Raw genomic sequence first — 95,495 nt, forward strand, 5'->3', positions numbered from 1 at the left:
CCAAGGAAGAGTTCGGCCGCGAGCTGTTCATCGACAAGGTCTGGGACTGGAAGCGCGAATCCGGCGGAACCATCGGCGGCCAGATGCGACGCATCGGCGACGGTGTCGACTGGAGCCGAGAGCGGTTCACCATGGACGACGGTCTGTCCGAGGCCGTACAGACCATGTTCAAGCGGATGTTCGACGACGGCTTGATCTACCGCGCGGAGCGGCTCGTCAATTGGTCGCCGGTGTTGCAGACTGCCATTTCCGACATCGAGGTCAAGTTCGAGGACGTGGAGGGCGAACTCGTGTCGCTCCGTTACGGCTCCCTCGAGGATGCCGAGCCGCATGTGATCGTCGCGACCACGCGAGTGGAGACGATGCTCGGCGACACCGCGGTAGCGGTGCACCCCGACGACGAGAGGTACAAGGCTCTGGTCGGTACCACCCTCGAGCACCCGTTCACCGGTCGGCAGATCCCGATCATCGCCGACGACTATGTCGATCCCGAATTCGGCACGGGCGCAGTGAAGATCACCCCGGCACACGACCCCAACGACTTCGAGATGGGTGTGCGGCACTCGCTGCCGATGCCGTCGATCATGGACAAGGCCGGCCGAATCACGGACACCGGAACACAATTCGACGGTATGGACCGCTTCGAGGCGCGCGTCAAGGTTCGTGAAGCTCTCGCCGAACAGGGCCGCGTGGTCGCCGAGAAGCGTCCGTACTTGCACAGCGTCGGCCATTCCGAGCGCAGCGGCGAGCCGATCGAGCCGCGTCTGTCCTTGCAGTGGTGGGTCAAGGTCGACGGTCTGGCGAAAGCTGCCGGCGACGCAGTGCGCAACGGCGATACCGTCATTCACCCCAAGAGCCAGGAACCGCGCTGGTTCTCCTGGGTCGACAACATGCACGATTGGTGCATCTCGCGCCAGTTGTGGTGGGGGCATCGGATTCCGATTTGGTACGGTCCCGACGGTGAGACCGTCTGCCTCGGACCGGGAGAGAGTGCACCCGAGGGCTGGGAGCAGGATCCCGACGTCCTCGACACCTGGTTCTCGTCCGGACTCTGGCCTTTCTCGACGATGGGGTGGCCGGAAGCCACTGCTGATCTCGAGAAGTTCTATCCCACCGGTGTTCTCGTGACCGGTTACGACATCCTCTTCTTCTGGGTCGCCCGCATGATGATGTTCGGCACCTACGTCGGAGCCGACGATGCGATCACCGCGGGCAAGCAGGGACCGCAGGTTCCGTTCCGAGATGTGTTCCTGCACGGATTGATTCGCGATCAGTACGGCAAGAAGATGTCCAAGTCGCGCGGCAACGGAATCGATCCGCTCGATTGGGTCGACCGATTCGGTGCGGATGCGCTGCGCTTCACGCTCGCTCGCGGTGCCAACCCGGGTGCGGACATGTCGGTCGGCGAGGACCACGCGCAGTCCTCGCGCAACTTCGCGAACAAGCTCTTCAACGCCACCAAGTTCGCCCTGATGAACGGTGCGGCACCGGCAGACCTACCTCCGCGTGCCCAGCTGACCGACGCCGACCGGTGGATCCTGGACAGGCTAGAACAGGTTCGCGCAGAAGTGGATTCGGCGTTCGATCGCTACGAGTTCAGTAAGGCCTGTGAGGCGCTCTACCACTTCGCCTGGGACGAGGTCTGCGATTGGTACCTCGAGATCGCCAAGGTCCAGTTCGCCGACGAGGCCATCGCCGCCACCACGCGCGGAGTGCTCGGAAACGTGCTCGACGCGTTGCTGCGCCTGCTGCATCCGGTGATCCCGTTCGTCACCGAGACGCTGTGGAAGGTGCTCACCGGCGGCGAGTCACTGGTGATTGCGGCGTGGCCGAGCCCTGCCGGCGATTCTCTGGATCCGGTTGCAGCACAACGCATCGAGGATATGCAGCGACTCACCACCGAGATTCGCCGATTCCGCAGCGATCAAGGACTCAAGCCGTCCCAGAAGGTCGCGGCCCGCATCGTCGGAGTGTCCGAAGCCGAACTCGACGGACAGATCTCGGCGGTCACCGCGCTGGCCCGACTGACCGAACCGGCCGAGGACTTCGCGGCCACGGCGTCGGTGGAGGTGCGACTGTGCAAAGCGACTGTGGTCGTCGAGCTGGACACCTCGGGCACCGTCGACCTGGTCGCCGAACGCGCTCGACTCGTGAAGGATCTTGCCGCCGCCGAGAAGGAGTTGGCGCAGACCACCGGCAAGCTCGGTAACGAGGCGTTCCTCGCGAAGGCCCCGGATGCGGTGGTGGACAAGATCAGAACGCGACAGTCCATCGCGCAGGAAGAAATCGTCCGGATCACCGCGCGCATCGAATCGATGGGGAACTAAGTGACCGAGCCCGACGACGCCCTACCGACGCCGCCGCCGAGTCCGGTCGATCTCGCCGAACTGGCGCTGGTCGAGGCCGAGCTCGACAAGCGCTGGGGGGAAACGAAGATCGAGCCGTCGACGGCTCGGATTTCGGCGCTGATGGACCTTCTCGGTTCGCCGCAGAAGGCGTATCCGTCGATCCATGTGGCAGGTACCAACGGCAAGACCTCGGTCACGCGCATGATCGATGCCCTGCTCACTGCCTTCCACCGACGCACGGGCCGCACCACCAGCCCGCACCTGCAGATGGCCACCGAGCGGATCAGTATCGACGGGCGTCCTGTGTCTCCGCGGCTCTATGTCGACACCTACAACGAGATCGCACCGTTCGTCGAGATGATCGACGCGCAATCCGAGGCCGCGGGCGGACCACGAATGAGCAAATTCGAGGTGGTCACGGCAATGGCGTTTGCCGCGTTTGCCGAGGCTCCGGTGGAGGTCGCCGTCATCGAGGTCGGGCTCGGCGGACGCTGGGACGCCACCAACGTCGTCGACGGCGAGGTCGCGGTGATCACCCCGATCGGGCTGGATCACGTCGAATTCCTCGGCGACGACCTGGCGACGATCGCAGGGGAGAAGGCGGGGATCATCAAGAAGGCACCGGAGTCGCTCGTGCCACGGGACACCGTCGCGATCCTGGCGAAGCAGAAGCCCGAAGTATCGGATGTTCTGTTGCGGGCGGCAGTGCAAGCGGACGCTGCGGTAGCGCGAGCGGGATCGGAATTCACCGTGCTCGGCAGGCAGATCGCAGTGGGCGGTCAGCAACTGGAACTTCAGGGGCTCGGCGGGGTGTATACCGACATCTTTCTTCCGCTGCACGGCGAACATCAGGCTCACAATGCGTCCCTCGCGCTGGCGGCGGTCGAGGCGTTCTTCGGTGCCGGCCCGGATCGTCAACTCGATCAGGACACCGTTCGCGCCGCATTCGCGACGATCGTCAATCCCGGGCGACTCGAGCGGGTCCGCAATGCCCCCACCGTGTTCCTCGACGCTGCGCACAACCCGCACGGAGCCGCAGCCCTCGCAGCGGCCCTCAACGACGAGTTCGACTTTCGCAAACTGGTCGGCGTCGTCAGCGTCATGGCGGACAAAGACGTCGGAGCCATTCTCGACGAACTGGAGCCGGTCTTCGACGACATCGTCGTCACCCACAACGGGTCGGCACGGGCGATGGATGTGGACGCACTGGCCGACATCGCCGTGGCCAAGTTCGGCGACGAACGCGTCGTCGTGGCATCGACCCTGCCCGACGCCCTCGAGACAGCCATCGGTTTGGCCGAGGAAGTCGCCGAGCCGGGAGAAGCAGTCTCCGGTGCCGGGGTGGTCGTCACCGGATCCGTGGTGACCGTCGGCGCAGCTCGCACTCTGTTCGGAAAGGACCCCGCGTGAGCGAGCCAGAGTTTCGACCACCCACGAACGACCCGTGGAAGGGCTTCCGCGGCGTCGTGGCGGGAACCCTCGTCCTCGAAGCCATCGTCACACTGCTGGCGTTGCCGGTGGTGGCGACCCTCGGCGGCGGCGCGACCTGGTTCTCGACGACGTACATCGTGGCGCTGGCGGTCGTGATGATTCTCGCGGCCGGCAAGCAGGGGGAGCCGTGGGCGATGAAGCTCAATCTGATTCTTCAGCTGTTCGTGCTGGCCGGGGCCGTGTTCCACCTCTCGATCGGGGCCGTCGGCCTGATCTTCATCGCGGTCTGGCTGTATCTGCTCTACCTCCGCCGCGACATCACCGAACGGATCCGGCGCGGAATGCTGCCGGGACAGCGGGACTGACAGGGATCGCACCTGTTTCGGCGATGCGCCGCGTCCGGCTGGGCTCGGGTCCACTACTGTCGTCGACGTGACCGACCGCACCCTTGTACTGATCAAGCCCGACGGAGTTGCCCGGCGTTACGTAGGAGAGATCCTCGGCCGCGTGGAGAAGAAGGGTCTGAGCATCGTCGCACTCGAGCTCAAGACCGTCTCCCGTGAACTGGCCTCGGCTCACTACGCGGAGCACGAGAGCAAGCCGTTCTTCCCCGATCTGCTCGAGTTCATCACGTCCGGACCCGTCGTGGCCGCCGTTCTCGAAGGCCCCCGTGCCATCGCCGCCTTCCGACAAATCGCCGGTGGCACCGACCCGGTGGCCAAGGCCGTACCCGGCACCATCCGCGGTGACCTCGCGCTCGACGGTCAGCAGAACCTGGTGCACGGGTCGGATTCCGTCGAGTCGGCCGAACGCGAGATCGCCCTCTGGTTCCCAGGCCTGGTCTGACGGTCCCATCCTCGGCAGTACAGCAACGCATCCGCGCAGCCACGCCGCAACCGCTCGGTACCCGATCGGTGCGGCGTGGCGAGTACGCATCATCGCGTATGGGATACTCGACGGAGATCGACTCCACAGCACGAGTACGTACAGGTTTCACGCTCCACCGAAGTCACGGCTTCACCGAAGTTCGCTAGACCCGTGTCGTGGATTCGATCGGATGACTGTCGTCTATCCGCTGCCCGTCATCGCAGATGCTCGAACGAGAGACAGGCTCGTTCGCGTTCTTGCTTGATGATCAGGCGCTCGGATCGCCGGGACACCACCATCCAGCCAGGCACTGCACACGTTGTCGTCGACCACCGAGAACTCCGACGTGGTCACCGGCTCGAGTGCGGAGCGAGACAGAACAGCTGACGTCCAACCCGACGTGAGTACACAAGGATTGCCCTCGCGTGGCCGCGTCACACCCGTCATCGGATGAACGCGCCCGGGGGCCCGAGGAGACTACGTGGCCGATCAAAGCCCGCCCGAAGATGTACAGAACGAGAACGTGGGAGGTCCGGAGCGCGACGATGCGGTGCCCCCTGTGGAAACAGGCGCGGCGTCCCAGGCGCAACCCGACACCATCGAGCTCCCCACCAGGCTGCGTGTACATGCACTGGCCAAGATTCTCGGGGTCACCAGCAAGCAGTTGCTCGTCACCCTGGGTGAACTCGGCATCGAAGCGCGCAGCGCCCAGTCGAGCTTGAGCCGCGACGTCGCCGAGTCCGTCCGCGACTCGGTGAACGCTCCCGCTGCGCCGGTGGTCGATTCGCCCGCCGAACGGCCCGAGCCGAGCGCTCCGTCCGAGGTCCCTCCTGTCGACGTGCCGTCGCCCGAGACATCGTGGTCCGAGCCCCAGCTGTTCACCAGCGCAGCCGCGGCCGAACCCGAGGCTGCCCAGCCTGCGGCGACGACCGACCAGCCCACGGCAACCACGTTTGCCACCCCGCTCTTTCTGCAGCCCGCCGCCGTGGATGCTGCGGCACCGGAGTCCGATGAGTCACCGGCAGAGCCCCCGGCACGTCGTCGGCGCAGTCGCAAGGCAGCGCCCAAGGACGAGGCGGCCAACGCCGACGCCACCGAGACCGCCGACACGACCGAGACGACCGCCGCGACCGAGACGACCGCCGGGGTCCAGGCGGCCGAACTTCGGACCGACGGGACCGAGACCGACGAGTCGACTGCGTCCGACAGCTCCACGGACGACGACGGCGACGATGACCAGTCGCAGCCACGGCGCCGCCGGCGGGGGCGTCGCGGCCGGGGGCGTGGTCGTGGAGAACAGTTCTCGGACGAGAACTCGACCGACGAGAATGCGGACGACGACTCCAGCAGCGACACCGGCACCGACAGCACCGATTCTGCCGACGCAGAGTCGTCCGATGGACTCGACGCGGACTCGGACGAGTCCTCTGCCGGTGACGAGCAGCAGTCGGGATCGGGCCGACGTTCGCGTCGGTCGCGCTCCCGAAACCGATCCTCGGATCGCCAGAACTCCGACTCGAACGATTCCGCGGACGACACCCGCTCAGCGGATGCCTCGGCCGAGGACAAGGACGACGAGTCGGATTCGGATGCGCAGGACAACTACGACGACGCCGACAACGGTGGTTCGGAAGGAGACGGTTCCAGCCGCCGTCGCCGTCGCCGCCGTCGTCGTAAGACCGGAGCCGAGGTAGCGGCCGAGGCCGCGGCGTCCGAGGACGACCCGCCGAACACCGTCGTGCACGAGCGGGAGCCACGGAACAAGAGCCGCGCGCCCAGGGACGAGGTCCAGGGGATCACCGGCTCGACCCGACTCGAGGCCAAGCGTCAGCGGCGACGCGACGGTCGCGATGCCGGTCGTCGTCGACCGCCGATTCTGACCGAATCCGAGTTCCTGGCGCGGCGTGAGTCCGTCGACCGGGTCATGGTCGTGCGCGAGAAGGCCACCCCGGAGCACCCGTTGACCACACAGGTTGCTGTGCTGGAGGACGGCGTGCTCGTGGAGCACTTCGTCACCAGCAGCGCCACCGCGTCCATGGTCGGAAACGTCTATCTCGGACGCGTCCAGAACGTGTTGCCGAGCATGGAAGCAGCCTTCATAGACATCGGCCGTGGCCGCAACGGTGTGCTGTACGCCGGCGAGGTCAACTGGGACGCCGCCGGCCTGGGTGGCAACTCGCGAAAGATCGAACAGGCTCTCAAGCCGGGCGATCAGGTTCTCGTCCAGGTGAGCAAGGATCCCGTAGGGCACAAGGGCGCTCGTCTGACGACGCAACTCTCCCTCGCAGGACGCTTCCTCGTCTACGTGCCCGGGGGTAGCTCCACCGGCATCAGCCGCAAGCTGCCCGACACCGAGCGCAAGCGTCTGAAGGACATTCTCCGGGACATCGTTCCTCCCGAGGCGGGCGTGATCATCAGGACCGCGGCCGAAGGCGTCAGCGAGGAAGAACTTGCCCGCGATGTGACGCGACTGCAGGCACAGTGGGCGAGCATCGAGGAGCGCTCGGCCAATGCCGAGACCGGCAAGGGTGTGCAGCCGCAGACCCTCTACGAAGAGCCCGACATGCTCGTCAAGGTCATTCGTGACCTGTTCAACGAGGACTTCTCGAAGCTCGTCATAGAGGGCGACAAGGCGTGGACGACCACGTCGAACTATGTCGAGACCGTCGCTCCCGACATGATGGAGCGGCTGCATCGGTACGAGGCCGACGGCAGTTCCGTCGACGTCTTCGGCGCGCACCGCATTGACGAGCAGCTGGCCAAGGCCCTCGATCGCAAGGTATGGCTGCCTTCGGGCGGCACCCTGGTGATCGATCGCACCGAGGCGATGACCGTCGTCGACGTCAATACCGGCAAGTTCACCGGTTCGGGCGGCAACCTCGAAGAGACGGTCACCCGCAACAACATCGAGGCGGCCGAGGAAGTCGTCCGTCAGATGCGCTTGCGCGACATCGGCGGAATGATCGTGGTCGACTTCATCGACATGGTGCTCGAATCCAACCGTGATCTGGTGCTGCGTCGACTGACCGAGGCGTTGGGTCGTGACCGCACGCGTCACCAGGTCTCCGAGGTGACCTCGCTCGGGTTGGTGCAGATGACTCGAAAGAAGCTCGGCACCGGGCTCGTAGAGGCGTTCTCCACCAACTGCGAGCACTGCCAGGGACGCGGCATCATCGTGCATCCGTTCCCGATCGACGCCAAGCCGGACAACGACGGCCGCTCGAATTCTTCGCGCTCGGAGTCGAGCAGCTCGGGCACGAGCAGCAGGCGACGACGCGGCAAGGACAACAAGGCCGACGGAAACGACGGCAGCGAGCGCACCACCCCGAACTCCCAGTCGGGAGCCGCGGACGGAGCCGAGCATCCCGTTGTCGACCCGTCGATCAAGCGGGCTCACCCTGTCGCTCTTGCGATGGCGGCGCACCACGACGACGTGGTGGCCGACGTCAGCCCCGCCGATGTCGAGACACCGCCTGCACGTGAGACTCCGGAGGCAGCTGCTGAGGTGACGGTTGTCTCTGCCGAGGATGTCGACGTTGCTGCCGCATCGGTCGCCGATGCGGAGTCGAACGGCGCTCTCGTTGCCGAGACCACCGAGTCGGCAGCCGACCGGACTGCTGCCGAGCCGCCCGCCGAGGTCGAACCGGTGGCACCGAAGGCTCGGCGGGGACGCCGGGTCGCGCGGAAGGCGGCTGCTCCGACCAGTGCGGCACCGGACGCCGGTGTGGTTCTCGTGGTGCCGGTTTCGGGCGACGCCGCCTCTGTCGGTGGGGCAGAGGCCACCGAAGCCGAGGTGTCGGAACCGCTGACGTCGGCGGCCGAGCAACCCGTCGAGCCGGTGGAGGTGCCGACAGCACGACCTCGCAGGCGGCGCGCCGCGGCACGGCCCGCTGGTCCCCCGGTGGACATCGACGTCTAGCGGGAGAGGGCGGTTTGACCCTGGCCGTCTCTCTGCCGTAACCTTGATAAGTCGCTCCCGGTGACACCGTTCTGCTGTGCCGTAGTGGTCCTGCAGGTGACGACGGTTCTCGGGTCGGTCGTGATGGTGAACATCGCTGCCGACCGTGTGGGAGCAAGCAAACACGTAATACCAGACCAGTCGTGTTGCCATGCGCAGCGCGAGCAAGTTCGAAGAAGCAAGGGGTAGCCCTCCGATGGCAACGTACGCGATCGTCAAGACCGGCGGAAAGCAGTACAAGGTCGCTGTTGGTGACCTCGTCAAGGTCGAGAAGATCGAGGGAGCGCCCGGCACTGCTGTCTCGCTTGCTCCGGTCCTCGTCGTAGACGGATCCGACCTGACCACAGATGCAGACAAGCTGGCGAAGATCTCGGTCGCCAGTGAGATCGTCGAGCACACCAAGGGCCCGAAGATCCGCATCCACAAGTTCAAGAACAAGACCGGATACCACAAGCGTCAGGGACACAGGCAGAAGCTGACTGTCCTCAAGGTCACCGGCATCAAGTAACCAGGTCTCACCGGGCCCGAGTTCTTTTCAGCTGATTCACCCCGAGGAGGGTATGCAACATGGCACATAAGAAGGGTGCATCAAGCTCCCGTAACGGTCGCGACTCGAACGCACAGCGCCTCGGCGTCAAGCGCTTCGGCGGCCAGACCGTCGGCGCAGGCGAGATCCTGGTCCGTCAGCGCGGCACGCACTTCCACCCCGGCGTCAACGTCGGCCGTGGCGGCGACGACACCCTGTTCGCACTCGCTCCCGGCGCAGTCGAATTCGGTGCCAAGCGCGGACGCAAGACCGTGAACATCGTTCCGGTTGCTGTAGAGGCCTAGTCCTTCTGCAGCGCTCGCGCTGGTAGGTGATCGATCCGAGTTGCAACTGCTCGGTCGGACACTCACGGCGTTCGTTCACAGCTCCCGATAGGGGCGGACCAGGGTCACGAGACCGGTCCGCCCCTATCGCTTTTTTCTCCTGCTTTTTCTCAGAAAGGATCGAAGACAGCTATGTCACGATTCATCGACCGCGTGGTGCTGCACGTCAGCGCCGGCAAAGGTGGCAACGGCTGCTCTTCGGTTCACCGCGAAAAGTTCAAGCCTCTCGGTGGTCCGGACGGTGGAAACGGCGGACAGGGTGGCGGTGTCATCTTCGTCGTCGACAGCAACGTCCACACTTTGCTCGACTTCCACTTCTCCAGCCATGCCAAGGCGGGCAACGGAACTCAGGGCATGGGCGGTAACCGTGAGGGTGCCAACGGCGAGGACCTGATTCTCAAGGTTCCCGACGGCACTGTGGTTCTCGACAAGAAGGGCAACGTCCTCGCCGACATGATCGGTGAGGGAACACGTTTCGACGCGGCCCCGGGCGGACGTGGTGGCCTCGGCAACGCTGCACTCGCATCCAAAGCTCGTCGGGCACCCGGTTTCGCGCTGCTCGGCGAAGAGGGCATCGAGCGCGAGCTCGTCCTCGAGCTGAAGTCCGTCGCCGATGTCGGTCTCGTCGGTTTCCCGTCGGCCGGCAAGTCGTCGCTGGTCTCGGTGCTCTCCGCAGCGAAGCCCAAGATCGCCGACTACCCCTTCACCACACTGGTACCGAATCTCGGCGTAGTTTCCAGCGGCGACACCACGTTCACCGTTGCGGACGTACCCGGATTGATTCCCGGTGCGAGTCAGGGGCGCGGTCTCGGGCTGGACTTTCTGCGACACCTCGAGCGTTGCGCCGTGCTCGCACACGTAGTCGATTGCGCAACACTGGATCCGGGTCGTGATCCGATCTCCGACGTCGACGCTCTCGAAGCCGAGTTGGCCGCATACAAGCCGGCCCTGTCCGGCGATGCCAGCCTCGGCGACCTCGCCGATCGACCCCGCATCGTCGTACTGAACAAGGCCGACATCCCAGAGGGTGCAGAACTCGCCGAGATGGTGACCGCCGAGTTCGAGTCCCGCGGCTGGCCGGTGTTCACCATCTCCGCAGTGACGCGCGCCGGCCTCAAGCCACTGACGTTCGCGTTGGCGAAGCTCGTCGAGGACTACCGCACGGCCCACCCGGCACCGGAGCCGCGTCGTCAGGTGCTGCGTCCGGTCGCTCGAAACGACGACAGCTTCAAGGTCGTCAAGGACCCGGACATCCCGGACGGCTTCATCGTTCGGGGAACGCGCCCCGAGCGGTGGGTTCGCCAGACGCAGTTCACCAACGACGAGGCCGTCGGCTACCTCGCAGACCGTCTCGCACGCCTCGGCGTCGAGGACGCGTTGATCAAGGCAGGTGCCCAACCGGGTGCCTCGGTCACCATCGGCGAAGTCTCGTTCGACTGGGAGCCGCAGACTCCGGCCGGTGTCGAGATCACCATGACCGGCCGCGGCACCGATGCTCGACTCGATCAGGTCGAGCGCATCGGCGCATCCGAACGCAAGCATGCCCGCCAGGTACGTCGCGGGCTCGATACCGAACAGGAGTAGACGTGGTGTCGGTGCGTGAATCCGATTCGCCCGTAACGGCTCTCACCGATACTCGTCGCACGATTGCCGACGCCAAGCGCATCGTGGTCAAGATCGGATCCTCGGCGCTCACCAGTCTCGACACCGGTCTCGATCTGGGCAGGCTCGATCAGCTCGCCGATGCCATCGAGTCGAGGATGCGGAGCGGCACCGACGTGGTGGTCGTCTCGTCGGGTGCGATCGGTGCAGGAATGGCACCGCTGGGCCTCACCCGGCGCCCGCGTGATCTCGCAACGAAGCAGGCCGCGGCGAGCGTAGGACAGCTTGCTCTGGTCAACGCCTGGAGTTCGTCGTTCCATCGGTACGGACGCACGGTGGGGCAGGTGCTGCTGACCGCCGAGGACATCGCGCGTCGAACCAATCACCGCAATGCGCAGCGCACGTTGGATCGACTGCGCTCGCTCGGTGCGGTCGCCATCGTCAACGAGAACGACACCGTCGCCACCGCAGAGATTCGCTTCGGCGATAACGATCGCCTCGCAGCCCTGGTGGCACATCTCGTCGGTGCGGACGCACTGTTCCTGCTCTCGGACGTCGACGGGTTGTACGACGGCGATCCCCGCAAGGGTTCCGCCACGCTGATCCCGGACGTCTCGAGCCCGGAGGATCTCGACGGAGTCGTCGCCGGATCCGGGGGAGCGCTCGGCACCGGCGGAATGGCGTCCAAGCTGTCCGCTGCCCGCCTGGCGGCCGACGCAGGTGTACCGGTGCTGCTGGCTGCGGCGTCCGACGCTGCGCACGCGCTGACGTCGTCCGCGGTGGGTACCGCATTCGCAGCTCGGCCGACGCGGTTGTCCGCTCGCAAGTTCTGGGTACGACATGCCGCCGATGCGGCAGGCGAACTGCACCTGGACGCAGGTGCCGTGAGTGCGGTCGTGGAGCGTCGGAGGTCTTTGCTGTCCGCCGGTGTCACGTCGGTGACGGGAGTGTTTCACGGTGGAGATGTGGTCTCGCTGGTGGACCCCAACGGCACATTGGTGGCCCGCGGGGTCGTCGCATACGACTCGGGCGAGCTGGCCGGAATGCTCGGCCGATCGACCGGTGAGTTGGCCGCGGAGCTACAGCGACCGGTGGTTCACGCCGACGATCTCGTTCCGGCCTGACCGAGCGTGTCGGCCAGAACCATCGCGGTCTCGGAGCAACCCTCGTGCATTGTGAGAGAGGCGAATTCGTCGCCGCGAGTGGTCCCGCGATTGACGATGACGATCGGTTTTCCGGTCTTGGACGCGTGCCTGACGAAACGTAGGCCGGACATCACGGTCAGCGAGGAGCCGAGCACCAACAGTGCGTCACTTCGGTCCACCAGATCGTAGGCCTCGGCAACGCGCGGCTTGGGCACGCTTTCGCCGAAGTAGACGATGTCGGGTTTGAGTATGCCGGAACATGTTTCGCAATCGACCATCCGGAAGTGTGCGGTCGAGGAGATGATGGCATCGGCGTCGGGAGCGATCTCGACACCGTCGGCGGGTGCGACGGATTCGAGAAAGCCGGGATTGGCGCGATCGAGCCTTCGGGCCAGCTCGAACCGTGAGATCAACCGGTTGCAGTTCAAGCAGCGCACCCGGGCATAGACGCCGTGCAGGTCGATGACGTTCCGGCTGCCGGCCTTGGTGTGCAGCATGTCGACATTCTGGGTGATGATTCCGGTGACCACGCCTGCGTGTTCGAGCCGCGCGAGCGCTCGGTGTCCATCGTTGGGTACTGCGGCATCCATGTGCCGCCATCCGACGTGGTTGCGGGCCCAGTAGTGGCGACGAAACTCGGCGTCCCCGATGAACTGCTGGAACGTCATCGGGTTGCGGGGTGGCGACTGCGGGCCACGATAGTCGGGAATACCCGAATCGGTGGACATGCCTGCACCGCTGACCACGGTGATCGTCCTACCGTCGAGCAGCGAGGTCAGTTGCCCGTACGGGGTCGCGGACGCTGTGGGTGCATTCACTATCTCCAGGGTAGCGACCGATTGCACTATGAGCACTTACCTACGCAGACGGCCCGCATCGACGCGTAGGCGTCGATGCGGGCCGATATACGAAACAGTGCTACGCGGGTACCTCGACGAGGGGGTACACGCCGTTCTCGTCGTGGGTCTCGTTCCCCACGACGGGAGGATTGAACACGCACAGCATGCGCATCTGGGTACGCGGCTCGACCGTGTGGCGCTCGTGTCCGTTGAGCAGGTACATCGACCCCGCACCGAGTTCGTAGGTCTCTCCGGTCTCGCGGTCGGTGAGAGTTCCCTCGCCTTCGATCAGCCAGACGGCCTCGACGTGGTTGGCGTAGTGGAAGTTGTTCACTGTGCCGGCTTGGATCGTGGTCTCGTGGAACGAGAATCCGACCTTGTCGCCGCCGAGAATGATTCTCTTGCTGCGCCAGTTGCCGTCTTCACTCGAGATGTCGCGGTCGGTACCGGTGATTTCCTCTGTGGTGCGAACGATCATGCGATGTCCTCCTTCGATATCGGTGCGTGCGAACGGGTCTCTAGGAGAGGACCTTTGCCACAGCACTTTCGATGATGTCCAGGCCGCGATCGAGTTCGTCGATCGTCGTGGTCAACGGGGGAAGAAGCTTGACGACCTCGTCCTTGGGGCCTGCGGTCTCGACGAGCAGACGCTCGTCGTAGCAGAGCTGTGACACCTTGCCGGCCAGCTCGGCGTCATCGAACGCCAGGGCTTGGACCATGCCGCGACCGCGGGTCGAGATGCCGTCGAACTTGGCGCACAGCTTGATGAATCGGTCCTGGATGTGCTCGCCCTTGGCGAGGGTTTCCTTCTCGAACTTGTCGTCGGACCAGTAGTGGTCGATGGCCGCCTTCGCCGTGACGAACGACGGGTTGAAACCACGGAAGGTGCCGTTGTGCTCACCCGGTGACCAGACGTCCAGTTCGGGCTTGAACAGCGTCAGCGCCAGAGGCATTCCGTAGCCGCCGATGGACTTGGACAGGGTGACGATGTCCGGGGTGATGCCGGCTTCCTCGAACGAGAAGAACTGGCCGGTGCGGCCGCAGCCCATCTGCACGTCGTCGACGATCAGGAGGATCTCACGTCGCGAGCACAGTTCTGCCAACGCGCGCAACCACTCCGGACGCGCGACGTTGATGCCACCCTCGCCCTGGATGGTCTCCACGATCACCGCGGCCGGGCGGTTGAATCCGCTGCCCGAGTCGTCGAGTACACGCTCGAACCACTGGAAGTCCTCGGTGACGCCGCCGAAGTAGTTGTCGTACGGCATCGGAGTGGTGTGCACCAGCGGGATTCCTGCGCCAGCTCGCTTCATCGAGTTGCCGGTGACCGACAACGCGCCGAGTGTCATGCCGTGGAATGCGTTGGTGAAGTTGATGATTGCTTCGCGGCCGGTCACCTTGCGGGCGAGCTTGAGTGCCGCTTCGACTGTGTTGGCACCCGTCGGTCCGGGGAACTGGACCTTGTAGTCCAAACCGCGGGGATCGAGGATGTTCTTCTTGAACGACTCGAGGAACTCCCGCTTCGCCACGGTCGACATGTCGAGCCCATGGGTGATGCCGTCGCTGGTGATGTAGTCGACCAACGCGCTCTTGATCATGTCGTTGTTGTGGCCGTAGTTGAGTGCTCCTGCGCCACCGAAGAAGTCGAGGTAGTCGTTGCCGTTCTCGTCGGTGATCACCGAGTTCTTCGCGGTGGTGAACACGGCGGGCCACTGGCGGCTGTAGCTACGTACGCCGGACTCGACGGTCTCGAAGACATCGGGCTTCTCTGTTGTCACGGTGTTCTTTTCGGTCATGTTCTGCTTGTTCCTTTCGTAATTCCGCGATGCGTCGGGGCCTACTGTGTAGAGCTCTTCGGCTTCGTGGCTATCAGGGAAATCGTTGGGCGCGAACAAATCCGACTTGACGATGTCGGTGCCTCGCTTACGTGCGAGGCCGGTGAAGGTTGCGATGGACGCTTCGTTGTCCGGGCTGATCGTCGTTTCCAGATGCGTGATGCCCTGTGGTTCGAGGCGGTCGAGCAGCTCCATCAGCATGCGACCGGCAAGTCCCTTGCCACGCTGGTCCGCATCCACGGCGACCTGCCACACGAACAGTGTGCGCGGGGCGTCTTGGCGGATGTATCCGGTGACGAAACCGACTGCGCGGCCGTCGATGTCGGATACGACAGTGGTGGCCGCGAAATCACGGCACCACAACACGTACGAGTAACTGGAATTGAGATCCAGAACTCGCGAATCTCTTGCGATCTCCCAGAGCCGGACTCCGTCGGAAATCTGTGGCTTACGAAACTTCACTGCGTCCGGCGCAGTGAGCGGGGTACCTCTCAGCAATGCGGGCTTCATAGGAAATACGAACGTAACAAGGTCGCCGTGGCATATCGACTGCCCCGGGAAATCGACCCCGAAATCGGACATGCTTTCCCAGGTTAACCGCCGAATGTGATGATGCTCACACAATCGGTGCCCGGTAGGCGGTACCCAGAAAAGCGCGGTACAAACCTCGACTCGCCGAGTATCTCTATTTCGGCGTTGCGAGGGCGAACGGCAACACGTTCGATGCGCCCGCTGATGTCAGAGCAGCCGAGGCGCAGGTGAACGTCCACCCGGTGTCGGTCAGCAGATCGATCAACAGAATCGGCCCTGGCACGGACGATACGTCCGGAACCTCCCACGAGTCCACCAGCCCGGCGACTCGAAACGCCGAATTCGCGGCCGATACCGGTGGGTGACCGGGCCTGACCTGCATCACCCCGAGATCCTGTAATTTTCCGACGGTTGCCAATCGCGCGGCGATCGACCGGACCAGGAGTGGGTGGGTGGGGGAGTCGAGGGCGAGAACGGCAGCGGGCCGCTGCTTCCAGTCCCAGTTGGCCAGCACTGTGATGCAGGCCTTCTCGAGAGCTTCGGTGGCGGGGGCGTCGGGCGCGTCGAGCAGAGCCCGTAGGCGGCTACCCCAGCCCAGGTCGGTCAGTCGACCCAAGACGCGTCCCGGCTGATGCGGATCGGCGATCTTGCCCGAGAGAGACACCCCTAGCTTCTTCATGCCGCTCGGCCACTGCTTTCTCGGCTGCAGGTCGATGCCCGGCCGATCCAGCCGTGCTCTCGCCGAATCGACCGAGGCCGCGTCGACGGAAGCAGACAGATGATCACCCGTGCAGTTGTCGCACCGTCCACAACGATCGGACTCGCTGCCCGGTGCGCCGAGGTCGGGATCGTCGAGCTGCCGACGCAGGAACTCCATCCGGCACCCGTCGGTGCTCTGGTAGTCGATCATGGCTTGTTGTTCGCGGTCTCTCGCTTGTTCGAGGCGCTCGTAGCGGGCCGCGTCGTACGTCCACTGCTCACCGGTGGCCATCCATCCGCCACGAACGCGTCTGACCGCTCCGTCGACGTCGAGGACCTTGAGGACCATCTCGAGCCTGCTCCGGTTGAGCTCGACCAGGGGCTCCAACGCCTGCGTCGATTGAGCCTTCTCGGTGTTCAAGGCATCGATGACCTGCCGCACCAGATGCTCGCGAGGGAACGCGACCGAGGCGAAGTAGCTCCAGATCTGTCGATCCTCGTGGCCGGGGAGTAGGACCACGTCGGCTCGATCCGTGGCGCGTCCGGCACGGCCGACCTGCTGGTAGTAGGAGATCGGAGACGATGGAGCCCCCATGTGCACCACGAAACCGAGATCGGGCTTGTCGAACCCCATGCCGAGCGCGGACGTGGCGACGAGTGCCTTGACTCGGTTGGCGAGCAGATCACCCTCGAGCGATTCGCGCTCCGTGGGGTCCGTTTGACCGGTGTACGACGCGACGACGTGGCCCTGATCGGTCAGCAGCGCCGCGAGGTCCTTGGCCGCCGACACCGTGAGGGTGTAGATGATTCCGGACCCGGGCAGAGTCTTCAGGTGATCGCCGAGCCATGCGGCCCGTTCGGTGGCGTTGTCGATCTTCACCACCGCCATGCGCAGCGAATCCCGGGCGAGCCCGCCGCGCAGCACCAGGGTGTCGCCGCCGCCGACGCCCAACTGCGCAGCGACGTCGTCGACCACACGGTCATTGGCCGTGGCAGTGGTCGCAAGTACTGGGATGCCGTCGCGGAGCTCGGCGATCAGGGTGCGGATACGCCGGTAGTCCGGCCTGAAATCGTGGCCCCAGTCGGAGACACAGTGCGCCTCGTCGACCACGACGAGACCGGCGTCCCCGGCCAGGGACGGTAGGACCTGATCGCGGAAATCGGGGTTGTTCAGACGCTCGGGACTGACCAGCAACACATCGAGCTCACCGGAATTGACCTGCTGGTGGATGTCGTCCCACTCGGTCATGTTCCCCGAATTGATCGTGGCTGCTTTCACGCCCGCGCGCTCGGCAGCGGCCACCTGGTTGCGCATCAGCGCCAGCAAGGGAGACACGATGACCGTCGGACCCAGGCCCTGAGCGCGCAGCAGCTTCGCGGCGATGAAGTACACGGCAGACTTTCCCCAGCCTGTTCGCTGCACCACCAGAGCGCGTCGACGATGCACCACCAGAGCCTCGATCGCCGTCCACTGGTCGTCTCGCAGCACAGCGTCGGGGCCGGCGAGCTCGCGCAGCAACCTCTCGGCGTCATCGCGCAAGTTGCCCACGGTCGCGTGCGTCGCTGTCGTCATACCGTCCATCGTGCAGCATCGGTACGACAGGGAACCGTGCTGCGTGCTCCTCGTTCGTTCCGCAGGCTCCAGTCAGGCTTGGCTGACACGCACCATGTTTCCGGCGGGATCGCGGAAGGCCGCGTCGCGCGCACCCCACGGCTGACTCGTCGGTTCCTGCAGAATCTCGGCGGTACCCGCAGCTCGGATCTTCTCGAACGCTGCGTCGAGGTCATCGGCACGAAAGAGCAAGCCCGGCATCTCGCCCTTGGCGAGCAGGGCCGCGATCTGGTCGCCGAGCTCCTGCGAGCGGCCCGCGTGCGGCTGTGACAACACGATCTCTATCTCGGGTTGATCGTTGGGAGACAACGTGATCCAGCGATAACCGTCGTTGGCGACCTCGCTCTTCACCTCGAGTCCGAGGGCGTCGCGATAGAAGGCCAAGGAGGCGTCGGGGTCATCGGTGTAGATGTGTACGTGACTCAGTGAGAGTGTCATGAAGCACAGGCTAGAACGCCCCAGCCGTCGTTGCTTCTCCGATTCTGCTCGGTTCGGTGTCGGTGTCGGTTGCAGCCGCGGTACGCATCGGCCGGCCCAGAATCATGGCTCGGCAACTCGGTACCGCTCGACTGTCGCGGTGATCACGGGCGCGGTATGCACTGGGCGTCTCGCCGACGATCTCGGTGAACCGTGAACTGAACGAACCGAGGCTGGTGCATCCCACCGCGAAGCACGCTTCGGTGACGGTCACATCTCCGCGGCGCAGCAGGGCCTTTGCGCGCTCGATTCTTCGGGTCATCAGATGGGCGTACGGCGTCTCGCCGTACGCCTCGCGGAAGCGGCGGCTGAAGTGCGCGGTGGACATCAGTGCGGTCCGGGCGAGGGTCGGCACGTCGAGAGCTTCGGCGAAGTCGCGGTCCATCCGATCACGTGCGCGGCGCAACAGTCGGAGTTCGTTCACGTCCGGAGCGTTCATCGAGACGCCGCATCGCGGAGTGCGTCTATCTCCGCCCGGGTGCCCGAGGATGCGCTCGCCCCGGGTCGCGTGGCCGCGAAAGAGCCTGCAGTGGTTGCCCATTCGACTGCCGCACGTGGTCCGGCGGACCACGATGCAGCGAGCGCCCCGGCGAACGCATCTCCGGCACCGGTGGTGTCGACTGCCTCGATCCGTGGTGCCGACACCTCGAACGATTCGGATCCGCGGTACCGAGCACCCTTGGCTCCCAGCGTGGTGACCACGTGTTCCACCTCGTCCGCTCGGTGTCCGATTCGGGCTTCCTCGGCCTCGTTGACCACGAGGATGTCGGTGGCTGCCACCAGGGCATCGGGTAAGACCTGTACCGGTGAGGGATTGAGCATCGTGATCACACCGCGAGAGTGCGCGTACTCGAATGCGGCGACCACGGTATCGATGGGAATCTCCAACTGGCACAGTAGGATATCCGCGCCGGCGATGGCGGCGCGGTCGTCGTCGGTGAGGTCGCGCACGGTGCTGTTGGCGCCACCGACGACGACGATGTTGTTCTCGGCGTGGTCGTCGACGGTGATGGCGGCGATGCCACTCGAACCTGCAGCCGTACGCACTGCAGTGTCGTCGATCCCTGCGGCCGTGAGCGTGTGGCGCAGCGTCACTCCGAATTCGTCGTCGCCGACGGCTCCGAGGAAGATGACCGACGATCCGGCTTTCGCGGCAGCTATGGCCTGATTGGCCCCTTTACCGCCCGGGGTGGTGGTGAAGGACGTCCCCATCACGGTCTCGCCCGGATCGGGCAGGGACGGAGTGCGCGTGATCAGATCCATGTTGATGCTGCCGAGAACGACGATGCGCGGGTTCGAGGCGGACACGAACGAACTGTATCGCTCCACGAGCCCGGGTCGATGGAAATACTAATTGCAGATTGTTGACAATCGGAAACGCGTGCGTGACGATGGCTGACATGACAGCGTCGACTCGTACCCACCTCAGCCCGGCACTCAAGCAGGCGACCCCGATCGTCGTCGATCACGGAAAGGGCAGCTGGATCATCGGTACGGACGGGCGCAAGTACCTCGACTTCACCACGGGAATCGGTGTCACCAGCACCGGACACTGCCATCCGCGCGTGGTGGAGGCCGCGCGCGAGCAGGTGGGCAAGATCATCCATGCGCAGTACACGACCGTCATGCACCAACCGCTACTGGAGTTGACCGACAAGCTCGGCGAGGTATTGCCGGCCGGGCTCGACAGCGTGTTCTACGCCAACTCCGGCTCCGAGGCCGTCGAGGCGTCGATTAGATTGGCGCGCATGGCAACCGGGCGGCCCAACATCATCGCCTTCCATGGGGGATTTCACGGACGCACGGTGGCGGCCGCATCGTTGACCACCGCTGGAACTAAATTCCGCTCCGGTTTCTCGCCGATCATGGGCGGAGTGCACATCGCGCCGTTCCCGTACGCGTTTCGGTACGGCTGGGACATCGAGACCGCAGTGGCCTTCGCGCTCAAGGAACTCGACTACCTGTTGATGACGATGTCGAGCCCCGCCGACACCGCCGCGTTCATCATCGAACCGGTTCTCGGTGACGGTGGTTACCTGCCCACGCCGCCGGAATTCCTCGAGGGACTGCGCGAACGCGCCGACACCCACGGCATCGTCCTCATCGTCGACGAGGTGCAAGCAGGTGTGGGGCGTACCGGAAAGTTCTGGGGGCACCAGCACTCGTCGATCACGCCGGACATCGTCATCACCGCAAAAGGGCTCGCCAGCGGATTTCCGATCTCTGCGATCGCGGCATCGACCGAGCTGATGAGCAAGGCGTGGCCGGGTTCTCAGGGCGGAACCTACGGTGGCAATGCCGTCGCCGCCGCGGCCGGCGTCGCCACCCTCGACGTCGTGCGCGACGAGGGTCTCGTCGCCAATGCAGCCGTGCAGGGCAAGGTTCTGCTCGACGGCCTGCTCGCACTGAAGGCAGAGCACTCGGCCATCGGTGACGCACGTGGACTCGGCCTGATGCAGGCGCTCGAATTCGTCGACAGTGCGGGCAATCCCGATGCTGCGGCCGCCCTCCGTGTGCAGCAGGGCGCGATCGACGAGGGGCTGTTGCTGCTCACCTGCGGTGCGCTCGGCAACGTGGTCCGGATCATTCCCGCGCTGATCGTGAACGACGACGAGATGCGGCAGGGTATCGACGCGCTGTCGCGAACGCTGAAGAACGTGCTGTGACGTCTGCGCCCATCCGATCCGATGTCCCCGCACTCGTGCATCGAGTGCGGGAGACGGGGATCGATATCGACGACTCGTCTCGGCGCGTGGCCGAGTATTCCTACGACGCCTCCAACTACCGAATTCCGCCTGCAGCGGTCGTGTTCCCTCGCAACGCCGACGAGGTGTCCACCGTGGTGTCCCTGTGCTCCGAGGCCGGAGTCGCTGTGATCGGCCGCGGCGGCGGAACGTCGATGGCGGGCAACGCCATCGGCCGCGGAATCGTGCTCGACTTCTCCCGTCACATGAATCGGGTGATCTCGGTCGACACGGATTCACGGACCGCCGTCGTGGAACCGGGCATCGTGATATCGGAGTTGCAGCGTGAGCTCGTGGCACGCACGTCGGGGGCCTTCACATTTGCCCCCGACCCGTCCAGTAAGACACGCGCCACGGTCGGCGGGGCTGTCGGCAACGACGCATGCGGTAACCACTCGGTTCGCTACGGTCGTACCTCGGACCACACGGTGGCTATGGACGTGGTGACAGCCGAGGGGCATCTATTGCGGATCACCCGCAGTGGCGTGTCGGCCGTCCATGCCGACGACGCGGCCGCAGGCATTGCGGCCGAACGTATTTCGCGCGAGCTACAGTCTCTGGCGTCCGACAATCTCGCTCTCTTCAGAGTAGAGCTGGGGCGCATTCCGCGGCAGGTCTCCGGGTTTCATCTGTCGCATCTACTGCCCGAGAACGGGTTCGACGTCGCGCGTGCACTCGTCGGCAGCGAAGGCACCTGTGCGGTGATCGTCTCGGTCACCGTCACAGTCGTGCCCGTACCGCCCGCCGCGTTGCTGCTCTGCCTCGGCTACCAGGACGTGGTCGCAGCTGCCGCCGACGTCATGGCGATTCTGGAATTTTCGCCGGCCGCGGTGGAGGGGATCGACGACAACATCGCGCGGACGATGGAGTACCGGCGCGGGCCGGACTCCGTGCGCGGCTTGCCGGCAGGAAATGCCTGGCTGTACGTCGATCTCGACGGGGCCGACGCGGCCGAGGTGGAGGACAAGGCAGCCCGATTGCTCGAGGAGCTCGGCAGGCTCGGACGATTGAAGGAAGGTCGCGTCGTCACCGACCCGGCCGATCGAACAGCGCTGTGGCGGGTACGCGAGGACGGAGCCGGCCTGGCCACTCGCCTGGCGAGCGGAGTCGAGTCCTGGGGCGGGTGGGAGGACGCCGCCGTGGCACCGGAAAACTTGTCGGCGTATCTCGCCGACCTGAATTCGCTTCTGGCCGAGCACGAATTGACCGGAGTGATGTACGGACACTTCGGTGCCGGTTGCATGCACGTACGCATCACATTCGATCAACGCACCGACGCCGGGCGCCGGGTGATGTACGACTTCCTGCGTGCCGCAGCGCGGGTCGTCGTCAAGCACGGCGGCAGCCTCTCGGGCGAACATGGCGACGGTCGGGCACGCTCGGAACTTCTGCCGGTGATGTACTCGCCGCGCATGCTCGACGCGTTCGCGCGGTTCAAGCGCATCTGGGACCCCACCGGCATTCTCAACCCGGGATCGATCACCGAGCCCGAGCCGATGATGGACAACCTGATGCTGCAGGGTATTCCGCAGCGCGAATGGAAGACGACGTTCGATCTGCACCAGATCGGAACGCGGGAGGATCTGGATCCTTTCGTTCACGCCACCCAATCGTGTGTCGGTGTCGGCAAGTGCCGCACCACCTCCGGAGGCGTCATGTGCCCGAGCTTCCGCGCGACAGGTGACGAGAAGGATTCCACTCGTGGCCGCGCCCGGGTACTGCAGGAGATGGTGCGCAGCTCGCCGACCGTCGCCGATGGATGGGCCTCGAAGGACGTCGCAGAATCACTGGACCTGTGCCTGTCGTGCAAGGCCTGCTCGTCGGACTGCCCGGTCGGAGTGGACATGGCAACGTACAAGTCCGAGTTCCTCGATCATCACTACGCGGGGCGACTGCGGCCGCTGTCGCACTATTCGCTCGGTTGGTTGCCCCGCTGGCTGAAGGTGACGCAGCGAACGGCACCGCTGCTCAACCGTCTGCTCACCCCGCGCATCGCGGCTCTGGCGGCTCGACTCGGTGGGCTGACCACCGAGCGGCCTTTGCCGCGCTTCGCGTCGGCAAAGGAACTGGCTCACGAAATACGGATCGGCGGAAGCCGCGCCGCTGACGTGGTGTTGGTCGTCGACACGTTCACACAGGGATTTCGCCCTGAGGTCGCAGGTGCGGCGCAGCGCGTGCTCGAGGATTCCGGCCGCAGCACCGAATGTCGTACCGACGTGTGTTGTGGTCTGACCTGGATTTCGACGGGTCAGTTGAAGGCCGCCCGCAAGCACCTCACGAAAGCCGTTGCTGCGCTCGACGACGGTACCGATCGGCCGATCGTCGTCACCGAACCGAGTTGCGCGGCGGCATTCCGTAAGGACATGCCCGAGTTGGTACCGACGGCTGCCGCGAAAAGGGTTGCGGCGCGGGTACAGAGCTTCGCGGGAGCGGTGATCGATCAGGCCGCGGCGGGGTGGGTGCCCTCGGCCGAAGTTCCTGCGTCGGTGACGGTCCAGACCCACTGCCACGAATACGCCGTGTTCGGCAACGCGACCCAACGCAACGCTCTGGCCTCCGTCGGTGTCGAGGCAGTGCGGGAAGCCACCGGATGCTGCGGAGTGGCAGGCAATTTCGGCTTCGAGAGAAGTCACTACGAGCTCAGTATGAAGGTCGCCGAACAGGCTCTCGCACCGGCTGTTCGTGCCACCGAGCCCGACGATCCGATTCTGACTGACGGATTCAGCTGCCACATGCAGGTGCGACAACTCACCGGTGAGCTGACCGGTGATGCGTCCGTGCACCTGGCTCAGATACTCGATCCACGTTCAACGAAAGGACCGCGGCAATGACGACCAGCCTCACTCGACCTTCCATCACGGCCCCCACCGACCTGTTCATCGGAGGTGCCTGGACAGCCGCAGCCTCGGCTGCCCGGTTCGATGTGATCGACCCCGCCACCGGTGACGTGATCGCCACGGTGGCCGACGGTGGCATCGCCGAAGCCGAGGATGCGATGGCTGCGGCGGTCGATGCCGCTGCGGAGTGGGCCGCCACTGCGCCCCGTGCACGCAGTGAAATCTTGCGTAAGGCCTACGAATTGATCATGGCGCGGTCGGAGGAACTCGCCGCGATCATCACCGCGGAAATGGGGAAACCGCTGGCCGATGCACGTGGTGAGGTGGCGTACGGCGCGGAGTTCTTCCGGTGGTTCTCCGAGGAGGCCGTGCGTATCTCGGGTGATCACACCCTCACCGGAGACGGCAAGAACCGCATCGTGGTCACTCGTGCACCGGTGGGACCGTGCATCCTCGTCACCCCGTGGAACTTCCCGCTGGCCATGGGGACTCGGAAGATCGGCCCGGCGTTGGCGGCAGGCTGCACCGTGGTGTTCAAGCCGGCCGAGCAGACGCCGCTGACAGCGCTGGCGCTGGCGGGGATCCTGCACGACGCGGGTGTCCCGGCGGGCGTCGTCAACGTCGTGACCACCACCGATGCGGCGGGTGTCGTGGGCACCTGGATGAGCAGCGGTGCGGCCCGCAAGATCAGCTTCACCGGATCGACTGCGGTGGGCAAAATTCTGCTCGAGCAAGCTGCATCGACGGTGATGCGCACCTCGATGGAGCTCGGCGGCAACGCACCCTTCATCGTCATGGACGACGCAGATCTCTCACGCGCCGTGGACGGAGCAATGGTTGCGAAGATGCGCAACATGGGCGAGGCCTGCACCGCAGCCAATCGATTCTTCGTACACCGCAGTGTCGCAGCACAGTTCGCGGACACGCTCGCCGAGCGCATGGGTGCGTTGACAGTGGGGGCAGGCAGTGCACACGGCACGCAGGTGGGGCCGCTGATCGACGACGCGGGTCGCTCGAAGGTGCAGAGACTCGTCGACGACGCCCTCGGTCGTGGCGCGCGTGCGATCGTCGGGGGAGCGGCACCGGACGGGCCCGGCTATTTCTACCCGCCGACAGTGCTCACGGACGTCGACTCGAACTCGGATCTGATGTCGCAGGAAATCTTCGGGCCGGTGGCGGCGATCGTGCCGTTCGACACCGAGGACGAGGTGATCGCCCTCGCGAACGACACCGAATGGGGACTTGTCGGATACATCTTCACTCAGGACATCGATCGGGCGCTACGGATGGGGGAGAGGCTCGAGGTGGGCATGGCCGGTCTCAACACCGGTCTGGTCTCCAACCCGGCGGCACCGTTCGGTGGCGTCAAACAGTCCGGACTCGGCCGCGAGGGCGGAAGAGTCGGAATAGACGAATTCCTGGAGTACAAATACTTTGCCATTCCCCGAGGCTGAGAGGCTTTCGATCATGCCCAGTTCGAGAAGACTGACGCCCATCGACGCACGCAACACGTCGATGGTGATTGCCGACCAGATTCGCGATCGCATCATCGATGGCTCCTATGCCCCGGGGGAGCAGATCAACGAAGCCAACGTTGCGGCCGAACTCGAAATTTCTCGGGGGCCGGTGCGTGAGGCACTGCAGCGTCTCAATCAAGAGGGTTTGCTGGTCAGCTACCGCAACCGGGGCGTGTTCGTCGTCGAACTGAGCAGTGACGACGTCACCGAGATCTACGAGTCCCGTGCGGCGATCGAGGTCGGTGCTGCGTGGACGTTGGTCCACGGTGATCGCGACCGGCTGATCACCGCCGCCGACGAGCTCTCGGCCATCGTGATGCAGATGCAACCGTTCATCGATCGGGCGGACTGGCGAGGTCTGGCCGAACGAGACCTCGCATTTCATACCGCCCTGGTCGCAGCGACGCGCAACAGCCGCATGTCACGGATGTACGCCACCCTCGCCGCGGAGGCGCGTATCTGTATGGCCAACCTCGAAACCGCGTACTACCGGCCCGAGGCGTTGGTGGAGGAACATCAACTGATCGTCGATCTTCTTCTCGGATCCGATTGGGACGCACTGGAAAAGGGCGTACACGAGCACATGGACACCGCCATCCACGACTTGACCCGGGCGATGGTGGAGGAGCATGCCGAACACTCGGCTCTGGCCACTCCGGGATAGACCGCTCGGCGCGCAACACAGCATTTACATCTGAAGTCTTGCGTACCTCTGGCGTCAGCGCCTAGCCTGATTGTCAACAATCTACTAAATCTCCATCATCGAAGGGGGTGCCCGTGAACGACTCATCAGACTCCGCCTACGTCACCGCAATCGGACCCGAAGACACCGATGGACCGGCCGCTCCCGGTCTGGCGCGGTACCCCGATGTACCGAACAGCACGCCGATCACGTTCACCGACGAGGAGTACGCCGCTCGGCTCGCTGCAGTCCGAGAGCGGATGGCAGCGCAGAACCTCACGGCGCTCATAGTCACCGATCCCGCGAACCTCTATTACCTGCTCGGCTACAACGCGCTCTCGTTCTACACCCCGCAAATGCTGTACGTCCCGCTTGAGGGCGACATGTATTTCTTCGCCCGCGAAATGGACGCCAACGGCGCGTTTCGCACGTCGTGGCTGCCGCAGGATCGGACGTTCGGCTACCCCGAAACGTTCGTGCAGCGCAGGGACACTCACCCGTTCGTATGGGTTGCTGCGAAGCTGCGCGAACTGGGACTGGTGAACAACTTCGAGCACGGCCAGGTGGGTCTGGAAATGGACTCGTACTATTTCAGTCCCAAGGCATTCGAGGCTCTGGTGAAGTCGCTGCCCGAATACCGATTCACCGACTCTTACGAGCTCATCAACTGGGTGCGAGTGGTCAAGTCACCCGCGGAGATTGCCCTGATGCGCGGTGCTGCACAGGTGTGTGAATCGGCGATGTCGGCTGCCTACCAGGCTATCTCGGTGGGTGAGCGGCAGTGCGACGCGGCCGCGGCCATCATGAACGCACAGGTACGGGGCACTGCGGACTTCGGCGGCGATCATCCTGCCATCGTGCCGATGCTGCCCACCGGTGCCGGCGCAGACACCCCGCACCTGACGTGGTCGCATCAACCCTTCGTGCGGGGCGAGACCACCGTTGTCGAACTGGCCGGAGTGTTTCGGCGCTACCACATTCCGATGGCACGCACGATTGTGCTCGGAAAGCCAAGTCCACGTTTGGATTACCTTGCCAAGTCCACCGGGGAAGCATTGAACGACGTGCTCGCAACCGTGCAGGCAGGCGTCACTGCCACGGAGCTGGCGCAGGTGTGGAACACCAGCCTGGCCAAGCACGGACTGCACAAACCGTCACGCATCGGTTACTCGATCGGCATCGCCTACGCACCCGACTGGGGTGAGCGCACCGTGAGCCTGCGAACCGACGACGAGACGGTGCTCGCCGCGAACATGACGTTCCACATCATCGGCGGAATGTGGATGGACGACTACGGATACGAGGTATCCGAGGCCGTTCGCGTCACCGAGACCGGCCTCGAAACCTTCACCGCGTACCCCCGAGAACTACTGACGAAGGAGTGAGCATGACCGCATCTACTCGAGGTCGTTCCGCAGGCTCCACTCCTGCCACCCAAGGTCGTTCCGCAGGCTCCACTCCTGCCAGCATTCCCTGGGCCCTGCGAACCGACAAGCTGGTGGGATCGGTGATCGATTCGTCGACATCGCTCCTCGCTGCGCAGAAACACGACATCGTGCGCTTCGCGATGGGATCTCCTGCCGCCGAGACGGTTCCGGCTGCTGCGTTCACCGAGATCGCCGGCAGCGTGCTCACCGCGGACGCATTCGATTACGGTGCCACCGAGGGTGACCCGGGCCTGCTCGACGCGTTGCTCGCGTACCTGGAGTCGGTGGGCGAGCCCACGTCCGAAGAGCGAGTGGTGATCACGTCGGGCGGGATGCAAGGCCTCGACATCGCGTGCAAGTTGTTCGTCGATCCGGGCGACCTGGTGATCGTCGAAAGCCCCACGTACACCAACGGAACCGCCACCGTACTCAGTTACGGGGGCGACATCCTCGAGGCCCCGATGGACAGTAACGGTCTCATCGTCGAGGCATTGCCCGAGCTCGTCGAGCGCGCCGGGCGGTTGCCGAAGATGATCTACGTGATCCCCAACTTCCAGAACCCGTCCGGGGTGACCCTGTCGCTCGAGCGTCGTCAGCTGCTCATCGAGCTGGCGCACAAGTGGGGATCGGTGATCCTCGACGACGATCCCTACGGTCTGCTCCGATTCTCGGGTGAGTCGATCCCCAGTTTCGGCACACTCAGTCCCGACGATCCGTTGATCTTCTCCGTACGCACGTTCTCGAAGATGATCGCGCCCGGCCTACGGGTGGGTTGGGTGGACGCCGCCCCCGAGGCGCGGCAGCTGATCGTCAACGCCAAGCAGGCCATGGACACGTGCACGAACCTGCCGGCCCAGCGGATGGTGGCCGAGTACATCCGGCGCGGACTGCTCGACGAGCATCTTCGGTCGTTGGCCTCGGTGTATCTGCCACGCAAGATCGCGATGCAGAACAGCATCGACAAACACTTCGGCGATTCGATGTCGACGACCGACCCCGAGGGTGGGTTCTTTCTCTGGGCGACGCTGCGTGGCAACGATGTCGATTTCTCTACTCAGGACTTGTTCGAGACGGCGCTGGCAGAAGGAGTGGCCTACATTCCGGGACCGGCATTGTCTGTGGGCGGAAAATTTCACGATTCGTTGCGGCTGTGCTTCGCCTCGTCGACTCCCGAACGTATCGACGAGGGAATCAGGAGACTTGCGGTGGCAGTGGAGAAGTCCAAGCACCTGCTCGCCTCCGACCCGACTCGATGACGGTCACGAGTTCCGAACGTGCCCTTCTGGATTCGATCGATGAGTCGGACATCATCGGTTTGACAACCGCTTTGATCGATGCGGGCGGTGAGAATCCCGGGAATACCGAGGAGAAGACCGCAAAAGTCCTTGCCGAACACTGTCGCGCACTGGGTTTCGATGTTCGGACGGTCGAGGTCGCTCCTGGTCGGCCCAATGTTTTCGTGTCCATCGGATCCGACGAGCGGCCCGGGGCGCTGTTCGTGGGCCATTCCGACGTGGTCCCCGCTGGTACGGGCTGGACCGCCGATCCCTTTTCCGCCGTGGTTCGGGACGGCCGCATCGTCGGCCGCGGGTCCTGCGACATGAAGGGCGGCCTGGCCGCGGTGGTGGCGGCCATGACCGCTGTGCTGCGTTCCGGTCTCGCGGACGAGTACCCCATGACGTTGGCGTGCCTGGTCGACGAGGAGGACACCGGACTCGGTATCCGAGCGTTCGTCGCCGAACCGCAGCACCGCACGTACAGCTGTTGCGTGGTGGCGGAGCCAACGGATCTGGTCACCATCTACGGATGCCGAGGAGCAGCGAACCTGGAGATCGAGGTTCGGGGCCGATCCGCGCACGCGGGGCAACCGCGCAACGGCGCAAACGCCATCTCGGCCGCAGCACGCATCATCGACATTATCGAGGGCTCCCAGGCCGAGCTCGACGCGAACCCCGACCCCGAACTGGGGCCGGCCACCTGGAATGTGGGGACGATAGCGGGAGGTACGGGCACGTCGATGGTCGCCGACCGGTGTGTCGTCACGGTCGACCGCCGTCTCCTACCGGGCGAGAGCGCCGCGGGCGTCGTCGGCGATCTACGATCACGCATCGAATCAGCGGGACTCATCGGGTCCGGTATCGATGTCGAGATCGGTATCTCGATGGAGATGCCGGGCTTTCTGACCAGCATCGACGACGGATTGGTCACTACCGCAGTGCAATCGGTCATCGACAACGGATCCATAACGAATGGTCATTCCGCAGGCTGCAATCCTGTGCTCGATGGTCATTCCGCAGGCTCCAATCCTGTGCGTTTCACTGACATCTGGACCGCATCGTGCGATGGTGGTTTTGTGGCACAGCAGATGGGAATACCCACCGTCGTGCTCGGTCCGGGGGAGATCGAAAAACAGGCGCATCGACCGGACGAGTCCGTGGCCGTGCGGCAATTGACCGACAGCGCAAGGGCGTACGCGTTGATCGCCACCAGAATTGCTGCACTACCAGGACTTTAGCGCTGCACGAGGGGGTTGGCCGAACCGTACGTTCTGCATCGCCGTAATGTCGAATGCTGCGAAGTACCACACCGACGCTCCACTTTGTCCACAAAAGCGAGAGGTATTTCGACCGTGACCGAAAATTCAGGGTCGGCAGCATCGCCGACCGGATATCCCCCCAGTACCGACACCCTGAGCCCGGACGAGACCAAAATTCTCCACCGCGCCATCGGCGGATCGGCACTCGGCAACGCAGTCGAGTGGTTCGATTACGCGGTGTACGGCTATCTCGCCGTCTACATTGCCGCCAATTTCTTCCCGTCCGAGGACGGGGGAGCGAGCCTGCTCTCCACCTTCGCCGTGCTGGCCGCGTCGTTCATCATTCGTCCCATCGGCGGTATCGTGCTCGGCCCACTCGGCGACCGCATCGGTCGCCAGAAGGTCCTCGTACTGACCGTCTCGATGATGACGTTGGCCACGGCGGCGATCGGTGTGCTGCCGACATTCGACACCATCGGCATCGCCGCACCGTTGCTGCTGCTCGTCTGCCGTTTGGTGCAGGGCTTCTCCACCGGTGGTGAATACGGCGGCGCAGCAGTGTTCATGGCCGAGTACGCACCCGACAAGCGCCGCGGATTCTTCGGATCGTTCCTCGAATTCGGTACCCTCGCAGGCACCGTGGGCGGTGCCACCCTGTGCACCCTGCTCAACGTCGGTCTCGGCGACGAGACCATGGAGGCCTGGGGCTGGCGAATTCCATTCCTGGTGACACTGCCGTTGGGCATCGTTGCGCTGTGGCTGCGGACCCGGCTGGAAGATTCTCCGGTGTTCGCCGAAGCGAAGGAAGAGGGAGGCACGGTCGACGAGGGGGCAGGCGGAGCCGTCACCTCACTCAAGGCCACCATGACGTACTGGCAGCGGATCCTGATCCTGATGGGATTCGTGCTACTGCTCAACATCGCTTACTACACGGTGCTGACGTTCTTGCCCTCGTACCTGAGCGACACGTTGGGGCACAGCACTACTCAGTCCAACTTCACCCTCGTGGCCATCATGATCATCATGATGTTGATCATCAACCCCATCGGCGCTCTGTCCGACCGGGTGGGTCGAAAGCCGTTGCTTCTGGTCGCCTGCGTGGGGTACTTCGTCTTCAGCGTTCCGCTGTTCCTGTTGATCATCAACACCGGTCTGATCGGCCAGAGCATCGGCTTGCTCGGTCTCGGAGTGTTGCTGGTCATCATGTGCTCCTGCGTGTCGTCGACACTGCCCGCACTGTTCCCCACTCAGGTGCGCTACGGGGCGTTCGCAATCGGATACAACGTGTCGACAGCGCTCTTCGGTGGCACGGCGCCGCTGATCCTGACGTTCCTGATCGACCGAACCGGTTCCAACCTGGTCCCGGGTTGGTACATGATGATCGCCGCCGCCATCGCGTTCGTTCCGATCCTGTTGATGCCCGAGACGGCAGGACGATCACTACGCGGAACCCAGTGCCCAGGTGACAACGACGACGAGGTTGCCGCATCCGGCGTCGAACTCGTCGGCTACAAGAAGTAGTAGTGGCACCGACTCTCGTCGTTCTGCATGCCGGCGACCTTCCCGACGGACTCGAGTCCGTCGAGGAGGTCGCCGTTGTCAGATATGCCACGGCGGACACGCTTGCGGATGCAGTCGACGGTGCCGACGCGTTGCTGCTCTGGGATTTCTTCTCACCTGCAGTCCGATCCGCCTGGCCGCGGTGCGGTTCGTTGAAGTGGATCCACATCGCCGCTGCCGGCGTGGACTCGTTGATGTTCGACGAGTTGGTGGAATCCGATGTGGTCGTGACCAATTCGCGGGGCGTATTCGATCGCCCGATCGCAGAATTCGTACTGGCTCAGATCCTCGCGTTCGCCAAGGATTCCGAACGCTCACGTGCACTGCAGCATTCGAAGATTTGGCAACACCGCGAGACCGAACGCATCGACGGCGCGCACGCGATGATCGTGGGCACCGGAGCGATCGGTCGTGCCATTGCAACTCTGCTGAGTGCGGTGGGGATGTCGGTCTCGGGCGTGGGTCGAACTGCACGAGAAGGCGACCGAGATTTCGGCACCGTGTACGCCAGTGATGATCTGGCGGACCAGGTAGCGCGGGTCGACTATCTGGTTCTGGTTGCCCCGTTGACCGAACAGACGAGGGGTCTGGTCGACGATTCGGTGTTGGCCGCGATGAAGCCCGGCGCGCGGGTGATCAACGTGGGCCGCGGTGAGCTGCTCGATACCGAGGCACTGCTGAAGCATCTCGGCACCGGCCACATTGCCGGTGCCGCGCTGGACGTGTTCGAGACCGAGCCGCTCTCGGCCGACCATCCGTTGTGGACGACCGAGAACGTGATTCTCACGCCGCACATGAGCGGCGACGCGTCGGGGTGGAAGCAGCAACTCGCAAAGGTGTTCGCCGACAACGCGCGTCGATACTTTCGGGGCGAACCCTTGATCAACGTCGTGGACAAGAAGTTGGGATTCGTGGCGTGAGACCTCAGTAGGCGCGCTCGTATTGCGGTGCCACGGTCGGACTCATCTCCACACCGAGTTCGCGGGCAGCGCGCCGCGGCCAGTACGGATCACGCAGCAGCTCGCGCGCCAGCAGCACGGCTGTCGCCTCGCCCAGCGAGACGATGTCCTCTGCCTGCTTTGGTTCGGTGATCATGCCGACCGCAGCGGCGGGCATCGTGGTCTCGTTCTGGATACGCCGTGCGAACGGAACCTGGTAGCCGGGACCGACCGGGATCTTGGCGTGCACGTTTCCTCCGGTGGAGGTATCGACCAGATCCACCCCGTGTTCGGTGAGGATCTGCGACAGGGCGACCGTCTGGTCTGCCGTCCAGCTCGGAGCTTCCAATTCGGCTGTGGCATGTAATGGTCGTTCCGCAGGCTCCACTCCTGCCTCGTTCTCGGGCTCGTCCAGCCAGTCCGTCGCGGACAGACGGACGAACACCGGAAGCTCGGCCGGCCACACCTCACGGACTGCGTCGACCACCTCGATCAGCAGCCGCGTGCGGCCCGCGAAGTCACCGCCATACGCGTCGGTACGAGTGTTGCTGGCGGGCGAGAGAAATTGGTGCAACAGGTAACCGTGCGCACCGTGAATCTCGGCCACCTTGAATCCGGCCTTCAGTGCGCGCTGCGCCGCAGAGCGAAAGTCGTCGACGATCTTCGCGATGTCGTCGCCGGTTGCCTCGCGGGGCGTCGCATAATCGCCGAAGGCGATCGCGCTCGGACCGATGGTCTCCCAGCTGCGGGGATCGTCGGCGGGCAGCGACTTGCCGCCGAGCCAGGGAGCAGCTGTGGAAGCCTTCCGGCCCGCGTGTGCCAGCTGGATGCCCGGAACGCTCCCGAAGGACGCGATCTCGGCGACGATCTCGGCCAGTGCGTCTGCCTGTGTGTCGTTCCAGATGCCGAGGTCCGATGGACTGATGCGACCCTCAGGGCTGACTGCAGTGGCTTCGGTGATGATCAGGCCGGCACCGCCGATCGCACGGCTCACCAGATGAGTGCGATGCCAGTCGCCGGCGGCACCGACGTGCTCGCCCGCGTCGTCGGCCGAGTACTGGCACATCGGTGCCATCCATACCCGGTTGGGGAAGGTGACCTCGCGCAGGGTCAGAGGCTCGAACAAGGCACTCACAGGTGTTCCTCCGGTCTGTCGGTATCGACGCCGTCGACGTCGGTGATCTCCACGTCGTGCTGCAACGACGCGGCGATGCAGGTTCATTCCCGGGCCCTATTAGTGTGTAGATCATGACTGCTTCCGTCTCGGCCGAATCGGTGCCCACGACGCTCGACGAGCGTGAGAACGTGCACGCGGCCGCTCGTCGGGCACGGATTGCTTCGCGTGCGCTGGCACTGCTGACGACCGCCGAGAAGGACTCGTTGCTGCATACCGCCGCCGATGCCGTGGTTTCTGCTGCGGATTCGGTCCTGGCTGCGAACGCGGCCGACATCGAGATCGCGCGAGCAGCGGGTACGGACGAGGGTCTGTTGGATCGACTGCGGTTGACCGCGTCGCGCATCGACGGCATCGCGGCAGGACTGCGACAGGTCGCCGCACTGCCGGATCCGATCGGCGGGGTCATCCGCGGTTCGACCCTTCCCAACGGTCTCGAGATCAGGCAGGTGAGGGTTCCTCTCGGCGTGGTGGGCATGGTCTACGAGGCGCGGCCCAACGTCACCGTCGACGCGTTCGGTCTCGCGTTCAAGTCCGGCAACGCGGTGCTGCTGCGAGGTTCGTCCTCGGCGGCACAGTCCAACGCAGCATTGGTCGACGCGCTGCAAGGGGCGTTGCGCGAACACGGTCTGCCCGAGGCCGCCGTTCAACTGCTGGGCAGTGCCGACCGCGCCACGGTCACCCATCTCATTCAGGCGCGCGGTCTGGTGGACGTGGTCATCCCACGCGGGGGCGCGGGGCTGATCGCTGCCGTCGTTCGCGATGCCACGGTGCCGACCATCGAGACCGGAGTCGGTAACTGCCACGTGTACATCCATTCCTCGGCCGATCCGGAGATCGCCGAGAAGATCGTGCTGAATGCCAAGACCCGTCGAGTCAGTGTCTGCAACGCTGCCGAGACCGTGCTGGTCGACGCTGCGATCGCCGACACCGTGGTGCCGCGGCTGCTGCAGGCGTTCCAGATGCACAGCGTCACGGTGCACGGCGACCTGCCCGGGCTGGTGCCCGCGAACGACGAGGACTGGTCGCAGGAGTACCTCTCGCTCGACATCGCGCTGAAGGTCGTGGGCGGCATCGACGAGGCGATCGAGCACATCGATCGATACGGAACCGGACATACCGAGGCGATCGTCGCGGCCGATATCGGAGCCGCGCGCGAATTCACCCAGCGTGTCGACGCGGCTGCGGTGATGGTCAATGCCTCCACCGCCTTCACCGACGGTGAGCAATTCGGCTTCGGTGCCGAGATAGGTATCTCCACTCAGAAGCTGCACGCCCGAGGGCCCATGGGATTACCCGAGCTGACCTCGACCAAATGGACAGTGTGGGGCGACGGGCACGTCCGAGATGTCTGACGCCTCAGCCGTACCGGCCAGACCCGATCATCAGGAGTTGTGACGTGGATCGTGCCCTACCGACGACACCGCCGCTGTTCGCGAGTGTGAACGACGTCCTCGAGCGTCTGGCCGAAACGGGATACCTGGCCGACAAAGCCACGGCCACCTCTGTCTTTCTCGCCGACCGCCTCGGCAAACCGCTGCTGATCGAGGGACCGGCGGGTGTGGGAAAGACCGAATTGGCTCGTGCCGTGGCCCAGACGACGGGTGCCGAGCTGGTGCGGTTGCAGTGCTACGAAGGCGTCGACGAGGCCCGCGCCCTGTACGAGTGGAACCACGCGAAGCAGATTCTGCGAATTCAGTCGGGGACCAGTGCCGACTGGGATTCGACGAAGCTCGATGTCTTCTCCGAGGAGTTCCTGCTCGCGCGGCCGCTGCTGCAAGCCATTCGGCGTACCGACCCCACCGTGCTGCTCATCGACGAGACCGACAAGGCCGACGTCGAGATCGAAGGACTGCTGCTCGAAGTGCTCAGCGACTTCGCGATCACCATCCCCGAACTCGGCACCATCACCGCCGAGCGCACTCCGTTCGTGGTGCTGACCTCCAACGCCACTCGCGAACTGTCGGAGGCCCTCAAGCGCCGCTGCCTGTTCCTGCACCTCGATTTCCCCGACGCGGACCTCGAGCGTCGAATCCTGGCCAGCCGGGTTCCCGAACTGCCCGAGGCGATCGCGGAGCAGTTGATCAAGACCGTCCGTGTGCTGCGCGGGATGCAGCTCAAGAAGTTGCCGTCGGTCGCCGAGACCATCGACTGGGGTCGCACGCTGCTGGCTCTCGGGATGGACACCCTCGACGAGGATGCCGTGCGCTCGACTCTCGGCGTGGTGCTCAAACATCAGTCGGACCAGGTGCGCGCAGCAGCCGAACTGCGGTTGAACTGACATGTTGGCCCCGCACGGAATTCCCGGGCATCTGGTCGGCTTCGTCGAGGCGTTACGCAAGCGTGGGATCTCGGTGGGGCCATCGGAGACCGTCGATGCCGGACGCGTCCTGTCCGTGCTGGATCTGTTGGACCGGGAAGCGGTCCGTGAGGGGTTGGCCTGCGCGCTGCTGAGACGACCGACGCACCGCGGAGTATTCGACGCGTTGTTCGACCTGTGGTTTCCGGTGGCATCGGGTACCAGGGATTCGGGACAGATCGACACCGCGCTTCCCCGCACCGACACGGGCGAGGTCGATATCGATGCATTGCGCGAACTGATAGTCGAACTGCTCTCGGACGACTCGGCCGAGGCGGCCGAACTGACCCAGATGCTGGCAGCCCAGATGGTCGAGGAGCTCGGCCAGTACAAGTCCTCCAACGGCCCGTCGTTCTCGGCCTATCAAGCCCTGCGTGACGTTGCCCCCGATACGTTGTTGCGCAAGATCCTCGATGGGCTGCTCGGCCGCGCCGACGACGCACCGGATCGGCCCACCGACGACTACGAATCGGAAGTGGCCAAACGTACTGCAGCGCAACGCATCGCCGACCTTCGCAAGATGGTCGAGAACGAGACGAGGCGGAGGTCGGCCGAGAAGCTGGGCCGCGAGCGAGTGGCGAGTTACGGTGTGCCCAAGCTGGCCGAGGAGGTCGACTTCCTGCGGGCCTCGGATGCGGAGATGGTGGCGCTGCGACGCAACGTCACCCCGCTGGCTCGGCTGCTCGCCTCACGACTTGCAGTGCGGCGCAGTAGAAGCAGACACGGTTCGATCGATCTGCGACGCACCCTGCGCAAGTCGATGTCCACCGGCGGCATTCCGATCGACTTGGTGGAGCGCAAGCCGCGTCGAGCTCGCCCCGAATTGGTTGTGCTGTGCGATGTCTCGGGCTCGGTGGCGGGCTTCAGTAACTTCACCCTGCTGTTGGTGCACGCTCTGCGAGAGCAGTTCTCGCGCGTTCGAATCTTCGCGTTCATCGATTCCACCGACGAGGTGACGCGATTCTTCGACTCCGGCTCCGACCTCGGGGCTGCGATGAGCCGCATCGTCCGGGAGTCCGATCTGGTGACGTACGACGGCCACTCGGATTACGGTCATGCGCTGACGACATTCGACGAGAAGTACGCGCATGCGGTCACCAGTCGCAGTTCGGTGTTGATTCTCGGTGACGCCCGCACCAACTACCGCGAACCCAAGCTGCCCGCGTTGGCGCATATCGTCTCGGTGGCCAAGCACGCGTACTGGCTCAACCCCGAACCGAAATCGCAGTGGGGATCCGGCGATTCGGCAGCCAAGGTGTACGCCGACGTGATCGCCATGCACGAGTGCCGATCCGCCCAGCAGCTCGCCACCGTGGTCTCACGTCTGCTACCGGTGTGAGGCATGTGACGCCCGGCAGCGGCCCGGACGTAGAATCGACGGTTGTGCAGCACGAATACGACCTCGGTGACGACACAGGGAAGCAGTCCGTTCGCCGTTTGGGCGTGATGGGTGGCACCTTCGACCCGATACACCACGGGCACCTCGTCGCTGCCAGCGAAGTGGCGAACAAGTTCGGTCTGGACGAAGTCATCTTCGTCCCCACTGGAAACCCCTGGCAGAAGGAAGGCACAACGGTCAGCCCGGCGGAAGACCGGTATCTGATGACCGTGATCGCGACGGCGTCCAATCCCCGGTTCTCCGTCAGTCGCGTGGACGTCGACCGAGAGAAGTCGACCTACACCGTCGACACTCTGCGCGATCTGCGGGCGCAGCACCCCAATGCCGAGCTGTTCTTCATCACCGGCGCGGACGCCCTCGAGTCGATCCTGACGTGGCAGAACTGGGAGGAGTTGTTCGAGCTCGCCAAGTTCGTCGGAGTCTCGCGTCCTGGGTTCGAGCTGGGCGTCGAACATCTGGCCAACCACCTCCGGTCGTTGCCTGCCGGCACCCTCACATTGATGGAAATCCCGGCACTCGCGATATCGTCGACGGACTGTCGACTTCGAGCCGGTGAGAATCGGCCTGTGTGGTACCTCGTACCGGACGGCGTCGTGCAATACATCTCGAAGAGAAATCTCTACAGACCACGAGGCGCTCTGCGCCTCGACGGATCCGTCACCATGTCGGAGCCGGCACCCCAGAAGAAGCAACCGGAAGGGCCGGTCACCAGAGCAATGACCGCGAACCCGAACCATACGAGTGGGAGTACACCCAAGTGACTGCAACAGCCGAAGCCGCCGAGATGGCGCGTATCGCCGCGCTCGCAGCCGACGACAAACTGGCCAGCGACGTGGTGATCCTCGACGTCTCCGACCAGCTCTACATCACCGATTGCTTCGTGATCGCCTCTGCGCCCAACGAGCGTCAGGTCAACTCGATCGTGGACAACATCGAGGATCAGCTTCGTGAAGCCGGACACAAGCCGGTCCGCCGCGAGGGCACCAAGGAAGGTCGCTGGGCACTGTTGGACTACTCCGACATCGTCGTGCACGTCCAGCACAACGAAGAGCGCAACTTTTACGCCCTCGAGCGGTTGTGGAAGGACTGCCCGACCATCGAGGTCCCCGGTCTCGGACAGCACCCGGCTGCGGAATCGGAGCAATGATCCGACGGCTCATCCTGCTTCGGCACGGTCAGACGGAATACAACGCCACCGACCGCATGCAGGGTCAGCTCGATACCGATCTGTCCGAGCTCGGTCGCACCCAAGCCAAGACGGCCGCCGCCGAACTGGCGACGCGTGAGCCGATTCGGATCGTCTCGTCCGACCTGCGGCGGGCTCTCGACACTGCCGTCGCCCTGGGCGACGCTGCCGGTGTTTCGGTCACGCAGGACGAGCGCCTGCGTGAAACGCATCTCGGCGAGTGGCAGGGTCTGACCCACACCGAGGTCGACGGCATCGCACCCGGCGCTCGGCCGGCATGGCGAGCCGATGCCACCATCGCTCCACCGGGCGGGGAGAGCCGTATCGACGTCGCCCGTCGCAGTGTTCCCGTGGTTCGCGAGCTTCTGAGCGGTGTCGCCGAGTGGGGTGCCGATGGCGATCAGCGTCCACTGGTACTCGTGGCGCACGGGGGCCTGATCGCGGCACTGACGGCGGCGTTGCTCGATCTGCCGACAGACCGTTGGCCGGTGCTCGGTGGGCTGGCCAACACCAGCTGGGTTCAGCTCGGCGCGCACGGGGACGGCGCTGACCCCGCGTGGCGCCTGGACGTGTGGAACGCCTCGGCGCGAGTGGCCAGTGACGTCCTCTGACGGGACGGCGGTGCGCCCCGCGCTGCTCGTGCTCGCGGACTCGCTGAGTTACTACGGACCCGAGGGCGGGCTGCCGGTCGACGACCCGCGGCTGTGGCCCAATCTTGTTGCCGCTGAACTCGGTTGGACAGTGGAATTGGTGGCGCGCATCGGCTGGACGAGTCGTGACGCATGGTGGGCTCTGACCCAGGATCCGCGAGTGTGGGCCGCGATTCCCCGAGCCGGTGCCGTGGTGTTCGCCATCGGCGGCATGGATTCGCTACCTTCGCCCTTGCCCACCGCGCTGCGGGAGCAGATCCGATACATCAGACCACCGGCGCTGCGACGCGTGGTTCGCATGGGGTACCAGGCGGTACAACCCGCTCTGTCTCATCTGGGTTGGCCCGTTGCACTGCCGCCGCGGCTGAGCGTGGACTATCTGGAGCAGGCCCGCGCCGCATTGGCCTACGTACGTCCCGAGCTTCCCGTCGTCGGCACCTATCCGTCGGTGCATCGCTGCGACGCTTACGGGCGGGTGCACTCGGGCCGTGAGCCCGCAGTGCGCGCGTTGCGGGCGTGGAGTACGGACAAGAACGTTCCGATGGTCGACCTCGCCGACGCGGTGCGCCCGAACATCGAATCGGAGAACGCGAACCCCGACGGCATCCACTGGGGGTGGGACGCGCATCGTGAGGTGGCGAAGGCGATGCTCGACGCGTTGCGACCGGTGGCGGTCTCGGCGTCGACCGAGAACCCCGCCGCGACCCCGAAGCCATGACCGTCGCCGTCGTCACCGACTCCTCGTCCTGCCTGCCTGCTTCGCTTGCGGCCGAGCGGGGAATCTCCCTGGTTCCTCTGCACGTGCTGGTGAACGGAGTCGACCACCGCGAGGGTGTGGACGAGATCCCCGAGCACGCCACCTCGGGGAATCACGTGACCACCGCCGGCGCGTCACCGGGCGAGCTGACCGACGTGTACGCAGCGGCTCTCGAACGTAGTCGAGGAGACGGTGTGGTGGCGCTGCACATCTCCCGGGGGCTCTCGAGCACGTGGGAAGCAGCGCGTCAGGCCGCAGACGAGGTCGGCCCTGCCGTTCGAGTGGTCGATTCAGGTTCTGCAGGAATGGGATTGGGCTTTGCCGTGCTGGCTGCTGCTCGCGCGGCGGCCGGGGGAGCGGACCTGGACACGGTCTACCACTGCGCCGTCGCTGCGTCGACCACATCGAGATGCTTCATCGTCGTCGATCGCCTCGACCATCTGCGGCGCGGAGGTCGAATCGGCACTGCCGCAGCCCTCCTCGGCACCGCACTGGCCATGAAACCGGTGTTGCACATCAGCGGCGGCGCACTCGTGCTGAGGGAAAAGACACGGACCTCGTCCAAGGCGCTGAACAAGTTGGTCGACGCAGCCGTCGCTGCCGCAGCCGAGGTCGGTGACGATTCGGGGGTTGCGCTGGCCGTACACCACATGTCGTGCGCAGAGCGTGCCGACGACGTCGCTGCGATGCTGGTCTCTCGAATTCCAGGCCTCACCAGCGTCGACGTGTATCCCTTCGGTGCCGTGCTGGGAGCGCATGTCGGCCCCGGTGCTGTCGGCGTCGTGGTGGCACCGGCGAACCGGTAGTCGCGCCGATCATCCACAGGTATCGGGTTGTGCACAGGGCAATTCGCGACCAGCGTCTCGTTGCGGGTGAGCCCGACCGCCGGAACTAGCGTTCTGATGCATGGGCGGTGACGACGATCGGGCGCACACGGTGGCGCGACTCAATGCCGTGCGCAGACAACCTGATTCCGCACGCACGGACGGGATACCCGCGCGCGTCGAGATGGAGGAAGCCGGCCCGGACGTGACGACCCCGGAACCGGATTGGCTGGTCTCGAGTTCGCCGCGGCTCGGTTCCCCGTGGTCGTCCGTACTTCCGCAGCGATGGCGTTCCGCGCGGGTGGACCCGGGAAGGCAGGGTGCCATCGCCCTGGCTGCAGCCGGGATTTTTGTCGTGCTCGTCGCAGCGTTCGCGGTGTTTCGAGATGCGCCGACGCCTGCACCCGCTCCGCCACTGGCCGTGGTTGCTCCCGATACGGGGGATCCGGACGTCCCGGCCGAACAGGTACCGGCAGCGGAGGCCGAGCTGGTCGTGAGCGTCGTAGGCCTGGTGGTACAGCCCGGACTGGTTCGACTGCAACCGGGTTCGCGAATCGCCGACGCGATCGCCGCGGCGGGAGGACCCGTCGAGGGTGCCGATCTCTTGGCACTCAACATGGCCGCGCAAGTGGCCGACGGCGATCAGATCGTCGTCGGTGTCGTGCCACCGCAGGCACCCCCGCCGGTGAGCGGTACGTCCTCGACGCAGGGCGTGGCGTCGGGCGGTGGAATGGTGGCCGGTGGGGTCGCGGCCGATCCGCCTGAGGGTTCGCCGATCGGCGGGACGGTGGACCTCAATGCCGCCACCGTGGCCGAGTTGGACGCCTTACCCGGGGTCGGACCGGTGACCGCGACGTCGATCGTGAGTTGGCGAGAGACCAACGGCCGCTTCGTCTCTGTCGATCAGCTCGCCGAAGTGGACGGGATCGGGCCCGGAAGGCTGACGAAGATCCGCGATCTCGTGCACATCGGATGAGCACCGCCGCCGTACTGACCGCCACTGCGCAGACCGACGAGTTTCTGCCTTTCGATATTCGGCTGGTTCCGGCTGTGGTGGTGTGCTGGTCGATCACCGCGGTCGGAATTCTCGGCGGCCCCGGCGCGGCGGTGGCGGCCACGGTGTCCACCTCGGCGGTGGTGTTGCTCGGTTCGCTGCTGCTGCGGCGGTTGGCGCGGCGATGCGCCGCATCCGGTCCCAGTGGTGCGGGAGTGGCCACGGTGATCGCGCTCGCACTGTGCTTCGGGGGAGCGATCTGGCTTCAGATGTGCGCAGTAGCAGATCATCCCGTGGCAGCAGCCGCGGACAAACGTGCGTGGATCACAGCGTCGGTGCGGTTGGAAGAGGACCCCCGCCGACTGACGTCCGCAGGACCCTCGATGGTGATGACGAAGGCTGAGCTGATTCGCGTGGACGTCGGGGGCGAAGCGCTGTACGTCGGCGGACGCGTGTCGATCATCGCTCCGGAGTCGAGCTGGTCGGCACTGCTGCCGGGTCAACAGATCACCGTCCGGGGCAGGCTCGGCACACCGATTCGGCCGGACATGACCGTGGCGGTGATCCGCCTGTCGGGACCACCGGTCACCGTCGATGAGCCCGGCACGATCTCTGCTACGGCCGGCACCTTTCGGTCGAATTTGGCTGCGGTGGCGCAGAATTCGATGCCGGCGGATCGCGCAGGTCTGCTACCCGGTCTCGTTGTCGGGGACGTGTCCCGATTGGACGAAACTGTGGCCGAGAACTTCCGGGCAGCGGGCCTGACGCACCTGACGGCGGTGTCCGGTGCCAATTTCTCCATTGTGATCGGTGCGGTCCTGTTGGTGTTGCGCAGTATCGGGATCGGCCCCCGAGCGACTGTCGCAGTCGCGTTCATTGTGCTCGTTGCGTTCGTGATCGTGGCCCGCCCGTCGCCGAGTGTGCTTCGCGCGGCGGTGATGGGCTCGATCGGGTTGTTGGCCCTCGTCACCGGCAGGCGGCGGCAGGCCGTTCCGGCTCTCTGCGGCGCGGTGCTGGGGTTGCTCGCATGGTGGCCGAGGCTGGCGGTCGACGTCGGATTCGTGCTGTCGGTGTTCGCCACCGCCGGACTCGTCCTGGTCGGACCGATCTGGGTCGACTGGCTCCGAGCCCGCGGCTGGCCCAGGGGAGCCGCGGAGGTGGTGGCCGTCGCTGCAGCGGCGCACGCGGTGACGGCACCTGTTGTCGCGGCAATGACGGGAACGATCAGTGTGGTGGGCATCGTTGCGAACGTGCTGGTCGCACCGGTCGTCGCTCCGATCACGGTGGTGGGCATCGTGACGGCCGTGATCGCCACCGTCAGCACGTCACTGGCGGAGTTGACGGCGCAGCTTGCGTCGGCGCCGCTGTGGTGGTTGATCACGGTGGCAGAGCGGGCCGCGTCGGTGCCGGTTGCGGGCCTCGTCGTCCCTGACGGTCTCGTGGGTGCAGCACTGGCGGTTTTCGGAACAGCCACACTGCTGGTGGCGTTGCGGTGTCGAGTGCTGCGGTGGTTCGGTGCGGTGATGGCGATTGCGGCATTGGCCATGTGGACTGCGCACGTGCTGTGGTGAGTGTTCGGTCGAAGCGGATGCTCGCCGTGTCTGCCCCACATGGCACGATCACAGGTGTGACTTCGACTGTGGCGCCTCTGCATCTGGTTCTCGGCGACGAGGAACTCCTGATGGATCGCGCGGTGGCGTCGATCGTGGCCCAGGTGCGTGCCAATGCGGCGATTCCGGGGGAGGACCTGCCGGTCACGCGATTGCGTACCGGCGACGCCAGTGCCCCGGAACTCGCCGAACTGCTCAGCCCGTCGCTGTTCGCGGAGGATCGCGTGGTTGTGCTCGAGGCAGCGGCCGAGGCAGGCAAGGACGCTGCCGCTCTCGTACTCGACGCCGCAACCGATCCGCCCGAGGGCGCGGTCGTGGTGGTCATGCACTCCGGCGGCGGTCGGGCCAAGGCCATGGTCGGTGCTCTGCAGAAGTGCGGCGCTCAGGTGCACGAGTGCGCAAAGCTCACCAAGCCTGCCGAACGCATCGACTTCGTGCGCGGTGAATTCCGCGCTGCCGACGTGCGCGTGAGCGGCGAGGTGATCGAGGCTGTCGTCGAATCGGTCGGCAACGAGCTCCGCGAATTGGCCTCGGCCTGTTCACAGTTGGTCTCCGATACCGGCGGCAAGGTCGATCTGGCCGCAGTGCGCCGCTACTACTCGGGCAAGGCGGAAGTATCCGGATTCGACGTCGCCGACAAAGCGGTGATCGGAGACAGGGCCGGCGCGCTCGAGGCTGTTCGCTGGGCGATGCATCGGGGAGTCGCGCACGTGCTGCTGGCCGACGCATTGGCCGACGCCGTACGCACCATCGCGCTGGTGGGTTCGGCCGGTCGCGGCGACCCGTTCCGTATGGCCGGCGAACTGGGCATGCCGCCGTGGAAGATCAAGAAGGCGCAGGGGCAGGCCCGAGGCTGGGACGGTCGATCCATCGCGCAGGCACTACGGGTTGTGGCGCAACTGAACGCCGACGTCAAAGGACAGGCAGCGGACGCGGACTACGCCGTCGAAAAAGCGGTGTCGGAGGTCGCGGGACTCGGCCGTTAGCAGTCGCGGCTCCAGCATCGTGACCTGTGCAGCGCACGAGAAAGCCCGCTGCCTCCGTGTTGGATGCAGCGGGCTCGGTCGAGCTCAGCGGTGAATCAGAGCTTGTTGACTGCGAGAGCCAGGGCCGACTTCTTGTTGGCAGCCTGGTTCTTGTGGATGACGCCCTTGCTGGCGGCCTTGTCGAGCTTCCGGCCGGCGTCGAGGAGAATCTCGGAAGCCTTGTCCTTGTCGCCCGCAGCCTGTGCCTCGCGGAACGAGCGGATGACGGTGCGAAGGGAGGACTTCACCGACTGGTTGCGCAGGCGTGCACGCTCGTTGGTGAGGATCCGCTTCTTCTGGGACTTGATATTGGCCACGCGTAAAATCCTTCTTGTCTTCGTCGGTATTCCGGTCAGGGCGATCCATGCTGGAATGCCCGAAGTCTGCTGCAGAGCGTTGGAGCCCTGCGCCGAAGATCGAGAATACCAGCACGGCGGGGCGAAACCCAATTGGGTGCACGCGTGACGATGCTTTTCAAGAATTTAACGCTTCTACCGCGCCTAACTCCAGTCTCTGTAGCAACATGACCATAATGAGTCCGCGATCGGCAACGCATGCCGCCACCAAGGCCAAAGCGACCAAACCCAAGTCAGCGGATCGCGTCGAACCCGAGGTCGACGGGGTGTTCGGGGGCTACTCCGATGTCGGAAAGTACAGTCTCGCCTTCGACGAGATGTTCGACTCGGACGGGCGAACCCGGACTCCCTACAAGGGCATTCACACAGCCCTTGCCCCGGCCAACGCGTCCGACCTGGACGCGAGATCCGACGCACTGGGACGCGCATTCGTCGACCAGGGCATCACGTTCTCCCTGTCCGGCCAGGAGCGCCCGTTCCCCCTCGACCAGGTTCCCCGCGTCATCGCCGCAGGGGAGTGGTCGCGGCTCGAGCGCGGCATCAAGCAGCGCGTCAAAGCGCTCGAGATGTTTCTCGCCGACATTTACGGTGATCAGGAAATTCTTCGCGACGGCGTGGTGCCGAAGCGTCTGATCACCTCCTGCGAGCACTTCCACCGCGAGGCCGTCGGCATCACACCGCCGAACGGCGTGCGCATCCATGTCGCCGGAATCGACCTGGTCCGCGATGCTCAGGGCACGTTCCGCGTCCTCGAGGACAATCTCCGTTCGCCATCCGGTGTGTCGTATGTCATGGAGAACCGGCGCACCATGGCCCGGGTGTTCCCGGATCTGTTCGCCAGTCACCGCGTGCGTGCCGTCGGCGATTACGCCTCGCACCTGTTGCGCGCATTGCGTTCCGCCGCAGCTCTGAACGAGGCCGACCCCACTGTGGTGGTGCTGACCCCCGGTGTGGCCAACTCCGCGTACTTCGAGCATTCGCTGCTTGCTCGGCTGATGGGCGTCGAACTCGTCGAGGGACGCGATCTGTTCTGCCGAGACAACATCGTCTACATGCGCACCACTGAGGGTGAGCGCCAGGTCGACGTCATCTACCGCCGCATCGACGACGATTACCTCGATCCCATGCAGTTCCGGCCGGATTCGGTCTTGGGCGTGGCCGGCCTCGTCAACGCCGCCCGCGCAGGCAACGTCGTGATCTCCAGCGCCGTCGGAAACGGCGTCGGCGACGACAAGCTGGTCTACACGTACGTGCCCACCATCATCGACTACTACATGGGTGAGAAGCCGCTACTCGCCAACGTCGACACGTTCCGGTGCTGGCTGGACGACGAGTGCGAGGAAGTGCTCGACCGCATCGACGAACTGGTGATCAAGCCGGTCGAGGGGTCCGGTGGTTACGGCATCGTGTTCGGCCCCGACGCCTCGCCGAAGGAATTGGCGACCATCAGCAAGAAGGTTCGCGCTGATCCGCGCGGCTGGATCGCGCAGCCCGTCGTGCAGCTCTCGACGGTGCCCACCAAGATCGGTGACCGGTTGGTTCCCCGGCACGTGGACCTGCGGCCGTTCGCAGTCAACGACGGCGACGACGTCTGGGTGTTGCCCGGAGGCCTGACCCGAGTCGCGCTGCCGGAGGGTTCGTTGGTGGTCAACTCGAGCCAGGGTGGCGGCAGTAAGGACACCTGGGTGCTCGCCACCCGAACCTCGCAGGAGGAGCAGGAACTGGCGGGCGAGGAGATCGTGAGCGTTCCCCCGGAGTCGCCGATGGTCGAACAGGGCCCGGAGCTGACGATGGACCAGCAGATGAATCAGCAACAGCAGCAACAACAGCAGCAGGCAACGAACTCGGACTCGAACGGCGGTGAACAGTAAATGCTCGCGCGCAACGCAGAGTCGCTCTACTGGATCGGACGGTACGTCGAGAGAGCGGACGACACGGCCCGCATTCTCGACGTCACCGTCCACCAGCTTCTCGAAGACGCCACGGTCGATCCCGACCACATTTCGCGAGTGCTGTTGCGAGTGCTCGGTTTCAAGCACGAGCCGGACGTCTCGCTCGATGTGTGGTCGCTCACCGAGTTGGTGGCCTTCAGCCGTGACGGCCTCGGCTCCATCGTGGATTCGCTGTCGAGCGCACGCGAGAATGCCCGGGGCGCTCGCGAAGTCACGTCCAGTGAGATGTGGGAGTGCCTGAACACCACCTACAACGGACTGAACGAACGGATCCGAGCATCCAAGCGCACCGGTCCGGCCGAGTTCTTCAGCTACATCGAGGAACGAGCCGCGATGTTCGCCGGCCTCGCGGATTCGACTCTCAGTCACGACGACGGCTATCGATTCCTGTTGCTCGGCCGCTCGGTGGAGCGCATCGACATGATCGTTCGGCTGCTGCTCTCGCGCGCGGGCGATCGACCGTCGTCGCCGGCCTGGGTCACCGTTCTGCGATCCGCCGGTGCTCACGACACCTACCTGCGTACCTACCGCGGTGCGCTCGATGCCCAGCGAGTTCTTGAATTCATGTTGTTGGACAGGCTGTTTCCGCGTTCGGTGTTCTATGCACTGAACGAGGCGGAACGCTCGCTCGATCAGCTCGATCATCAGCCGAACAGTCGTGTCGGTGCTCGTGCCGAAGCGCAGCGGCTACTCGGTCGCGCTCGCAGCGAACTCGAATTCCTTCGGCCCGGTGAGATTCTCGACGACCTCCAGGACCGTTTGCTGGCGCTGCAGGAAACCTGCCGCGAACTGGGCGAGGCCATCTCGAAGCAGTACTTCCATGCCGCGCCCTGGGTGGCGTGGACGGACGCCGGATCCGGCACATACGAAGATCAATTGGAAGGTGAACTGTGAGCTGGCGTATGCGTGTGGTGCACACCACCGGCTATCAGTACGACGCACCGGTGACGTCGTCGTACAACGAAGCTCGGTTGACGCCGCGAAGTGACAACCGGCAGAACGTCATTCTGAATCGGGTGGAGACCAACCCGGTGACGCGTTCCTACCGCTACACCGATTACTGGGGTACGGCGGTGACGGCATTCGACTTGCACGCACCGCACACCGAGCTCGAGGTCACCGGTTCGTCGGTGGTCGAGACCGATCCGTTCGTCTACCCCGACGAGAACGCTTCGTGGGAGGAACTGGCCGGCGATCAGGTCACCGACCGTTTCAACGAGGTGCTCGACAACACGGTCTACGTTCCGAAGAATCGTCAGCTCGCCTCGGTGGCGAAGAAGCTGGCGAAGGGACTGCCGCCGCAGGAATCGGTGGTCGAGATCTCGAACTGGGTCAACCAGGAGATGTCGTACGTGCCGGGAACCACCGGGGTGCACACCTCGGCGGTCGAGGCGTGGTCGGAGAAGAAGGGCGTCTGCCAGGACTACGCCCACCTGACCTTGTTGATGCTGCGCAGCATCGGTATCCCGAGCCGATACGTGTCGGGATACCTGCACCCGAAGAAGCAGGCTGCGATCGGCGCGACCGTCGAGGGGCAGAGTCACGCGTGGATCGAGGCGTGGACCGGAGCCTGGTGGGGCTACGACCCGACCAACGCGATCGCCGTCAACGAGCAGCACGTGTCGGTGGGACTGGGCCGTGACTACGCCGACGTGCCCCCGCTCAAGGGCATCTTCTCCGGTGGCGGTTCGACGGCTCTCGACGTGGTCGTTGAGATCACCCGACTCGCCTGACGTCGTGCGCGCTTTGCGTAGCCGTAGGTACGCAAAGCGCGCACGACGTCAGTTCCAGCCGAAGTCTCGACGCAATCGTGCTGCGACGGAATCGAATTGGGACTTGCCCAGGATCGCGCCCTCGCGGCGGATACCGTCTTCGGGCACGTCGAGAACGCGGTCCAGACGAATCCAGCTCGGTCGGCCCTCGGCATCCCAGGAACCGGATCCGATCGATTGCCAGTCGCGGTCGCCGTCCCGGCTGCTCTGGCTCGACAGCATCAGACCGAGTAGGTCGTTGCCCTCACGCCCGATGACCAACACCGGGCGATCCTTGCCCTGACTTGCGTCTTCTTCGTAGGTCACCCAGGTCCAGACGATTTCACCCGGATCGGCCTTGCCGTCCAGGTCGGGGGAGTACTCGATGGTGCGGGCGCGCTGGGCCGTCGGCCTCGTCTGTGACGCCACCGGGCGGCCGGGTCGCGGAGCCGGAGCGGACGTGTTCGTCGTCGTGCCAGTGATCGCGTCCTTGCCCTTCTGCAGGGCACCGGACTTCTGCAGTTGACGCAGCAGTCGCGGGCCTTCACGCATCGCGATCTTGCCCAGTTCCTTGCCGAATCTGCTCCAGTTGCCAGCCATGCGGCGAGTGTAGCCACCCTCACGTTGCTGCTCACAGCCCAGACTGTGGCGACCTCGCAGCCGAACTCGGACAGCCGGGGACGGCGCATCGTTCTCGGCGTGGGACGATGGACATACCCGTTCGCTCATTTCGAACACGCCAGCCGAAGGATACGAGTGCCCAGCTTCGCCGACACGACGTTCACCGATCCGTCCAGGATCAGGAACTTCTGCATCATTGCCCACATCGACCACGGTAAGTCGACGCTGGCAGACCGGATGTTGCAGCTCACGGGCGTCGTCGACGACCGGTCGATGCGCGCACAGTACTTGGACCGGATGGATATCGAGCGCGAGCGCGGAATCACCATCAAGGCGCAGAACGTGCGGCTGCCGTGGGTTGTCGACGGCGAAGAGTTCGTGCTGCACCTCATCGACACTCCCGGTCACGTCGACTTCACCTACGAGGTCTCTCGCGCACTCGAAGCATGCGAAGGTGCGGTGCTGCTCGTCGACGCCGCCCAGGGTATCGAGGCGCAGACGCTGGCCAACCTGTACCTGGCTCTCGACAAAGAGCTCACCATCATTCCGGTGCTCAACAAGATCGATCTCCCCGCTGCCGATCCGGATCGCTATGCGGCCGAGATCGCCCACATCATCGGGTGCGAGGCCGACGACGTTCTGCGCGTATCCGGTAAGACCGGTGTCGGCGTGGAAGAACTGCTCAACGAGGTCGTCAAACTGGTCCCGGCTCCGGTCGGAAACCCGGACGGCCCGGCCCGCGCAATGATCTTCGACTCGGTTTACGACACCTACCGCGGCGTCGTCACCTACGTGCGAGTGGTCGACGGTGCGCTCAACCCGCGCGAGAAGGTCACGATGATGTCGACCGGCTCGACGCACGAGTTGCTCGAGGTCGGCATCGTCTCGCCCGATCCCAAGGCCACCAAGGGCTTGGGCGTCGGCGAGGTCGGTTACCTCATCACCGGAGTCAAGGACGTCCGTCAGTCGAAGGTGGGCGACACCGTCACGACCTTCCGCAAGGGTGCAACCGAGCCGCTGACCGGCTACCGCGAGCCTCGGCCGATGGTGTATTCCGGTCTCTACCCACTCGACGGCTCGGACTACCCGGACCTGCGTGATGCTCTCGAGAAGCTGCAACTCAACGATGCGGCCCTGACCTACGAGCCGGAGACCTCGGTTGCTCTCGGCTTCGGATTCCGCTGTGGCTTCCTCGGTCTGCTGCACATGGAGATCACCCGCGAACGACTCGAGCGGGAGTTCAACCTCGACTTGATCTCGACCTCGCCGAACGTGGTCTACCGCGTCGAGATGGAAGACGGTGCCGAGCACATCGTCACCAATCCGTCGTACTGGCCCGAGGGCAAGGCACGCGAGGTGTTCGAGCCGATGGTGAAGTGCACGATCATCTCACCCAGTGAGTTCATCGGCTCCATCATGGAGCTGTGCCAGGGACGACGTGGCGAGCTCGGGGGCATGGACTACCTGTCCGAGACCCGCGTGGAGTTGCGCTACACGATTCCGATGGCCGAGATCATCTTCGACTTCTTCGACATCCTCAAATCCCGCACCCGCGGGTACGCCAGCCTCGATTACGAGGAGATCGGCGAGCAGGCCGGTGCGCTGGTCAAGGTCGACATCTTGCTGCAGGGTGAGGCCGTGGACGCGTTCTCGGCAATCGTGCACAAGGACAATGCCGCGGCCTACGGCAACAAGATGACGACCAAACTCAAGGAACTGATTCCGCGTCAGCAGTTCGAGGTGCCGATCCAGGCCGCCATCGGATCGCGCATCATCGCCCGCGAGAACATCCGCGCGATCCGTAAGGATGTGTTGGCCAAGTGCTACGGCGGCGACATAAGCCGTAAGCGCAAGCTGCTCGAGAAGCAGAAGGAAGGCAAGAAGCGGATGAAGACGATCGGTCGCGTCGAGGTGCCGCAGGAAGCCTTCGTCGCCGCACTGTCCTCGGAGTCTTCGTCGGACAAGCCCAAGAAGTAACCTCACACCCTTTCTGCCGACCGCGCGCCCCCGCTCACTTCAGAGCAGGGGCGCGCAGTCGTCAACAGGGGCGCGCGGTCCCCACCGACCCCTCTCTCGAATGGCCGGCGAGTACATTTCGAACCTGTGACTACGCCGATCTTGAAGCAGCTCCGTGTGCCCGTTGTCGGTGCCCCGATGGCGGGTGGCCCGAGTACTCCAGAGCTCGCTCGCGCGGTCTCGGAGGCGGGCGGGATAGGCATGATCGCGGGCGCCTTGCTGACACCCGAAGCATTTGCCGCACAAATCGATTCGGTGCGGGTCCTGCCGTTCGGTGTGAACCTCTTTCTGCCGGAGGAGCCGTCCGGTGCCGACGTGGACAGCTACGCCGCGCACCTGGCACCGTGGTTCGAGCGGTTCGACGCCGAACCAGGGGAGCTGCTGCGACGAGACGACTTCTACGCCGAGAAGTTCGCATGGCTGCTCGAGCACCCGGTACCGCTGGTCTCGAGCACGTTCGCGACGTTCGATGCGGACGAGGTAGCCCAACTGCACGCCGTCGGGACCGAGGTGTGGGCCACCGTCGCCACCGCGTCCGACGCGTCGGTGGCCACCGCCAACGGCGTCGACGCCCTCGTTGTGCAGGGGCCCGAAGCCGGTGGACATCGGGGTACGTTCGACGGGTCGTCCCCGGACGAACCGTTGGCCGAACTGCTGTTGGCGATCCGCGAGATCTCGGAACTTCCTCGCATTGCAGCGGGTGGGTTGATGGACGGCAACGACATTGCGCCACTGCTGGATTCGGGTGCCGCCCATGCCGCGCAGCTCGGGACAGCGTTCCTGAACACGCCTGAGGCCGGCACCAAACCGGTGCACCGCGAACAGCTCACACTGGCTCCGGGCACCGCAGTGACGAGGGCGTTCTCGGGCCGTCCCGCGCGGGGTCTGGTGAACGAATTCATGCAGGCGAACTCGGACGTCGCTCCCTTGGCGTATCCCGATCTGCACTACCTGACTGCGCCGATGCGCGCGAAGGCCGCAGCAGTGGGCGACCCGTCGGGACTGTCGATGTGGGCCGGTACCGGCCATCGCCGCGCTCAGGCAAAGCCCGCGGCCGAGCTGATCGCCGACTGGGCGAAGCAGCTAGGCCGCTGAAACCTCGACTCGATCAAGGGTTGGAGTGAGCGGGCTGAAAGTGGCCCGATGCCTGTGCCTCCTCGGCTCGGATGACGTGGACCACTGCGTTGATCAGAGCGAGGTGCGTGAATGCCTGCGGGAAATTACCGAGGTGACGGCCGGTGCGATGATCGATCTCTTCTGCATAGAGCTTGAGCGGGCTCGCGTAACCGAGCAGCCGTTCGCAGAGGTGCTTCGCACGGGGGAGTTCACCGATTTCCACCAAGGCGGAGACCAGCCAGAACGAGCAGATCGTGAACGTTCCTTCCTCACCGGCCAAGCCGTCGTCGGTGGTGTCGGTACGGTAGCGCAGAACCAATCCGTCCTCGGTCAACTCGTCGGCGATGGCGAGCACCGTGGCACGGATTCGCTCGTCGTCGGCCGGTAGGAACCGGAGCAGCGGTGCCAGTAGCAACGACGCGTCCAGCGACGGGTCGCCGTAGCGCTGGGTCAGCACTCCGCGTGAGTCGATGCCGTGCTCGAGAATGTCCGCCTTGATCTCGTCCGCGATCTCGTTCCACTGGTCCGAGTAGTCCTTCTCGCCGTGGATGTCGGCGAGCTTGGCGCCGCGATCGAGCGCGACCCAACACATGAGCTTCGAGGACGTGAAGTGCTGCGGTTCGCCGCGTACCTCCCAAATGCCACGGTCCGGTTTGCGCCAATTGGCGATCGCTTCCTCGACCTGACGTTTGAGCAGCGGCCACAGAAATTCCGGGACGTGCTCACGTGACTTGACGTGCAGGTACACCGAGTCGAGCATGGTGCCCCAGATATCGTGCTGCTCTTGGTCGTAGGCACCGTTGCCGATGCGTACCGGCCGCGCTCCGTCGTATCCGGACAAGTGCGTCAGCTCGCTCTCGTCGAGAGTCTTCTCGCCGCCGATGCCGTACATCACCTGTAGCGGATTGACCTCGCCGTTCGCCGTCGTCGCCACGTCGGACATGAACGCGAAGAAGTCGTTGGCCTCACGGTCCAGTCCGAGGGTGTAGAGGCCCCACAGTGCGAACGTCGAATCGCGGACCCAGGTGTAGCGGTAGTCCCAGTTACGTTCTCCACCCGGCGTTTCCGGGAGCGACGTGGTCGATGCCGCCAGCAGGGCACCGGTGGGCGCGTAGGTCAGGCCCTTCAATGTCAACGCGCTGCGCTGGAGGTAGCCGCGCCACGGGTGGTCGGGGAACCGCCCGATCGTGATCCACTGTCGCCAGCATTCCGACGTCCGCCACATCTTGCTCGCAGCTTCCTCGAAGGTCTGCGGCGCAGGGAGGTCGGACCACGACAGCGCGACGAACACGTTGTCGCCCTCGGTCATTCGGGTTCGAGCTCGAGCCTCACGGCCCTCGATCCCGATCCGAAGATTGGTGGTCAGCTTCAGTGTGGGCTGGTCACCGTCCGCGCTCGCCTCACAGGTTGCGGTGGTCTCCTCGTACACCTTGCCGGTGTACTCCCAGTTCGCGGGCGCCCGGTGGTAGTCGAAGGCGGGCTCGCAGCTCATCTCCAATTCGACAGTGCCGCTGACACATTTGATGGTGCGCAGCAGTATGTGTTCGGCATCCCAGTCGCTCGGTGCGCGCTTGTGGGTGCGAGAGCGCTGATCGGTGTTGTGCCACGGGCCCATCACCAATGCATCACGCACGATCAACCAACCGGTCTCGGTCTGCCACGTGGTCTCGACGATCAGACCGCCGGGCAGATAGCGGCGCGCCGCAGGGACCGACTGACCGTAGGGGCCGACGCGAAAGTGACCGGCACTGCGGTCGAGAATTGCGCCGAAGATACTGGGGGAGTCCGGCCGGGGCACGCACATCCACTCGACGGATCCGTTGCGCGCGATCAGACACGTGGTCTCGCAGTCCGAGAGGAACGCGTAGTCGTCGATCGGCGGAAAGGCGCTGCGGTAGGACGTCAGGGTGGACACCGGTGCATCGGTACTGCCCAATGCGCCCTGAACTTCGATCCCGCCCAACCCCGGATGGCCCGATCCCATCGCGGGCTCGTCGGCCACCGGAGGCACGGGCGAAACGTCTTCGAATGCCGTCATGGCGTAATCATCGACTTATCGAAGGCAGTCGTCCACTGCTGGTCGTCGATCGGCGTGGCGTGAGCACCGGACGTGCTGGTTTAAGCTGCGAGGGTGGAACCGGTTGCGCGATGGTGGGACGGCGTCGAACTGTGGGTGACGGGCCTGCCGTTCGTACCGCAGGCCACTGTCGTGCTGCTGGTCATCGTGCCGACGGCGTTCCTGCTGGCGCGAGTATTCGATCGAGTGCTCGCGGTGGTCCTACGCCTGCTCGGCCGCGACGCTCGCGCTGCTCGCGAGGCGGATTCGACGGGTACCGCCTCCACCACGACGAAGGATGGACAGTAATGCCACGGTCTCGGGTAACGCTGGCGCTCATCGCGCTGCTGGTGCTGGTTGTCATCGCCTGGCTGCTCACGAGGTAGGGCCCCGTCACAACGACTCGGCGGACGGCTGCGCCGTCTAGTCGCCGGGCGCGTCCGCTGAATTAGAGTCCGTCCGAAACCTCTGCTAGATTTCTGACCGTGTCTTCTGCCGCCGAGTACCGCGTCCGCCATCAGTTGGCGTTGATTGCTGTCGGCATGTTGGCAGTCGCCGATATCGACTGTTGTTGATTCTTTCCTCCGTCGAATCGGTTTTCTCGATCCGTGTGTCCGCCTCGCGTGACGTGGGTCGTCCATGTTTCCCGCTGCAGCCATGGTGATGTCGCGCTGCCGATGTGGTGTCCGGTTCGACTCGGGGAGTGACGACTTCGACCACTTCGTTCTCCGTACACACCATTCATGAAAGGCCATCTTTCGATGAGTCATAGCTCTCGTTACCTGCTGACGACCTTCGCCGCCGTGGGAGCACTTCTTCTCACCGCGTGCGGCGGTGGATCGAGTGACGTCGTCGGCGGCGGATCGGACACCGCCAGCGGTCCCGCATTGACCCTGGTGGGATACGCCGTCCCCAAGAACGGTTGGGACGCAATCGGTCCCGCTTTTGCAGCCACCGAGAATGGTGAGGGCACCGCCATCAACGCCGACTACGGTGCCTCGGGCAACCAGTCCCGCAAGGTGGCCGACGGCGCACCCGCCGACATCGTGAATTTTTCGGTCGAACCGGATATCACTCGACTCGTGAAGGCCGGAAAGGTCGACGAGGACTGGAACCAGAATGCCTACGGCGGCGTGCCGTTCGGTTCTGTGGTCACCATCGTCGTGCGTGAGGGCAACCCGAAGAACATTCGTACCTGGGACGACCTGATAAAGCCCGACGTTCAGGTCATCAGCCCCAGTCCACTCAGCTCCGGCTCGGCCAAGTGGAATCTTCTCGCTCCGTACGCGGCGAAGAGCAACGGCGGCCAGGACAAGCAGGCCGGTCTCGATTTCGTTCGTACCCTCGTCTCCGATCATTTCCCGGTTCAGCCCGAATCCGGCCGCGCGGCAACAGAAGCCTTCCTGCAGGGGCAGGGCGATGCGCTGCTCAGCTACGAGAACGAGGCACTTCTCATCGAGCAGCAGGGTCAGCAGGTGGAGCACGTGGACGTTCCTGTCACGTTCCGCATCGACAATCCGGTGGCAGTGATCAACAGCAGTGCCAACCTCGATCGGGCCAATGCGCTGAACGATTTCATCTACACCGACGAGGGACAGAAAATCTGGGCCGAGGCAGGCTTCCGCCCGACGAACCCGGACATCGCCTCGGAGTACTCCGACAAGTTCTTCACTCCCGAAAAGCTCTACACCATCGATGATCTCGGCGGCTGGACTCAGGTCGACACCGATCTGTTCGGCGACAACGGCGCAATCGCGACGATCTATCAGGAAAGTACTCGGTAGAAATCGATGTCATCTTCGACCACCGAAGCCGCAGCTGCGGGTTCGCCCGTCCCTCCCGGCACGAGACCTCGGTATCGTGCCGGGCGGGAAGGCCGAAAGTTCAGGGGCCCCGGGTCGGTGGGACCACTCGGCCTCGGGGTCGCCGTGCTGTGGCTCAGCGTCATCGTGTTGCTTCCGCTGGCCGCGTTGACGGTTCAGTCTTTCGACGCCGGCCTTGCCGGATTCTGGGACGCGATCACCGAATCCCGGGCCATTGCCACGTTCAAGGTGACGCTGGTCGTCTCCGTCGCGGCCGCAGTGATCAATCTGTTCCTGGGCACCCTCATCGCGTGGGTCCTCGTTCGGGACGAGTTCCCGGGTAAACGATTCGTCAACGCCCTGATCGATCTGCCGTTCGCACTGCCGACCATCGTGGCCAGTTTGGTGTTGTTGTCTCTGTACGGCCCGGCCAGTCCGATCGGGTTGGTGTTCAACGCAACCAAGCCCGCGGTCGTCGTTGCGCTGCTGTTCGTCACATTGCCGTTCGTGGTGCGCGCGGTGCAACCGGTGTTGATCGAGTTGGACAAGGACGTCGAGGAGGCGGCCGCGTCGCTCGGAGCCAACAACTGGACGATCTTCCGGCGCATCGTTCTGCCCGTGCTGCTCCCCGCGGTGCTGTCGGGCGGGGGCCTTGCCTTCGCGCGCGCGATCGGCGAGTTCGGGTCGGTGGTGCTCATCGGCGGCAACATCCCCGACGACACCCAGGTTGCCTCGCAGTACATTCGCGAGCTGATCGAATACGACCGGCCGATCGACGCCGCGGCTATCTCGGTGGTGTTGTTGGCTATTGCATTCGCTGTGCTGTTCGTGCTTCGCATCATCGGTAACCGCCTGGCGAGACGGGAGGAGCAGCTCTCGTGAAGATCAGCCTTCCCGTAAAACTGTCGCTGCGCCTGATTGCGTTGATCTATCTCGCTGTACTCGTGCTCTTTCCGCTCGCTGCCATCCTGTACCGAACGTTCGAAGACGGCGTCGTGTCGTTCTTCGAGCAGATCACCACTCCCGCGGCACAATCGGCCTTGCAACTGTCGCTGTTGATCGTTGCCATCGTGGTACCGATCAACGTCGTCTTCGGTGTGGTCACCGCGCTGGCGTTGGTACGAGGGCGGTTCCGCGGCAAAGGCGTGCTCGAGGCGATCGTCGATCTGCCGTTCGCGGTGTCGCCCATCATCACCGGTGTCGCGCTGATTCTTCTCTGGGGTGCCAACGGGTGGTTCGGAGGCGTCGAAAGTCTCGGCTTCAAGGTGATTTTCGCGCTTCCCGGCATGGTCATAGCCACTATTTTCGTGACTCTTCCGTTCGTCGTACGCGAAGTCGAACCGGTGCTGTACGAGATAGGCGAAGAGCAGGAAGAAGCAGCATCGACCTTGGGTGCAAGCTCCTGGCAGACGTTCTGGCGCATCACCCTTCCGGCGATCCGGTGGGGCCTGACCTACGGCGTCGTGCTCACCGTCGCACGTTCTCTCGGCGAGTTCGGTGCGGTCATCATGGTCTCGACCAACTTGCCCGGAATCTCGCAAACACTGACTTTGCTGGTCAATTCACGGTACGAGGACTTCAATCAACAGGGCGCGTACGCCGCGTCCACGCTGCTGATGACGATCGCCGTCATCGTGCTGTTGCTGATGACGGTTCTCGACAAGAAGAGGACGAAGTAATGACCGAGAAATCGTCCGAGATCGAGATCTCCGTCGTCGGTGCCAACAAGCACTACGGCGATTTCGCTGCTCTCGACAACGTCAGCATCGACATCCCCAAGGGCTCGTTGACGGCGCTGCTCGGCCCCAGCGGCTCGGGTAAGTCCACCTTGCTGCGCTCGATCGCCGGCCTCGAACAGCTCGATTCCGGTCGGGTGGTGCTCGCCGGCCAGGACGTGACATGGGTCAGCCCGCAGCGCCGCGAGATCGGCTTCGTCTTTCAGCACTATGCGGCGTTCAAGCACCTCACAGTGCGAGACAACGTGGCGTTCGGTCTGCAGATCCGCAAGCGCCCCAAGGCCGAGATCGCCAAGAAGGTCGACGAGCTGCTCGAGATCGTCGGGCTGGCGGGCTTTCAGAGTCGTTACCCGGCGCAGCTTTCCGGTGGACAGCGGCAGCGTATGGCGCTGGCTCGCGCTCTCGCGGTGGACCCGCAGGTGCTGCTCCTCGACGAGCCCTTCGGTGCGCTGGACGCGAAGGTGCGCGCCGATCTACGTACGTGGCTGCGTCGCCTGCACGACGAGGTGCACGTCACCACGGTTCTGGTCACCCACGACCAGGAGGAGGCCCTCGACGTCGCGGATCGGATCGCGGTGCTCAACAAGGGTCGAATCGAGCAGGTCGGCAGCCCGGAGGATCTGTACGACAGACCGGCCAACAACTTCGTCATGTCGTTCCTGGGGCAGGTGGCCAAGTTGAACGGACTTCTGGTGCGCCCGCACGACATTCGCGTCGGGCGTGATCCGTCGTTGGCGCAGGCCCAGGCCAGCGGTACTGCAGAATCGGCCGGCGTGACGCGTGCCGTGGTCGAGCGCGTGGTGCATCTCGGTTTCGAGGTGAAGGTCGAGCTGAAGAACGCGGCGACCGGTGAACTGTTCGCCGCGCAGATCACCCGAGGCGACAGTGAAGCACTCGGACTTCGCGAGGGCGAGACCGTCTACGTGCGAGCGACTCGGGTGCCGACGATCGCCGACGCCACCGATGTGGATCGGGCAACGGCCGAGTCGTAGCGACGCGATACCAGCTCGGCCAGAGCTGGGTGAGCTCCGATCACGTCGGCGTGCACCACGTCCGGTCGATCCGACAGTGATGCTTCGATCCGGTCGGTGAGCAGTCCCGGGGCCAGGAACCACGGTGCCACGACGATGCGAGTGGCACCCATCGTGCGCAACTGCGCGACGGCGTCGTCAGGAGACGGCTCGACTGACGTTGCGAAACAGGTGATGGCCCCGGCCCAGCTTGTCCCGGCGAGCAATTTCTGGGCTACCACTCGGGTTCGCTGATTCGCCGCTGCCACCGAGGATCCGACCGCAGCCAATGCGATACCCACGGTCGGATCCTCAAGTGCCACATCGGTATCGAGGATGCGGTCGCGGACCGCCTCGATCAGCAGGTTGTCGTCGCCGAGCACGTCGGCCTGCACGATCGACGCATGTGCATGTCTGGTGCGTGCGTCGGCCAGTAGCTCCGGGAGGTCGACCTTTGCATGAAAAGCCTTGCCCAGCAACAACGGGACGCACACGATGCGCGTGTGTCCGTCGTCGACCACCGAGTCGACGACGTGCCCGACGCCGGGCTCGGTGAGGTCCAGGAACGCGACGCGGACGTCCAGATCGGGTCGCCGTCGACGCAGGACGTCGACGGCGCGCAGGACCGTTGTGCTCGAGCGCGGGTCACGACTGCCGTGGGCAACCGCGATCAGTGCGGTCACGCCGGAACTGCCGACCCCAGCTCGACTGCAGCCAGAGCGTTGCCGACGAGCCCGGCGGCCAGTGTGTTGCCGCCTGCGGGATCGATGAGCAAGAAGCTGCCCGTGTGCCGGTTGACGGCGTAGTCGTCCGCCACGATCGGTTCGGCCACCCGCACCGAGATGCGGCCGATCTCGTTGAGCTCCAACGATTCCGGGCTTTCCTGTGCGGTGAGCTGCTGTTCGTCGAACCGCTCGATCAGAGTCCCGACGATGGCCTGGGTGGTGCGGGTTCCGTGCTTGAGCAACAGGCGAGCGCCTGGGCGAAGCGGCTTCTCCGCGAGCCAGCACACGGTGGCCTCGAAATCGCCGATCGGCTCGGGTGCGTCCTGCGGGGAGGCGATGGTGTCGCCGCGCGAGACGTCGACGTCGTCGGCGAGGACGAGTGTGACACTGCGTCCAGCGTGAGCCGTGCGCAATTCGCCGTCCGCAGTATCGATGCGCTCGACCGTGGTTCTGGTACCGGAGGGCAGAATGACGACCTCGTCGCCGACGTCCACGGTGCCTGCAGCGACTTGCCCGGCGTACCCGCGATAGTCGGGGAAGTCGGCTGTGCGAGGCCGGATCACGTACTGCACAGGGAAACGAAGACCGACCCGGTGCGGTTCGGCGTCGACCGGTACCGACTCGAGGTGTTCGATGAGGGTGGGTCCGTCGTAGTACGGGGTCTTGTCGGACTTCACCGCGACGTTGTCACCGTGCAGTGCGGACACCGGAATTTCGATGACGTCCTCGGTGGACCAGCCGAGCGAGGAGGTCAGCGAATTGAACTCTGCCGAGATCTCGGCGAAGACGGTCGCAGGGTCCTCGACCAGATCGATCTTGTTGACGGCGAGCACCAGGCGCGGAACGCCGAGGAGGGCCAGAACCGCTGCATGCCTTCGGGTCTGAGTGATCACGCCTTTGCGGGCGTCGACGAGCAGGATGACCAACTGTGCCGTCGACGCGCCCGAGACGGTGTTGCGGGTGTACTGCACATGGCCGGGGGTGTCGGCCAGAACGAAGGAGCGATTGGGCGTCGCGAAGTAGCGGTAGGCAACGTCGATCGTGATGCCCTGTTCGCGCTCGGCACGCAGGCCGTCGACGAGCAGCGACAGATCGGGAGTGGACAATCCTTTGTCCACCGAGGCCCGAGTGACGGCATCGATCTGGTCTGCCAGAACGGATTTGGTGTCGTACAACAGCCGTCCGACCAGGGTCGACTTGCCGTCGTCAACGCTGCCTGCGGTGGCGAGGCGAAGAAGCTGCGTTCCTGTGCTGCTCATCAGAAGTATCCTTCTCGTTTGCGATCTTCCATGGCAGCCTCGGACACGCGGTCGTCGCCGCGAGTGGCTCCGCGTTCGGTCAGCCTGGACGCGGCGACCTCGGCGAGAATCGCTTGGTTGTCGGCGGCCTCGGACAGCACGGCACCGGTGGTGGATCCGTCGCCGACGGTGCGGTAGCGCACCGACAGGGTCTGCAGCTCTTCGCCCTCGGCCGGTCCGCCCCACACTCCCGGGGTCATCCACATGCCGTCGCGCTGGTACACGGGGCGCTGGTGGGCGTAGTAGATGCTCGCCAATTCCACATCGTCGCGGGCGATGTAGCGCCAGATGTCGAGTTCGGTGAAGTTGCTGAGCGGGAACACGCGTACCTGCTCACCCGGTGAATGCCTGCCGTTGTACAGGTTCCACAATTCGGGACGCTGCTTCTTGGGCTCCCACTGGCCGAATGCGTTGCGCAACGAAAAGATTCGCTCCTTCGCGCGGGCTCGCTCCTCGTCGCGTCGGGCACCGCCGAAGACGGCGTCGAATCGATTCTCGGAGATCGCGTCGAGAAGCGGCACGGTCTGCAACGGGTTGCGGATGCCGTCGGGGCGCTCGGTGAGACGCCCGTCGGCGAGGTACTCCTCGACGCTGGCCACGTGCAGGCGCAGGTTGTACTTCGCGACGACGTGATCGCGGAAGTCCAGCACCTCCTGCAGGTTGTGACCGGTGTCGACGTGAAGCAGCGCGAACGGCAGTGGAGCGGGCCAGAACGCCTTGATCGCCAAATGCAGCAGAACGGTCGAGTCCTTGCCACCGGAGAACAGGATGACGGGGCGCTCGAACTCGCCCGCCACCTCGCGGAAGATATGGATGGCCTCGGATTCGAGTGCGTCGAGGGTGTCGAACCGATCTGCATCGAGATGAGTTCGACCGACGGTGGCCGAGGTGAGATCGAGTGTCATGAGGCGTGCAACCCACATTCGGTCTTGGCCTTGCCGGCCCATCGACCGCTACGTGGGTCGGCGCCGGGGGCTGGTTTGACGGTGCATGGTGCGCACCCGATGGATGGATAGCCTTCGTCGACGAGGGGATTGACCAGAATCGAATGTTCGTCGATGTAGGCCTGCATCTGCTCGTCCGACCACGGTGCGATCGGGTTGATCTTCACCAGGCCGAAGGCGTCGTCGAAGGAGATGAGCGGGGCGTTGGCCCGGGTGGGGGCCTCGACCCGACGGATACCGGTGACCCACGCGCTGTAGTTCGCCAGCTCCTTCTTCAAGGGCGCGACCTTGCGCATCGCGCAGCAGCGATTGGGCTCGCGGGCGAACAGGTCCTTGCCCTCGATCGAATCCTGCTCTGCAACAGTCTTTTCGGCGCGTGCGTTGACGACTCTGACGCCGTAGACCGACTCGACGGCGTCGCGCGTTCCGATGGTCTCGGCGAAGTGATAGCCGGTGTCGAGGAACAGCACGTCCACTCCGGGATGGACCTGTGCGGCGAGGTGAACGAGAACACCGTCCTGCATGTTGGAGGCGACGATGAAGTCGTTACCGAAGTTGTCCTCGGTCCACTGCAGCAGCTCCAGTGGGCTCGCCCCTTCGAGTTCGCGGGCACCGCGCTCGGCGATGTCCTTCAATTCCTCGACCGTCAAATTCAGCCTCGTACTCATCGCAAATCCGCCTCGTCTGCTCGCACGGCCCACTGAGCGAACCGTTCGCCGTCCTCGCGGTGCTTGTCGAAATTGCGCACCACTCTGTCGATGTAATCTCCCAGCTCGGAGCTGTTGACCTTGTGCTGGCGCAACTTTCGGCCGAATGCACTGTCGAGTCCGAGGCTGCCTCCGAGATGAACCTGGAAACCCTCGATCTGATTCCCGGCTCCGTCGTCGACCAGCAGACCCTTGAACCCGATGTCGGCGATCTGCGACCGCGCGCACGAGTTGGGGCAGCCGTTGATGTTGATGGTGATCGGAACGTCGAGTCGACTGTTGATGTCGGACAAGCGCTCTTCGAGCTCGGGGACGAGAACCTGTGAGCGCTTGCGGGTTTCGGCGAACGAGAGCTTGCAGAATTCGATGCCGCTGCACGCCATCAGGTTCTTGCGCCAGTGCGAGGGGCGGGCAGGCAGACCCAGTGCATCGAGGTCGGAGATCAGCTGCTCGAGCGTGTCGTCCGGAACATCGAGGACGATCAGCTTCTGGTACGGCGTGAACCGGACGCGATCCGACCCGGCCTTCTCGGCTGCGTCGGCGACGGCAGCGAGGATGGTCCCGGACACCCGGCCCGCGATGGGGGCCACACCGACGGCGTTGAGCCCGTTCTTGAGCTTCTGGATCCCGACGTGGTCTCGGGGCCGAGCGGGCTTCTCGGGAGCCGGGCCGTCGATGAGCTTGCGGTGCAGGTACTCGTCCTCGAGGACCTGGCGGAACTTCTCGATGCCCCAGTCCTTGATGAGGAACTTCAGCCGCGCCTTGGTGCGAAGCCGGCGGTAGCCGTAGTCGCGGAAGATCGAGACGACACCTTCCCAGACGTCGGGAACGTCCGCGAGGGGGATCCACACCCCGACGCGCTGCGCGAGCATGGGATTGGTGGATAGTCCGCCGCCGACCCACAGGTCCAGACCCGGTCCGTGCTCGGGATGTACGACACCCACGAACGCGCAGTCGTTGATCTCGTGCACCACGTCCTGCAGGCCCGAGATCGCCGTCTTGAACTTGCGCGGCAGGTTCGAGTACTCGGGCTTGCCGATATAGCGCTCGACGATCTCGTCGATGGCCGAGGTGGGATCGAGGATCTCGTCGACGGCCTCACCCGCCAATGGAGAACCGAGCACGACGCGCGGGCAGTCGCCGCACGCCTCGGTGGTCTTCAACCCGACTGCTTCGATCCGACGCCAGATCTCGGGGACGTTCTCGACCTCGATCCAGTGGAACTGCACGTTCTCACGATCGGACAGGTCGGCGGTGTCGCGACCGAACTCCTTCGAAATCTGCGCCAGGGTGCGCAATTGCTCGAGATTCAGAGCGCCGGCATCGCACCGGATGCGCATCATGAAGTACTTCGCCTCGAGCAAGTCGATGTTGTCGTCACCGGTGAACGTTCCGTCGTAGCCCTGCTCACGCTGGGTGTAGAGGCCCCACCAGCGGAAGCGGCCGCGCAGGTCGCCCTTGTCGATGCTGTCGAAACCCTGCTTCGAGTAGATGTTCTCGATGCGGGCGCGAACGTTGAGCGGATTGTCGTCCTTCTTGGACTGCTCGTTGGCGTTCAGTGGCTCCCGGTAACCCAGTGCCCACTGTCCCTCGGCACGACGCTTGGTCGGCCGCGGCGTGCGCTCCCGTGGTGTGACGGAGGCAGCGTCGGTGGTCGCGTCGCTGGTCGACGACATGCATTGCTCCTGCATCTTCTGTGCTGGCCGGCTCCGATCGTGGCGCAGTAGTGCGCTCACGAGACGTGCGGAACCGGTGGATCGAATGGACGTGCTCGAAGGAGGGCTGGGTCAGCAGCCGGTCGTGTGTCGACACGACGCGCTGCAGACACGGCCGAGATCGACATGGCGGCGCGCCACGAGTCGAATTCCTGAGTCGGTCACGGGTGCCATTGTGCCACGTCATCAGGGCGACAGACGACTGCGGCGACTATTTACCCCGATTTAGGGGTAAATAGGCTGGCAGGACCGTCGACAGTGCACTCGGCGACGGGTGGGAAGGCGGGCCCGCACTCTCTGGGAGACTGGAGTCCGTGAATACCGTCGTACCTGCCCCGTCCACCTTCGAGTTGCCGACCGAGGCGTTCGACGGCGTGGGGGACCGGGCGTTCGGGATCTACGTGCACGTTCCGTTCTGCGCCACGCGATGCGGCTACTGCGACTTCAACACCTATACGGCCGGGGAGCTCGGCACGTCGGCGTCGCCGCAGTCCTGGTTGGAGGGCCTGCGCCGTGAGCTCGACATCGCCGCGGCTCTGATCGAAGCGGGAACAGGCCGCATCCCGACAGCCGACACCGTCTTCGTCGGTGGCGGCACACCGTCGCTACTCGGGGGCGACGGATTGGCCGACGTCCTGGGTGCGGTCCGGTCGAGTTTCGGTCTCACCGACGGCGGCGAGGTGACCACCGAATCGAATCCGGAATCGACGTCTCCGGAGTTCTTCGACCGACTCCGCGCCGCAGGTTTCACCCGGGTCTCGCTCGGAATGCAGTCCGCCGCACCGCATGTGCTCGCAGTTCTCGATCGCACCCACACACCGGGTCGAGCGGTCGCAGCAGCAAAGGAGGCTCGTGCGGCCGGGTTCGAGCATGTCAACCTCGACCTGATCTACGGCACTCCGGGCGAGCGGGACAGCGACCTCGATCAGTCTCTTGCCGCCGTGCTCGAGGCGGGCGTCGACCACGTCTCGGCGTACGCGCTGATCGTCGAGGACGGCACGGCCATGGCCCGCAAAGTGCGCCGCGGTGAGCTGCCCGCCCCGGACGACGACGTGCTGGCAAGCCGGTACGAACGCATCGACAGGGCGCTGAACGCCGCAGGACTGTCCTGGTACGAGGTGTCGAACTGGGCCACCGACGAGGCCGCGCAGTGCCGCCACAACATCGGTTACTGGGACGGTGGCGACTGGTGGGGCGCGGGGCCCGGCGCACACAGCCACATCGGCGGCACCCGGTTCTGGAACGTCAAGCACCCGGCGGCGTACGCAGATCGCCTGGCCACCGGGGTGCTACCGGTGCACGGCAGCGAATTACTCAGCGCCGAGGACCGACACCTGGAGGAGCTGATGTTGACCGTCCGACTCCGCACGGGCGTGCCGGTGAGTGTGCTGGCGCCGGCCGAGCGCGCCGCTGCCGACCAGGCGGTGGCAGACGGGTTGATGGCGGCGCAGGGCGACCATCTCGTGCTGACCGACCGAGGACGATTGCTCGCCGACGCGGTAGTGCGCAGCATCGCGTCCGCCTGAGAAACCCGGCTTCAGGCACTCAGAGCGTCGTAGTCGAACACTCTGGCGTGCAACACCGTTCGGTTTCGCAATGCCGCGCGTACGGCGCGGTGCAGACCGTCTTCGAGATAGATGACGCCACGGAACTGCACGGCGTGGGGGAAGAGGTCGCCGTAGAAGGTGGAGTCCTCGGACAGCAACCTGTCGAGTTCGAGCACCTTCGTGGTGGTGACGATTTCGTCCAAACGCAGCTGGCGTGGCGGGATGCGCGACCAGTCGCGGATGGACAGGCCGTGCTCGGGATACGGCTTACCGTCGCGAACACCCTTGAAGATCATCGCGAGCCTCGAGCCGCTGGACCGAATCGAAAGAACGTTTCCACTCGGACCACAGTAAGGCCTTGCACGAGCACGCGTCCCTCGGCTACTAGACTCGAGCGACGATCGGCAACGAGAACGGAGGTGGGCACCGATGTCGAGCACGGACGACAGGCGGTTCGAGGTTCTGCGAGCGATCGTGGCGGACTACGTGTCCACCCAGGAGCCCGTAGGTTCACGTGCCTTGGTCGAGCGACACAACCTGGGGGTGTCGAGTGCAACCGTGCGTAACGACATGGCCGTGCTCGAGGCAGAGGGATACATCGCCCAGCCGCACACCAGCTCGGGGCGGGTGCCTACCGACAAGGGCTATCGGCAGTTCGTCGACCGGATCGCCGACGTCAAGCCGCTGTCGGCGGCCGAGCGTCGCGCCATCCTGGAATTTCTCGAGAACGGTGTCGACCTGGACGACGTGCTGCGACGCGGCGTTCGACTGCTCGCTCAGTTGACCCGCCAGGTCGCCGTGGTGCAGTACCCCACCCTCTCGGCGTCGTCGGTTCGGCACCTCGAAGTGGTGGCGCTCACGCCGGCTCGACTCCTACTGGTCCTGATCACCGACTCCGGGCGAGTCGATCAGCGCATCGTCGAACTCGGTGACGTCCTCGACGACGAGAATCTGGCGCAGCTGCGCCGCCTGCTCGGCAGCGCCCTGGAAGGAAAGCGACTGGCAGCGGCGTCCGTGGCGGTGGCCGAACTCGCCGAGAACGCTCCGGCCGGGCTACGGGACGCCATGATCCGTTCGGCCACTGTGCTGGTGGAATCGCTGGTGGAGCACCCCGAGGAACGCCTGGTACTCGGCGGTACGGCCAACCTGACACGCAACGCCGCGGACTTCGCCGGCGACGCGGGGTTTCCCGGATCGCTCCGAGCGGTACTCGAGGCATTGGAAGAGCAAGTGGTGGTGCTCAAACTGCTCGCAGTGACGCAGGACACTCGCACCGTGACCGTGCGAATCGGTGAGGAAACGCAGGTCGAGGAGATGCGCGGAACGTCGGTGATTTCCACCGGCTACGGGTCGGCTGGCATGGTCCTCGGAGGAATGGGTGTGCTGGGGCCGACCCGGATGGACTACCCAGGAACAATCGCGTCGGTCGCCGCGGTTGCCAGGTACATCGGCGAGGTCCTGGCCGAGCGCTAGAGACGAGCGAGAACCGAACGAAAACCGGCAGCGGGGGCACGAGCCGCCGGTACGCAGCAGCAACGAACGAGATTCATCTTCTAGGACGAAAGAGACGACGTGGCACGGGATTATTACGGGACTTTGGGCGTCGGCCAGCAGGCGACGGACCAGGAGATCAAGCGCGCCTATCGAAAACTGGCGCGAGAACTGCACCCGGACGTCAACCCGGACGAGGCCGCGCAGGCGCGGTTCAAGGAAATTTCCACCGCGTACGAGGTGCTCTCCGATCCGGAGAAGCGTCGCATCGTCGACCTCGGCGGCGATCCGCTGCAGCAGGGCGGCGGAGGCGGCGGCGGTGGATTCGGCGGAGCCGGGTTCGGCGGTGGCCTGGGGGATGTGTTCGAGGCATTCTTCGGCGGCGGTGCCGGTGGGTCTCAGCGCGGTCCCAAGGGGCGTGTGCAACCGGGAGCGGATTCGCTGCTGCGCACCAAACTCACCCTGGACGAGTGCGCCACCGGCGTGACCAAGCACATCACCGTCGACACCGCGATCCTGTGCGATCTGTGCACTGGCTCGGGCACCAACGGTGACTCCAAGCCTGTCCGGTGCGAAACCTGCGGCGGCGCGGGTGAGGTGCAGTCGGTGCAACGCTCGTTCCTGGGCCAGGTCATGACCAGCCGGCCGTGCCCCACGTGCCGCGGCGCGGGCGAGACCATTCCCGATCCTTGCCGCAAGTGTGGCGGCGACGGGCGAGTGCGCTCGCGTCGCGACATCTCGGTCAAGGTCCCCGTCGGCGTGAGCAACGGCATGCGGATCCGTCTTGCCTCGCAGGGCGAGGTCGGACCGGGCGGTGGCCCTGCGGGAGATCTGTACGTGGAGATCGTCGAACAGCAGCACGAGGTGTTCGTCCGTGACGGTGACGATCTGCACTGCACCGTGCGCGTTCCGATGGTGGACGCCGCCCTCGGCACCTCGGTGAACATCGACGCAATCATCGACGGGCCCACCGAAATTTCGATCGAGCAAGGCACACAACCGAATTCGACGACTGTGCTGCGCGGGCACGGAATGCCCAAGCTCCGTTCCGGTATTCGCGGTGACCTGCATGCCCACCTCGAGGTCATCGTGCCGACCAAGCTGGACAGCAAGCAGACCCATCTGCTCGAACAGCTCAAGTCGATGCGAGACCGCGATGGGGCCGAGGTCGTCACCACCGGTTCGGCACACAGCGGTGGACTGTTCTCGCGGTTGCGGGAAGCGTTCAGCGGTCGTTGATCCATGGCCCCCACGGTCTTCTATCTCTCGCCGTTGCCGAACGTCGGCGAGCTCGCCGTGCTCGACGGCAAGGAAGGGCATCACGCCGCGACGGTGCGACGCATTCGCGTCGGCGAGCGGGTGCTGCTCGGTGACGGAGCGGGCGGCTTGGCCGACACGGTCGTTGCCGCCGCGGAGAAGAATCGGCTCGAGTTGACCGTGCAGTCACGCAGCGAGATGCCGCCGCCGACCCCGATGGTGACGCTGGTGCAGGCGTTACCCAAGACAGATCGTTCGGAACTGGCCGTCGAGCTGGCCACCGAGGCCGGTGTCGATGCTGTGGTGCCGTGGCAGTCCGCGCGTTGCGTGGCCCGCTGGGAAGGACCCAAAGCGACCAAGGGCGTTGCACGGTGGCGCAGCACTGCTGCCGAAGCGGCCAAGCAGTCGCGTCGGGCATTCATCCCCGACGTTGCGGAGCTGCACGATTCGATCGCCGTGTACGCCCTGGTCGGCGCGATCGTTGCGCGCGGCGGGATCGTCGCCGTGCTGCACGAGGGTGCAACCTCGGCGTTTCGGGAACTGCCGTTCGACTCGGTTCCCGAGGTCGCGCTCGTCGTCGGGCCCGAAGGTGGCCTCGACGACCGGGAAGTCGCTGCTCTGACCGAGGCCGGGGCAACCCCGGTGGTGTTGGGACCCACGGTGCTGAGGACGTCGACGGCAGGAGCCGTGGCACTCGGTGCCCTCGGAGTACTCACCTCGCGCTGGACGCAACTGCCCCCGGACTTTCGGAACGCATGAGCGCACGGATCAAGATTGCGTACGGCGATCACGCGCAGCAATTCGGCCATCTCTACCTCCCGTCCGAGCCTGTCGATGCGTCGACGCCGGTCGTCGTGGTGATACACGGTGGATTCTGGAGTGGGCAGTACGGATCGAACCTGGGCACCCAATTCGCGCGCGCGGTCGCGGGAGCCGGTGCGGTGGCGTGGAACATCGAATATCGCCGTGTCGGCGCAGGTGGGCATTGGCCCGAGATGCAGTCCGACGTCCTCGCTGCTCTCGACGTGGTTGCCGGTGAGGTTCAACACCACGCCCCGGCCGGAATCGACGACGTTCGCGTCATCGGACATTCCGCCGGCGGGCACCTGGCGGTCTGGCTCGGCGGCGAAACCGGCTCCAAGGTCCGCCCGTCGCGCATCGTCTCGCAGGCCGGCGTACTCGACCTCGAGCCACGCGGTGCATCGGGCCGCACCAATCCGGCGGTCGAGGCGTTGCTGCAGGCTCGATACGAGGACGACCCGGAGCTGTACCGATCGGCTTCGCCCGCTGCCCGCGCACCCATCGGTATCCCGACGATCTGCCTGCACGGGTCGAAGGACGTCCAGGTCCCGGCGGCGCAGAGCGAGCGGTACGTCGACACGGCGAGAACAGCGGGAGACGACGCGCAGCTGATCATCGTCCCGGGCGAGGACCACTTCGCGTTCCTGAATCCGGATTCGCGGTGTTGGGCGCTCTCGCTCGACGCCGTGCTGGGCCGGAGCGGCGAGTAATAGGAATGCGCATCGATGCCGCGGCGTTAAACTTCATTCGAACACCGATCCAGGTCTTCGGAGTCGAAACAAGAGAGCAGGCCATAGCCACCACGTGAGTGAACACAGCGAATTTCCCGCCGAGCGCGATGTTCGGTCCACCTTGGAGCTCGCCCCCGAAGCAGTGATGCCACTGCTGGGACAGTCCGACGAGAACCTGCGGGCGCTCGAGCAGATGCTGACGGCAGACATCCACGTACGAGGAAACGCCGTGACGCTCACCGGAAAAGTGGCCGACGTGGCGCTCGCCGAACGGGTGATCTCCGAATTGGCCGCGCTGGCCAAGCGCGCCCAGCCGCTCACTCCTGACGCCGTCCGCCGCTCGATCGCCATGCTCACCGAGGGCGTGTCGGACTCGCCGGCCGAGGTGCTGAGCTTGGACATTCTTTCTCGGCGCGGCAAGACCATCAGGCCCAAGACGCTGAACCAGAAGCGGTACGTGGACGCGATCGACGTCAACACCATCGTGTTCGGCATCGGTCCGGCCGGTACCGGCAAGACGTACCTGGCGATGGCCAAGGCCGTACAGGCGCTGCAGACCAAGCAGGTCAGCCGCATCATTCTGACGCGCCCGGCCGTCGAAGCGGGGGAGCGCCTCGGCTTTCTGCCCGGTACCTTGCACGAGAAGATCGACCCGTACCTGCGCCCGCTGCACGATGCGCTGCACGACATGATGGACGACGAAGCGATCCCCAAACTGATGCAAGCAGGCGTCATCGAGGTCGCTCCGCTCGCGTACATGCGTGGTCGCACGCTCAACGATGCGTTCATCATTCTCGACGAGGCGCAGAACACCACGGCCGAGCAGATGAAGATGTTCCTGACGCGTCTCGGCTTCGGCTCGAAGATCGTCGTCACCGGCGACGTCACCCAGGTCGACCTTCCGGGTGGCGCAAAATCTGGATTGCGTGCCGCGTCCGAGATTCTCACCGACGTCGACGACATCCACTTCGCGCAGCTCACCAGCAGCGACGTGGTGCGGCACCGGTTGGTCTCGGAAATCGTCGACGCGTACGAGCGGTTCGAGTCGGCCGGAGAAAGCGTGATCCCCAACCGCGAACAACGCCGTACCGGCGGACCGCGTTCGGCGAGAAGATGATTCAGACGCAGGCAACGAGAGCGTGGGTAGTGGCCAGATGAGTATCGAAGTGTCCAACGAGTCGGGGATGGACATCTCCGAACCCGAGCTGGTCTCGGTCGCACGATTCGCGATCGCCGGTATGGACGTGCATCCCGCAGCGGAACTGTCCATGGTGCTGGTGGATTCGGCGACGATGGCGGATCTGCACATGCGGTGGATGGATCTGCCCGGTCCCACCGACGTGATGTCCTTTCCGATGGACGAGCTCGAGCCGGGTGGCCGTCCCGACGCTCCCGATCCCGGACCGGCGATGCTCGGTGACATCGTGCTGTGCCCGTCGTTCGCTGCGGATCAGGCTGCTGCTGCGGGCCATTCGCTCGAACACGAGCTCGCATTGCTGACGGTGCACGGAGTGTTGCATCTGCTCGGCTACGACCACGCCGAGCCGGACGAAGAAAAAGAAATGTTCGAGCTGCAGAACCGCCTTCTGGCCGAATGGTACGAGGATGCCAGGCGGGCCGAGCAAGCCGCGGAACAGGCCGCTCGCGATGCTCGGTTGCTGGGCAAAGCCGGTTTCGTCGACGGTGTCGATCGGTGATGTACGTGATCGGACCGGTCGAAGTGCGGGGTTCCGCCGCGTGAGCAGTGCTGTTGCACTCATCGTTTTCGCTGTCCTTCTGGTTCCTCTCGGCGGTCTGTTCGCCGCCGTCGATTCCGCGCTGAACACGGTCTCGCGTGCGCGCATCGACGACATGGTCAAGGACGAGCGGCCGGGTGCCACTGGCCTCGTCGTCGTGGTTGCCGACCGCCCGCGCTATGTGAACCTGATGGTGCTGCTGCGCATTCTGTGCGAAATCGGCGGCACCGTCCTGCTCGCGGGCGGCCTGACTCAGCTGATCGATTCCACGACGGCCCTTGTCGTCACCGCGGTGGCCATGGTGCTCGTCAGCTACGTTGTGATCGGTGTCGGACCGAGAACCCTCGGCCGGCAGAACGCGTACTCGATCGCCCTGGCGGCGGCCTTTCCGTTGCGCGCCCTCGGTTGGCTCCTCGGACCGATCAGCAGACTGCTCATTCTCATCGGTAATGCGATCACCCCGGGTAAGGGATTTCGCAACGGCCCGTTCGCATCCGAGATCGAACTGCGCGAGTTGGTGGACATGGCCCGCGAGCGCGGCGTCGTGGCCGACGACGAGCGTCGGATGATCCAGTCCGTGTTCGAGTTGGGGGACACCTCCGCCCGTGAGGTCATGGTTCCGCGTCCCGAAATGGTGTGGATCGAGTCGGACAAGTCGGCCGGACAGGCCACGTCGTTGGCCGTCCGCAGTGGACACTCGCGCATCCCGGTGATCGGCGAGAACGTGGACGACGTGGTCGGTGTCGTGTACCTCAAAGACCTTGTGCAGCAGACGTATTACTCCACCGATGGTGGCCGCGGGGTGCAGGTCTCCGAGCTGATGCGTCCGGCGGTGTTCGTTCCCGACTCCAAGGCGCTCGACAGTCTGCTCGCCGAGATGCAGCGCGACAGAAACCACATGGCCCTGCTGGTCGACGAATACGGAGGCATCGCAGGCCTGGTGACCATCGAGGACGTCATCGAGGAAATCGTCGGCGAGATCGCCGACGAATACGACTCCGACGAGGTAGCGCCCATCGAGGAGCTCGACGACGGACGGTATCGGGTGTCCTCCCGCGTGCCGCTCGAAGACCTCGGCGAGATCTTCGGGATCGAGATCGAATCCGAGGAGGTGGACACCGTCGGTGGACTGCTCGGATACGAGCTGGGCCGCGTGCCGCTGCCCGGCGCTCAGGTGATGACCCACGGACTGCTGCTGCGCGGTGAAGGTGGGGCCGACCCCAAGGGCCGCGTCCGCATCACCACCGTGCTGGTCGAAAAGATAGAACCCGACGAAGAATCCACCGAGGACGACGACTCGTCGGACGTCACTCACCAATACTGAAATCTGGAGGTGCTCTTGTGTCCGAGCAGAACAACGGTGAGTTCCGATCCGGATTCGTCTGTTTCGTAGGCCGACCCAACACCGGCAAGTCCACCCTGACCAATGCGTTGGTGGGGTCGAAGATCGCCATCACGTCCTCGCGTCCGCAGACGACGCGGCACACCATTCGCGGCATCGTGCACCGTGAGCACGCGCAGCTGATTCTCGTCGACACCCCCGGATTGCACCGGCCCAGAACGCTTCTGGGGCAGCGACTCAACGATCTGGTGCAGGACACGTACTCCGAGGTCGACGTCATCGGCCTGTGTATCCCGGCCGACGAGAAGATCGGACCGGGGGACCGATGGATCCTCGAGCAGGTTCGCCACATCGCGCCCAAGACCACCTTGATCGGCATCGTTACCAAGATCGACAAGGTCAAGAAGGAACGCGTCGTGCAGCAGTTGATGGCGCTGTCGAAGCTCCTCGGCGACTCCAGTCACGTGATTCCGGTATCGGCCGAATCCGGTGAGCAGGTGGAGAAGCTGGTCGATCTGCTGGCGTCCGAACTACCACCGGGCCCGGCGTTCTACCCCGACGGTGAGCTGACCGACGAGCCCGAGGAAATCCTCATGGCCGAGCTCATCCGCGAGGCAGCGCTCGAAGGCGTCCGCGACGAGCTACCCCACTCTCTGGCCGTCGTCATCGAAGAAGTCGTGCCCCGCGAAGGTCACGACAACATGCTCGACGTCCATGCGATTCTCTACGTCGAGCGGTCGAGTCAGAAGGCCATCATCATCGGTAAGGGCGGATCGCGACTCAAAGAGGTCGGCACGGCGTCGCGACTGCAGATCGAGAAGTTGCTCGGCACCAGGATCTACCTGGACCTGCACGTGAAAATCGCCAAGGACTGGCAGACCGACCCCAAGCAAATGGGCAAGCTCGGCTTCTGACCGGAGCGGCTGCGCCGCACGTGCACGGCACTTCGTAGTGGGCTACGAAGTTTCGCTCACGTGGGTCCACCACGGTTCGGGGCGTTTGCGGTGCCACTGCAGCACGTTCTCGAGTTGAGCGGCGACCGACACCAGCAGTGGTTCCGACGATTCGTGGCCCATCAACTGCAGTCCGATGGGAAGGCCGCTCTTCGTCAGACCCGCGGGGACATTCACGCTCGGCCAGCCCAGGACGTTCCACGGCCACGTGTAGGGGCAGTGCTCGGTGATGACCCGGTCGGTGTCGGCATTGGAGATACCGTCGATCGCGTCGACCCGCGGCGGGGGAGTCGCCGTCGTCGGGGCGAGCACGATGTCGTAGTCGTCGAAGAACCGGCCGATGCGGCGTCCGATGCGAGGTTCGGCCGCGCGGGCTGCACGCAACGGGGCTCCGGCGAGGGCCCGGCCGCTTTTGGCATTGGCTCGGGTGCGCGGGTCGGCCAGGGAGGCATCGGGGAGGCGGTCGAGCCACGTGGCAACACCTGCAAGCGAGCGCGGTAAGAAGTTGAGCCCCAACAATATTCCGTAGGCGGGGTCGTCGACCACCACTCGATGTCCGAGCAATCGCAGCACCGCAGCCATGTCGTACGCTGCCGCCGCGATCTCCGGATCCAGCGGGGCAGGCGTCGGAATGAACGGCTTGCGCAGGCTCAGCGCTATTCGTAGCGAGCCGGGGTTGCGTCCGACAGCATCCGAGACGGTCAACGGAGCCGGGCAGTGCAGATCGCCGTCGTGCCCACCGGAGACCACGTCGAGCAGAAGTGCGGCGTCGGCGACCGTGCGCGCGAGCGGGCCGATGACGGTGATGCCGTTGAAGGCCTCGGCGTCCGGCCACGTCGATATCCGTCCCCGTTGCGGTTTGATGCCCACGAGATTGGTCCACGCCGCCGGGATCCGGACGGAGCCCGCACCGTCGGAACCCAGTGCAGCCGAGACCAATTCAGCGGCAACTGCAGCCGAACTGCCGCCCGAGGAGCCGCCGGGGGTGCGCTCACGGTCCCACGGATTGCGGGTGTGTCCGAAGCTGCCGCTGGTGAACGGCCATTGACCCAGCTCGGGGCTGTTGGTCTTGCCCACGATGACAGCTCCGGCCGCACGCAGTCTGCGGACCACCTCCGAGTCCGCGGTGGCAGGTGGGAAGTCGCCGGCGCAGCCGAAGGCCGTGGGCTCCCCGGTGATGTTCACATCGTCCTTGACGGCGATCGGAACGCCCAGCAGGGGTGCGGTTCCACCGGTGAGTCGCAGGCGATCCGCCTCAGCCGCCTCGGCGAGTGCGGCGTCGCGGCGGACGAGCCGGAAGGCATTGAGGGTGGGTTGGCTCTTCTCGATTCGGTCGAGTGATTCGGTGACCGCCTGTACCGAAGTGATGCGACCCGACGCGAGTGCGGCGGCCTGAGCAACGAGAGTCGACCGATGAAAATCCACGTTGGCACAGTATCGACTTCTCTCCAGCGCGGGAAGCGGCCACCGATGCGGCACCCGTGGGAGACTGGAAGACGTGAGGCCATACCGTGACAACGCAGTCGTCCTGCGCCAGCACAAGCTGGGTGAGGCCGACCGCATCGTCACGTTGTTGACCAGGGAGAACGGTATCGTACGGGCCGTCGCCAAAGGAGTTCGTCGGACCAAGTCCAAGTTCGGCGCGCGACTGGAACCGTTTGCGCACATCGACGTCCTGCTCTATCCGGGACGCAACCTCGACATCGTCACCCAGGTGCACACCGTCGACGCGTTCGGCGGAGACATCGTCGCCGATTACGGCCGCTACACCACCGGTTGCGCGGTCCTCGAGACCGCCGAACGGTTGGCAGGCGAGGAACATGCACCGGCGCAGCGACTGCATCAGCTGACCGTCGGTGCGCTGCGTGCTCTCGCGCAGCATGTGCGGCCTCCCGAGCTGGTGCTCGACGCGTATCTGCTGCGCGCCATGGGGTTCGCCGGATGGGCACCTGCACTCACCGATTGCGCGCGGTGCGCGGCAGTGGGGCCACATCGCGCATTTCACGTCGCCGCCGGTGGAGCGGTGTGTGTGCACTGCCGCCCACCGGGGTCCGCGACGCCGTCGACCGGGGTCCTGGACTTGATGGTCGCGCTCGAACGAGGCGAGTGGGACTACACCGTCACCACCTCCGACACGGTGCGCAAGCAGGCCAGCGGACTGGTGGCGGCGCATCTGCAATGGCACCTCGAACGACAACTGCGCACGCTTCCACTCATCGAACGCTCGCACCCGCATCAGGTTCCGCTGGCGCAACCTGACTCAGTGTTCGCCGACACCGTCGGGCAGGATGGGGACCGTGATTCGACGACGAGAGCCGCAACCCCGGCCTGACGGACAGTCGGCAGTGCGCCCTCCCGATCCGCACCCGTCGGGCGCGCGGCCGCCGATTCTGCAGTCGGAACTGATACCTCGCCACGTCGCCCTGGTGATGGATGGCAACGGTCGATGGGCGCAGGATCGCGGTCTACCGCGCACTGCGGGGCACGAGCAGGGTGAAGCCGTGCTCATGGACACTGTGTGCGGATGTATCGAGATCGGTGTGCAGTGGTTGTCCGCGTACGCCTTCTCGACCGAGAACTGGAAGCGCAGTCCTGACGAGGTCAAGTTTCTGATGGGCTTCAACCGTGACGTCATTCGTCGTCGACGCGACGAGATGAACGAGATGGGTGTCCGGGTCCGCTGGGCCGGTCGACGACCCAGGTTGTGGGGCAGCGTCATCAAGGAACTCGAAGTGGCCGAGGAACTGACGAAACACAACACGGTGATGACGTTGACGATGTGCGTCAATTACGGTGGACGCGCCGAGATTGCCGATGCGACAAGGGAAATCGCTCGGCAGGTTGCGGCGGGCAAGCTGAACCCCGAGAAGATCACCGAGGCCACCGTCGCGAAGTACCTCGACGAGGCGGATATGCCGGACGTGGACTTGTTCCTGCGGCCGTCGGGGGAGCAGCGAACGTCGAATTTTCTGCTGTGGCAATCCGCGTATGCAGAGTTCGTGTTTCAGAAGAAGCTCTTCCCGGATTTCGATCGCCGGGACCTGTGGGAGGCGTGTATCGAATTCGCTTCGCGTGATCGACGATTCGGTGGAGTGAAATATGAGTGACGAAGTACACGGGATCGACGGCCCCGATGGGTTGACGTTGCAGACGCGTGCTCGGCTGGCGCTGTCGCAGTTCGCCACGGTGACCGTCGGCGAGGAGGGGTCACTCGGTTTCGACTACGCCGGTGCCTTGTGCTCGTTGCGGGCCGTACAGCTCTCTCCCGAACTCGAGGTCCTCTCTCTCACCGCGGTGTTGGCGTGGGACAGGCCGCTCAAGGCTGCTCTGCACAAGAAGGTCTCGGACCGCAATGCCGATTCGCAATTCGGCGCGATCTCGGTCAATACTCACGACAAGCTCGCAGATGTGCTGCTGCGCTACACCTTTCCGGCAAACGGATTGGACGACGAGGCGATGCTGACGATGCTGATTCTGGTGCTGGCCGGAGTCGAGAAGGCGCGCGAGGGCCTGCTGCCCTGATCGGTCAGCTAAGGTTTGCCTGTACTTACTTCGAGTAGAGGCGGATGCGATGACAGCACGGTTGGCCCGAACAGTGACGGCAGTGGTGGCGGTGATCGTCCTCGGTGTGTCCCTGATGGCCTGTTCGGCAGAGAGCTCGGAGGACTCGGCGGCACCATCTTCCGCCGGTGTGTTCCCGGTCGTCATCGATCACATCTACGGCAGCACGACCATTCCGGAGAAGCCCACCCGCATCGTCACACTCGGAGTGTCCGACGCCGACGCCGTCATTGCCCTCGGCACCGTACCGGTCGGGAACACCGGGTACACGTTCTACGAGACCGGACTCGGTCCGTGGACCGACGAGTTGGTGGGCGACGCACCGCTGACGCTGCTGGGCTCGGAATCCGAACCGAACTTCGAGCTGATCGCCTCGCTGGCACCGGATCTGATCACCGGGCTCAATGCCGGCTTCGACGAGGCCACCTACGCGAAGCTCAGCGACATCGCCCCGACGGTCGCTCGGCCGGCAGGATCGGCGGCCTACGCCGTCGATCGTGAGGTGGCCACCGACACCATTGCCCGCGCGATGGGTGAATCCGAACGTGGCAAGGAGCTCGATGCGCAGACCACGGCTGCGCTCGAACAGGTGCGAGCCGCACATCCGGAGTTCGCGGGTAAGACTGCAGCCGTGGTACTTCCGTACGACGGTCAGTTCGGCGCATATCTGCCCGGCGATGCGCGCGGTACGTTCGTCACGTCGTTGGGCTTCGGTATTCCGGACCCGATTCTGGCCGAGGACGACGGCACCAACTTCTTCGTTCCGGTCTCGGCCGAGAACATCTCGAAGCTCGACGCCGATGTGGTGCTGTATCTCGGCACCGGCGACGACATCGACGTCGTGGCCGAGAATCCGATCTTCAGAACACTGACAGCCGCCCGCAACGGCGCCATCGTTCCGTTGTCCACCGATCAGCGCGGGGCGATCACGTACAACTCGGTGCTGTCCATACCGTTCGCCATCGATTCGGTGGTGCCTCGCCTGGCGGATGCGGTGGCCTGAGAGTCGGTCAACGACCGGCTGTGCTGCACTGACTACAGGTGCCGAATATTTCGATCGTGTGGCTGACGTCGGTGAAACCGTTGGACTCGGCGACACTTTGCGACCACTTCTCGACGGTGGGTCCCTCGACCTCGACGGTGAATCCACATGCTCGGCACACCAGGTGGTGATGATGGCCCGAGGAACAGCGCCGGTAGACCGACTCGCCGTTGTCGGTGCGGAGCACGTCCACCGTGCCGGCGTCGGCCAGAGTCTGGAGCGTGCGATAGACGGTTGTCAGGCCGATTCCCTCACCGCGCTTGCGTAATTCGTCGTGCAGATCCTGGGCGGATTTGAATTCCTCGATGGTGTCGAGCAAGTCCGAGATAGCACTGCGCTGCTTAGTGGCTCGGACTCCGACCACGACGGGTCGTCTCGGTGCTGCGGTATCGGTGGACTTCTCGGTCACAGGTTCCGGCCTTCCTCGGCGTGGGCCACGGCGTCGACGACGATGTGGGAGAGGTGATCGTCGACCAGTCGGTAGAGGACCTCGCGCCCGTTGCGTTCTCCACGCACGACACCTGCAGCCTTGAGTACCCGAAGGTGTTGACTGATCAACGGCTGCGTGACGCCGAGAGCGACCACGAGTTCGTGGACGCAACGCTCGGACTCGCGCAACTGGAGCACGATCGCGATCCGCACCGGGGCCGCGAGCGCCCGAAGAATGTCGCCGGCCGCGGCCAGGGTCTCCTTCGGTGGGATGTGTGCCGGGGGAGCGGCAGCGAAGGGGTCGTTCTCGTGCATCGGGTGCTCGGGGTCGAGTCGATCCGGCGAATCTGTGTGAACGGCCTGCTCGGTGGACACGGTTGCGGCTCCTTCGATTGCCGGCTCGTTCTCGGCGAACTCTCCCTGCGCGGTCTTTCGTCTTGGCATCAGGTTAGTGCAGTTATCGCTATTGCAAATCGTATTCATTGTGATATGCACAAGTGCGCATGTCAATTCCGAACTCGACCGGTGTTCGGATTCGCCCGCCGAGCCAGATAGTCTGATCAGGGCGAAAACCGCCCGCGTCACCCCCTCGTGCGACATCACGATGTAACCGAAGATGGAGAGCTCCGCCAGTGGCACCCAAGTCCAAAGTCGAAACCGTCGCCAACCTCGCCAAGCGCAGAGGCCTCGTCTACCCGTGCGGCGAGATCTACGGCGGTACCAAGTCGGCCTGGGATTACGGCCCGTTGGGCGTCGAGCTCAAGGAGAACATCAAGAAGCAGTGGTGGCGCAACATGATCACCAGCCGGGACGACACCGTCGGGCTCGACTCGTCGGTGATCCTGCCCCGTCAGGTGTGGGAGGCGTCGGGTCACGTCGAGACGTTCTCGGACCCGCTGGTGGAGTCGCTGCACACGCACAAGCGGTACCGCGCCGATCACCTCATCGAGGCCTACGAAGAGAAGCACGGCCATCCGCCGGAGAACGGCCTGGCCGACATCCGCGACCCCGAGACCGGTGAGCCCGGTTCCTGGACCGAGCCGCGTGCGTTCTCGGGCCTGCTCAAGACCTTCCTCGGCCCGGTCGACAACGAAGAGGGCCTGCATTACCTGCGCCCGGAGACCGCGCAGGGCATCTTCGTCAACTTCGCCAACGTGTTGACCACCTCGCGCAAGAAGCCGCCGTTCGGTATCGGCCAGATCGGCAAGAGCTTCCGTAACGAGATCACTCCCGGAAACTTCATCTTCCGCACCCGCGAGTTCGAGCAGATGGAGATGGAATTCTTCGTCAAGCCCGGCGAGGACGACGAGTGGCACCAGTACTGGATCGACTACCGGATGAAGTGGTACACCGACCTCGGCATCGATCCGGAGAACCTGCGGCTCTACGAGCACGCCAAGGAAAAGCTGTCGCACTACTCCAAGCGCACAGTGGACATCGAGTACAAGTTCGGTTTCCAGGGCAGCGCGTGGGGCGAGCTCGAGGGCGTCGCGAACCGTACCGATTACGACCTCTCGGTGCACTCGAAGGCGTCGGGTCAAGACCTGAGCTACTACGAGCAGGCCACCGACACCCGCTACACCCCGTACGTCATCGAGCCGGCGGCAGGCTTGACGCGTTCGCTGATGGCGTTCCTCGTCGACGCGTACACCGAGGACGAGGCTCCCAACGCCAAGGGCGGTGTCGACAAGCGTGTGGTGCTCAAGCTCGATCGCCGTCTCGCCCCGGTGAAGGTGGCGGTGCTCCCGCTCTCGCGTAACGCCGATCTGACGCCGAAGGCCAAAGATCTTGCGCAGCAACTGCGTCAGTACTGGAACGTCGAATTCGACGACGCCGGAGCCATCGGTCGCCGCTACCGTCGTCAGGACGAGATCGGTACTCCGTTCTGCATCACCGTCGACTTCGACACCCTCGACGACCACGCAGTCACCATCCGCGAACGCGACACGATGGCGCAGGAGCGCGTGGCTCTCGATCAGGTCGAGGGCTACATCGCGTCGCGACTGATCGGCGCATAGACCTCACCACACAACAGGGCCCGATCTCCTCGTGAGATCGGGCCCTGTTGTGTGTCTGGGTCGGATCAGAAGCGGCCGCCACCACCGCCGAAGCCGCCGCCGCCCCCACCGCCGCCACCGCCGAAGCCCCCGCCTCCACCGAAGCCACCGCCGAAGCCTCCGCCACCTCCGCGCAGCACGCTGTTGATCAGGATTCCACCGAGCACAGCGCCTGCCACGTTGCCGCCGCTACTGCCGCCGCCGAAGCCGCCGCCGCGTGGCCCGTGGCGGTTCTCCCAGTTCTGCACGTCGGACTGGGCGATCTGCGATGCGCGCGAGGCCAACTGACTGGCGGCATGCGCGTGCTTGAGAGCCTCGTCGGGATTCTCCGGTTCGAGCTGGCGTGCCGCACTCAGGTGCCGTTCGGCTTCGGACAAACGTGTACGAGCATCGGCACCCACGCCGCCGCGCCGCGTCGAGATGTAGTCCGCGGCAGCAGTGATCTGCGCCTGAGCAGCTGCGATATCGCGTTCCAGACGCGCCCGCAGCTGATCCTCGGCCGCCTTCTCCGCCGACGCCTCGTCGACGATCTTTTCGAGTTCGGAATCAGCTGCGGCAAGCGCGGTGTAGCTACCGAGCGGATCGGACGACTGCGCGGCCTCCGCGTTCTTCAACGCGGTCTGCGCCGCAGCCACGGCGGCCTGCAGTTCGGCACCGCCGTGTTCGGTCAACCCGCGAGCCTGCTCGATGTCGCGTCGGACGTCCGCGATGGCGTCGGGCAGGGTGGATATTGCGTGCCCGATGTCGTCGCGGGCGTGGTCGACTCCGTCGAGCAGGGACTTCGCCTGATCGACAGCGCGTTCTGCGGTCCGAATCGCAGTGACGGCCGGACCCTGCTTTCCCGGCGGAAGTGCTGCGGCCTTGCGGCCGGCTTCGATGTTCTCCTCGGCCAGCGCAACTCGATCCTTGGCCATCGTGACGTTGTCGGCAATCGATTTGAGTGCGGTCTCGGAGAATTCCGAATGCAGCTGAGCGAGGACCGCTTCGGACTGGGGAATGCGCACCGTCAAGCCGATGATGGCTTGGGTGAGCTCGTCGAGATGCGAGCCGGCATTCATCACGAGGTCGCGGAATCCGTCGAATTCCTCGACCCGAGAGTCGAGCTCGCGATCTGCCTGGCCGCACGAGGAGATGATCTCGACGAGCATCGCTCGCCGCTGATCGGGGGTTTCTGGGATGGCGTCGTCGAGGCGCTGACGGATCTCGAAGGCAGCGGCCAGGGCTTTCTTGGCGTTGTCGTACGCCGTGATGAACGGAGCGGCTGCCGAATCGCCGAATTCGCCTCGGGCGAGGGTCAATTCCTCTTCGCTGGCCCGCACGGCGTTGTCGGTCTCGATCAGAATTTCCTTGGCGCGGGTGTCGAGAACGTCGATCGGGAACTGAGCCAGTGCGGCCGGGTCGCTCGGGTCGATCTTCGCCACGGCGTCCACCTCGGCGGCCACCCTGGCCTTCTTGCGCCGTGAGGAGTAGACGACAGCTCCGCCGCCTGCAACCGCCAACACACCGACACCGATCAGCAGCGGTGCCGACGACCCACCGTCGCCGCTCGACGCATAGGCCTCGCCGAGAGCGCCCGCAGCCGCTATGGCAGCTCCCGACCAATCCTCTTCGCCCAGTGCGGGTTCGACGTCGTTGACGCGAATGTCGTCCTGCTCGGCCGTGGTGATCTGCGAGAGCCCGGTGTTGACGGCGAGGTAGTACGAACGGTCGACGGTCGCCACTGCGAGCAGAACGTCGCGCTGGCCGAGGTCACTTCTTGTGTACGTCTGCTCGGCCCAGCTCGCGGCCGACATGTTGTCGAAATCCGCAACGTAGGTGACCCACAACCTGAGCTGATTGCTGCTGTAGAGGTCGTCGATGGAGGTCTGCACCTCGGCCAGTGAATCAGGGTCGAGTGCCTGGACGTTGTCGGTGATCTGGGTGGCCAGCCGGGAAGGAGCCTCGGCGGATGCAACCCCCGGCGCGAGCAGAACCGCGGCGAACAGGGTCAGAGCACCCGTAGCGGCGAGACGACGAAATCGATGGACCGACCTACGGACTGTGGCGCTGGAGTGCCGCCGGTGCTGGACTGCCATGCGATGAAATCTACCGGCTGGGTCGTGTCCGAATCGAGCAGGTCGATCCATGACAGTTGTCATCGTGCAATCGTGACGCTCGGTCGAGGTGCATGGGCTCGGACCGCAGCAGAGTAACTGTCATGACCACAACGAAGGCAGTCGAACTGCGAGGCGTCACCAAGACATACGGATCGGTCCGTGCGGTGGACGGGCTGAGCCTGTCGATCGAACCGGGCGAGGTCGTCGCATTCCTCGGACCCAACGGAGCCGGAAAGACGACGACCATCGATATGATGCTCGGCCTGGCAGCACCCACCACCGGCACGGTCTCGGTGTTCGGGGGAACGCCCGCCGACGCCATCGCCCAGGGCCGAATCTCCGCCGTTATGCAGACCGGTGGGTTGCTCCGCGACCTGACCGTCCGCGAAACCGTCGAGCTGACATCGGCACTGTTCGCCCACACCCGCTCGGTGAAGGAAGTGCTGACCCGGGCCGGCATCGCCGACATCGGCGACCGTCGAGTGGCGAAATGCTCCGGCGGCCAGCAACAGCGACTGCGATTCGCACTGGCCCTGTTGCCCGATCCGGATCTGTTGGTACTGGACGAGCCGACCACCGGCATGGACGTCGAGGGTCGTCGCGACTTCTGGAACGCCATTCGCCAGGACGCAAGTACCGGCCGAACGGTGCTGTTCGCAACGCACTACCTCGACGAGGCCGACGCCTACGCCGACCGGATCGTGCTGGTGCGGCACGGCAAGATCGTCGCCGACGGTAGCGCCGCCGAGGTGAAGAACTTGGCTGCTGGACGCACCGTCACCGCCACGCTCCCCGGCGTCGACCGGTCCATGTTGCTGTCTCTGCCGGGGGTGGACCGCGTCGAGACTCGCGGCGACCGGGTGATCGTGCACGGACGGGACTCCGATTCCGTGGCCCGATTCCTGCTCAACGACGCGCATGCGACCGACCTGGAAATCGTCTCGCGCAACCTCGAGGACGCGTTCCTCGCCCTGACCACCGATTCCGAGAACGACCCAGCCGCACACAACCTCACCGGGAGCATCCGATGACCACGACCACGCACACTGCAGCCACGCGCACACCTGCCAGAGCTGTTGCCTGGGGCGGCTTTTCGCCCACCTTCCTCGGACTGGAGATTCGCAGGCTGTTCCGAAACAAGCGGACGCTGATCTTCACGTTGGTGATGCCGCCGGTGTTCTTCGTCATCTTCGGTACGCAGTCGGACTTCAAGACCGACTACTCCTTTGCACACGGCAACGTCACGGGCTACATCGCCATCAGCATGGCCGTCTACGGAGCGATGCTGGCCACGACCAGTGGGGGAGCGATGGTCTCAGTCGAACGGGCTCAGGGGTGGAGCAGGCAGCTCCGCCTGACGCCGTTGAAGCCCGTTGCCTACATCATCACCAAGGTCCTGGTGGCCATGACGATGGGTGCCGCTGCGATCGTCGTGGTCTTCGTCGTCGCGAAATTCTTCGGAGCCGACATGCCGATCTGGGTGTGGATTGCCTGCGGAGTGATCGCCTGGCTGGGCTCAGCAGTGTTTGCCGCGTTCGGCCTGTTCATGGGGTACCTGCTGCCCTCGGAGAACGTCATGCAAATCCTCGGACCGGTGCTGGCCTTCCTCGCCCTGGCCGGCGGACTGTTCGTCCCGCTCGGCGACAGCGGCTGGTTCCCGATGCTGGCCAAGTTCACCCCGCTCTACGGCCTGGCCACGGTGGCCAGAGCGCCGTTCACGTCCGCCGACGCGGGCACCCTTGCCATCGCAGTGGTGAACCTGCTGGTGTGGGCCGCGGTGTTCGTAGCCGGAGCGGCCCTGCTGTTCCGAAAAGACACCAAGCGTGCCTGACGCCGAAACCACCGATCGTGTCGCCCACGGAGATACCGTGGGCGACATGACCACGTTCACCGCCGATCTGCCGGAGGGGCGGGTCTGGCGATACGGCTGGATGTTCGGGGCCATCTGGCTCATCTACCTGATCTATCCGTTGAACGAGATTCTGTCCTTGGAGTCACTGGCGGCACGGGTTCTGGGCATTGCCGCGATCGTCGGGTTCGGGGTCGTTTTCACCGTCACCTTCTGGCGCTTTCGCAACGGTCACCGTCGCGGGAATCCCCTGCCGGTGTGGCAGGGTTGGATCGCGCTCGGGGCAATGCTGGCACTCACCGTGGCCATGAGCGCCCTGATCGGAACCACCGGGTTCGGCGCAACCATCTACATCGCCGTGCTGGGAATGATGACGTTGCCGGTTCGGCAAGCGTGGTCGTTGGTCGCGGTGATGGTGGTGATCATCGAAGTGGCACCGCGGGTCATCGCGACCTGGGAGCCCGACAACTTCTTCGCGTTTCAGTTGCTGATCAGCGCAGCCGCTGCATGGGGCATCACGCAGGTATTCCAGCGCAACCACGAATTGGCCGTAGCGAGGCAACAATTGGCCGATCTGGCCATCGTCGCCGAACGGGAGCGAATGAGCCGAGACGTTCACGACATTCTGGGTCATTCTCTGACGGTCATCACCGTCAAGAGCGAACTGGCCGGACGGCTGCTCGAGATCGATGCCGCGCGAGCTGCAGTCGAGATTGCCGAGGTGGAAACCCTTGCCCGGCAAGCACTCGCCGATGTTCGCAGCACCGTCGGCGGTATGCGCCAGATCGACATCGGTACCGAATTGGCCAGTGCGCGAACAGCACTTGTCGCCGCAGCCATCGATGTCGACCTGCCGGGCGACGCCGATGCGGTGCCACTGAGGCATCGCGAACTGTTCGGTTGGGTCCTACGTGAAGCGGTGACCAACGTGGTTCGACACTCGCACGCGCAACACTGCCGAGTGGCGCTGACGCCGTCGAGCATTTCCATAGTCGACGACGGATGCGGACCGGCCGAGGACACCTGCGGGGGAAACGGGCTCCGCGGGTTGGGTGAACGCGTGAGCGCCGCTGGTGGTTCACTGACGGTCGCCCGGGTTCCGACCGGCGGATTCAAGGTGGAGGTCTCGGCACCATGAGCATCAGACTGTTGCTGGCCGACGATCAGGCTCTGGTGCGGGGAGCGCTCGCAGCGCTGCTGGGGCTCGAACACGACCTCGACATCGTCGCCGAGGTGGGACGCGGCGACGAAGTGCTGTCGGCGGTTCTCGAACACCGACCCGATGTCGTCCTGCTCGACGTGGAAATGCCGGGAAAGAACGGAATCGACGTCGCCGCCGAGCTGGCTGTGGCGGCACCCGAGTCGAGAGTGTTGATCGTCACCACGTTCGGAAGGCCCGGATATCTGCGCCGCGCAATCGATGCCGGAGCCTCCGGTTTCGTCGTCAAAGACACCCCGGCAAAGCAATTGGCCGACGCCGTACGACGGGTCCACATGGGTCTGCGCGTCGTCGATCCTGCACTCGCAACCGAGACGCTCACCGACGGCGTTTCGCCGCTGACGGCCCGTGAGCAGGAAGTTCTTCGGGCAGCAGCGCAGGGTGGAACGGCAGGATCCATCGCGGCCCAAGTGCACCTGTCGGAGGGGACCGTCCGCAACCACCTGTCGTCCGCGATAGGCAAGACCGGTACCACCACCCGTGCGGAAGCGGTCCGAGTGGCCGAGGACCGCGGGTGGCTGTAGCTCCCACGGGGCGCGCCGTGACCGAAGCGATGCGCGGGCCTGGCAAACTCGAGGGGTGAATTCAACTCTCGACCGAGACCCGTACGGCGACCCGTACGACGACCGGTATGCCTCGGACCCCGGTCCCGAGCGCCTCGGCTTCTTCGGAACGCTGGGTCGCTGGACCGGTCGGCTGGTCGCGGGAGTGGTCCTGATGGCGGTGGTACTGGTCGCAGGAACTGCGATCCGGGTGTGGCAGGTTGCTCGCATCGACGACTACTCCAAGGCCGACGCCATCGTCGTACTGGGCGCGGCGCAGTACAGCGGTACGCCGTCGACGGTGTTCGAGGCACGCTTGGCACAAGCCGCGGCGCTGTACGAGCGAGGCATCGCCCCCGAGATCGTCACCGTCGGCGGCAAGCAGGAAGGCGACCTCTTCACCGAGGCGGCGTCGGGTCGCAACTATCTGATCGAGCAGGGAGTGCCCGCGGACGCCATCGTGGCCGTCGAGACCGGGTCGGACACGCTCGAAAGCATCGAGGCCGTGAGTGACACACTCCGCGTCGAGGGCAAGTCGTCGGTGGTGCTGGTCAGTGATCCGTGGCATTCGCTGCGTACTCGAACCATGGCGCGTGACGCCGGGCTGGATGCATGGACCTCACCGACGCGTACCGGCCCGGCCGTCTACACCCGAGAGTCCCAGGCACACGGAATTGCCAGGGAGACAGGCGCACTGCTGTGGTACCAGCTGACTCACTTCACGGCAGACTTCTCCTACACGGCAGGCCAGTGACATGACCGGCTCCTACTCGGCGCACGACGTCGAACGATTCGTCACCGAACCCCCGAAGACGGCCGGACTGAAACCGGGGACGAACAACGCGTCGCACAGAAGTGCTTTTGCCCGCGACCGGGCGCGGGTGCTGCATTGCGCCGCACTGCGTCGTCTCGCAGACAAGACCCAGGTGACCGGGCCTCGCGACGGAGACACTCCGCGGACTCGGCTCACACATTCGCTGGAAGTCGCGCAGATCGGCCGCAGCATCGCCGAGGGACTCGGCAGCGACCCCGATCTGGTCGATCTTGCGGGATTGGCGCACGACATAGGCCATCCTCCGTACGGCCACAACGGTGAACGGGCCCTCGACGAAGTCGCCACCGACTGTGGTGGGTTCGAGGGCAACGCGCAGAACCTCCGCATTCTCACCGGACTCGAGCCCAAGATCCTCGACGCCGACGGGCGCAGTGCGGGATTGAACCTGACCCGAGCCTCTCTCGATGCCGCGACCAAGTATCCGTGGATCCGGCCGGCACCGGGCGCGAAATTCGGTGCCTACGACGACGACTCCGCGATTCTGGGCTGGGTACGTGACGGTGCACCGGACAAGCGCAAATGTCTCGAAGCGCAGACCATGGATTGGTCCGACGACGTTGCCTACTCGGTACACGATGTGGAGGACGGCGTCATCGACGCCCGCATCGATCTACGGGCGCTGGCCGATCCGATCGAACAGCGGGCCCTGGCGGAACTCGGTGTCTCGGAATTTCGCGGACTCGACGTCGACGAGCTGATCGACGCCGCGGGCCGGTTGTCGAGGATGCCCGTCGTGATCGCCGTCGGACGGTACGACGGCACTCTCGAAGCGTCCGTCGCACTCAAGCACATGACGAGCGAACTGGTCGGGCGCTTCGCGACCGCCGCGATCGAAGGCACTCACGAGAAATACGGCACCGCGCCGTTGAGTCGATACAACGCGGACCTCGTGGTGCCGTCGATCGTCGGCTCGGAAGTGGCACTGCTCAAAACCATGGCGCTGCGGTACGTGATGTCCGACGCCGGTCACAAGATCCGCCAGGAGCGTCAACGCGACCGAATTCACCGCGTCGCCGAGTGGTTGCTGCGGTCGGCGCCAGGGGAGCTGGACCCCATTCTGGTGCCCGCGTGGCAACGCGCGAACAGTGACGCCGAACGGACTCGCGTCGTGGTGGATCAGATCGCGTCGTACACCGAAAGTCGACTCGAACTGGTGGACAAGCGGTCTCTCGGGGCTCAGGCCAGCTGGGGTTGATCGCGCTGCCGAGGGTGTCTGGTTCAGCGCTAGACTCCAGTCGTGGCCGGCCGAATTCCTGAACGTGACATTGCCGCCATTCGCGAACGCACACGGATCGAGGACATAGTCGGCGACTACGTCTCGCTCAAGCGCGCGGGCGGCGATTCCATGAAGGGGTTGTGCCCCTTCCACGACGAGAAGTCTCCGTCCTTCCATGTGCGGCCCAACCACGGTCACTATCACTGCTTCGGTTGCGGCGAGGGCGGTGATGCCTACTCCTTCCTCCAGAAGATCGAGCACATCTCCTTCGTCGAGGCCGTCGAGCAACTCGCCGACCGGCTGAACTATTCGATCTCCTACGAGGGCGGAGGGCCATCGGTTCAACGTGACCGAGGGACCCGCGCGCGCCTGATCGCCGCGAACGCCGCAGCTCAGGAGTTCTACGCCGGTAGGCTCAGCGGGCCCGACGCACAGGCCGCGCGGGACTATCTGACCGAACGCAACTTCGACGGCCACGCCGCACTGGCTTACGGCTGCGGATACGCACCCGACGGCTGGGACACTCTCACCAAACACCTGCTGGGCAAGGGCTTCGAGGCCAAGGAGATAGTCGACGCCGGCCTGGCGACACCCGGCAAGCGGGGCACGCCCATCGACCGTTTCCGGCGCCGACTGGTGTGGCCCATTCGCAGTCAGAGCGGGGACGTCATCGGTTTCGGTGCCCGCAAACTGTTCGACGACGACACGATGCCGGGTAAATACATCAACACCCCGGAAACCATGTTGTACAAGAAGTCTCAGGTGTTGTTCGGTCTCGACTTGGCGCGCAAGGAGATCGCGAAGTCCCATCAGGCTGTCATCGTCGAGGGCTACACCGACGTGATGGCGATGCATCTGGCCGGAGTCAAGACGGCCGTGGCGTCGTGCGGTACCGCATTCGGCGAGGACCACCTGGCCATGCTCCGCCGATTGATGATGGACGACAGCTACTTTCGCGGTGAAGTGATCTACACCTTCGACGGAGACGATGCAGGTCAGGCCGCCGCCATGAAGGCCTTCGAGGGTGATCAGAAGATTGCCGGACAGACCTTCGTCGCCGTGGCACCGGACGGAATGGATCCCTGCGACCTGCGTTTGAAGTCCGGCGACAACGCCGTTCGCGATCTGGTCGCCAGGCGTACCCCGATGTTTGCGTTCGTGGTCAAATCGCTACTGCGAGAACATGATCTGGATACCCCCGAGGGGCGCGTCGAAGCTCTGAAGCGAACCGTGCCCGTGGTCGCCCGCATCAAGGATGCGTCGCTGCGGGACGAGTACGCACGGCAGCTGGCCGGCTGGACCGGCTGGGACGACACCGCGATGGTGCTTGCCCGCGTGCGCGACGAGGCGAAGAAGGGCGCTCGGGGCGAGACCAGCGGCAAGCGGGTGCCGTTCGAGAAGCGTCAGACGACGCCGACCGAGGCTCCGGCCGGGCCGCCGCGTCCCAACCCCACCGATCCGTCTCTGTGGCCGCAGCGGGAGGCTCTCAAGGCGGTACTGCAGATGCCTGCAATGGCAGGCACGGTGTTCGACTCGCTCCCACCGGAAAGCTTCCATCACCCGGCGTACTCGGCTGTGCGCGACGCGGTGGCTGCTGCCGGAGGAACCGCCGCGGGACTGGGCGGAGGGGAGTGGGTGGATGCCGTGGCCAAGCAGGCCAAGGACGCCGTGGTGGTGTCGTTGGTGACCGAGCTGGCCGTCGACCCGATGCGGGTGGCCGACGACGCACTCACGCGCTATATCTCGGGTGTTCTCGCCAGGCTGCAGGAGGTATGGGTCGGCCAACAAGTGGCAGAACTCAAGTCGAAGCTGCAGCGCATGTCACCGGTCGAGAAGCCCGACGACTACAACGCGTTGTTCGGCGATCTGATCGCCCTCGAGCAGTACCGCCGGAGTCTGCTCGAGCTCGCCGTCGGAAGTGTCGCCGAGGTCGGTTAGCGACGTAGTTGATCGCGCGGAACGTAGACCTGGGTCTCGTCGTCGATCGGCTGCATAGGTTCGAGACGCGGCTGGGTGTTGAGGGAATCGGAGAGCTTCTGCCGGCCGACCTCGATGGCCTTCTTGGTAGCCGGAGACGACGCAACGGCGTTTGCCGTCTTGCGTATCTGCTCGTACCGGCCCCGGCCGGCCTTGGCACCGAGCACATATGCAGCTCCAGCCGCCAGTACCAAACGAATCATCAGTGGGTCCTTCCGTAGAGCGTGCGGCTGTACGTCCATCTTGCCCGACTGCACTCCGGGAAAGCAGGGCGGCTCCGACGAACCTCGAGCAGGGCGATTTGGTACTCACCAGGGTGTGTGCGCTATTGTTTCCAACGGCTCGCACGAGAGTGTGACGCCGCGAGGTAATCCCCCATAGCTCAATTGGCAGAGCATTCGACTGTTAATCGAAGGGTTCCTGGTTCGAGTCCAGGTGGGGGAGCTCAGAGCCCCCGTCCGGTCCATCCGGGCGGGGGCTTTCGACTGTCCCCGTCTGCAGCCAGCTCACCGGAACACCGGTAGCGAGTGCCCAGGCGTTGAAGATCAGCTTCCGCGGTGACGTCTTCCCGCTCTCTGCGTTGGACACGCTCTGGCGAGAAATGCCGATTCGTTCCGCAAGCTCGGCCTGTTCGAGGCCGGCCTCTTCGCGCGCAATGCGCAGCCTGTGTCGCGGCTGAATCTCAGGTGCTCGTCCCTGGTCATACACGGTTGTCATAGTTCGTAGCTTAGAACCACGTTCGTAACTTGGCAACTGATGCGAACGGTGTGTGTGACGGATAACAACACTAATGTCGCGCAAATTGCTGATCTCGTAATAGTTGACGTGTGCCAAGTTGCACGGTAGAACTTGACCTATGCCAAGTATCGAACACCTGCTAACCGTCGCTCAGGTGGCGTCTCGGCTGGGCATCACCCGCCGCGCAGTCCAGCAGGCCATCGCACGCAATGCACTGGCCGCCCAGAAGCTCCCGACGAAAACCGGGGCCTACCTGATCGAGCCGGACGAGGTCGATCGATACGACCAGGCGCGGCGTCACGAAACGGCAGTCTCGTGATTGCCATGCAGCGCAACCGATCTCCACGCAGTCTCGCGCTGTGGCTGTTCGGGATCTGCGCGGCCGGCGCGGCATCGTGGGTGCTCATCCTGTGGGTGTTCATGCTCGTAGGATCTGCGTTGAAGGTGTGGCTGTGAGCGCGCCGGAGCGCGCCGGCCAGCGATTCCTGCTGTCTCCGGAGAAGCGCCGGTCCGACAGTGCCGCGTTGCCAGGCGTCGACCTCCGCGTTGAGAGAGCCAAAGAGCAGCAGCGTGCACAGGATGTTCGTGACGCTGCTCGCCTGGCAACGTTGTGGATGCGCGACGCGATCCGTGCGATCGAGGACCTGGACTATGTCGATCGAGTTGGGTTCCTCTGCGAGGGTGCCGACCGTCTCGATGCCGTTGCAGCCGAACTGGATCAGCGGATCGAACGCCTGCAGACGGCGCTCCGCGCCGTGCTCGATTCAGCCATGCCGACGCGGGTGGGGTGGTCGAGAGTCGTGAACGTCCACTACGCAGGCCCGCTCGATCCGCACGAGATGTCGGCGATGCAGCGCGCCAACGCCGCTGTGCAGAAGGTCCAGCAAATTGTCCAGCAGGTCCATCCTCTGTACGGCAACGATGCGTTGTGCACGGAGCCGGATGTTCCGAAGCCTGGCCAGCATCTCAAGAGCCGCCCGTCGGGGAAACCTGCCGGGCCGTCTGACCGTCACGGTGGCGCGCTGAATCCCCCTGCGGCCCCTGACGGTTCAGGCCCCGGTGGTGGCGGCTGACCGGCCCCCCGGGTCGCCGCCGCCACCGGTTTCCACCTACCTCGACCGACACGTAACGGGCCCCGCATTGCCCGCGAGGCCCGTCTACTCACCAGAAGAATCGAGTGAATCCTGATGAGCACCAGCAACAATACCCCCGAGTGGTTGCAGCAAGTCCCCGAGTCGATGCGCGCGGACGTGCAGCTCGCTTACGACCGGTACATCCCGGCCGCCGCGACCCCGACGGACCGGCCCACCGGCGTCGAACTCCTCGTCCCGCACCTCAACGAGGACGGCAAGACCATCTACACGGTGTACCCGTGCCGGGTGGTGTACCGCGGTGAGCTCGACGGGATGCACCTGTGGCAGGCCGTCAACGACCGGTGGATGAAGCCCGGAGACAAACTCCGCGTGGCGTACCTGCCTCCGCACTCGCAGGTCACCGGTCCTCCGATCGCAGCGCCGGCGGTGGCTCATGGCTGACACCGCCTGCGTCGGCGTCATCAACGGTCGCCGCGCCGTTCGCATGGTCCGTGAAGCGAAGCGCGCGCAGCTGATCGACAACGCCGAACTGATCCGCCGCGCCGCCAAGGCCGCTCTCGATCAGCTCGCCGAGACCGATGTCTCGCGTAACCAGCATCAGCTCATCGTGCAGATCGGTTACCAACTCAGCCTGCTCGAGGGTGTCCTCGAAAACGTAGCGGAGGCATGACATGTCCGACATGAAAGTGATTGTGTCCGAGGTCGACACGAAACGGGGCCTGCTCTCCGAGCGGTACACGATTCAAATCGAGGCCATCAGTCCACGGATGCCGGACCCGCTACACCTGCGCTCCGACAATCCGGAGACCGGGGAGCGGGCTTTGACCGACGTGTCATCCGCTGCGATCCCCAAGCATGTACGCGACGCCCTGTATTTGTGGCTGGCATCGGTCGAGGTGACCGCGTGATGACTACTGAACGCTTTGCCTACGTCCTGATCGCGGCTGCCGCTGTTTGTGGTTACCTCGCGATGCGTCTGATCTGCACGCTCGTGATCGCGGCCGGGTGGTACGTCTCATGAACGACCGCCTCCCGCCGCCGGTTCGCTGCCGCCTCCGCTTCTACATGATGTTCATCGTCGGTCTTGTCGGCATCATCGTGGTTGCGTCCCTGCTTCCGCTGGTCGGTGCGCGATGACCACGCCCGGCGGTGTGAAGCCGACTTGCAAGACCGAGGGATGCGAGCGCTCAACGCGATCTCGCGGACTGTGCCGAGCTTGCTACGAGCGGTTTCGACTTCGCCAGCAGGCGTACGGCCGGTTCGAGTCGGTGTACGTCGATGCCGGACCAGTACGTGAACACGTCACCCAACTCATTGAGGCGGGACTCTCGCGTAGACGTATCGCCGAACTGGCGGGGCTGAACCGCAAGTCCATGGAGTACCTGTTGGTCGGCCGGAAGGATCGCGGACACGGCCCCTACAAGCGGATCACCGCCGAGAATGCGCGCAAGTTTCTCGCGGTGTCGATGCCGCCCTCCCTCGCGGCCATCGCTCCGGATGCTGCGGTGGTCGATGCCACCGGCACGATCAGACGGGTCCGAGCTCTCGTGGCATTCGGGTACACCGCTGAAGGTCTGACTGTCGAGCTCGCAGGGCAGGTATCTGCGTGCACAGTCCACGAACTGGTCCGCGGCTACCGCACACAATGCCTCGCCCGTGTCGCCCGGTCGATCAAGCGGCTGTTCGACCGACTGCAGCTGATCCCTGGAACATCTCAACGGTCTCGGAACCATGCGGTGAAACGTCGCTGGGCTCTGCCGTTCCAGTGGGACGAGGACACGATCGACAATCCGGCCGCCAAGCCCGAACCTGTCCGCCTGCCTCGGAGCCGGTCCCCGAAACCACAGTCACCTGAGGTCAAGTCGCTGCGAGTGCAGAAGGTGGCCGAGCTCACCCGAACAAATCTCTCGGCCAACGAGATCGCCACGCGGCTGAACATCTCATCCCGCCAGGTCGTGCGTGACCGCTCGGCGCTSGCGCGTACCGGCTGAACGAGAGGAAGGAGGAACGCGGGCTGTGGCGAGCGAATGCAAGGACTGTCACGCACCGGTGCATTGGTGCAAGTCGATGTCGCGNGCGCGTACCGGCTGAACGAGAGGAAGGAGGAACGCGGGCTGTGGCGAGCGAATGCAAGGACTGTCACGCACCGGTGCATTGGTGCAAGTCGATGTCGCGGGAGGACCGATGGATTCCGGTGGACATCTCACCGGACCCGGAACTCGGGACCGTCCGCAAGCACTTCTCCGGGCCGATCAACGGCCGGGTGGTGTACGGCGAAGTCCTCAAAGGCTCCGACCTCGACGCGGCCCGCGCCGACAACGAGCGCCTCTGGATACGGCACTCCGARATCTGCACCGCCCGTAAGCCGTACAACCCYCGCCCCGCTCACATCCAGCTCGATCTGCCGAACAGAACCTGACCGCCCGCTACATGCCAGGAGCGCACACGATGACCACGACCCAGACCGACACCACCGAGGTCCGCGAAACCACCCTCGAACACCTYCGMCCGACCGCGATCGTCCCGCACCCGAAGAACCCTCGCACCGACCTCGGTGACGTGACCGAGCTCGCCGAGTCCATCAAGGGCCAGGGTGTCCTCGAACCGTTGATAGTGACWCCCGCGAAGGCGAAGGGGAAGTACACGCTTATCGCCGGGCATCGCCGTCACGCGGCCGCGAAGAAGGCGGTACTGAAGACGGTGCCGTGCATCGTCCGGTTCGACCTCGCTGGCGACGACCGGGC

The 95,495-nt window shown here is 64.8% G+C and carries 92 protein-coding genes, 1 tRNA gene and 1 pseudogene (1 of these 94 running past the window's edge); 70 read left to right on the plus strand and 24 right to left on the minus strand.

From position 1 onward, the window contains the following. The 9 genes from ASG84_RS26310 to proB form a co-directional block, all read left to right on the plus strand. Nucleotides 1–2,327, plus strand: partial view of a valine--tRNA ligase gene (locus ASG84_RS26310; RefSeq protein WP_057479879.1) — the 3' portion only. It extends 343 nt beyond the left edge of the window; 2,327 of the gene's 2,670 nt are visible here — the last part of the coding sequence; its start codon lies off the left edge, out of view; the stop codon is at nucleotides 2,325–2,327. Continuing rightward, nucleotides 2,328–3,758 carry a bifunctional tetrahydrofolate synthase/dihydrofolate synthase gene (folC, locus tag ASG84_RS26315; protein ID WP_057479880.1) on the plus strand — a complete coding sequence of 477 codons (1,431 nt, stop codon included), beginning with the start codon at nucleotides 2,328–2,330 and terminating at the stop codon, nucleotides 3,756–3,758. Then, nucleotides 3,755–4,144, plus strand: coding sequence for a DUF4233 domain-containing protein (locus ASG84_RS26320; RefSeq protein ID WP_032379204.1), 390 nt, complete (start codon nucleotides 3,755–3,757; stop codon nucleotides 4,142–4,144). Before folC ends, ASG84_RS26320 begins: the two co-directional genes overlap by 4 nt. 67 nt (nucleotides 4,145–4,211) lie before the next feature. Further along, on the plus strand, nucleotides 4,212–4,625 hold the full coding sequence (gene ndk, locus ASG84_RS26325) for a nucleoside-diphosphate kinase (RefSeq protein ID WP_057479881.1): 414 nt from the start codon (nucleotides 4,212–4,214) through the stop codon (nucleotides 4,623–4,625). A gap of 502 nt (nucleotides 4,626–5,127) precedes the next feature. After that, nucleotides 5,128–8,565, plus strand: a complete 3,438-nt coding sequence (locus ASG84_RS26330) for a translation initiation factor IF-2 N-terminal domain-containing protein (protein ID WP_156399723.1) — start codon at nucleotides 5,128–5,130, stop codon at nucleotides 8,563–8,565. A gap of 235 nt (nucleotides 8,566–8,800) precedes the next feature. Beyond that, nucleotides 8,801–9,112, plus strand: a complete 312-nt coding sequence (gene rplU, locus ASG84_RS26335; protein WP_027497555.1) for a 50S ribosomal protein L21 — start codon at nucleotides 8,801–8,803, stop codon at nucleotides 9,110–9,112. A 59-nt stretch (nucleotides 9,113–9,171) separates the two neighbouring features. Next, nucleotides 9,172–9,435, plus strand: coding sequence for a 50S ribosomal protein L27 (gene rpmA / locus ASG84_RS26340; RefSeq protein WP_032379202.1), 264 nt, complete (start codon nucleotides 9,172–9,174; stop codon nucleotides 9,433–9,435). Between the two features lie 171 nt (nucleotides 9,436–9,606). After that, a complete protein-coding gene (gene obgE, locus ASG84_RS26345) occupies nucleotides 9,607–11,058 on the plus strand; it encodes a GTPase ObgE (protein ID WP_057479882.1) in 1,452 nt (483 codons plus the stop codon). A 2-nt stretch (nucleotides 11,059–11,060) separates the two neighbouring features. After that, on the plus strand, nucleotides 11,061–12,200 hold the full coding sequence (proB, locus tag ASG84_RS26350) for a glutamate 5-kinase (protein ID WP_200936725.1): 1,140 nt from the start codon (nucleotides 11,061–11,063) through the stop codon (nucleotides 12,198–12,200). Here proB and ASG84_RS26355 read toward each other — a convergent pair. The 8 genes and pseudogenes from ASG84_RS26355 to ASG84_RS26385 form a co-directional block, all read right to left on the minus strand. Further along, nucleotides 12,173–13,039 (minus strand): Sir2 family NAD-dependent protein deacetylase, encoded by an 867-nt coding sequence (locus ASG84_RS26355; RefSeq protein WP_200936728.1) that lies wholly within the window; start codon nucleotides 13,037–13,039, stop codon nucleotides 12,173–12,175. The two genes, proB and ASG84_RS26355, sit on opposite strands and share 28 nt — an antisense overlap. 100 nt (nucleotides 13,040–13,139) lie before the next feature. Then, a complete protein-coding gene (locus ASG84_RS26360; protein ID WP_057479883.1) occupies nucleotides 13,140–13,538 on the minus strand; it encodes an ectoine synthase in 399 nt (132 codons plus the stop codon). A 40-nt stretch (nucleotides 13,539–13,578) separates the two neighbouring features. Then, the gene (ectB, locus tag ASG84_RS26365) at nucleotides 13,579–14,856 is read right to left on the minus strand and encodes a diaminobutyrate--2-oxoglutarate transaminase (RefSeq protein WP_057479961.1); all 1,278 of its coding nucleotides are present in this window, start codon (nucleotides 14,854–14,856) and stop codon (nucleotides 13,579–13,581) included. A gap of 48 nt (nucleotides 14,857–14,904) precedes the next feature. Beyond that, a pseudogene (gene ectA / locus ASG84_RS28480) lies at nucleotides 14,905–15,477 on the minus strand (diaminobutyrate acetyltransferase); the annotation flags it as partial. Between the two features lie 103 nt (nucleotides 15,478–15,580). Further along, nucleotides 15,581–17,698, minus strand: coding sequence for a RecQ family ATP-dependent DNA helicase (locus ASG84_RS26370; RefSeq protein WP_057479962.1), 2,118 nt, complete (start codon nucleotides 17,696–17,698; stop codon nucleotides 15,581–15,583). Nucleotides 17,699–17,770: 72 nt separating this feature from the next. Beyond that, the gene (locus ASG84_RS26375; RefSeq protein WP_057479884.1) at nucleotides 17,771–18,175 is read right to left on the minus strand and encodes a VOC family protein; all 405 of its coding nucleotides are present in this window, start codon (nucleotides 18,173–18,175) and stop codon (nucleotides 17,771–17,773) included. 10 nt (nucleotides 18,176–18,185) lie between these two features. Continuing rightward, nucleotides 18,186–18,653, minus strand: a complete 468-nt coding sequence (locus ASG84_RS26380) for a helix-turn-helix transcriptional regulator (RefSeq protein ID WP_057479885.1) — start codon at nucleotides 18,651–18,653, stop codon at nucleotides 18,186–18,188. Then, on the minus strand, nucleotides 18,650–19,477 hold the full coding sequence (locus ASG84_RS26385; protein ID WP_057479963.1) for a ribokinase: 828 nt from the start codon (nucleotides 19,475–19,477) through the stop codon (nucleotides 18,650–18,652). The genes ASG84_RS26380 and ASG84_RS26385 overlap by 4 nt, the downstream gene beginning before the upstream one ends. 137 nt (nucleotides 19,478–19,614) lie before the next feature. Between ASG84_RS26385 and ASG84_RS26390 the strand changes: the two genes are divergently transcribed. From ASG84_RS26390 to ASG84_RS26430, 9 genes are all read left to right on the plus strand, one after another. Continuing rightward, nucleotides 19,615–20,880 (plus strand): aspartate aminotransferase family protein, encoded by a 1,266-nt coding sequence (locus ASG84_RS26390; RefSeq protein ID WP_057479886.1) that lies wholly within the window; start codon nucleotides 19,615–19,617, stop codon nucleotides 20,878–20,880. Further along, a complete protein-coding gene (locus tag ASG84_RS26395; protein ID WP_082521239.1) occupies nucleotides 20,877–23,789 on the plus strand; it encodes an FAD-binding and (Fe-S)-binding domain-containing protein in 2,913 nt (970 codons plus the stop codon). Before ASG84_RS26390 ends, ASG84_RS26395 begins: the two co-directional genes overlap by 4 nt. After that, nucleotides 23,786–25,249 carry an NAD-dependent succinate-semialdehyde dehydrogenase gene (locus ASG84_RS26400; RefSeq protein ID WP_057479887.1) on the plus strand — a complete coding sequence of 488 codons (1,464 nt, stop codon included), beginning with the start codon at nucleotides 23,786–23,788 and terminating at the stop codon, nucleotides 25,247–25,249. The genes ASG84_RS26395 and ASG84_RS26400 overlap by 4 nt, the downstream gene beginning before the upstream one ends. A 13-nt stretch (nucleotides 25,250–25,262) precedes the next feature. Continuing rightward, nucleotides 25,263–25,976, plus strand: coding sequence for a GntR family transcriptional regulator (locus ASG84_RS26405; protein ID WP_235581861.1), 714 nt, complete (start codon nucleotides 25,263–25,265; stop codon nucleotides 25,974–25,976). A 224-nt stretch (nucleotides 25,977–26,200) separates the two neighbouring features. Continuing rightward, the gene (locus tag ASG84_RS26410; RefSeq protein ID WP_057479966.1) at nucleotides 26,201–27,379 is read left to right on the plus strand and encodes a M24 family metallopeptidase; all 1,179 of its coding nucleotides are present in this window, start codon (nucleotides 26,201–26,203) and stop codon (nucleotides 27,377–27,379) included. A gap of 2 nt (nucleotides 27,380–27,381) precedes the next feature. Next, nucleotides 27,382–28,677 (plus strand): aminotransferase-like domain-containing protein, encoded by a 1,296-nt coding sequence (locus ASG84_RS26415; protein WP_057479888.1) that lies wholly within the window; start codon nucleotides 27,382–27,384, stop codon nucleotides 28,675–28,677. Then, nucleotides 28,674–29,936, plus strand: coding sequence for a M20 family metallopeptidase (locus ASG84_RS26420; RefSeq protein ID WP_057479889.1), 1,263 nt, complete (start codon nucleotides 28,674–28,676; stop codon nucleotides 29,934–29,936). Before ASG84_RS26415 ends, ASG84_RS26420 begins: the two co-directional genes overlap by 4 nt. 114 nt (nucleotides 29,937–30,050) lie before the next feature. Further along, nucleotides 30,051–31,478 carry an MFS transporter gene (locus ASG84_RS26425; RefSeq protein ID WP_235581862.1) on the plus strand — a complete coding sequence of 476 codons (1,428 nt, stop codon included), beginning with the start codon at nucleotides 30,051–30,053 and terminating at the stop codon, nucleotides 31,476–31,478. Nucleotides 31,479–31,480: 2 nt separating this feature from the next. Continuing rightward, nucleotides 31,481–32,437 (plus strand): D-2-hydroxyacid dehydrogenase, encoded by a 957-nt coding sequence (locus ASG84_RS26430; protein ID WP_057479890.1) that lies wholly within the window; start codon nucleotides 31,481–31,483, stop codon nucleotides 32,435–32,437. Between the two features lie 4 nt (nucleotides 32,438–32,441). Here the strand turns inward: ASG84_RS26430 and ASG84_RS26435 are convergent, their stop codons facing one another. Next, nucleotides 32,442–33,590 carry an NADH:flavin oxidoreductase/NADH oxidase gene (locus ASG84_RS26435; RefSeq protein ID WP_057479891.1) on the minus strand — a complete coding sequence of 383 codons (1,149 nt, stop codon included), beginning with the start codon at nucleotides 33,588–33,590 and terminating at the stop codon, nucleotides 32,442–32,444. A 113-nt stretch (nucleotides 33,591–33,703) separates the two neighbouring features. Here ASG84_RS26435 and ASG84_RS26440 point away from each other — a divergent pair, with 113 nt between their 5' ends. From ASG84_RS26440 to holA, 11 genes are all read left to right on the plus strand, one after another. Next, the gene (locus ASG84_RS26440; RefSeq protein ID WP_057479892.1) at nucleotides 33,704–34,984 is read left to right on the plus strand and encodes a glutamate-5-semialdehyde dehydrogenase; all 1,281 of its coding nucleotides are present in this window, start codon (nucleotides 33,704–33,706) and stop codon (nucleotides 34,982–34,984) included. A gap of 44 nt (nucleotides 34,985–35,028) precedes the next feature. Then, on the plus strand, nucleotides 35,029–35,910 hold the full coding sequence (locus ASG84_RS26445; RefSeq protein ID WP_057479893.1) for an AAA family ATPase: 882 nt from the start codon (nucleotides 35,029–35,031) through the stop codon (nucleotides 35,908–35,910). A gap of 1 nt (nucleotide 35,911) precedes the next feature. Next, nucleotides 35,912–37,327, plus strand: a complete 1,416-nt coding sequence (locus ASG84_RS26450; RefSeq protein ID WP_057479894.1) for a vWA domain-containing protein — start codon at nucleotides 35,912–35,914, stop codon at nucleotides 37,325–37,327. 107 nt (nucleotides 37,328–37,434) lie between these two features. Beyond that, on the plus strand, nucleotides 37,435–38,148 hold the full coding sequence (gene nadD / locus ASG84_RS26455) for a nicotinate-nucleotide adenylyltransferase (protein ID WP_235581867.1): 714 nt from the start codon (nucleotides 37,435–37,437) through the stop codon (nucleotides 38,146–38,148). Next, nucleotides 38,145–38,534: a ribosome silencing factor gene (rsfS, locus tag ASG84_RS26460; protein WP_032379193.1), complete on the plus strand. Its 390-nt coding sequence runs from the start codon at nucleotides 38,145–38,147 to the stop codon at nucleotides 38,532–38,534. Before nadD ends, rsfS begins: the two co-directional genes overlap by 4 nt. Then, entirely contained in the window at nucleotides 38,531–39,184 is a 654-nt protein-coding gene (locus tag ASG84_RS26465; protein WP_057479895.1) for a histidine phosphatase family protein, read from the plus strand. The genes rsfS and ASG84_RS26465 overlap by 4 nt, the downstream gene beginning before the upstream one ends. Then, nucleotides 39,171–39,941, plus strand: coding sequence for a diglucosylglycerate octanoyltransferase (octT, locus tag ASG84_RS26470; RefSeq protein ID WP_057479896.1), 771 nt, complete (start codon nucleotides 39,171–39,173; stop codon nucleotides 39,939–39,941). The genes ASG84_RS26465 and octT overlap by 14 nt, the downstream gene beginning before the upstream one ends. Further along, nucleotides 39,938–40,786 (plus strand): DegV family protein, encoded by an 849-nt coding sequence (locus ASG84_RS26475; RefSeq protein ID WP_057479897.1) that lies wholly within the window; start codon nucleotides 39,938–39,940, stop codon nucleotides 40,784–40,786. The genes octT and ASG84_RS26475 overlap by 4 nt, the downstream gene beginning before the upstream one ends. Nucleotides 40,787–40,886: 100 nt before the next feature. Beyond that, nucleotides 40,887–41,780, plus strand: coding sequence for a ComEA family DNA-binding protein (locus ASG84_RS26480; RefSeq protein ID WP_057479898.1), 894 nt, complete (start codon nucleotides 40,887–40,889; stop codon nucleotides 41,778–41,780). Next, entirely contained in the window at nucleotides 41,777–43,369 is a 1,593-nt protein-coding gene (locus ASG84_RS26485) for a ComEC/Rec2 family competence protein (RefSeq protein WP_057479899.1), read from the plus strand. Before ASG84_RS26480 ends, ASG84_RS26485 begins: the two co-directional genes overlap by 4 nt. A 56-nt stretch (nucleotides 43,370–43,425) precedes the next feature. Continuing rightward, nucleotides 43,426–44,394: a DNA polymerase III subunit delta gene (gene holA, locus ASG84_RS26490; RefSeq protein ID WP_057479969.1), complete on the plus strand. Its 969-nt coding sequence runs from the start codon at nucleotides 43,426–43,428 to the stop codon at nucleotides 44,392–44,394. A gap of 95 nt (nucleotides 44,395–44,489) precedes the next feature. Here holA and rpsT read toward each other — a convergent pair whose 3' ends face one another. After that, nucleotides 44,490–44,750: a 30S ribosomal protein S20 gene (gene rpsT, locus ASG84_RS26495; protein ID WP_027497522.1), complete on the minus strand. Its 261-nt coding sequence runs from the start codon at nucleotides 44,748–44,750 to the stop codon at nucleotides 44,490–44,492. A gap of 215 nt (nucleotides 44,751–44,965) precedes the next feature. On the opposite strand from rpsT, the gene ASG84_RS26500 reads away from it, so the two are divergent. The 3 genes from ASG84_RS26500 to ASG84_RS26510 are packed head-to-tail and all read left to right on the plus strand — an operon-like array spanning nucleotide 44,966 to nucleotide 48,474. After that, the gene (locus tag ASG84_RS26500) at nucleotides 44,966–46,660 is read left to right on the plus strand and encodes a circularly permuted type 2 ATP-grasp protein (protein WP_442971043.1); all 1,695 of its coding nucleotides are present in this window, start codon (nucleotides 44,966–44,968) and stop codon (nucleotides 46,658–46,660) included. Then, a complete protein-coding gene (locus ASG84_RS26505; RefSeq protein WP_057479900.1) occupies nucleotides 46,661–47,635 on the plus strand; it encodes an alpha-E domain-containing protein in 975 nt (324 codons plus the stop codon). Further along, a complete protein-coding gene (locus ASG84_RS26510) occupies nucleotides 47,632–48,474 on the plus strand; it encodes a transglutaminase family protein (RefSeq protein WP_200936730.1) in 843 nt (280 codons plus the stop codon). Before ASG84_RS26505 ends, ASG84_RS26510 begins: the two co-directional genes overlap by 4 nt. Before the next feature lie 48 nt (nucleotides 48,475–48,522). Here ASG84_RS26510 and ASG84_RS26515 read toward each other — a convergent pair whose 3' ends face one another. Further along, a complete protein-coding gene (locus tag ASG84_RS26515) occupies nucleotides 48,523–49,092 on the minus strand; it encodes a type II toxin-antitoxin system PemK/MazF family toxin (protein WP_057479902.1) in 570 nt (189 codons plus the stop codon). A 150-nt stretch (nucleotides 49,093–49,242) separates the two neighbouring features. Between ASG84_RS26515 and lepA the strand changes: the two genes are divergently transcribed. Together lepA and ASG84_RS26525 are read left to right on the plus strand one after the other, a co-directional pair. Beyond that, nucleotides 49,243–51,090, plus strand: a complete 1,848-nt coding sequence (lepA, locus tag ASG84_RS26520) for a translation elongation factor 4 (protein ID WP_371829190.1) — start codon at nucleotides 49,243–49,245, stop codon at nucleotides 51,088–51,090. Between the two features lie 126 nt (nucleotides 51,091–51,216). Further along, nucleotides 51,217–52,224, plus strand: coding sequence for a nitronate monooxygenase (locus ASG84_RS26525; RefSeq protein WP_057479903.1), 1,008 nt, complete (start codon nucleotides 51,217–51,219; stop codon nucleotides 52,222–52,224). A 13-nt stretch (nucleotides 52,225–52,237) separates the two neighbouring features. Here ASG84_RS26525 and ASG84_RS26530 read toward each other — a convergent pair whose 3' ends face one another. Then, nucleotides 52,238–54,283 carry a glycoside hydrolase family 15 protein gene (locus ASG84_RS26530; RefSeq protein WP_057479904.1) on the minus strand — a complete coding sequence of 682 codons (2,046 nt, stop codon included), beginning with the start codon at nucleotides 54,281–54,283 and terminating at the stop codon, nucleotides 52,238–52,240. A gap of 93 nt (nucleotides 54,284–54,376) precedes the next feature. Here ASG84_RS26530 and ASG84_RS26535 point away from each other — a divergent pair, with 93 nt between their 5' ends. From ASG84_RS26535 to ASG84_RS26555, 6 genes are all read left to right on the plus strand, one after another. After that, nucleotides 54,377–54,610: a hypothetical protein gene (locus ASG84_RS26535; protein WP_057479905.1), complete on the plus strand. Its 234-nt coding sequence runs from the start codon at nucleotides 54,377–54,379 to the stop codon at nucleotides 54,608–54,610. Between the two features lie 176 nt (nucleotides 54,611–54,786). Further along, nucleotides 54,787–54,876: an Ms4533A family Cys-rich leader peptide gene (locus ASG84_RS28660; RefSeq protein ID WP_310180897.1), complete on the plus strand. Its 90-nt coding sequence runs from the start codon at nucleotides 54,787–54,789 to the stop codon at nucleotides 54,874–54,876. Nucleotides 54,877–55,062: 186 nt separating this feature from the next. Continuing rightward, nucleotides 55,063–56,085, plus strand: coding sequence for a sulfate ABC transporter substrate-binding protein (locus ASG84_RS26540; protein WP_057479971.1), 1,023 nt, complete (start codon nucleotides 55,063–55,065; stop codon nucleotides 56,083–56,085). Between the two features lie 6 nt (nucleotides 56,086–56,091). Further along, on the plus strand, nucleotides 56,092–56,985 hold the full coding sequence (gene cysT / locus ASG84_RS26545) for a sulfate ABC transporter permease subunit CysT (protein ID WP_200936733.1): 894 nt from the start codon (nucleotides 56,092–56,094) through the stop codon (nucleotides 56,983–56,985). Next, nucleotides 56,982–57,782: a sulfate ABC transporter permease subunit CysW gene (cysW, locus tag ASG84_RS26550; RefSeq protein ID WP_057479906.1), complete on the plus strand. Its 801-nt coding sequence runs from the start codon at nucleotides 56,982–56,984 to the stop codon at nucleotides 57,780–57,782. Before cysT ends, cysW begins: the two co-directional genes overlap by 4 nt. Beyond that, complete coding sequence (locus tag ASG84_RS26555; protein WP_057479907.1) at nucleotides 57,782–58,831, plus strand: sulfate/molybdate ABC transporter ATP-binding protein; 1,050 nt, start codon at nucleotides 57,782–57,784, stop codon at nucleotides 58,829–58,831. The genes cysW and ASG84_RS26555 overlap by 1 nt, the downstream gene beginning before the upstream one ends. Here ASG84_RS26555 and ASG84_RS26560 read toward each other — a convergent pair. The 5 genes from ASG84_RS26560 to ASG84_RS26580 are packed head-to-tail and all read right to left on the minus strand — an operon-like array spanning nucleotide 58,759 to nucleotide 64,199. Then, nucleotides 58,759–59,532 carry a sirohydrochlorin chelatase gene (locus tag ASG84_RS26560; protein ID WP_057479908.1) on the minus strand — a complete coding sequence of 258 codons (774 nt, stop codon included), beginning with the start codon at nucleotides 59,530–59,532 and terminating at the stop codon, nucleotides 58,759–58,761. The genes ASG84_RS26555 and ASG84_RS26560 overlap by 73 nt on opposite strands. Next, nucleotides 59,529–60,833, minus strand: a complete 1,305-nt coding sequence (locus ASG84_RS26565) for a sulfate adenylyltransferase subunit 1 (RefSeq protein WP_057479909.1) — start codon at nucleotides 60,831–60,833, stop codon at nucleotides 59,529–59,531. Before ASG84_RS26565 ends, ASG84_RS26560 begins: the two co-directional genes overlap by 4 nt. After that, on the minus strand, nucleotides 60,833–61,777 hold the full coding sequence (gene cysD / locus ASG84_RS26570) for a sulfate adenylyltransferase subunit CysD (RefSeq protein WP_057479973.1): 945 nt from the start codon (nucleotides 61,775–61,777) through the stop codon (nucleotides 60,833–60,835). The genes ASG84_RS26565 and cysD overlap by 1 nt, the downstream gene beginning before the upstream one ends. Then, the gene (locus ASG84_RS26575) at nucleotides 61,774–62,484 is read right to left on the minus strand and encodes a phosphoadenylyl-sulfate reductase (protein WP_057479974.1); all 711 of its coding nucleotides are present in this window, start codon (nucleotides 62,482–62,484) and stop codon (nucleotides 61,774–61,776) included. The genes cysD and ASG84_RS26575 overlap by 4 nt, the downstream gene beginning before the upstream one ends. Next, complete coding sequence (locus tag ASG84_RS26580) at nucleotides 62,481–64,199, minus strand: nitrite/sulfite reductase (RefSeq protein WP_057479975.1); 1,719 nt, start codon at nucleotides 64,197–64,199, stop codon at nucleotides 62,481–62,483. Before ASG84_RS26580 ends, ASG84_RS26575 begins: the two co-directional genes overlap by 4 nt. A 353-nt stretch (nucleotides 64,200–64,552) precedes the next feature. Here ASG84_RS26580 and hemW point away from each other — a divergent pair, with 353 nt between their 5' ends. Beyond that, nucleotides 64,553–65,764 carry a radical SAM family heme chaperone HemW gene (gene hemW / locus ASG84_RS26585; RefSeq protein ID WP_057479910.1) on the plus strand — a complete coding sequence of 404 codons (1,212 nt, stop codon included), beginning with the start codon at nucleotides 64,553–64,555 and terminating at the stop codon, nucleotides 65,762–65,764. Nucleotides 65,765–65,775: 11 nt separating this feature from the next. Here the strand turns inward: hemW and ASG84_RS26590 are convergent, their stop codons facing one another. Next, nucleotides 65,776–66,081: a type II toxin-antitoxin system VapB family antitoxin gene (locus ASG84_RS26590; protein WP_032379172.1), complete on the minus strand. Its 306-nt coding sequence runs from the start codon at nucleotides 66,079–66,081 to the stop codon at nucleotides 65,776–65,778. A gap of 133 nt (nucleotides 66,082–66,214) precedes the next feature. Here ASG84_RS26590 and hrcA point away from each other — a divergent pair, with 133 nt between their 5' ends. From hrcA to era, 8 genes are all read left to right on the plus strand, one after another. Beyond that, nucleotides 66,215–67,258 carry a heat-inducible transcriptional repressor HrcA gene (gene hrcA, locus ASG84_RS26595; protein ID WP_057479911.1) on the plus strand — a complete coding sequence of 348 codons (1,044 nt, stop codon included), beginning with the start codon at nucleotides 66,215–66,217 and terminating at the stop codon, nucleotides 67,256–67,258. 99 nt (nucleotides 67,259–67,357) lie between these two features. After that, nucleotides 67,358–68,515 carry a molecular chaperone DnaJ gene (dnaJ, locus tag ASG84_RS26600; protein WP_057479912.1) on the plus strand — a complete coding sequence of 386 codons (1,158 nt, stop codon included), beginning with the start codon at nucleotides 67,358–67,360 and terminating at the stop codon, nucleotides 68,513–68,515. 3 nt (nucleotides 68,516–68,518) lie between these two features. After that, nucleotides 68,519–69,292, plus strand: a complete 774-nt coding sequence (locus ASG84_RS26605; RefSeq protein WP_057479913.1) for a 16S rRNA (uracil(1498)-N(3))-methyltransferase — start codon at nucleotides 68,519–68,521, stop codon at nucleotides 69,290–69,292. After that, nucleotides 69,289–70,044 (plus strand): alpha/beta hydrolase family protein, encoded by a 756-nt coding sequence (locus ASG84_RS26610; protein ID WP_057479914.1) that lies wholly within the window; start codon nucleotides 69,289–69,291, stop codon nucleotides 70,042–70,044. Before ASG84_RS26605 ends, ASG84_RS26610 begins: the two co-directional genes overlap by 4 nt. 94 nt (nucleotides 70,045–70,138) lie before the next feature. Further along, nucleotides 70,139–71,182, plus strand: coding sequence for a PhoH family protein (locus ASG84_RS26615; RefSeq protein ID WP_057479915.1), 1,044 nt, complete (start codon nucleotides 70,139–70,141; stop codon nucleotides 71,180–71,182). Between the two features lie 37 nt (nucleotides 71,183–71,219). Further along, nucleotides 71,220–71,762, plus strand: coding sequence for an rRNA maturation RNase YbeY (ybeY, locus tag ASG84_RS26620; RefSeq protein ID WP_057479916.1), 543 nt, complete (start codon nucleotides 71,220–71,222; stop codon nucleotides 71,760–71,762). A gap of 40 nt (nucleotides 71,763–71,802) precedes the next feature. After that, nucleotides 71,803–73,125 carry a hemolysin family protein gene (locus tag ASG84_RS26625; RefSeq protein WP_057479976.1) on the plus strand — a complete coding sequence of 441 codons (1,323 nt, stop codon included), beginning with the start codon at nucleotides 71,803–71,805 and terminating at the stop codon, nucleotides 73,123–73,125. A gap of 17 nt (nucleotides 73,126–73,142) precedes the next feature. Next, nucleotides 73,143–74,057 (plus strand): GTPase Era, encoded by a 915-nt coding sequence (gene era, locus ASG84_RS26630; protein WP_032379164.1) that lies wholly within the window; start codon nucleotides 73,143–73,145, stop codon nucleotides 74,055–74,057. A gap of 42 nt (nucleotides 74,058–74,099) precedes the next feature. Here era and ASG84_RS26635 read toward each other — a convergent pair whose 3' ends face one another. Further along, nucleotides 74,100–75,521: an amidase gene (locus tag ASG84_RS26635; RefSeq protein ID WP_057479917.1), complete on the minus strand. Its 1,422-nt coding sequence runs from the start codon at nucleotides 75,519–75,521 to the stop codon at nucleotides 74,100–74,102. A gap of 73 nt (nucleotides 75,522–75,594) precedes the next feature. Here ASG84_RS26635 and recO point away from each other — a divergent pair, with 73 nt between their 5' ends. The 4 genes from recO to ASG84_RS26655 are packed head-to-tail and all read left to right on the plus strand — an operon-like array spanning nucleotide 75,595 to nucleotide 78,660. Next, nucleotides 75,595–76,428 (plus strand): DNA repair protein RecO, encoded by an 834-nt coding sequence (gene recO, locus ASG84_RS26640; protein ID WP_057479918.1) that lies wholly within the window; start codon nucleotides 75,595–75,597, stop codon nucleotides 76,426–76,428. Then, nucleotides 76,385–77,203 (plus strand): isoprenyl transferase, encoded by an 819-nt coding sequence (locus tag ASG84_RS26645; protein WP_057479919.1) that lies wholly within the window; start codon nucleotides 76,385–76,387, stop codon nucleotides 77,201–77,203. The genes recO and ASG84_RS26645 overlap by 44 nt, the downstream gene beginning before the upstream one ends. Continuing rightward, nucleotides 77,196–77,618: a hypothetical protein gene (locus tag ASG84_RS26650; protein ID WP_057479920.1), complete on the plus strand. Its 423-nt coding sequence runs from the start codon at nucleotides 77,196–77,198 to the stop codon at nucleotides 77,616–77,618. The genes ASG84_RS26645 and ASG84_RS26650 overlap by 8 nt, the downstream gene beginning before the upstream one ends. Before the next feature lie 49 nt (nucleotides 77,619–77,667). Beyond that, nucleotides 77,668–78,660 carry an iron-siderophore ABC transporter substrate-binding protein gene (locus ASG84_RS26655; RefSeq protein ID WP_057479921.1) on the plus strand — a complete coding sequence of 331 codons (993 nt, stop codon included), beginning with the start codon at nucleotides 77,668–77,670 and terminating at the stop codon, nucleotides 78,658–78,660. A 7-nt stretch (nucleotides 78,661–78,667) separates the two neighbouring features. Here the strand turns inward: ASG84_RS26655 and ASG84_RS26660 are convergent, their stop codons facing one another. After that, a complete protein-coding gene (locus tag ASG84_RS26660) occupies nucleotides 78,668–79,108 on the minus strand; it encodes a Fur family transcriptional regulator (protein ID WP_057479922.1) in 441 nt (146 codons plus the stop codon). Next, nucleotides 79,105–79,443 carry an ArsR/SmtB family transcription factor gene (locus tag ASG84_RS26665; RefSeq protein ID WP_032379570.1) on the minus strand — a complete coding sequence of 113 codons (339 nt, stop codon included), beginning with the start codon at nucleotides 79,441–79,443 and terminating at the stop codon, nucleotides 79,105–79,107. The genes ASG84_RS26660 and ASG84_RS26665 overlap by 4 nt, the downstream gene beginning before the upstream one ends. Nucleotides 79,444–79,760: 317 nt before the next feature. On the opposite strand from ASG84_RS26665, the gene ASG84_RS26670 reads away from it, so the two are divergent. Then, a complete protein-coding gene (locus ASG84_RS26670; RefSeq protein WP_032379159.1) occupies nucleotides 79,761–81,146 on the plus strand; it encodes a glycine--tRNA ligase in 1,386 nt (461 codons plus the stop codon). 65 nt (nucleotides 81,147–81,211) lie between these two features. On the opposite strand, the gene ASG84_RS28590 is transcribed toward ASG84_RS26670, so the two are convergent. Further along, nucleotides 81,212–83,260 carry a TPM domain-containing protein gene (locus tag ASG84_RS28590; protein ID WP_057479977.1) on the minus strand — a complete coding sequence of 683 codons (2,049 nt, stop codon included), beginning with the start codon at nucleotides 83,258–83,260 and terminating at the stop codon, nucleotides 81,212–81,214. A gap of 122 nt (nucleotides 83,261–83,382) precedes the next feature. Between ASG84_RS28590 and ASG84_RS26680 the strand changes: the two genes are divergently transcribed. The 7 genes from ASG84_RS26680 to dnaG are packed head-to-tail and all read left to right on the plus strand — an operon-like array spanning nucleotide 83,383 to nucleotide 90,880. After that, a complete protein-coding gene (locus ASG84_RS26680) occupies nucleotides 83,383–84,312 on the plus strand; it encodes an ABC transporter ATP-binding protein (protein WP_057479923.1) in 930 nt (309 codons plus the stop codon). Beyond that, on the plus strand, nucleotides 84,309–85,112 hold the full coding sequence (locus tag ASG84_RS26685; RefSeq protein ID WP_057479924.1) for an ABC transporter permease: 804 nt from the start codon (nucleotides 84,309–84,311) through the stop codon (nucleotides 85,110–85,112). Before ASG84_RS26680 ends, ASG84_RS26685 begins: the two co-directional genes overlap by 4 nt. Next, on the plus strand, nucleotides 85,105–86,268 hold the full coding sequence (locus tag ASG84_RS26690; RefSeq protein ID WP_200936736.1) for a sensor histidine kinase: 1,164 nt from the start codon (nucleotides 85,105–85,107) through the stop codon (nucleotides 86,266–86,268). Before ASG84_RS26685 ends, ASG84_RS26690 begins: the two co-directional genes overlap by 8 nt. Then, a complete protein-coding gene (locus ASG84_RS26695; RefSeq protein WP_057479925.1) occupies nucleotides 86,265–86,873 on the plus strand; it encodes a response regulator transcription factor in 609 nt (202 codons plus the stop codon). The genes ASG84_RS26690 and ASG84_RS26695 overlap by 4 nt, the downstream gene beginning before the upstream one ends. Before the next feature lie 55 nt (nucleotides 86,874–86,928). Then, nucleotides 86,929–87,645, plus strand: a complete 717-nt coding sequence (locus ASG84_RS26700; RefSeq protein ID WP_057479926.1) for a YdcF family protein — start codon at nucleotides 86,929–86,931, stop codon at nucleotides 87,643–87,645. Nucleotide 87,646: 1 nt separating this feature from the next. Then, nucleotides 87,647–88,921: a deoxyguanosinetriphosphate triphosphohydrolase gene (locus ASG84_RS26705; RefSeq protein WP_057479927.1), complete on the plus strand. Its 1,275-nt coding sequence runs from the start codon at nucleotides 87,647–87,649 to the stop codon at nucleotides 88,919–88,921. 42 nt (nucleotides 88,922–88,963) lie between these two features. Beyond that, nucleotides 88,964–90,880: a DNA primase gene (gene dnaG / locus ASG84_RS26710; RefSeq protein WP_057479928.1), complete on the plus strand. Its 1,917-nt coding sequence runs from the start codon at nucleotides 88,964–88,966 to the stop codon at nucleotides 90,878–90,880. Here dnaG and ASG84_RS26715 read toward each other — a convergent pair. Then, nucleotides 90,877–91,122 carry a hypothetical protein gene (locus tag ASG84_RS26715; RefSeq protein ID WP_057479979.1) on the minus strand — a complete coding sequence of 82 codons (246 nt, stop codon included), beginning with the start codon at nucleotides 91,120–91,122 and terminating at the stop codon, nucleotides 90,877–90,879. The two genes, dnaG and ASG84_RS26715, sit on opposite strands and share 4 nt — an antisense overlap. Nucleotides 91,123–91,290: 168 nt before the next feature. Between ASG84_RS26715 and ASG84_RS26720 the strand changes: the two genes are divergently transcribed. Beyond that, nucleotides 91,291–91,363: transfer RNA gene (locus ASG84_RS26720), tRNA-Asn, on the plus strand. On the opposite strand, the gene ASG84_RS27285 is transcribed toward ASG84_RS26720, so the two are convergent. Then, nucleotides 91,325–91,636 (minus strand): helix-turn-helix transcriptional regulator, encoded by a 312-nt coding sequence (locus tag ASG84_RS27285; protein WP_082322409.1) that lies wholly within the window; start codon nucleotides 91,634–91,636, stop codon nucleotides 91,325–91,327. The genes ASG84_RS26720 and ASG84_RS27285 overlap by 39 nt on opposite strands. Before the next feature lie 139 nt (nucleotides 91,637–91,775). Here ASG84_RS27285 and ASG84_RS27290 point away from each other — a divergent pair, with 139 nt between their 5' ends. The 8 genes from ASG84_RS27290 to ASG84_RS26755 all read left to right on the plus strand — a co-directional run. Further along, nucleotides 91,776–91,976 (plus strand): helix-turn-helix domain-containing protein, encoded by a 201-nt coding sequence (locus ASG84_RS27290; protein ID WP_082521243.1) that lies wholly within the window; start codon nucleotides 91,776–91,778, stop codon nucleotides 91,974–91,976. 5 nt (nucleotides 91,977–91,981) lie between these two features. Further along, complete coding sequence (locus ASG84_RS28595; RefSeq protein ID WP_268793513.1) at nucleotides 91,982–92,113, plus strand: hypothetical protein; 132 nt, start codon at nucleotides 91,982–91,984, stop codon at nucleotides 92,111–92,113. After that, nucleotides 92,110–92,730, plus strand: coding sequence for a hypothetical protein (locus ASG84_RS26725; protein ID WP_156399724.1), 621 nt, complete (start codon nucleotides 92,110–92,112; stop codon nucleotides 92,728–92,730). Before ASG84_RS28595 ends, ASG84_RS26725 begins: the two co-directional genes overlap by 4 nt. Nucleotides 92,731–92,844: 114 nt before the next feature. Continuing rightward, nucleotides 92,845–93,192 (plus strand): hypothetical protein, encoded by a 348-nt coding sequence (locus ASG84_RS26730; RefSeq protein ID WP_057479930.1) that lies wholly within the window; start codon nucleotides 92,845–92,847, stop codon nucleotides 93,190–93,192. Beyond that, a complete protein-coding gene (locus ASG84_RS26735) occupies nucleotides 93,185–93,421 on the plus strand; it encodes a hypothetical protein (protein ID WP_057478107.1) in 237 nt (78 codons plus the stop codon). The genes ASG84_RS26730 and ASG84_RS26735 overlap by 8 nt, the downstream gene beginning before the upstream one ends. Nucleotide 93,422: 1 nt before the next feature. Next, a complete protein-coding gene (locus ASG84_RS26740; protein WP_057479931.1) occupies nucleotides 93,423–93,659 on the plus strand; it encodes a hypothetical protein in 237 nt (78 codons plus the stop codon). Nucleotides 93,660–94,019: 360 nt separating this feature from the next. Next, nucleotides 94,020–94,742 carry a hypothetical protein gene (locus ASG84_RS26745; protein ID WP_156399556.1) on the plus strand — a complete coding sequence of 241 codons (723 nt, stop codon included), beginning with the start codon at nucleotides 94,020–94,022 and terminating at the stop codon, nucleotides 94,740–94,742. A 457-nt stretch (nucleotides 94,743–95,199) separates the two neighbouring features. Further along, on the plus strand, nucleotides 95,200–95,495 hold a 296-nt coding region (locus ASG84_RS26755; protein ID WP_200936739.1), incomplete at its 3' end, for a ParB/RepB/Spo0J family partition protein.

Source organism: Rhodococcus sp. Leaf278, assembly GCF_001426085.1.
Lineage (GTDB): Bacteria > Actinomycetota > Actinomycetes > Mycobacteriales > Mycobacteriaceae > Rhodococcoides.

What these genes read in the sequence shown, in the direction of transcription:
- ASG84_RS26385 (WP_057479963.1), bottom strand. Translation starts at nt 19,477, where the DNA reads ATGGATCTGATCACGCGCACTCCGTCCCTGCCCGATCCGGGCGAGACC.
- ASG84_RS26485 (WP_057479899.1), top strand. Translation starts at nt 41,777, where the DNA reads ATGAGCACCGCCGCCGTACTGACCGCCACTGCGCAGACCGACGAGTTT.
- ASG84_RS27285 (WP_082322409.1), bottom strand. Translation starts at nt 91,636, where the DNA reads ATGACAACCGTGTATGACCAGGGACGAGCACCTGAGATTCAGCCGCGA.
- ASG84_RS26400 (WP_057479887.1), top strand. Translation starts at nt 23,786, where the DNA reads ATGACGACCAGCCTCACTCGACCTTCCATCACGGCCCCCACCGACCTG.
- ASG84_RS28595 (WP_268793513.1), top strand. Translation starts at nt 91,982, where the DNA reads ATGCAGCGCAACCGATCTCCACGCAGTCTCGCGCTGTGGCTGTTCGGG.
- ASG84_RS26360 (WP_057479883.1), bottom strand. Translation starts at nt 13,538, where the DNA reads ATGATCGTTCGCACCACAGAGGAAATCACCGGTACCGACCGCGACATC.
- ASG84_RS26565 (WP_057479909.1), bottom strand. Translation starts at nt 60,833, where the DNA reads ATGAGCAGCACAGGAACGCAGCTTCTTCGCCTCGCCACCGCAGGCAGC.
- ASG84_RS26730 (WP_057479930.1), top strand. Translation starts at nt 92,845, where the DNA reads ATGAGCACCAGCAACAATACCCCCGAGTGGTTGCAGCAAGTCCCCGAG.
- ASG84_RS26500 (WP_442971043.1), top strand. Translation starts at nt 44,966, where the DNA reads ATGAGTCCGCGATCGGCAACGCATGCCGCCACCAAGGCCAAAGCGACC.
- ASG84_RS26415 (WP_057479888.1), top strand. Translation starts at nt 27,382, where the DNA reads ATGACCGCATCTACTCGAGGTCGTTCCGCAGGCTCCACTCCTGCCACC.
- ASG84_RS26475 (WP_057479897.1), top strand. Translation starts at nt 39,938, where the DNA reads ATGACCGTCGCCGTCGTCACCGACTCCTCGTCCTGCCTGCCTGCTTCG.
- ASG84_RS26715 (WP_057479979.1), bottom strand. Translation starts at nt 91,122, where the DNA reads ATGATTCGTTTGGTACTGGCGGCTGGAGCTGCATATGTGCTCGGTGCC.
- ASG84_RS26505 (WP_057479900.1), top strand. Translation starts at nt 46,661, where the DNA reads ATGCTCGCGCGCAACGCAGAGTCGCTCTACTGGATCGGACGGTACGTC.
- nadD (WP_235581867.1), top strand. Translation starts at nt 37,435, where the DNA reads ATGGGTGGCACCTTCGACCCGATACACCACGGGCACCTCGTCGCTGCC.
- ASG84_RS26530 (WP_057479904.1), bottom strand. Translation starts at nt 54,283, where the DNA reads ATGACGGCATTCGAAGACGTTTCGCCCGTGCCTCCGGTGGCCGACGAG.
- rpmA (WP_032379202.1), top strand. Translation starts at nt 9,172, where the DNA reads ATGGCACATAAGAAGGGTGCATCAAGCTCCCGTAACGGTCGCGACTCG.
- ectB (WP_057479961.1), bottom strand. Translation starts at nt 14,856, where the DNA reads ATGACCGAAAAGAACACCGTGACAACAGAGAAGCCCGATGTCTTCGAG.
- ASG84_RS26650 (WP_057479920.1), top strand. Translation starts at nt 77,196, where the DNA reads ATGAGTGACGAAGTACACGGGATCGACGGCCCCGATGGGTTGACGTTG.
- ASG84_RS26465 (WP_057479895.1), top strand. Translation starts at nt 38,531, where the DNA reads ATGATCCGACGGCTCATCCTGCTTCGGCACGGTCAGACGGAATACAAC.
- ASG84_RS26375 (WP_057479884.1), bottom strand. Translation starts at nt 18,175, where the DNA reads ATGACACTCTCACTGAGTCACGTACACATCTACACCGATGACCCCGAC.
- ASG84_RS26665 (WP_032379570.1), bottom strand. Translation starts at nt 79,443, where the DNA reads ATGCACGAGAACGACCCCTTCGCTGCCGCTCCCCCGGCACACATCCCA.
- ASG84_RS26655 (WP_057479921.1), top strand. Translation starts at nt 77,668, where the DNA reads ATGACAGCACGGTTGGCCCGAACAGTGACGGCAGTGGTGGCGGTGATC.
- ASG84_RS26450 (WP_057479894.1), top strand. Translation starts at nt 35,912, where the DNA reads ATGTTGGCCCCGCACGGAATTCCCGGGCATCTGGTCGGCTTCGTCGAG.
- rplU (WP_027497555.1), top strand. Translation starts at nt 8,801, where the DNA reads ATGGCAACGTACGCGATCGTCAAGACCGGCGGAAAGCAGTACAAGGTC.
- ASG84_RS27290 (WP_082521243.1), top strand. Translation starts at nt 91,776, where the DNA reads ATGCCAAGTATCGAACACCTGCTAACCGTCGCTCAGGTGGCGTCTCGG.
- obgE (WP_057479882.1), top strand. Translation starts at nt 9,607, where the DNA reads ATGTCACGATTCATCGACCGCGTGGTGCTGCACGTCAGCGCCGGCAAA.
- ASG84_RS26370 (WP_057479962.1), bottom strand. Translation starts at nt 17,698, where the DNA reads ATGACGACAGCGACGCACGCGACCGTGGGCAACTTGCGCGATGACGCC.
- hrcA (WP_057479911.1), top strand. Translation starts at nt 66,215, where the DNA reads ATGTCGAGCACGGACGACAGGCGGTTCGAGGTTCTGCGAGCGATCGTG.
- cysT (WP_200936733.1), top strand. Translation starts at nt 56,092, where the DNA reads ATGTCATCTTCGACCACCGAAGCCGCAGCTGCGGGTTCGCCCGTCCCT.
- ASG84_RS26705 (WP_057479927.1), top strand. Translation starts at nt 87,647, where the DNA reads ATGACCGGCTCCTACTCGGCGCACGACGTCGAACGATTCGTCACCGAA.
- ASG84_RS26515 (WP_057479902.1), bottom strand. Translation starts at nt 49,092, where the DNA reads ATGGCTGGCAACTGGAGCAGATTCGGCAAGGAACTGGGCAAGATCGCG.
- ASG84_RS26405 (WP_235581861.1), top strand. Translation starts at nt 25,263, where the DNA reads ATGCCCAGTTCGAGAAGACTGACGCCCATCGACGCACGCAACACGTCG.
- ASG84_RS26390 (WP_057479886.1), top strand. Translation starts at nt 19,615, where the DNA reads ATGACAGCGTCGACTCGTACCCACCTCAGCCCGGCACTCAAGCAGGCG.
- ybeY (WP_057479916.1), top strand. Translation starts at nt 71,220, where the DNA reads ATGAGTATCGAAGTGTCCAACGAGTCGGGGATGGACATCTCCGAACCC.
- ASG84_RS26580 (WP_057479975.1), bottom strand. Translation starts at nt 64,199, where the DNA reads ATGTCGTCGACCAGCGACGCGACCACCGACGCTGCCTCCGTCACACCA.
- ASG84_RS26695 (WP_057479925.1), top strand. Translation starts at nt 86,265, where the DNA reads ATGAGCATCAGACTGTTGCTGGCCGACGATCAGGCTCTGGTGCGGGGA.
- ASG84_RS26575 (WP_057479974.1), bottom strand. Translation starts at nt 62,484, where the DNA reads ATGAGTACGAGGCTGAATTTGACGGTCGAGGAATTGAAGGACATCGCC.
- ASG84_RS26735 (WP_057478107.1), top strand. Translation starts at nt 93,185, where the DNA reads ATGGCTGACACCGCCTGCGTCGGCGTCATCAACGGTCGCCGCGCCGTT.
- ASG84_RS26645 (WP_057479919.1), top strand. Translation starts at nt 76,385, where the DNA reads ATGGGGACCGTGATTCGACGACGAGAGCCGCAACCCCGGCCTGACGGA.
- ASG84_RS26555 (WP_057479907.1), top strand. Translation starts at nt 57,782, where the DNA reads ATGACCGAGAAATCGTCCGAGATCGAGATCTCCGTCGTCGGTGCCAAC.
- ASG84_RS26610 (WP_057479914.1), top strand. Translation starts at nt 69,289, where the DNA reads ATGAGCGCACGGATCAAGATTGCGTACGGCGATCACGCGCAGCAATTC.
- ASG84_RS26380 (WP_057479885.1), bottom strand. Translation starts at nt 18,653, where the DNA reads ATGAACGCTCCGGACGTGAACGAACTCCGACTGTTGCGCCGCGCACGT.
- ASG84_RS26605 (WP_057479913.1), top strand. Translation starts at nt 68,519, where the DNA reads ATGGCCCCCACGGTCTTCTATCTCTCGCCGTTGCCGAACGTCGGCGAG.
- ASG84_RS26685 (WP_057479924.1), top strand. Translation starts at nt 84,309, where the DNA reads ATGACCACGACCACGCACACTGCAGCCACGCGCACACCTGCCAGAGCT.
- cysD (WP_057479973.1), bottom strand. Translation starts at nt 61,777, where the DNA reads ATGACACTCGATCTCACCTCGGCCACCGTCGGTCGAACTCATCTCGAT.
- ASG84_RS26680 (WP_057479923.1), top strand. Translation starts at nt 83,383, where the DNA reads ATGACCACAACGAAGGCAGTCGAACTGCGAGGCGTCACCAAGACATAC.
- ASG84_RS26480 (WP_057479898.1), top strand. Translation starts at nt 40,887, where the DNA reads ATGGGCGGTGACGACGATCGGGCGCACACGGTGGCGCGACTCAATGCC.
- ASG84_RS26420 (WP_057479889.1), top strand. Translation starts at nt 28,674, where the DNA reads ATGACGGTCACGAGTTCCGAACGTGCCCTTCTGGATTCGATCGATGAG.
- ASG84_RS26540 (WP_057479971.1), top strand. Translation starts at nt 55,063, where the DNA reads ATGAGTCATAGCTCTCGTTACCTGCTGACGACCTTCGCCGCCGTGGGA.
- ASG84_RS26590 (WP_032379172.1), bottom strand. Translation starts at nt 66,081, where the DNA reads ATGATCTTCAAGGGTGTTCGCGACGGTAAGCCGTATCCCGAGCACGGC.
- ASG84_RS28590 (WP_057479977.1), bottom strand. Translation starts at nt 83,260, where the DNA reads ATGGCAGTCCAGCACCGGCGGCACTCCAGCGCCACAGTCCGTAGGTCG.
- ASG84_RS26440 (WP_057479892.1), top strand. Translation starts at nt 33,704, where the DNA reads ATGACTGCTTCCGTCTCGGCCGAATCGGTGCCCACGACGCTCGACGAG.
- ASG84_RS26740 (WP_057479931.1), top strand. Translation starts at nt 93,423, where the DNA reads ATGTCCGACATGAAAGTGATTGTGTCCGAGGTCGACACGAAACGGGGC.